Genomic DNA, 115,343 nt, shown 5'->3' on the forward strand with positions numbered 1-115,343 from the left:
AGCAGGTAGACGGCAAACGCGTCAAATGGAATCAGGCGGCCAATCAGCTCGGGAATCTTCTGCAGGAGCTCGTCCAGTTCCACCACCGACGCCACCTGGCGGCCCAGATCAAACAGGGTCAGCAGGACATCGCGCTCATGGCTGCCCGCAGACAGGTGTGATGGCAGACGGTTGGCGGGAGGCGGGTTCATGGCAGGCAAACGACGCGGGAGGAACTGGTTCCAATTATACTTGGTTCGTCCGGCGCCCTGACCCCATGACCGACCTGCAGCTTCCCCTCGACTATTCGGCGATCGAACGCATCCTGCCCCACCGGTATCCATTCCTTCTGGTGGACTGCATCATCGAGTTCGAACCCGACCACCGGATAGTGGGTATCAAGAACATCTCAGACAACGAAAAGTCGCTGTCGCGGTCACCCGGCCAGCGGCCGGCGCTGCCCCCCACCCTCTTAACCGAGGCGGTCGCACAAGTCGGCGCCATCCTGATCCTCTCGAAGGCCGAGAACCAGAACAAACTGATCTTCTTCATGGGAATCGAGCGCGTGCGCTACCGCTGTCCCGTGCATCCGGGCGATGTGGTCAGGATTGAGGCTGTGGTCAAGCGCCTTCGGAGCCGGATGGGTGTGCTTCAGGGCAACGCCACAGTCAACGGGCGCGTGGTCCTTGACGGCACGATGACGTTCGCCCTCGGCCCGCGCGCCTAGCGATTGTCCACGCAGGATTACAGGAGACGCCGAGGCTCAGAGGGTCAGATCTTTGGCTAAAGACTGGCGCCCTAAGTCGTCCCTGAGAGACTGTGCTGGCATCTCGTAGCGCGGCCTGGGTCTCAAGGCCGCGGACGTCCGCGCGCTTGAGACCCAGCGCGCGCTACGAAATTCCGGATACACGCAAACGAAAAGCCGCGCGATCAGATCTGCCGCAACATCAATAGACCGTCGATGGCCTTGAGGCGTTCGAGCGCAGCGGCGGGCACGGGTGCGGTCACGTCGGCCACCACGTAGGTGACGCCTCTGGTGGCGCTGGCCCAACCCACCACGGTGACGCCGGCTTCTGCGAACGCCTTGGTGACGTTGGCCGCCGCCTGCTCGGACGCCGAACATGCGCACACACAACGATGCGCGGTCTGTCGCGGCGCCACCAGGTCCGGGAAGTTCACGGCGTTGCGCACGTGGCCGTGTTCCAGGAAGTCACGTACCTGATCGGCCACCATGATGGCGCAGTTGTCTTCGGCCTCGGCCGTGGACGCGCCCAGGTGAGGCGTGGTCACACACTTCGGGTGTTTCACGGTCAGCGCTGTGGGGAAATCGCTGATGTACGCGAGCGTGTGCCCGGCGTCGAGGCTGGCCAGCATGGCCGGCTCGTCCACAATCCCTTCGCGCGCAAAATTCAGCACCGCGCTTCTGGGTTTCATCGCCTTCAGCCGATCGGCGTCAATCAGCTGTCGCGTGGCCGGCCCCAACGGCACGTGCAGCGTGACAAAGTCCGCCGTTCGCAACGCTTCGTCCAGCGAACGCGCGCGAACCACTGCGGGTGACAGCTGCCAGGCGGCGTCCAGCGTGAGGCCGGGGTCGTAGCCCACCACCTGCATACCCAGCGCCACGGCGGCGTTCGCCACGCGGCCACCAATGGCCCCAAGGCCGATCACGGCAAGGGTCCGACCGGGAAGCTCGGTGCCGGCGAATGCCTTTTTGCCGGCTTCCACTGCCTTGTGCAAGTCGGCATCTGAATCGGCGGCGTCACCGGCGCGGCGCGCAAACTCTACTGCTGGCACGATGTGCCGGCTCGCCAGAATCAGACCCGCAATCACCAGTTCCTTGACCGCATTGGCATTGGCGCCCGGCGCGTTGAACACGGGGATGCCGCGCTCGGTCATCGCCGCCACCGGAATGTTGTTGACCCCGGCACCGGCCCGGCCGATGGCCTTGAGCGACGGCCCGAACGTGGCCTTGTGCAGGTCCGCCGATCGCAGGAGGATGGCATCCGGATCGGCAAGGTCGGCGCCGGTCGTGAAGCGCTCCCGTGGCAACCGCTCGAGGCCGGCAGCAGAAATGTTGTTCAGGGTTTGGACGGTATACATGGCACGTCGGTCAAGCCAAGGATATCAGGCTCGTGACGGTCGCCTCACAGGGCGCACCACAAGCATGCCGACCACGATGATCAGGGCGGCGGCGATCATCGACAGCCGGAAAGGCTCACCCAGCAGAAGAGTTCCCAGCGCCACCGCAATCACCGGGTTCACATAGGTGTAGAGCGACACGGTGGCGATGGGCAAATGGCGCAGCGCGTAGGAATAGGCGGCAAACGCGATCACCGAGCCAGCCAGCGTCAGATAACCCAGCGCCGCCAGCGTGCGCGAGGAAAACGACAGGTGAGCCCACTCCCCCATCGCGGTGCCCGCAAGCGTCATGAACAAGCCGCCGAAGAACATCTGCACCGCCGCGATGCCAAGCACGTTGCGCGACATGGAGTGCCGGCGCGTATACGCCGACGCAATCGCCCAACCAATACACGCGACCTGCACCGACAACACCCCCACCACCACGCCTCGGCCGGTGACGCCGCCAAGCGAGATGTCTGGCCACACGAGCATCACGATGCCGAGGAACCCGATAAACAACCCGCCCCACTGACGCCCCGACAGCCGGTCGGCCCCGGGTAACCAGGAGTCAACCGCCACCATCCAGAAGGGTGATGTCGCGATGACAACCGCCGTCAATCCGCTCGCCAGGTATTGCTCTGCCCAGACGACGCCGCCGTTGCCGAGCGCGATCATCAGAAAGCCGAGCACAGCCAGCCGGCCCCACTCGCGTACCGGTGGTATCGTCTGGCCCCGCGCAAGGAGCCACAAGGCGAGGAGCACTCCAGCAATGAGGTACCGGATCCCGCCCATCAGGAATGGGGGGATGGTCTCGAGCGCAATCTTGATGGCGAGATAGGTAGTGCCCCAGATGAGGCACACGGCGGCCCAGGCTATCCACGCATTCCGCCGAACCGCTGGATTCATGATCAGGAAGGCTTGTACAGCACGCGCTCCAGCCGCCGATGATAGGCCGTGAAGGGGCCGTCGCTGTCATCGGCCTCAATGTGTTTTCTCACCTGGTGAATCCTGGCATCGAGATCATCAACGGCAGCCAGGATAAAGGCCTCCACGGTCATCGGCTCCACGGGTGAACCCATGGCCTTCTGGCCGTGGTGCGACAAAATCAAATGCTCGATCTGCACAGACAGATCGTGCGGAAAGTCTGGAATTTCACGTGTCATGTCGCGCACCATCCCTGCGCCAATCGTGATGTGGCCGAGCAGGTTCCCCTCAACCGAATAATCCGTCGTCACACCGTACGACAGCTCTTCGAGCTTGCCGATGTCGTGCAGGATGGCGCCGGCCACCAGCAGATCCCGATTGGCTCCGTACGCGTCGGCCAGGAATTCGACCGAATCGATGATCTTCAGGACGTGTTCCAGCAGGCCGCCGCGATACGCATGATGCACGGTCTGGGCCGCGGGCCAGATGCGCAGGCGGTCGCCCTGCTTCTGCGCCACCCGGGTCAGCAACTCACGAACCGGCGGGGATGACACGGCCGCTATGTGGGCCTCGAGCTCGCGCCACATGTCGTCGATCGGGCGTGGCGCGCACGGAATGCAATCTTCCTCGCGAAAGCCATCGAGCGCATCGCGTTGTGCATCGATGCGGCGGATCTTGTCGATCACCAGCTCGAGCCGCTGGTTGAAAAGATTGCCACGCGCCTGAATCTTGACGAACTCCCCGGCGTCGAACTCCTCTTTCAGGCCTTCCACATCCTGAAAGACCTTGCCCTTGATCTCTCCCGAGATGTCCTGCAGCACCAACGCCAGGTAGTTGCCGCTCTTGCCGCTGCGCAACTCTTTCTTTGAGCACAGAAAGTAACCCCATCCATTGGCGGCGCCTGTGAGCTGAGCAATCCTGGGTAGTTGAGTCATGGTCAATTCGAGTGTACTTCGAGATGCTAAGATTCAGCAGCCATGCCGCCTCCCACCCCCATGGCCGGCGTTCCTCATCCAACGCTTGGCAACGATGCGTTCCTGCACTTGTTCGAGGGACTTCGCGAAGGCGTCTTCATCGGCCTGGTGTCGTCCGACGCCACGGCGACGCTCGCGGCCAACCCGTATCTGCGCCTCATGATGGGCTGGGCCGAAGACGTGAGCGTCACTGACGTTCGCCCGTTTGATCTCGACCGCTTCGTCGACCCGCTGGCACGCGACGGCTTCCTCGCACAACTCACGCGCGACGGCGCCGTACACGATCATCTGCTGCGACTGCGTCGGCTTGACGGCACCGCCATCTGGATTGAAGTGACTGCCCGCGCGGAACCGCTGGCGCACGCGCTCCGGGTGGAAGCCCTGATGCGCGACGTCACGGAGCGAAAAAAGCTGGAAGACAAAGCGCGGGATGTCTTCCGTCAGTTGTCACAGGCTGAAAAACTCGCGGCCCTCGGGCAAACCATGTCGGGCGTGGCGCACGAGCTGAATAACCCGCTCGCGACCATCCTGGCCTGCGCGGAACGCCTGACCAGCCGGCGTCTCGACGACCACACCCGCCGGGATCTGGATGCCGTCCACAACGCCGCCGAGCGTGCCGCCCGGATCGTTCGCAACCTCCAGACCTTTGCACGCAAGCGCCACACGACACGAACGATGGTCGATCTGAATCACGTGGTGCGCGACACGCTCGCGTTGCGCTCCTACGAACAACACGTGGCCAACGTCGTGATCATCGAAGCGCTGGCCGCGGGCCTGCCTCTCGTCTTTGCAGACCACCATCAACTTCAGCAGGTCCTGCTGAACCTTGTCATCAACGCCGAACACGCCATGCTCGGCGCCCACGGCCGGGGCCTGCTGGTGTTGCGCTCGTGGCACGATGCCGAACGCGATGCCGTCATGCTCGAAGTAAGCGACGACGGCCCGGGAATTTCGGCGGATGTGCAGGAAAAGATCTTTGACCCGTTTTTTACGACGAAAGCCGTCGGCAAAGGCACAGGCCTCGGGCTGACCGTGGCCTACGCCATTGCTCAGGAACACGGAGGGCGCCTGGCCGTGTCGTCGGTGCCCGGCCGCGGCGCGTCGTTTGTGCTGGAACTCCCTGCGGGAGGCACCCACGTGCGCGCGCCTGAACCGGCTGCCGCGCCGGCGCCTGTCGAAGTGCCCGTCGGCACCCGCGCTCTGGTCGTCGAAGACGAGCACGCGCTTGGAGAAGCCGTGGCCGACGCCCTGCGCGACGCCGGCTTCGAAGTCGATCGTGCGGCCGACGGCGAAGAAGCGATCGCTCGCACCCAGCGGCGCGCCTACGACGTGATTGTCTGTGACTTGAAAATGCCTCGCGTGGACGGCGTGGCGTTTTATAACCACCTGGCCGCGACGGCCCCCGCGCTGACGCGCCGGGTGATCTTTGTCACTGGTGATGTGGCCGGCACCGAGGCGGAAAGCTTCCTCGAACGCAGCGGCTGTCGCTGGCTCGCCAAACCGTTCCGCCTCCGCGACGTCGTTCGTACGGCCCGCGAAGTGATCGGCTAATCACGCCACCGCGTACTTCGAACAGGCCGACTGTCCGGCAGCCGGCGCGAGTGTCTTGCGCAAGCGGCTCATCGCCCTCGCATGCAACTGCGACACGCGCGACTCGTTGACGCCAATCTCCTTCCCAATCTGCTTCATCGTCGCCTCCTTGAAGTAGTAGAGGCTGACGATGCGGCGCTCGCGAGGGGGGAGAGCGGCGAGAGCGGCACGCACATGGTCGCGGACTTCTTTGTGTTCGAACTGCTGGTCTGGCGCCTGCGGTGAACTTGGCACCATCACGGCGGGAAGGGAGCCCGTGTCCACGTTGTCGTGGTTCGCGAGCGGCGACGTGGATTCAATCGTGGTGATTCTGAGGATGGTGCGTTCCAGTCGCGACTCGTCGGCGCCGACGCGCTTGGCGAGATCGGCCATGGAAGGCTCGGCGCCCAATTCCCGGCGCAGCGATTCGCGGGCGGCTTCGAGCTCGCGGCGAACTCGGCGCACTCCGCGCGGCCAGGCATCCCGGCGCAGGGCATCAATCATGGCGCCGCGAACACGGCGCTCGGCGAACGTCTCAAACTTGATTCCGCGGCTTTCATCAAAGCGATGCGCCGCGTCCATCAACCCCAACACCCCGTCCTGCACCAAATCGCTGACAGCGACTGAATTTGGCATGGTGGACGCCAACCGTCGGGCCATCGATTCCACGAATGGCAGTGTGGCGACAACACGGTCGTTCTGGTGATCGGCGAGGGGCGCGCGTTGCATGTAAAACCTCCAAAATTGAGCCGGCGATGGTTGCCGGCATGGAGGTGTAGGGCAACAGCGGTGCCAATTCGTGAGACGAATAAAACACGAATATGGCATATGGCGCGATTCTGCCTATAAGTTGTTTATTTACAATTAGTTAGATTGAAAATGCCGTGGTGTGAAGCCGTGTGCAGTTGTGTGCCGAACCACGCTTATCCGGTCAAATTAATGACGCTATCGCCGTCAAGTGTCAATAATTTATCGTCACGCGGGCGGGAGGGCGGCGCTCCGGATGCGCTGGGTAGTTCGAATGGCGTCCACGGTGCTGGCCACGACCTGGCCGGCGCGAGCCCGGTGTGTGTCTTCCAGCAGGCGGTGTTCAAGTAACTCGGCGTTCGCCAGGATGATCCCGAGTTGATTGTTCAGGAGGTGGAACAGTTGATTCAGGTCGTTTTGCGTGGGCGCGACCTGCGGCGTGAGTGCGGTCATGGTCTCAAGCCGACCGGCGCACGGTGGCGTCGTCGCCCTGTTGTTGTGGCGGTGCGGAAACTGAGTCGGCGCGGTCGGGTGCGACGCCATCCCGCCAGAGGGTGTCGGTGAAGATGCGCACGGAACCGCCCGCGGTTCTCACGTATTGCACCTTTCCACTGGCCATCCAGTTGTAGATGGTGCGGCGGCTGACGCCGACCACATCACAGGCGCGGGGGATTGAAACGGTGGTGCGTTCAAGCATACGTCCGGAACTATCGGCAGGCCTTTCCGAAAACTGTAGAACCTGTCTCGGAAACGTCGCCGGACGATTGACGCTGCGGGGTCTGGATGTCAACATGTCGTCATCCCTTCAATGTCTTCTGACACCAGTCCTCGACTTCACCTCCTGTTGGTTGATGACGAGGAGGCTTTCAGAGATGTAATCGCCGAGCGGCTTGCCGATCACGGGTATCGGGTTGAGCAGGCGGGTACGGGAGAGCAGGCGGTGGCCCGCCTCAGCGAGTTTGCGTTCGACATCCTGCTGACCGACTTGCGGCTGCCTGGCGTTGACGGCCGGCAGGTGCTTGACGAGGCGTTTGCGCGGTATCCCGACATTATTGCGGTGGTGATCACCGGGTTCGGCACGGTGCGCGAGGCTGTGGAAGTGACGCGCCTGGGGGCCGAAGGTTTCATCACCAAGCCTTTCCAGTTCGAGGAATTGCTGCACGCGTTGTCCACAGCCGTGGAAAAGCGGCGGTTGCGTTCAGAGAACGCGTACCTGCGCGAACAACTGCGCGGACGGTTTCATCTTGGCGGCATCATCGGCCAGGCTGCTCCCGTGGTGCGCATGCTGGAGCTGATCCAGACCGTTGCGGGCACGTCGAGCACGGTACTGATCACTGGCGAGACCGGCACAGGAAAAGAGTTGGCCGCGCGCGCCATTCACGATGCGAGCCCACGACGGCAGCAGCGGTTCATGGCGATCAACTGCAGCGCCATTCCCGAAACGCTGCTTGAAGCCGAACTGTTCGGTCATGTGCGTGGCGCGTTTACCGGCGCGGTGGCGAATCGGCAGGGCCGGCTTGAGCAGGCCAATCGGGGCACGCTGTTCCTGGATGAAGTGGGCACCATGAGCCTGCCGCTGCAGGTGAAGTTGCTGCGCACGATTCAGTCGCGCGAGTTTGAGCGTGTTGGCGAATCGCAGTCGATCAAAGTGGACGTGCGCATCATTGCCGCGACGAACTCAGACTTGAAACAGATGGTGGTGGACGGGACGTTTCGAGAGGATCTGTACTACCGGCTCAACGTGATTCCCGTGCACGTGCCGGCGTTGCGCGACAGACGGTCGGACGTGCCGTTGCTGGCGCAGCACTTTCTGGATCGATTGAGCCAGGAGTCGCCCGCGCGTGGACGGGTCACGATTGCGCAGGACGCGCAGCAGGCACTGATGGCGTATCACTGGCCGGGCAATGTGCGGCAGCTCGAGAATGTGATGGAGCGGGCGTTTGCGCTGTCGCCGGGACGCGCACAGCTCGAGTTGGCGGATATGTCTGACGAAATTCTGGCCGTGCCCGCCCAGGTGGCAGCCGAGCCAGAGGCGCTGCCCACTGACGGTGTTGACTTTGACGCGCTCGTGGCGCAGTTTGAACATGGCCTGATTCGTCGCGCGTTGGAACAGGGTGGCGGCAACAAACGAGTGGCCGCGGACCTGCTGAAGATTAAACGCACCACCTTGATAGAGAAACTCAAACGCCTGGAGCGTTCCTGAATATGCCTCCGTCACATTCATTCTGGGTCATTCTGATCGGCAAGACGCCCACGTCGTTTCGCGCGAAGGAGCGTGAGGATCTGGTGCCCACGCTTCGGCAGCTGCAACGCACACAAACTGACGTCACGCTGCGTTGGTTTGAGCGCGGGAAGGTGTGGGAGTCGCCGGAAGCGGCCATTGGTGCGTCCAAGCTCGCTGAGACCGAGGCGCGAGAAAAGCGCACCAAGGAGTGGCGGCCCGGCGGCGAGCATCGCGACCCCAGGGCTCGATTTGAAATGACGCGCGATCAGAAACGCGCGAAGTTCAAGCGGGAGCAGTCGGGTGGCGACGGACCGAAGTCCGAGTCGCCGTTTGGCCCACGGCCACCGCGTGAGGATCGGGCGCGTCCTGATCGCCCACGCCCGGATCGCCCCACTTCCGATCGCCCGCGTTCCGATCGGCCATGGTCCGACCGCAAGAAGCCAGACGGGCGCCCGCCGCGGCCGCCGTTTGACCGCGCCAAGCCTGACCGGCCTCGATCAGACCGGCCCTGGTCAGACCGGCCGAAGTCTGATCGCCCGGGCTCGGATCGGCCGCGGGGCCGCACAGACAGGCCCTGGTCGCCTGGCGGACCACCGCGGCCGCGTGAAGATCGGCCGCCCGCGCGCAGCCCGTTTCCAGACCGAGGACCACGTCCGCCTCGGCGCGACGACCGCGAGGGCGGTGAGGGAAGACCGCCGCGCAGGGACCGGCCGACGGGGCCGCCAATGGAAAACCCGTTCGGAGATCGGCCCAAACGCGAGCGGCGTCCTGACCGGCCTGACCGGCCTGATCGGCGGCCCGATACCGGCCGTCCAGGTCGCCCGCCGGCTGGTCGCGGTGGCGGCTTCAAGCCACCCAAACGGCGCTCATGATCCTGCACGTCGTGTTCTACCAGCCCAAGGCCTCGGCTTCCGCTGGGGAGTTGGCGGAGTTGGTGGCCGCCATCGAGCGGGCGAGTCGTCAGATTCCGACCGTCCGCCAGGTCAGAGCCGGAAGAGCCAAGGACTTTGGGTTCGGCTATTCAGATAGGTCAGTGGGCCAAAAACTGGGCTATATGGCTGTATTTGAGTTTAGTGACCTTGATGGCCTCAAGGCATATCTCATGCACGATGAGCACACGGAACTCGCAAAACTCTTCTGGAGTGCTTGTGAAGAGACGATGATTGTGGATGTGGAGGCGGTGGACCCGAAGGTCCATGGGTTGTCTGAATTATTGGTCGAATAAGGTATTAACTGCCAATCAAGACAGTTTCACTTGAAACAAAGAATTTCGTGATGAGGTCCTTGAGTTCAGGAATCGACTTTGCGCTGTTGATTGCCACGCGCAACTGAGCTCCTCCGTCAAGGCCTTTGGTGTACCAGGAGCCCAACGCGCGGAGTTTGTTGATGACCCAGCGTTCGCGGCCTCGCGCCTCGGGCGGTGGGCCTTCGACCTGGCCAGGGGCGGTGTGGCGGAAGCCGGTGGCCTCGCTGACCCGCTCATCGATCAGCAAATCCATGTAATCGAGCAGGAATTGCCCGCGGGCCTCGATCGGAACCGGCCTGGGCACTCGTCCCATCGCAGCATCGGTCGCCTGCTGAAAGATCCAGGGGTTGCGCAGCGCGCCACGACCCACCAGGACGCCCGCCACGCTCGATTCGCGCAGTCGCGCCACGATCTGGTCTGGTTCAACGCAGTCGCCCGATCCAAACACAGGGATGGAGACGCCTGCCGCCACCTGGGCAATCAGGGTCCAGTCGGATTCGCCCGAATACGATTGCGCTGCGGTGCGGCCGTGAACCGCAACAGCCGCCGCGCCGGCATCCTGCGCCATGCGCGCCAGCAGCGGCGCGTTGATGTCGTGTTCATTCCACCCGGCGCGCATCTTCACCGTGACTGGAATTTTGACGGCCTTCGCCATCGCACTGATGATGCTCGCTGCGTGCGACGGTTCGCGCATCAGGCTGCATCCGGCGTGGTGTTTGGCGATCTTCGGCACCGGGCATCCCATGTTGATGTCCACGATGTCGGCGCCCATGCCTTCAACGATCTGCGCAGCGTCGGCCATCTTTGATGGATCGCCGCCGAAGATTTGAATGGAGACCGGACGCTCTTCTTCGGTGTACTCGGCGTACTCAAGTGTGCGGTCGATGCCGCGCACCAGACCTTCGGAGCTGACCATTTCGGTCACCACGAGGCCGCAGCCACCCTGACGTTTGACCAGGCGCCTGAACGCGGTGTCGGTCATGCCCGCCATCGGGGCCATCACCACCGGCGAGTGCAGGCTGACGGTGCCGATTCTCGGCACGTCAGTCCACTTTCTTCTGCGATGCGCGGTACTGTTCGTAGAGCTTCTTCAGGTCTTCGTCTTTCCACTCGATGATCGCCTGCGCTCGCAGACTCTCGACGAACTTGAGCATCTCCACCTGGCGGCGTTCACCCTGCACCTTGTCGCCAACCTGGTTGCGCACGGCCTCGAATGGCTCAACGGTTGATTCGTCTTTCAGCTCGACCTTCAGCAGTTGATAACCCGTCGGTGTGCGGAGGGGTTCCGCGATCTCTCCGGTCTTCATCGGCCCCAGGAGCTTGCGCAACCCTTCGGCCAGCTCATTCAAGTTGAGCGGCCCGATCAATCCGCCGTTGGCCTTGGATCCCGACTGCGAAAACTCGGTGACGAGCGTCGCGAAGTCTTCGCCCTTGAGCGCACGCTCGCGAGCGGCATTGATCTTTGCAAGCGCGGCTTCGTCCAGCGCTACATTCACCACCTGCTCGCCCGCGCGAGCTTCGCTCGGCACGAGCACCGAAATCTCACGCACCGTGATCATCGTCGGCTTCATGAACTCGTCGGGGTGAGCGCGGTAGTACTGGCGCGCTTCTTCTTCGGTAATCGCAATGCGCGGCGCCACGTCGCGCGACATCACGCCCTGGCGCAGGTATTCCTTCTCAAGCCGCTTGCGAAGAATTTCCATGGTCATGCCCTGTTGCTGCATGGCTAACTGGAACGTCTTGTCGTCGAGCTGATTGTCTTTCTTGATGCCCTCGATGTAGTCCTTGAACTGGGCGTCACTCAGCCGAAGGCCCAGCTCTCGGCCCCGCTGGATCACGATCAGATAGTCCACAGCGTTGGCGATGATCTCGGGCGTGATCTTGATCAATTGCTCGCGAAGGGCCGCATCGTTCTGCAGATCCATCGGCGTCAGCTCACGCTGAGCCTGCTCGCGCAGTGCCTCGATCTGCAGTTCTTCGAGCTCGGTTTTGGTGAAGATGGCCCCGTTGACCTTCACCAGCACCTTCTGCAACACCACGGGCCTGGACTGCACCGCCGGAGCCAGCGCCTGCGCGGCCAGCACACCCGCCGACGCCACTGCCAGCGCGACCGCGCTCATCACTATTCGCTTCATCAAAATGCCTGCTTCCTGTCCACTGATCTTATATCGGAGGCCGGGTCACTCTTCGGAGGCCGGGTCTTTAGACCCGGCGTGCATGCCGGACCTGAAATTCGGCCTCCGAAACCCAGTCCCGTCGTCAACCCTTACCCCGTCAGCCCGCGCCCGAGTTCCTCGAGCACCTGCCGCACCCGTTCAAACACACCGCCTGGCGCCCTTGGGTCCGTCGGCGCCTCGGCCAGAATCTCTTCCCGGGTGAACCCCGTGGTGACCTCGCCGGTCGTCGCTCGGGTGGTCCACCACGATTCTCGGCCCGGCGCCACATCTGGCGTCTTGATCCGCCCTGTCGTCTTTGGATTCAGACGCCCGGGCGGCGGTACAGTCGGTTTAACCACCGCAGGGGTGGGCCGCAACACCGGTTTGGTCATATCGAGCTTGAGGATCGCAGGGGGTAAAAGCGTCAAATCACCTCGGGTTTGGACCATTTTAAGCAGCCAAACAGGGTCTAATTTGGCAGACTGTCTGAACTTGAACACTACTGCCTGGCCTTCACGCTCCAGGGTCTCCAGGCCCAGCCTATCAGCCATCGTTCGGATCTTCGCGTATTCGGCTATATTTAGCACTGTTTCTGGCAATAGCCCATAACGATCGCCAAGTTCGGCAATTAGCTCGTCAACTTCAGGCACGGTCCTGGTGTTAGCCAGGCGTCGGTAGGCCGCCAGTCGCTGGTTCATATCGGGGATGAACTGCTCGTCAATCCTGAGGTTGAGCTTCAGATTCACGGCGGTCCGGCGGTCATCCTCGATGTCTTCGCCCTTCAGCTCCCGAATGGTCTCTTCGAGAAGCTTCGTGTACATGTCGAATCCGACAGCTTCGATGTGCCCGCTCTGCTGGCCGCCCAGGAGATTTCCGGCGCCGCGGATTTCAAGGTCGAGGGCCGCAATCCGGAAGCCCGACCCGAGGTCGCTGAATTCGCGAATTGCCGCCAAACGCTTCCTGGCTATCGGCGACAGCGACTGTTCGGGCGGAATCAGCAGGTACGCATAGGCCCGCCGGTCCGATCGCCCCACTCGTCCTCGCAGCTGATACAGCTGCGACAGGCCATACCGATCGGCGCGGTTAATCACGATGGTGTTCGCGTTCCCGATATCGAGGCCGTTTTCGACGATGGTGGTGGAGACGAGGACGTCGTACTTGTGGGCGACAAAGTCGACCATGACCTTTTCCAGCTCGCCGTCGCCCATCTGGCCGTGGCCAATACCAATCCGAACGTCAGGCACTAACCGCTGAATCAGCCCGGCGATGGAGAAGATCGACTCCACGCGGTTGTGGACGAAATACACCTGGCCGCCTCGCTCAATCTCGGTCCTGATCGCGCGGGTGATCACGTCCTGGTCAAACTTCACCACGTGCGTCTGAATCGAGAGCCGGTCGCGTGGCGGTGTCTCAATCACCGACATGTCGCGGATCCCCACCAGCGACATGTTCAACGTCCGCGGGATCGGCGTCGCGGTCATTGTCAGCACATCGACCTTCTTGCGAATCTGCTTCAGCCGTTCCTTGTGCACCACGCCGAATCGCTGCTCTTCATCCACCACCAGCAGGCCGAGGTCGCGAAACGCCACGTCTTTCGACAGCAGGCGATGCGTGCCAACGATGATGTCGAGTTGGCCTGACGCGAGTTTCTCGAGCGAGGCCTGCTGCTCTGACTTGCTGCGGAAGCGGCTCACCATGTCGATGCGAACAGGGAAGCCGGCGAACCGGTCCTTCAACGTGCGCTCGTGCTGAAACGCCAGCACCGTGGTAGGCGCAAGGAACGCGACTTGTTTTCCGTCCATCACGGCTTTGAACGCCGCGCGCATGGCGACTTCGGTCTTGCCGTAACCAACGTCGCCGCAGAGCAGGCGGTCCATCGGCATCGTGGATTCCATGTCTTTGGAAATATCCGCGATTGCCGACTGCTGGTCGGGCGTGAGCACATACTCAAACGCATCGTCGAACTCGTGCTGCCAGTGTGAGTCGGGTGTGAATGCGTGGCCGACCACGGCCTTGCGCGCGGCGTAGAGCTTGAGCAGCTCCTCGGCCATGTCGCGCATCGCCTTCTTGACGCGCGTCTTGGCTTTTTCCCAGGTCGCGCCACCCAGCTTGTCGAGGGTGGGTGCGGCGCCGCCGGTGTACTTTTGAACCAGGTCGAGCCGATCGAGCGGCACGAAGAGTTTGTCTTCGCCGGCGTAACGCAGTTCCATGAACTCCTGCGCTTCGCCCCCAGGGCCGATGGCCATTTTCTTGAGCCCGACGAACCGGCCAATGCCGTTGTCGATGTGTACGACCAGGTCGTCCACTTTGAGGTCGCGGAAGTCCGAGACAAACGTGCGCACAGCCGACTTGCGGCGCTCGCTGCTGCTGCGGCGTTCCTCGTCGAACAGGTCGGTCTCTGCGAACAGCAGCAGGTTGCCGGTGGGGAGGTGGAAGCCGCGCGACAGGTGGCCGGTGGTGACCAGCACTGTCGCCCGGGCCATATCTTCGTTGTCGCCGATGACGCGGCCACGCACTTCGTAGTCGGCCAGCAACTCGATGGTGCGTTCGGCCCGACCCGGCGTGGCCGCGATAAAGACGACGGTGTCGCCGCGTTCGCGGGCCTGTCGAATTTCTTCGACCCAGTCGCCGATGCGGCCTCGATATTCAAGCACCGGCTGACATGGCACGTGCACTTCACCAGCGGTATCGTCGAGCGCCAGTTGCGTAAGGCGGGAACCGCGCTCGAGCCACGCTTCCAGATCGGCCCAGGCCAAGGCGAAGTATTCGTACGGCAACGCCATCGCGTTCTTGGCAGCCGCATCCTCCGCGCTCAACCGCCACTGTTCTTCAAGTCCACGCCCTCGCGACGCCACGTCGTCCAACTCGTAGATCAGCAGCGTGGCACCAGCGCGCCGGACGTAGTCGATGAAGGTGGCCGTCCGGTCGTTCTCGTCTTCTTCATCGGCCGCTCGCGCGGCCTCGTCGTGTAGGGAATTTCGTAGGGCGGCGTGAACTCCAACGCCGCCGATCTTGGGCATCAATTCCCGTTGGGGCGTCAGCGTGAGCGAGTCGAGCGCCTTGAGCGAGCGCTGCGTTGCGGCGTCGTATCGGCGGACAGACTCGATGATGTCGCCGATGAACTCCAGGCGAATCGGTTGTTCTTCCGAGGTCGGATACAGATCGACGACGCCCCCGCGGACGAAAAACTCGCCGTGTTGATCGACCGGGTCCTCCGACGTGAAGCCGGCGACGGCCAGGCGTTCGCGCAGTTCGTGGACGGGAATCTCGACGCCGGGTTTCAGGATGATGGTGGCGGCCGCCAGCCGAGATGGGTCGGTGAGCCTGGGCGGCAGCGCCCGAGCGGAGGCGATCACCAGTTGGGCCGTGCCCGTGGCCAGTGCGGCAAGGGCGCGCGCGCGCGCCGAGGCCACCTGAAGATGTGGAGCAAGGCCGCGGTACGGATCCACTTCCTGGGAAGGGAAGGGCAGCACGGCCTGTTCGGCCTGGGAATCCGACAGGCCTTTCATCACGCCCAGGAAAAACCGGGCGTCCTGGGTGACTTGTTCCACGTCCTGGTCGGTGGGCACCACCAGCACCACTGGACCGTCCTGCGCCAGCGCCGAGGCGTGGAACGCCACAGCACCTGGGCCAAGGCCGGCTAGGCGCGGCAGCGATCGGGAAAGGCCGGCGCGAGTGGCGGCCGACTTCAGCAGCGATCGGAACGCGAGGGACGCTGACGGATGAAGCACGAAAGAGAACACTCCATCCTAGCAGGTGCGGAAGTTGGGAACTTAGGAACTGGGGAAGTTAGGAACTGCCCTTCACCTTTTCAATGATCGAGGTTGTGGACCAGCCCTGTTCCACGGGCATCAGGATGACCTTGCCGCCTCGGGCCTCAACTGTGTCTCGGCCGACGATCTTGTCTGGCGCCCAGTCGGCGCCTTTCACCAGCACATCGGGTTGAATGGCCTTGATGATCTCGGCGGGCGTCTCCTCGTCAAAAACCACCACTGCGCTCACGCACGCCAGCGCGTCCAGCACCTCGGCCCGTTCGGCCTCAGGCGTGAGGGGTCTTGTGGGTCCCTTGATCGCGCTGACCGACCGGTCGGAGTTGATGGCGACGATGAGCACGTCGCCTTCGGCCCGGGCCGCTTGCAGGTACCGGACGTGACCTGGGTGGAGCAGGTCGAACACGCCGTTGGTGTACGCGATGCGCTGGCCGGCGGCGCGCGCGCGCTCAGCCCATGCGGCGGCTTCGGATCTGGACGAGAGGACCACCAATGAAGGTTATCGCAAGTGCCAGCGCGTTTGTCGTTTCAAGGTCGAGGACTATCCTGGCGGACTCACAGGCCAATAGCCCAAGCCTTCGCCGACCCACATCAGGTCGTACTTCTCCGCCCACCAAAGGACAAACTGAACCGGACTTTCACCGGCGTCGAAGGCTGCACGCAGCGGTTCGATTTCACCGCAGAGACTGTCCCACGTTATCGCGAGGTGCGTCGTGCACACAGCGTCCACCAGTGCGGCCCATTCATCAAATGTCAGGCTCATGACAAGCTTGTCCTTGCAGAGGACTTTAGCATCGTCAGCGTGCTACGAAGTGTGAGTTAAAGGACCGGAAGCCCCACGCTCGAGAGGTACTCGAACGTGGGATCATAAAACGCAGGGGATCGCGTTGGGTCGGTCTTATCGCCAGGGGGAACACAAATCACCATGCCCTGGCGGGCACGAGTGAGTAGGACTCGGTACGCGTTGCGCAAGTAACTGCGGCGATCTTCGTTCTTCACGTTCTGCCATTTACTGGCTTTGAACGAGTGGCCGCTCCATCTGGTTCTGGCAAAGCGGAAGTCGGCATCCCAAGTGACACACACCCAATCCAGTTCCAGTCCTTGCACTTGGAACTCTGTCGCGGCGTCTTCCAAGTAGAAACTCGACCTCGTGTCATCCCGATCGTTGAGAAACCAATGGACCGGGTCCACCTCAACCCGGACATCAACCGCGTGAGGCTTCAGCCGCTGAGCACCTGACGACGCCACTAGTCCGTACCGTTCAGATCCTCGCGCTTTCTTGCGAATCCAGTCCTTGGCTCGGTCCAGATCTCTGGTAATGACGATCGGGTAGCGTGGAAGGACCGCCGTGAGCAGGTCACGGGCTTCTGCCGCCTCAAGATCCAAAATGGCCTTGACGAAGTGTGAGACATTCTCTGCCCTGAATGACCGCATGGACACGGCCAAATGTTGGCGATCATCCTGAACGACTTTGGCCGTGCCGGCCAAGCGTTCTATGGCGCTCACTGCGTCGTACTCGGAGTCGGTCAGGTTCGGTGAAATGTGCGCGGTCCAGGTTGAAGCCGTCGTCGAAACCGCCTCCAGCCAGGCAGAGATGCCCGCTTCGCCTCGGTTGATCTCCTGGCCGCCGCCTACAAGGCAGATGACCACGGCCCAATCTGGGTGACGGTCGAGATATGAGAGCAGGAACTCTGGTTCGGATTGCGTGAAGCCTGGCCGGCCTTTCTTCCGGCGCATGAAGTCAGCCGTCATGGCGTGATTCCAGGCACGTTGGGCTTCATCGAAGATCACGACATGATCGCTTGGTGGACCTGGGTGTTTGAGGCCCTCATCGCGAAAGTGATGCACGTTCTGGATGAAGGCCTTTATCTTCTGCCGTACGTCGCCCTTCCGCGTCCGGTCCTTTTTCGCGCGCAGGCGGGCTACCTCGTCCCTGGCCAGCGCCTCGCTAAGCACTTTGACCAGCGGGCCGTTTCCTGAGAGGAACACTGCGTGAGTTGGACTCGCTTGATCCCGCCGCTTCGTAGCGACGTTGAGGCCGACGAGCGTCTTGCCGGCGCCAGGCACTCCGGTGACGAAGACAATCGCTTTGCGTCCCTCGGTCTTGGCGGCGTCGATGATTGACTCAACCGCTGCGGACGTGAGCCTGAGATTGCGGGCGCCAGCATCGTGGCGGGCGATGGCATCAACAGAGTGTTGGGAATAGAGCGCCTGCGCGGCCTCAATAATCGTTGGCGTCGGTTGGTAGGGTGCCTGGGCCCAGCTTGTGGCATCGAGATCTGGCCCGCTGATCGCGTCGAGTCCAACCTGAATTGCGCGCCGAAGCCGCACGGCATTGCAGGTCATGGGTGGATAGACGGCGTCGTCGGCCGGCGGCAGGAGGATCGGCTCGAAGTCTGGCGCTTCAGTCGCAACGAGGATCGGGATGATTGGGACGGTGTGACTAGCTTGGTGGAAGTTCTTCAAATCCAGCGCGTAGTCCCACGCCTGGTTGTAGTCGCTGATCTTGATTCGGCCCTCTCCGACCTTGAACTCGATCACGAAGACCGCCGATCCACTGATCAATACCGTGTCGATTCTGCTGCCAACGCGGGGAACATCAAACTCGAGAAAGAGCGCTCCAGTTAGCCCGGCGAGTGACGCCTTGAGGATCTCGATCTCGCCGATCCAGGCATCGCGCTGTGGCGGATCGACCGAAAACCCACTTCTCGCCGTAAGCGCGCCCAGGACCGACTCCGTCGTGTTGGCAAGGAAGTCCGCGACATCAGCGGCGTAGTACGACCGGGAGAATGCGGGGTCCGACATTTGACGGGTGCGCGCCAGGTTATCACTGGGACACGGTTTTCACCCGGCTGCCGCATCGTCGCGATGCCCGACTGCGAGCGACGCGACTGCGATGGTCCAAAACGCGACGAAGGGGGGCAACGCCGCGTGGGATAGGGACCCACGCGCTGGACAAAGGTCGATGACCCTGGAGTCGCGTTTTGCCGCGTCGGAAGCCGGAGGGCAGCGCGACGATGGGGCAGCCGGGTGAAAACTCTACTTGGGCGCCTTGAACCGGATCGCGGTGGAGAAGTCCCAGTGGTGCTTCGGACGGTAAATCCCACCATCCTTGATGCGCGACTTCACGCGAAAGGTGTGCAGCAGCCGATGGTAGTCGTACGGGGCGCCGTCGCGCTTATGAACTGCGACGTCCAACTTGTAGGTGCCCTCGACGAGGTCGAGTGAATCCACCGTGAGGGTGACCGTGGCCTCGCCCTCGAGACGGTCCGACTCAAGTTCTTCAATATCGGTGTTGGTGCCGTAGACCATGGCGCCATCGGCGGTGAACAAGCCGATGCCAAACACAAAATCGCGCACTGGCGCTGCGGCCTTCACACCCAGAATCACGCGCATCTGCTCGCCGGTGTGAAATACGTGCGTGGACTGGCCATTGGCATCCTGGAAATCCACCGACGCGATTTCCACGCCGCCAGATCCCCAGCGGCCCTCGCCCGCCTGATTCATGTCGCCGAAGTGACTCTCGGCCTCCACCGGACCAGCCGGGGTGGCCTGCCCGGCACCGCCGGCATCGTGCTTCGCCTTTTCATCCGACGCCGCGAGGAACCGCTCTTCCTGACGAGCCACGTCCGTGACATACGTCCCGACCACGCGCGTGGGATCACCCTCGGCCTTCTTCTCGCCCGCGTCGAGCCACACGGCTTCGTCGCAGAATCGCTCGACGAGTCCCAGCGAGTGCGTCACCAGCAGGATGGTTTTACCGCGCCGCTTGAACTCACCAAACTTGTCCAGGCACTTGTGCGTGAAGCCCTCGTCGCCAACCGCCAGGACCTCGTCCACAAGCAGCACGTCGGGATCCACGTGAATCGCCACGGCAAAACCCAGGCGCATGTACATACCGGACGAGTAGGTTTTCACCGGCGCGTCGATGAATTCGGTGAGCTCGGCAAATTCCACGATCTCGTCGAAGCGCCTTGTGATCTCCTTCTTCGTCAGGCCCAGCATGATGCCGTTGATGAAGACGTTTTCCCGGCCGGAGATCTCCGGGTGAAACCCGGCGCCCAGTTCAATGAGCGCCGAGATGCGGCCTTCGACGGTCACAGTACCGATGGTCGGCTTCGTGATCCCGGCCACCAGTTTCAACGCGGTGCTCTTGCCCGATCCGTTCCGGCCGACCACGCCATAGGTGCAGCCCTTCGGCACGGTGAACGACACGTCCTTCAGCGCCTGAAACGTCTCCTCAGGCCTGAGCTTGCGGACGAGATCCCCTGAAAGCAGCGCGCTCTTCAGCGTGGAAAACTGACGGCCGCCATACCGGCGATAGATCTTGCTGACGTGATCAAGCGTAATGGCCGTCGAGTTCACACGGCCTCCGAGAACGAATCACGCAGGCGATCGAAGATCCAGTAGGCCGCAAAAAACAAGATAATCGAGGCCCCACCCAGCGCGAGCAGCCACCACTTGTGACCGAAAGGGCCATCGAAAAACAGGATCTCTTGATAGGAGATCGCGAGGTGGGTGAACGGATTCAGGTCGAAGTAGTTCTTGTACTCGGGATATTGCTGGTAGGAGTAGATGATGGGTGTGGTGAAGAACCAGAAGGTGAGCAGGTTCGAGACAAGATCTTTGACATCGCGGAAGTGCACGGAAAGTGCGGAAAGCAGCAGTGCGAGCGCCGCCGTAAAAATAAACTGGACGACCAGAGCAACCAGGAACCAGGGAAGTTCAATCCAGTCTGGTGTCACGCCGTAATAGATCATGAAGATGGCCAGAATCGGCAAGCCCAGTAGAAAGTGCGCCATGTTCGAACAGATGGTCACAATCGGAAGAACTTCTGCCGGAAACAACACCTTCTTGATCAGATTGCCGCCGGAGATTAACGACCCGGTCGCCTCGTTCATCGACGACTGAAACCAGGTCCACGGCAGCAGCCCGGTAAACATGAACACGGCGTACGGCTGGATGCCTTGTGTGCGGTTCTCCAGGAGTGTGGCGAACACGAAGCTGTAGATCAGCAACAACATCAGGGGGTTCACAAACGACCAGAAGAACCCCAGCATCGATCCCCGGTACCGCGCCTTCAGATCACGCGCCACCAGACTCTGGATGAGGCCGCGATACCGAAGAAGCTGTCCGAGGTTATGCCACATCGCCCGCGGCGTCGACCTCGACGAGAATCACCGTGATGTTGTCGGGACCGCCGGCAGCGTTGGCCGCATTGATCAGCGACTGCGCGCACGCAGCCAGCTCGCCGGGTTTGTTCATCAGCTCACTCAGGCGGGCCGGTGGCACCACCGAGGACAACCCGTCGGAACACATCAGCAGGCGATCGCCGGCCTTCAGATCCACTTCCTTGATGTCCACTTCGGGATCAACGCCGCCCGAAATGGCGCGCGTCACCACATTCCGCCACGGATGCCGCTGGGCATCGTCATCCGTGAGCACGCCCGCGCGCACCTGCTCGCCCACCCACGAATGGTCGTCCGTCAGCTGTCGCAGCTTGCCCTCACGCCACTGGTAAGCGCGACTGTCACCAACGTGCGCCACCTGCGCCATGCCCGCAGGTTGCAGCAGAATCGCGACGGCCGTGGTCGCCATGCCCTTGAGCTCGGGATCCGCACCAATGGCCGACGCCACGCGCTGGTTGGCCAGGCGAAGCGCGGCGATCAAGCGGTTAGCCGCCAGCGAATGCGCCGTATCAAAAGGGAAGGGCCAGGTCTGATTGAGGTCCGCGTTGCGGGTGTCGTCGATGAACTGTTCGATCACCTGCACGGTCAGGCGCGACGCCACCTCGCCGGCTTCGTGGCCACCCATGCCGTCGGCCACCACGTACAGACCAAGGTCCTGGCGCTCTCGGAACGCATCTTCGTTGCTCTCGCGTCGAAGGCCCGTATGGGTGACGGCGACCGAGGAGATTTGCGGCATCAGGTCAGCCGCGGGTCCGCGCGTGTTGTGATACCTGCAGGCGTGTGATCGCCCGCAGCAGCGCGATGCGAGCGCGCTCGTAGTCCATTTCCGACACGCCGCCCTTGACGACTTCGGCCAGTCGTTCTTCGGCGCGCCGCTTGGCAGACTGGGCACGTTCCAGATCGATGTCGTCGGCCTTTTCGGCGATACGCGCCAGGATGGTCACACGGTCGGGAAGAATCTCGGCAAATCCGAAACCGACAAAGCCGTGAAACTTCTCGGTGCCTTTCCGGTACCACATCTCGCCCACCTTCAGGCTGACGAGCATGGGGGTGTGTCCCGGCAGGACTCCGAGGAACCCTTCCTCGCCGGGCAGCTGCAGCTCGTCCACTTCGTCGTGGACGATCGCACGCTCCGGCGTGACGAATTCAAGGCGTAAGGTCGTGGGGATGGCCATGGAACGTCTTTACTGCTTCTTCGACCGTTCGATGACTTCGTCAATCGTGCCGGCCAGGTAAAACGCCTGTTCCGGAATGTCGTCGTGTTTGCCCTCGACAATTTCCTTGAAGCCGCGCACCGTCTCGGCAACGGTGACATACGCGCCCTTGAGGCCGGTGAACTGTTCGGCCACGAAGAACGGCTGCGACAGGAACTTCTGGATCTTGCGCGCGCGCGACACCGTGAGCTTGTCGTCTTCCGACAGTTCGTCGATGCCGAGGATGGCGATGATGTCCTGCAGGTCCTTGTAGCGCTGCAGAATCTGCTTCACCTGACGGGCCACGTTGTAGTGTTCGTCGCCGATGACGCGCGGGTCGAGAATGCGCGAGGTGGACGCGAGCGGATCCACGGCCGGGTAAATGCCAAGTTCGGCAATGGCGCGCGACAGGTTCGTCGTGGCGTCAAGGTGCGCAAACGTGGTGGCAGGCGCCGGGTCCGTGTAGTCGTCGGCGGGCACGTAGATGGCCTGCACCGAGGTGATCGATCCCTTGCGCGTGGACGTGATGCGTTCCTGCAACTCGCCCATTTCCGACAGCAGCGTGGGCTGGTAACCGACGGCCGACGGCATGCGGCCCAGGAGCGCCGACACTTCCGAACCGGCCTGCGTGAACCGGAAGATGTTGTCGATGAACAGCAGCACGTCCTTGCCCTCGGCATCGCGGAAGTACTCGGCCACGGTGAGCGCCGACAGCGCCACGCGCAGACGCGCACCCGGCGGCTCGGTCATCTGGCCGTACACAAGCGCAGCGCGCGACTTGGCCGGGTCGTTCGGGTCGATAACGCCGCTCTCCTGGAATTCCAGCCAGAGGTCGTTACCTTCACGCGTGCGTTCGCCGACGCCGCCGAACACCGACACGCCGCCGTGTTTCACGGCGATGTTGTGGATGAGTTCCTGGATGATGACGGTCTTGCCGACGCCGGCGCCACCGAACAACCCGATCTTGCCGCCCGTGAGATACGGTTCGAGCAGGTCGATGACCTTGATGCCCGTCTCGAACATTTTCAGTTCAGTTGACTGCTCTTCAAGCGTCGGCGCCTCGCGGTGAATGGGCCACCGCTCGGCGGATTCCACCGGACGATCCGGAAAGTCCACCGGTTCGCCCAGCACGTTGAGCACGCGCCCCAGCGTCTGCGGTCCAACCGGCATCGAGATGGGGCCGCCCTGGTCGGTGGCGTCCATGCCGCGCTGCAATCCGTCGGTCGCTTTCATCGCGACGGTGCGCACCCGGTTTTCACCCAGGTGCTGCTCCACTTCGACGATGACGTCAACGGTGTTGGTGCCGGCCTGTCCGGTGATACGGACGGCGTTGTAGATGGCCGGCAGATCGCCACCGGCGAATTCGATGTCCACGACCGGCCCGATGATCTGGACGACCTTGCCAACCTTCACTGCTGTTGCAACTGACATGTGATCCTCGTTAGCTCTTGCTTCTACTGTGCCTGCGACCCAGACACCACTTCGATAATTTCCCTGGTGATCGCGGCCTGGCGCACCTTGTTCATGGTGAGCGTCAGCCCCTCGATCATGTCTGCGGAGTTACGCGTGGCCGCATCCATCGCGGTCATGCGGGCGGCATGTTCGGCCGCCGACGACTCCAGCAGCGCTCGCAACACCTGCGCTTCCACCAACCGCGGCAGCAGTTCGTCGAAAATCCGCTGCGGCGAGGGCTCGTACAGGTAGTCCACGGTGCCGGCTTCGTTCTTGCCTACTTCAATCGGCTCCATCGGCAGCAGCTGCTCCACCACCAGGTTCTGCTGCATCACCGACTTGAACTCGTTGTAGACCAGGTGCACGCTGTCTACCTTGCCCGCGATGAAGTCCTCCATCGCCGGCTGCGCCACGGCTTCGGCCTCGGCAAACCCGATCACCTTTGGCATCGCGGTGTACTCGAACCGGATCGGGAAGCCGCGCCGTCCCAGCGCTTCGCGTCCCTTCTTGCCCACCAGCCCGAGCGCGATCTCGCGACCTTTGTGTTCACGCAGGTAGACGCCCACGGTCTTGACGATGTTGGTGTTGAAGCTGCCGCACAGTCCCTTGTCGCTGCTCATGACGATGAGCAGTGTCTTGCCTGTTTTGACGCCGGCGCGCTGCGCGAGCAGCGGGTGATGCGACTGATCGACGCGCGCGGCAATGCTCGCCAGCACGTGCCTGGCCTGCTTCGCGAACGGGCGCGTGCCCATCACGCGCTCCTGGGCGCGACGCAGCTTTGACGCGGCGACCATCTTCATCGCCTTCGTAATCTGCTGCGTGTTCTTGACGGCGCGGATGCGCCGCCGCATGTCAATTAGTGAAGGCATCCCTTACACCATCGTCGCGAACTGCTTGCCGAACTCTTCAAGCGCCGCCTTCAGCGCGCCCTTCACCTCGTCGTCGAGCACCTTCTTCGTGGAGATGCTGGTGAGCACGTCCGGACGCTGCGACTCGAGGAAGCGGAAGAGCTCGTCTTCATACATCCGCAGGCGCTCGACTGCGACCGGGTCGAGATAACCGTTGGTGGCGGCAAATACGATGGCCACCTGCTTCTCGACCGGCAGCGGACGATACTGCGGCTGCTTCAGGATTTCCGTGAGGCGACGGCCGCGGTTCAGCTGCTTCTGCGTGGCCGGGTCCAGGTCGCTGCCAAACTGCGCGAAGGCCGCGAGTTCGCGATACTGCGCGAGGTCCAGTCGCAACGTGCCGGCCACCGAACGCATGGCCTTGATCTGCGCGGAGCCGCCGACGCGTGACACCGAGTTGCCGACGTTGATGGCGGGGCGGAAGCCCTGATTGAACAGGTCGGCTTCAAGGAAGATCTGGCCGTCGGTGATCGAGATGACGTTGGTCGGGATGTACGCCGACAAGTCGCCGGCCTGCGTTTCAATGATCGGCAGCGCCGTCAATGAACCACCGCCAAGCTCGTTGTTGAGCTTGGCTGCACGCTCAAGCAGACGCGAGTGGAGGTAGAAGACGTCGCCCGGGTACGCTTCGCGGCCTGGCGGGCGCCGGAGCAGCAGGGAGATTTCGCGGTAGGCCTGCGCGTGCTTCGAGAGGTCGTCGTAGACCACGAGGCAGTGGCGACCGGTGTCGCGGAAGTACTCACCAATCGTGCAGGCCGAGTACGGGCTGATGTAGAGCATGGGCGCCGGGTCGGACGCGCCGGCGGCCACCACGATGGTGTATTCCATCGCGCCGGCTTCCTCGAGGATGCGCACCACCTGCGCGATCGTCGACTGCTTCTGGCCGATGGCGTTGTAGATGCAGATGACGCCCAGGCCCTTCTGGTTGATGATCGCGTCCACCGCGACGGCGGTCTTGCCCGTCTGGCGGTCGCCGATGATCAACTCACGCTGTCCGCGGCCGATGGGCACCATGCCGTCGATGGCCTTGAGGCCCGTCTGCATCGGTTCCTTGACCGGCTGACGGTCAACAACGCCGGGCGCGAGGCGCTCGATCGGCATCGACTTCGTTGTTGGAATCGGTCCCTTGCCGTCGATGGGCTGGCCGAGCGAGTTGACGACGCGGCCGAGCATTTCGTCGCCCACCGGCACCGAAATGATTCGGCCCGTGCGTTTGACGACGTCGCCTTCCTTGATGGCGGTGGAGCGGCCCAGCAGCACCGCGCCCACGCTTTCTTCTTCGAGGTTCAGCGCGATGCCGAACAGGCCGTTCGGGAACTCCAGCATTTCGCCGGCCATGGCGCGCTCCACGCCATGAATGCGCGCGATGCCGTCGCCCACCGACACCACCGTGCCTACTTCCGCAACGTCTACATCAACGGCGTAGTTGCCAATCTGGTCGCGGATAATCTTGGAAATTTCTTCGGCCTTGATCTGCATCGTGTCCTCATGGCGGTGCGCGCTGGCCCCGCCGGTCGTGGTGTTACTGCTTGCTCGTGACTGGTTATGCGGGCGACAACAATTGCCGGCGCATCTTCTCCAGTTGCCGCGTCAGGCTGGCGTCATACACCACGCTGCCCACGCGGGCGACAATGCCGCCCATGATAGACGGGTCTACCGACTCTTTCAGACGCACCTCGGCGCCCACCGCCGCGCTGAGCGCCTTGGCCAACGCGTCGCGCTGGTTGCCCGGCAATTCGGTGGCCGTGACGATCTGCGCGTTCACCACCTTGCGGTGCGCCATCAGTTTCTCGGTGTAGGCCGCGGCCACATCCCGCACGCTGCCCATGCGGTCGCGGTCGGCCAGCATCAGGAGCAGGCGACGCACTTCGCCGGAGAATTCGCCGGACGTGTTCAGAATCTGTTCAATGAGTTCGCGCTTCTTCAGCGCAGGAATCGCGGGATGGGCCAACACGGTTTGCAGTTCAGTGTGGCCATCAACCAACGCGACGAATGCGTTCAGTTCACCTTCAACCCTGGCCAGATCGCCCTTCGCCTGCACGACCTCAAACAACACGGCCGCGTAACGGCGGGCAGCGGATCGAACGCTCATGAATGGGCTCCTGCGGCGAGGCAGGGAAGGATGTGGTTGACGATTTCACCGAACACGTGGGGCCTCCGCCGGGGGAGATCCTACCCCAGCCAAACGACCATTTATACCATTCAGGCCCGCGGCCGGGCAACTACAACAGCCGCACAAGAACGTCATCGGCACCGCGCGGTTCGACCCGTCCGACACTCGTCGCCCGCACACCTGCAGTGGTGAGCTGGTCCACAAAACCCGCGGCCGCATCCGGCGCCAGGCTGAAAAGGAGTCCGCCCGACGTTTGGGGGTCCATGCAGAGGAGCGCCACTTCGGGTGCCACATCCGGGCCCACGATTACCCGTCGGAAGTGGCCGAGGTTCGAGCGGCCACCGCACGGCAGATTCGCCGCAGCCAGTTCGGCTGCGCCGCTAAGGAGGGGAAGGGCTCCGGCGTTGAAGGCCAGCGTGGTCCCGCTGGCCTGCGCAACCTCGGTGGCGTGCCCGATCAGGCCAAAACCGGTGATATCCGTGCAGGCGCTGACGACTCCCGGTGGCAGGGCCGCGGCAAGTCGCGCTGCGGTGTTGTTGAGGGTCACCATGGACGCAACGGCTGATTTAAGCTGGATTTCTGTTGAACGACCGAATTTGGTGGCTCGCACCACAACGCCGGTTCCCAGAGCTTTCGTGAGTACGAGGACGTCTCCGGCTCTGGCACCAGCATTAGTCAGGACTCGATCGGGGTGGACGTGGCCGGTAACCGAGTAGCCAAACTTGATCTCCGGATCGGTGACGGTGTGCCCTCCGAGCAGCACAACTCCGGCCTCGCGCAACTTGTCGGAACCGCCTCGAAATATTTCGCGGACCACTTCGGGAGCGGGTCCATCTTTGGGAAGCGCGGCAATTGCCAGGGCCGTGCGGGGCTCCCCGCCCATCGCGTAGACATCGCTGAGCGCGTTGGCCGCCGCAATCTGACCGTACAGATACGGGTCGTCAACGATGGGCGTAAAAAAGTCTACCGTCTGCACCAACGCCGAATCGGCCGACCACCGATAGACACCGGCGTCGTCAGCGGTCTGAAAGTCCACGAGGATTCGGTCGTCCACATGGGCCGGTTGCAGGCCTTCCATGATGCGCTCGAGGTCGACGGCCTGCAGCTTGCTGGCGCAGCCGGCGCAGTCGGCGTAGTCGGTGAGCTTCTTCACGTTCAGGACTCCGTCAATTTTTCGAACAGGCGCTGAAGTTCCTCTTCGTTCGTAAAGTCCACTTCAATACGCCCGCCCTTGCCTTTGCGGACGATGCGCACGCGGGTGCCGAGCGCAAGTTTCAGCTGTTCTTCAGCCGCGCGAGTATTCGGGTCAACTTTGGGCTTGAGCGCTTCAGGGGCATCGGACTTGGCAGTGGTCTCATCGCGGACGAGCGCTTCCGTTTCCCGCACTGACAAACCACGCGCAATGACATCGCGCCCAACGCGGCGTTGTGCCGCTTCATCTGTCAGCGACAACAACGCGCGTGCGTGCCCCATCGTGAGCGCGCCGTCCGACAGCGCCGTGCGAATCTCGGCGTGCAGGCGGAGCAGCCGGATGTAGTTGGCCACGGTCGCGCGATCCTTGCCCACTTGTTCAGCGATCGATTCCTGCGAGAGGTGCAGGTCTTCGGACAGGCTGCGATACGCCTGCGCTTCTTCGATGGGGTTGAGATTCTCGCGCTGGATGTTTTCGATGAGCGCCACTTCCAGGAGTTTGTCGTCGGGCACATCGCGCACTGCGACAGGCACTTTCAGCAGGCCCGCGCGTTGCGCCGCGCGCCATCGTCGTTCGCCGGCGACGATTTCATAGGTGCCGGCCGTGTCTGCTCCTGCGGTGACATGGCGGACGACGATCGGTTGGATGACGCCGTTCGCGCGAATGGACTGCGCCAGTTCCTCGAGGCGCGCGTCGTCGATATGAAGTCGCGGTTGCCTGGGATTGGGCGAGAGCAGATCAATATCGAGTTCGGTAGGCCGGCCGCGATCGACGGCCGGCGCCTCACGAGGCGGTGGTGGTGCGGTGTCTCGGATCAGCGCGCTGAGACCGCGTCCGAGCGCGGGGCGTTTGATAGCCATGATCAGTGACTCCCTACCGCGGCGAGATCGCGCGACAGGAATTCGCGCGCCAGCGCCACATACGCTTCGGCGCCGCGCGACCGCGCGTCATACAGGATCACCGGCACGCCATGACTGGGGGCTTCTCCCAGGCGCACGTTGCGCGGAATGACGGTGCGAAACACCTGGTCGCCAAAAAACTCGCGGATGCTCGTGCCCACCTGCTGGCCCAGATTCGTCCGGTCGTCATACATCGTCAGCAACACGCCTTCAACGATGAGGCTGGGGTTGAGGCCCTCGCGCACACGGTCGAGCGTGGACATGAGATCGGCGATGCCCTCGAGCGCGAAGTATTCGCAGTTCAGCGGAATCAATACTGTGTCCGCGGCGACGAGCGCATTGAGCGTCAGCAAGCCGAGCGAAGGTGGCGTGTCGATGAAGATGTAGTCGTAGTCGCCGCGCAGTTGATTCACGAAGGTGCGCAGACGCTGATCGCGGTCGGGGAGCATCACGAGTTCGATCTCCGCGCCGGTGAGGTGGCGATCGGCGGGAACCAGGAACAGGTGATCGACGCCTGTGGGCAACACAAAGTCCTGGGCCGGCTGGCCGGTAGTCATCAGCGCGTCATAGATGGTGCCCGCGGCTGCGGACTGTCCCTTGAGGCCAACGCCTGAGGTGAGATTGGCCTGCGGATCCAGGTCAATGAGCAACACGCGCCTGTCGGCCATGGCGAGCGAGGCGGCCAGATTGATGGAGGTCGTCGTTTTGGCGACGCCGCCCTTCTGGTTTGACACCGAGATGACGCGAGCTTTTTTGGTCATATGGCAAATAAAAATTGGCTGTTACATACGCGCCGGAGTGGCTATTGTCCGGCCTAAGGGCGGCAAGGGTCAATGGGGAACTGGGGAACTGAGGAACTGAGGAACTGGGGAACTGAGGAACTGGGGAACTGGGGAACTGAGGAGGAACTGGGGAAGTGGGGAAGTGGGGAAGTGGGGAACTGAGGAACTGGGGAACTGGGGAACTGGGGAACTGGGGAACTGGGGAAGTGGGGAAGTGGGTAGATTTGGAACTGGGGGAGTTTGGCTGGCAACCGCCGGTAGGCGTGATCACGACGGATCACAGGGAGGGCAAGAGTTTTGGAGCGCTGAATTGGGCGCTACGGCTCGTTCGCAGGCCACCTGGGCTCAAAGGCGCCTGCGGCGCCGGCACGACGGATCACAACAGGAGGGCAGCAGGCTGAGAGGGCTCATGGGCCTCAAGAGCGTTTGTCGTTTTGCTGGTTGGGCTTCGGTGGACCGCCGTAGCCTTGGCGGAGCCTGGTGAAGACCAGGCTGAGCTACGTTCAGTAGGCATCGTGCCCGTACGTAGCTCGGGCTGGTTCTCAAGCCCGAGTGTCCATGCCGCGACGTTGTCTCTGGCTGCGCGCCGGTCGCTGACCTGAGGTGGCTGGCGCGCTAGTTTGAAATAGCGAGGCTAATCCGTTGTGTTCCACGTGGAACATTGGCTTGGCGGAACCCGATGAAGCAAGGACGCCAAGCCTCGGAGGCATCCTGCTGATCCCTCTATGACGCGTGCACTCGTCAGCGTGGTCCAACATATCATTAAACTTAACTTGTAAGTCCTTATTACACAGCTACTTACGGTTCTTATCGAGTATCCAAAGCTGGCTGCCAAGTGCTGCCACAAGCGGCTCCATGTGACCGGAAATGAACGGTAACTGGATTTCCGGCCTCACCGACGCCTCTGCCCCGAACCAGAACAAACGGCCTCCGGGTTTCAGGAACGCCTGGATCGCCGTGATCAGCCGCTTGTCGGGCCGCACCGCCCGCACCGTCACCACATCGGCTGACTCGTGAAGCTCGCTACGCAAAAGGAGTTCCTCAAGCCGGCAGTTCTCGACCGATGCGCCAGGCATGTTCAGCTGGCGCACCACCTCGCGGAGGAACGCACACTTGCGCACCTTCACTTCCACCATCACCAAGCGCACGTGCGATGCCATCACCGCAAGCGGGATGGCCGGCGATCCGCCACCGGTGCCCACATCAATCACAAGCTGATCGGACGCCAATACGCGCCTGGCGGCCATCACCGGTTCCACGATCAACCGGTCAACGGCATCATCAGACAAGGGGTCCACGCGGAGCGCAGTGAGGTTGATCTTCTTGTTCCAGCGCGCAAGCAACTCGACATACGCGGCGAGGTTCGTGACCTGCTCCCGAGACGCGCTCCCGCCCGCCTTGGTGATGCGTCTGGACAAGCGTGAGACAGTCTCTCGGTCAGCCACCGGGACCCATTGTCGGTCTAAACCGCTACGGGCGTTAGGGGGTTGGTCGGCGTCAGCAGACACTCGGGCTTGAGGAACAGCCCGAGCTACGTGCCCGATATGAGCGACGTAGCAGTCTGAAGTCCTTCCGAACGTAGCTCGGCCTGGGTTTCAAGGCCGAGGCCTGCCCCAGTTCCTGAGCTCCTCAGTTCCCAAGTTCCCCAGTTCCCCAGTTCCTAAGTTCCCCAGTTCCCCAGTTCCGCACGCGCGAGGCGACGATCGCCAGGGCGGCGGGGGTGACCCCGGGGATTCGGCCGGCCTGGCCGAGTGTCTCGGGCCGAATCGACGACAACCGCTCAACCATCTCGCGGGTCAGTCCAGGTACGCCCTCGTAGTTGAATTCCTCGGGGATGCGCCGGGTGTGTTGCGACTCCACGCGCGCCTGCTGGGCGTCGTGACGCTTGAGGTAGCCGCGGTACTTGCACTCGGCCTCGAGTGTCGCCGCGTCGATCTCGCGCACACCGTCTGTCTCAAACGCGTAGCCGGCTGATACCACCTGGTCGATGGATACCAACGGCCGTCCCAGCGCTTCGGCCGCCGTGCCGGTGAGTCCGTTGACCACCACGCGAGTGGCTGCGGCCATCGCGCGATTTCGATCGAGACGCGCGGCGCGCGCCTCGAATCTCTCCCAGCGCGCGTCGTCAACCATCCCGACCGCGCGCCCAATGGCCGTGAGCCGCAGGTCGGCGTTATCAATCCGCAACACGAGCCGGTGTTCCGCGCGCGACGTGAACATGCGATAGGGCTCAAGACACCCGCGCGTCACCAGGTCGTCGATAAGAATGCCGATGTACGCCTCGTCACGCCCGAGCACCACCGGCGTCGCGTCAACACACCGCTGCGCGGCGTTGATTCCCGCCATCAACCCCTGCGCTGCTGCTTCCTCGTAGCCAGAGGTGCCGTTGATCTGCCCAGCAAGAAATAACCCCGGGACGCGCTTGGCCTCGAGCGAAAGCGATAACTCGGTGGGCTGCACGAAGTCGTACTCCACCGCGTACGCATGCCGCATCACCACCGCGTCTTCGAGTCCGGGCATCGCATGCACGATCGCATCCTGGATCGCGGCCGGCAGACTCATCGACATGCCGTTCACATAAATCTCATCCACGTCCAGGCCTTCGCGTTCGAGGAAGATCTGGTGGCGTTCCTTATCAGGGAACCGCATCACTTTGTCTTCGAGCGACGGACAATACCTGGGCCCAACGCCGCTGATCTGGCCGTTGTACAGCGGCGACTGATCGATATGCGCTCGCACGAGATCGTGCACGGCCTCAGTCGTGTGCACGATGTGACACGCCATCTGCGGTCGCTCGATGCGATCGGTCGAGAAGGAAAACGGGACAGGCGGGTCGTCGCCGAGATCTTCCTTGAACCGCGAGAAGTCGATGCTCCTGCGGTCGAGCCGTGGCGGCGTGCCTGTTTTGAGGCGGCCCATCTCGAATCCAAACCCCCGCAGGGATTCCGCAAGGTGATGGGTGGGTGGTTCGCCGGCGCGACCCGCCGGCCGTTGCTCGTCGCCGATGTGCACCAGGCCGTTGAGGAACGTCCCTGTGGTGACAACCAACGCGCGGCACGACACCGCGCCGCCATCCTCAAACTCCAGGCCCGATACGTGACCGGCCTCCACCAACACCCGACCTGCGCGCCTGAAGATCCACGTGATATTCGCTTCGCCCGTGAGCGCTTCGCGCACCCAGCGGCCATAGTGGCGTTTGTCAGCCTGCGCGCGGGGCGACCACACCGCCGGACCGCGGCTCCGGTTGAGCAACTTGAACTGAAGCCCGGTGGCATCTATCGCGCGGCCCATCAAGCCGCCCAACGCGTCGATCTCGCGAACAAGATGTCCCTTGGCCGTACCGCCAATCGCCGGATTGCAGGGCATCAGCGCCACCGTCTCAGGCGACAGCGTACAGATCCCCACGCGGCGACCCATGCGCGCCGCGGCCCACGCCGCCTCCACGCCGGCGTGGCCGGCGCCGATCACAATCACATCGAAATCAGGAGTGGCCATCACTTGCCCACACAGAACGTGCTGAAGATGTGCCGCAACAAATCGTCCGACGTGCGTTTGCCGGTCAGCGCCTCAAGCGCTTCGCGCGCATCAGTCAGTTCGGCCAGCACCAGTTCTTCAGTCGCACCCTGATTCAACTGGTCCAGGCTTCCGGTGACGGCCGTCAACGCGCTCTCCAGTTGCAGCAGGTGACGTTGATTCGAGACCCGAGGCACGTCGCGGAGTTCTTCGGTCCCGGCGGCGGCGCCAGGCTCGCCCGACAACGCGCCGATAATTGCCGCGCGCAACTCGTCGAGTCCAAGCCCCGTCACCGCCGACACCGCGATACCTGATCCCGACCACACCGCCGGCAGATCTGCCTTATTCGCGATCACCACTCGAGGTCCGCCGATCTGGGCCAGCAACCGCTGGTCGTCTTCGTCGAGTGGCTGGCTGCCATCAAGCACCAACAGCGTGAGCGCCGCCACTTCTCGTGCCTGCTCGGCCCGCCTCACGCCTTCTTCTTCGATCACATCCGCAGACTCGCGCAAACCCGCCGTGTCTACCAGGGTCATCGGCACACCCCTGACGTCCACTTGTTCAGTCAGCAGGTCGCGCGTGGTCCCGGCCAACGGAGTGACAATGGCGCGGTTGGTGCCGATGAGGGCGTTAAAGAGGCTGGACTTGCCCACGTTCGGCCGTCCGGCAATCACCACCATCCGACCTTCGCGAATGAGCCGACCGCGGCGTCCATCCTTGATGAGTCGCTCGATCTCGCTCTGCACGTCGGCGAGATCCGTCATCGCGTTTGTGCGCGTGATGAAGTGAAAACCCTCGTCCGGGAAATCCAGCGACGCTTCGAGCTTGGCCGCAAGATCAAACAACTGCGCGTCGATGCGCTGCACCGCCGACGTCAACGTGCCTTCAAGCTGATCAAAGGCCACGCGCGCCTGCAGCGGCGTGACAGCATCAATCAAGTCAGCCACGGCCTCGGCCTGGATGAGATCAAGGCGCCCGTGCAGATAGGCCCTCAACGTGAATTCGCCGGGCTGGGCCAGGCGGGCACCGGCCGCGCACGCCGATTCGACAATGGACTGCAGCAGCCACGGGCTCCCGTGCCCGCTGATCTCCACCACGTCTTCGCCGGTGTATGAGTGGGGCGCGGCGAACCAGGTCACCACAACTTGATCGATGTCACGAACCACGGCCAGCGTCGCGTGCCGGGGTTCGAAGGGAAGTTCGCGGTGCGTCAGGCGCTGGGCGATGGCCGCGGACTCGGGCCCCGACATCCGCACCACGCCAAGGCCACCGCGGCCATGAGGCGTGGCCACCGCCACGATGGTGTCCGCTGTGGAGAAGGATGCACCCACTGGCGGTACCCGCGTCTATGGCTGCGACGAGATGACCACGACCTTCAGGAACGCGTCACCGATGCTCTCAGACGTCATGCCCGGCACTTCGGCCACAGCCAGGTGCACAAGCCGCCGCGAGTACGGGTTGAGCGGGCCCATTTCCTGCGGGATGCCCGACGCCTTCGCCATCTCGATCAGCGACTTCGTCGTCGCCCGCAGCTCATCGTCTTTTCCTTTGCGGAAGCCGAGCGCGTCCACCAGATAGTGGCGGTCGCCGCGCTCTTCACGCCGGAACGCGGTGTTGACGATGACCTGGAGGGCGTCGAGGGTTTCTCCCTGCCGGCGGAGCAGTGCCTCGGCGCCGTCACCCGTGATGTTGACGCGAACCGCATCCGGCGTTTCGTCCAGCGACACTTCAAGGCTCAGGCCCATGGCCCCAAGCACGTCGGTGATGAAATCAGTAACTCGCGCGTCCAGTGTGTCGGTCATTTGTGTAGGTCCTTTTCAGGGAGGCCCTTAGCTTACTGGCCCATCGCCTTCGGCGTGGCGGCGCTGCCGGCCAGCTTGGCTCGCTTTTCCGAACTCGTGCCGCCACCAGTTGCCGGGCGGTTGGGGGTGCTCGTGAGGTGGTTGGTCAGGTACTGCTGGCCAATCGTCATGATGTTGCTCATCAGCCAGTAGATGACCAGGCCCGACGGCGCCCACAGGAACATCACCGTAAAGATGATGGGCATGAACATGAAGATCTTCTGCTGCGCCGGGTCCGCGGTGCTCGGCGTCATTTTCTGCTGCACGAACATCGACCCGCCCATCAGGATGGGCGTGATGAACAGCGGATCCATCTTCGCCAGGTCGGTGATCCATCCGAAGAACGGTGCACCGCGAAGTTCGATCGCCACCGAGAGCATCGCGTAGAACCCGAAGAGTACCGGCATGGTCAACAGCATGGGCACGCAGCCGCTGGCCGGGTTTACACCCTTCTGCTTGTAGAGCGCCATCGTCTCTGTGTTCATCTTCTGGCGCTCGGGATCGGTGAGCTTGAATTTTTCGTACCGCTTCTGGATGGCCTTCACCTCAGGCTGAATCTCCTGCATCTTGCGCATCGAGACCATGCTGCGGTGGCGAAGAGGGAACATCAGGGCGTTGAGCACCACTGTGAGAATGATGATCGACCAGCCGAAGTTGCCGACGAAGCGATTGATCCATTTCAGGGTCTGCAGCAGCGGCACCACGAGCCACGCGAAGATCCCGAAATCAATCGCGCGCACCATCTGGGTGTCCACGGCCTTCAGGATGTCGAAGTCTTTGGGGCCGAGGAAAAACGGCATGTTCATCGCGCCGGGCGTGGTGACGCTGTAGGACACGTAGGTCCGTTCTGTTTTACCGGTAGCGGTCGCGTCTGGCTCAGGCACCGGCAGAGCCAACGGTTGAAAGTCCACACGAACACTGCGGGTGCCAGGCACGGCAGCCGAGAGGAAGTAGTGATCGCCCACGCCGGCAAACCGGAGGATGCCCTGGAACGCCGACTGCTCAAGCAGGCTGCTGGCACTTGGCCGTTCCACGCTGCCGTCGCGATGGTAGAGCGCGGCTGGAGGATACGTGGTGGTCATCGCGCCGCCCGTGGTGTAACCCAGGCCCAGTGACGGCCCCATGCGCAACGTGACGGGGCGCGCCACGCCGTTCACATCCACCGAGGCATCAACCGTGAGCGAGTACGGCAACCCGTCGGGCTGAAAGTGAAAACTCTTGCGGGCGGTCAGGCCGCTCGCGTCCTGGTACTCGAAGCTCAGCGTTCCTGACGCGGCGCCCAGAGACAAGGGGCCACTCGCGCTCGGCCGGAACTTCGCGCTGATCAGTACTGCAGAGACGGCGTCGGTGTCGGTCGCGAGTGAAAACGGCCGAGGATAGTTCGGTGGCAGCGCCTCGGGCACCAGTTCAAGTGGTTCTCCTCGCGCGTCGGAATACCGCTTGAGCCGCCAGCTCTTGAGCGTGGCGCCCTCGGAGTTGAACACCGCTCGTACAGTGTCGGTGTCGACGATGATGTCGCGAGCCATGTCGTCGGCGACCAGGGTTTGCGCTGCCGGCACTGGAGCCGCGGCAGGCGCGGTGGTGCTCGCCGGAGCGCCGGTCTGTGGCGTCAGCGCTGGGCCTTCGACCGGCCCAACCGGCATCGGAGTCGAGACCGGAGGCTGGGGCGGCGGCACCACATAGGTCTGGTAGACCGCCAGAATCCCGAACGACAAGAAGATTGCGAGGAAGACGCGTTTTTCCATGTGGTGTGACCGGGCGGATCAGGATCTGGCAGAGCGAGAATCGCCCGGCACCGGATCAAGTCCATGTGGTCCAAAGGGGTGACATTTCAGGATGCGGCGCAGTGCGAGCCACCCGCCGCGGAGCAGCCCGTGCTGGGTAATTGCCGAGATTGCGTACTGGGAACACGAGGGTTCGAACCGGCACGCGCCGCCAAGAAAGGGCGACAGCAGGAGTTGATAGGCGTGTACGACGCTGACGCCAATCCGGGAAGTCCACCGCATGGGCATTTAGACGTGTTCCCGGATCTTCATGACTGCGGAGGAAAAATCGGCATCCACGACAGCAAAGGACGCGTCAAGCAGGGCCCGTCGTGGAATGGCAACCAAATCAAGTCCTTTGAGTCCGCGTGCGCCAACGGTGTCGGGTTCCTGGTGACGGAATATTTCGCGCAGGCGCCGTTTCGCGCGGTTGCGCGCCACGGCGTTGCCGAACTTGCGTGAGGCGATCAGGCCCAGCCGATCGCACAGCCGGCCGTTGGCCACGCCAAGCACGGTCACATATTTCGTAGCCACGCGGTGCCCATGTTCCTGCACGGGCAGAAATTCAGGGCGGGCCTTCAGGCGAACCGTCGAGCTGAACCGCACCGACATGGAAAAACTCGCGCCAGGCGCGGCCGTCTGTGGCCCGCGCTAGCGGGTGGAAACCGTCAGGCGCTTGCGCCCTTTAGCCCGACGCCGCTTCAATACAAGGCGGCCATTTTTTGTGCGCATCCGCACGATGAACCCGTGCGTTCGGCGACGGCGACGGACGTTGGGTTGAAAAGTACGCTTCATGAGACTCCCTCTCGGAGTGTCTAACAACTCTGGAGAAACATAAATGCTATCGGACTGGGGAAAACCCTGTCAATGTCTGGGGCCGGCGGCAGCCGCCTGGGTCGGCTGGTTTTTGCCCTCCCGTGCCCGGCGTTGAGGGGCCGCCGGGCGTATGCTAGAGTCGCCACCCCCGTACAAAACAACCGGCGCGTGCAGGGGGTGGAAGTGAGTTTTCCACAGGTGTGGAAAAAACTGTGGAAAACAAAGGGTTTTTGCTATCTCAGGCCTGAAAACACCGTAGTTTCAAGCGTTCCCGAGAGGCGAAAGTCTGAAAAACCAAGCGGGTCAAGGCTTTTGGAAGGGGACCTTTCGAGAAGCCTTGTTACGTAAGGCGCGGCACTGGGCGAAAGTCAGAAAACGCCCGTGCGGCAACGGCAATTGGGCGGGCGGCTGGGCGGAAAATGTCGAAAACTATCTGGGACGCCGTACTGGCGCGCATCGAGACCAAAGTCAACCGGTTCAGCTACTTCAGCTGGTTCCATCGCACCCGACTTCTCCTCGATGGCGGCGATCAGATGACCGTGCAGGTGCCCAACCCGATGGCCGCCGAGTGGCTCTCGCGGCACTACCCGGCCCTCATCGAGGAGGCGCTCGGTGAAGTGGGTCGCCGCGGCGTGCAGCTCACCTACGAGGCGGCCGAAGACGACGCCCAGGCGGGGTCTGGCGCCACGCCGGTGTCCGAACCTCTCCCGGTGCCCGAGGGGCGCGACGAACCCGTCGTGGAGCCCGCAGATGACCATGCCGGGCTGAGTCCCCGCTACAGCTTCGACACCTTCATCGTCGGCGCCTCCAACCAGTTTGCTGATGCGGCGTGCCGCGCGGTGGCGGAAGCCCCGTCACGGTCGTACAACCCGCTGTTTATTTATGGCGGGGTGGGTCTGGGCAAAACCCATCTGATGCACGCCATCGGCCACTACGTGCTCAACCACCACCCGGGATTGAAGCTGACGTACATCTCATCGGAGCGCTTCATGAACGAGGTCATCAACGCGCTTCGGTATGACCGGATCCTCGAGTTCCGCGAGCGGTACCGCAGTGTGGACGTGTTGCTGATCGACGACATCCAGTTCATCGCCGGCAAAGAACGCACGCAGATGGAGTTCTTTCACACGTTCAACGCGCTCTACGACGCCCAGAAGCAGATCGTCCTCAGCAGCGACTGTCCGCCGCATCAGATTGTGGAGCTTGAAGAGCGCCTGCGGTCGCGGTTTGAGTGGGGACTGACAGCAGATATCCAGGCGCCCGACCTCGAGACGAAGATCGCCATCCTGACCAGAAAGGCCGACAGCGAGGGTGTGTCGCTGCCGGGCGATGTGGCGTTGTTCATCGCCGGCCGCATCAAGTCGAACATCCGGGAACTGGAAGGGTCGCTCATCCGCCTGCTGGCGTATGCGTCTCTGACGGGCCGCGATATTTCGATGGCGCTGGCTCAGGAAGTGCTGCGCGATATCCTGCGGCAGGACGAGCGCGCTCTGACCATCGACGGCATCCAGAAGTTTGTGGCCGACTATTACCAGATGAAGATGATCGAGTTGAAGTCACGCAACAACTCGAAATCGGTGGCGCTGCCCCGCCAGGTGGCGATGTATCTGTGCAAGACGCTGACGAATGCGTCGCTTCCCGAAATCGGGAAAAGTTTCGGGGGCAAACACCACTCCACGGTCATTCACTCCATCCGCAAGGTGGAGGATCTGCGCAAGAAGGACGCGGTTTTCAACAACCAAATCAACACCCTTCTTCAGTCGCTGCAGTGAGGTTTTCCACAGGCGTCAACGCCGGGGGCTGTGGATAACGTGTGGGAAATTCGCAGACCCGATTTCTCCACAGATCGCGGGCAGGATTTGGCCCCGGATACCCACAGAAACGTGCACAGGGTAAGTTGTTGATTTTTAACAGGTAATCGATGTTTTTTTCGGTTACCCACACCCTCTTATTACTGTTATAATCTGTTGTCTTTTTGATCTTCCTTAAAGAGTTGATCGATCCTTCCGCGAGGGAGAGAGTCGAGAGAGGCCGCCCTACCAATGGAGTTAGTGGTTCGCAAGAACGATCTCCTCAAAGAACTTTCCCTCCTGCAAGGCATCGTCGAACGCAAGAACACGATCCCTATCCTCGCCAACGTGCTCATCGAAGCGGCGGATGGATCTGTGTCGCTGCTGGCGACGGACCTGGATGTGGCGCTGCGCAGTCGCTGCGACGCCACGGTGTCGAAGCCGGGCACGCTGACGCTGCCGGCGAAGAAGCTGTTTGAGATTGTGAACGCGTTGCCCGATACCGACATCCGCATCGAAGCGGACAAGGGTGGCAAGAGCGTCACTGTGGCAGCCGACCGGTTTGAATCAAAACTGCAGACGTTGCCCGCCAGCGAGTTCCCCACGCCTCCGAAGGAGTCTGGCGACCTGGAAGCCTCGTTGCCTGGCGCAGCGCTCAAGCGGATGATTTCCCACACCCGCTTTGCGATCACGAGCGAAGACACCCGGTACTTCCTTAACGGTGCCCAGTTGGTGATGCGGCCCGATTCGCTGAGCATGGTGGCCACCGATGGCCATCGTCTCGCCCTGGTGACTGTGCACGAACCTTCCGGCGCCGCCGCTCCGTCCGAAGTGCTGCTCCCGCGTAAAACCCTGAACGAAGTGGCCCGGCTCATCGACGGTGGCGCGGCCATCGAGTTTTCACAGGGAGAGAACCACATCTTTTTCAAGGCCGAAGGGCGTTTGCTGATTTCGCGCAAGATCGACGCGAATTTCCCGGCCTACGAACGGGTCATCCCCAAGACCAACGACAAGCAGATCGAGTTTGACCGCGATCGGCTGGCGTCCGCAGTGCGCCGTGTGCGCCTGCTGTCGAATGAACGATCGAAGGCGGTGAAGTTTTCGATCGCCACAGACCAGGTGGAAATCACCTCAAGCACGCCGGAACTTGGAGAGGCGCACGAAGTGTTGCCGGTGCAGTACTCCGGGCCGGCCCTGCAGATTTGCTTCAACGCCGACTACGTGGACAACTTCCTCAACGTGGTGGAAACCGAAGGCGTCCTGCTCGAATTCAAGGACGAGATGAGTCAGGCCGTGATGAAACCCATCTCAGCCGAAGGCTACGAATACACCTACGTGATCATGCCGATGCGTCTGTGAACGGCTGTCTAAAGCACTGATGGAAAATACCGAGAACGCAGCCGACCAGTACGGCGCCGACCAAATCAAAGTTCTGGAAGGTCTTGAAGCGGTGCGGAAACGCCCCGCCATGTATATCGGGTCCACAGGCCCACAAGGCCTGCACCACCTGGTTTACGAAGTTGTAGACAACTCCGTTGACGAAGCGCTCGCGGGCTTCTGCAAGAACGTAAACGTCACGATTCACATCGACGAGTCCGTCACGGTGGTGGATGACGGCCGCGGCATTCCCGTGGACATGCACGAAAGCGGCAAGTCGGCCGCTGAAGTGGTGCTCACCGTCCTGCATGCCGGCGGCAAGTTTGAAAACTCCGCCTACAAAGTTTCGGGCGGTCTTCACGGCGTCGGCATCTCGGTGGTCAACGCGCTCTCGGAGTGGCTCGAACTCGAGATCTGGCGCAACGGCCATGTGCATCAGCAGCGTTTCCAGCGTGGGACGCCGACGGCCGACCTGGCCATTACCGGCACCACCGAGAAGCGCGGCACCAAGGTCACGTTCAAGCCCGACCACGAGATCTTCGAGACCACCACCATCACGGCCGAAGTGCTCTCGCAGCGGTTGCGTGAACTTGCGTTCCTGAACGCCGGCGTCCGCATCACCATTGACGACGAGCGCGACGGGAAGCGGCACGAGTTCTTCTACGAAGGCGGCATTCGTGAATTTGTGCAGTACCTGAACACCAACCGTGTGGTGACCAACGAGAAGCCGATTTACATGTCGGGCGAGCGCGATGCCACCCAGGTGGAAATCGCGCTGCAGTGGAACGACAGCTACACAGAGACGACGTTCAGTTTCGCGAACAACATCAACACCACCGAGGGCGGCACCCACATGTCGGGGTTCCGTTCGGCGTTGACGCGCACGATTAACGCGTACGCCACGAAAAACGGCCTGGGCGACAAGTTGGCCGAGGCCATCAGCGGTGATGACATCCGTGAGGGGATGACCGCCATTCTCTCGGTGAAGATTCCCCAGCCGCAGTTTGAAGGCCAGACCAAGACAAAGCTCGGCAACACCGAGGTCAAGGGCATCGTCGAAGGCGTGGTCAATGATCGGCTGGGCGCGTTCCTTGAAGAGAACCCGGCTGTTGCCAAGCGCGTGGTGGCCAAGGCCATCGAAGCGGCGCAGGCTCGTGAAGCGGCAAGGAAAGCGCGCGACCTCGTGCGCCGCAAAGGCGCGCTTGACAGCTCCGCGCTGCCAGGCAAGTTGGCCGACTGTCAGGAACGCGACCCGGCGCAGGCTGAAATTTACATCGTTGAAGGCGAGTCGGCAGGCGGGTCAGCCAAACAGGGCCGCGACCGCCGGTTCCAGGCTGTGCTGCCCATCAAGGGCAAAATCCTCAACGTCGAAAAGGCTCGCTTCGACAAGATGCTCGGCCACGAGGAAATCCGCACGCTGATTGCCGCGCTCGGGTGCGGCATTGGCCCGGATGAATTCAACGGGTCAAAGGTGCGGTATCACCGCATCATCATCATGACCGACGCCGACGTGGACGGCTCCCACATCCGCACACTGCTGTTGACGTTTTTCTATCGGCAGATGCGTGACCTTGTGGATCGCGGGTACATCTACATCGCGCAACCGCCGCTGTTCCGCGCCAAACGTGGCCGGCAGGAATCGTTCATCAAGGACGAGCGTCAACTCGAACTGTTCCTCATTCGTCGCGCCACTGAGTCACGCACGCTGTTGCTGTCCAACGGCGCGGAGTTGTCGGGCGAGCCACTCGAACGACGGCTTGAGAAGTTGATCATGTTCCGCAAGTTCCTGCAGGTGGTTGAGCGGCGCGGGCCGTCGCGCCGGGCCATCACCGCGCTGCTCGAAGGTGGAGCGCGGGACAAGACCTTCTGGACCGACCGCGAACTGGTTGATGGGCTCGCGCGGCATCTGCAGGAGCCGCAAATTTCCACGACTGTGGTGGAAGATCCGGAACATCACGCGCTTGCCGTCGTGATTACGGACAGATCTTTCGGCTACGACAAACACCATCGTCTCGACCTGGATTTTGTGACCACTGGCGAGTTCCGCACGCTGGCGGCCGCCTACGTGGACATCCGCGAGTTGATGATGGGACCAGTTGTGATTCGCACCACCGGCCACAGTGAATCCTCTGCCGACGTTGAAGTCGCAACGGACGGGGAAGGCGGCGCCGAAGCCGCCGCAGGCGAAGAGGTTGCGGCCCCGGTTGCGGCCAAGCCGGCGTCGAAGGACAAGGACGCCGACCGTCGTGTGGAAACCATCGACGAATTGGTGGACTACTTCGTGCTGGCCGGCAAACGCGGTCTGGCAATCAACCGATACAAGGGTCTGGGTGAAATGAACCCCGACACGTTGTGGGAAACCACGATGGACCCCACGAAGCGCACGTTGCTGCAGGTGCGCGCTGAAGACCACACCGAAGCCGACCTGATGTTCACCACCTTGATGGGCGACCAGGTTGAGCCGCGCCGCAAGTTCATCGAAGACAACGCGCTCGACGTCAAGAACCTCGATATCTAAGTGCCCGACGCCATGGACCAGAATTCTCCCCTGCGCATTCCCGTCAATATCGAAGACGAGATGAAGCGCTCGTACATGGATTACGCGATGAGCGTAATCATCGGGCGCGCATTGCCCGATGTCCGTGACGGGTTGAAGCCCGCCAACCGGCGGGTGTTGTACGCCATGCGCCAGATGGGCCTGGCGTCGAATCGCCCGTACCGCAAGTGCGCGAAGATCGTCGGCGAAGTCATCGGCAATTACCATCCGCACGGTGACGCACCTGCGTACGACACGCTCGTGCGCCTCGCGCAGGACTTCAGCATGCGGTACACCCTGATCGACGGTCAGGGCAACTTCGGTTCGATCGACGGCGACCCGCCGGCCGCCTACCGTTACACCGAAGCACGGCTCGAGTCGCTGGCCGAGGCGATGATGGCCGACCTCGACAAGGACACGGTCGATCACCGGCCGAACTTTGACGAGACCACCGAAGAGCCCACGGTCTTTCCGGCGCCGTATCCGAATCTCCTGGTCAACGGCTCCACCGGTATTGCCGTCGGCATGGCGACGAGCATTCCGCCGCACAATCTGCGCGAAGTGATCGATGGCGTGCTCGCCGTGATCGACCAACGCGACGCTCCGGAGGCGGATCGCTTCCGCGCGGCACTCCAGGCGATTCCCGCACCCGACTTCCCCTCAGGCGGCACCATCGTCGGTCGCGCCGGCATCCATCGCGCGTATCGCGAAGGCCGCGGCGGCGTCGTGGTGCGTGGCAAAGCGGCCTTCGAAGAAAACAAGAAGGGCGATCGCGTGTCGATCGTCATCACCGAGATTCCGTACCAGGTCAATAAAGCCACCCTGATCGCCGACACGGCCACGCTCGTGCGCGACAAGAAGCTCGAAGGCATTTCGGATCTGCGTGACGAGTCGGATCGCGATGGCATGCGAATCGTGATCGAGCTCAAGCGCGGCGAACTGCCGGACGTGGTGCTCAATAATCTCTACAAACACACCAAGCTGCAGATGAGCTACGGCATCACGCTGCTGGCCATCTCCGGCGGCCGGCCTCGTGTGTTGAACCTGCTGCAGATCATCGAGCTGTTCATCGAGTTCCGCAAGGAAGTGGTGCGGCGGCGTATCGAGTTTGAGCTGCGCAAGGCCGAGGCGCGTGCGCACATCCTCGAAGGCCTGAAGATCGCCCTCGACCACCTCGACGCCGTCATCACCCTGATTCGCGGGTCGAAAAACCCGGCCGAGGCCCGTGTGGGCCTCATGACGAACTTCGGTCTCTCTGAGCTGCAGTCGCAAGCCATTCTCGACATGCAGTTGCAGCGGCTCACCGGTCTTGAGCGGCAGAAGATCGTCGATGAGCTGACCGAGCTCGTCACGCTGATAGAGAAACTGCGCGCCATCCTTTCAAGCGACGCACTGATCCTCGAGATCATCATCGAAGAGCTGAAGGCCGTTCGCGAGAAGTACGGTGACGACCGCCGCACCGAAATTATCGAAGACAGCACCGACTTCCGCGTGGAAGACCTGATTGCCGACGAAGACGTGGTGATTACCTCCACGCAAACCGGCTACATCAAGCGCAGCGCTCTGGACGAGTACCGGCAGCAGCGGCGCGGCGGCAAGGGCCTGATCGGCATGCAGACCCGCGACGAAGATGTGGTGCGCCATCTCTTCATCGCGAACACCCACGCGTACATCCTGATCTTTTCGGATCGCGGCAAGTGTTACTGGCTCAGGGTCTACGACATTCCAGAGGTCAGCCGCAGCAGCAAGGGCAAGTCCATCGCCAACCTGGTGCAGATGGCGGAGGGCGAAGAAATCGCCGCACTCCTCAAAGTGCAGGGGTTCCCAGAAGAAGAAGACCAGCGGTTCATTGTGATGGGCACGCAGCAGGGCACCATCAAGAAGACCGACCTCAAGGCGTTCTCGAATCCGCGCGCGGCCGGCATCATCGCCATCCAGGTGGACGATACCGACACGCTGATCGCGGTGGCGGAAACCGACGGCAAGAAGGATCTCGTCATCGGCACCAAGGACGGCATGGCCATTCGCTTCAGCGAAGACGATGCGCGGCCGATGGGGCGAACGGCGTACGGCGTCCGTGGCATCAGCCTGCGCGAGGGCGATCGCGTGGTGGCCATGGAAGTGGTCAGCGACGAAGCCACTCTGCTGACCGTCTGCGAGAACGGCTTCGGCAAACGCACCGAAGTGGCGGAATACCGCAAGCAGAACCGCGGCGGCATCGGCCTCAAGAACGTCCAGACCAGCGACCGCAATGGTCTGGTCGTGGGTATCGCGTGCGTGACCGACCAGGACGATCTCCTGATGGTCACCGAGCAGGGCCAGATCATCCGCATGCCCACCAGCGGGATGCGGGCCATCGGCCGCAACACGCAGGGCGTGCGCCTGATCGACCTGGCCGACGGCGACCGCGTCGTCTCAATCGCCACGCTGATGCAGCTTGAGGACCCGGCTGAAGTGGCGGAAACGCCCGAGGCTCCCGAGACGCCTGCCGGGTCTGAAGACCCGGCCTCCGAGGAATAAACGCTCGTCCGAAACGTCACGGCTTTTTCCGAAACGTAGCGCGGCCTGAACCTCAAGGCCGCGGGCACCCGCGCGCTTGAGACCCAGCGCGCGCTACGAAATACAAAGACGGTCTACGCCTTTTCCAGCGCAGCGTAGCGGGCGACGAGCTTTTTGGTGCCCACCGCGTTGAACCTGACGGTCACGCGGGTGTCGTCGCCCTGCTCCTCCACCGCGAGGATGGTGCCGACGCCAAACTGCTTGTGGCGCACGCGCAGACCGAGTTTGAGGCCGGTGGCCGACGACTGATCCTCATCTTCGTACGACGGGAAGGCCGCAGCTTCCTTCACCTTCGGCCCGCTGTAGCGCCGTGCGTACGGGTTCCTTGTCTCATACCGCCCGGTATTCCAAGCCGGTGCCGCCTTGGGCTCAACCCGGCGCATCAATTCCGGCGGAATCTCATCAAGGAACCGCGACGGTTCAGTGGACTGGTAGTCGCCAAACACCCGGCGCCTGGAGGCGCCCGTCAGAATCAGGCGCTCGCGGGCTCTCGTGAGGCCGACGTAGCAGAGGCGACGTTCCTCTTCCACTTCGTCCTCGTCTTCAGCCGAACGCGAGTGCGGAAACAGCCCCTCTTCCATGCCGGCCACGATGACCACGGGGAACTCCAGCCCCTTGGCCGCATGCATGGTCATCATCCACACGCGAGCGTCGTTCGAGCCCTGGGCCTCATCGGCCTCAGACAGCAATGACAGACGGTCCACGAACCCGCCCAGCGACGCATCAGACTCCCGCGTCTCGTACTCGCGGGCCGCCGACACCAGTTCCATCAGGTTTTCGATACGCGACTCGGCGTCTTCGCTCCGTTCGTCGCGCAGGTCCTTCAGGTAGCCCGATCGGTCCAGGACGAGCCCCAGGGAAATGGACACGCTGGAACTTGCGCAATCGGCCGCCAGGGAGACGAGCAGGTCCCTGAAGCCCTTGAGCGCGGCCACGGCGCGCGGTGGTGCCTGCCGCTGGTCGAGGGCGACGATCAACCTCGCCCACATCGAGCGTGATGAGGTGACCGGCTGCAGCCCTGTGGCGAACAGGGGAGTGGTCAGGTGTTCAGACTGGTTGAGGTCAATCGCCTCAAGGGCCTCGATCACCGTCTTGCCAATACCCCGGGTCGGCACATTCACTACTCGCCTGAAACTCACATCGTCATGTGGATTCATGACAAGGCGCAGGTAGGCGAGCACGTCCTTGATTTCCTTGCGCTCGTAGAAGCGGACGCCGCCGATGATCTTGTAAGCGATGCCTTCGCGCATCAACGCGTCTTCAATGGCTCGTGACTGCGCATTCGTGCGATACAGAATCGCCGTCATGGTCTTAATGTCGACCAGGCGTGTTTCGCGGATGGCGCTGGTGATGTAGTCGGCCTCCTCGATTTCGTCGCCGGCCCTCACGTACACGATGAGCTCACCGCCTTTACGGTCGGTCCAGAGGCGCTTTTCCTTGCGGTTGCGGTTGACGCTGATGACGGCCGACGCGGCGTCGAGAATGACCTGCGTGGATCGGTAATTTTGCTCGAGTTTGACGACGGTGGCTTCGGGGAAGTCCTGCTCGAAGTCGAGGATGTTGCGCAGGTCGGCTCCGCGCCATTTGTAGATGGACTGGTCAGGGTCGCCCACCACGCACAGGTTGCGGTGATGTTCGGCCAACCGCTTGATGAGCATGTATTGCGGGCGGTTGGTATCCTGGTATTCGTCGATGAGGATGTAGCGGAACTTGCGCGAGTAGAAGTCGCGCACCCGTTCGCTGGTTTCCATCAACTCGACGGTTTTAAGCAGGAGGTCGTCAAAATCGAGCGCGCCGGCCTCGCCGAGCACGCGCAGGTAATATTCGTAGACCTTTGAGACCTGTTGGTCGCGAAGACTCCAACCGCTCGACTTCATGTCCGTCGGGGTTTCCAGCCTGTTTTTGGCCTGGCTGATGCGCGACAACGCCGCTCGTGGCGTCAGCATCTTGTCGTCGATGTCGGCGGCCCGCAGCGCCTGTTTGACTACTGCGAGCTGATCCGATGAGTCATAGATGACGAAATCACGCGTCAGCCCGATCGCAGGCGCTTCGCGCCGCAAGAGTCGGGCGCAGAGCGCGTGAAACGTGGAGAGCCACACGTGCCGGCAATCCGCACCCAGGAGTTCTTCAACCCGGTTGCGCATTTCTTCCGCGGCCTTGTTCGTGAAGGTGACAGCCAGAACTTCGTCGGGCGCGGCGTGACCGTTGGCCACCAGATGCGCGATTCGGACCGTGATGACTCGGGTCTTACCGGAGCCTGCGCCTGCCAGAATCAGCAACGCGCCTTGCGTGTGTTCCACCGCGGCGCGTTGAGAGGGGTTCAGTGAATCGAGTGCAACCATCCGGAGTGTACGAGGATATCACCCGCACATCTTCAAACTCGCGCGGCTCAGTCTTTTGATGTACCCACACCGGTTTCGACATGCGCGTGGGCGCGAATCTCGTAGCGCGCGCTGATTCTCAAGCGCGCGGAACACCGCGGCCTTGAGGTTCAGGCCGCGCTACGTGCAGGAGGGGTGCCCACTCATTCGACAGTGACGCTTTTGGCGAGGTTTCTCGGTTGATCGACGTCGCATCCGCGCCGCACCGCGATGTGGTACGCCAGGAGCTGCAACGGCACAGTCAGCAGAATCGGCATCAAGAGCGGATCGGCGTCAGGCACCGTGAGCACCACGTCGGTCACCGGGTCGAGAATTTCATCAAACGCGCGCGCGTGTGAGACGTTGGTGACCACGATCACCTGTCCGCCCCGGGCCTTGGCTTCCTGGATGTTGCCCACCATCTTTTCGAAGACGTGGTCGTCAGGCGCCAGCGCCACAATCGGCAGGTCTTCATCAATCAGCGCGATGGGGCCGTGTTTCATCTCTCCGGCCGGATACCCTTCCGCGTGGATGTACGAAATTTCCTTGAGCTTCAGCGCGCCTTCGAGCGCGATGGGGTAGTTGATCCCCCGCCCCAGGTAGAGAAAGTCGCGTTTATGGCACAGGCGATCGGCCAGCGCCTCAATCACACCGTTGGACTTGAGCGTTTCTTCGATCTGCACCGGTAACTGGTCCAGACCCTGCAATAACTGTCGCGCGCGCTCGTCGGCAAGCAGGCCCCGCACCTGGGCAAGGTGCACCGCCAGCATCTGCAGAGCCACAAGCTGCGACGTAAACGCCTTGGTGGACGCCACGCCGATTTCAGGACCCGCGTGTGTGTAGACGGTGCCTTCCGCCTCGCGTGTCACCATGCAGCCCACGACATTGCAGATCGCGATGCTCCGCGCGCCCTTCTGTTTGGCCTCGCGAAGAGCCGCCAGCGTGTCGGCCGTCTCGCCAGACTGCGTGATGACGATGGCGAGAGTCCGGGAGTTTACGATGGGATCGCGATAGCGGTATTCGGAGCCATAGTCCACTTCCACAGGCAGGCGCGCGAGATCCTCAATCAGGAACTTGCCCACCAGCGCTGCGTGCCAGGACGTGCCGCACGCCAGCATCACCACGCGGTCGATCGTGCGGAGTGCATCGGCGTCGATGTGTATTTCGTCGAGGAAGACGCGGTTGGATTCGACTGATGCGCGGCCAAGCACCGTCTCGCGCACTGCCCATGGCTGATCGTGGATCTCCTTGAGCATGAAATGCGCGTAGCCGGCCTTTTCAGCCATCGCGGGGTCCCAGTTGATGGTCTGGGCCTCGCGCGCCACCGGGACGCCGTCAAACGTTGAGAACGCCGCGCCGGCTTTGGTCACCACCACCATCTGGAAGTCGTCGAGAAAGACCACCTGCCGCGTGTGGCTCAGGATGGCCGTGACATCCGATGCCACGAAGTATTCATCCTCGCCCAGACCAACAATCACAGGCGGGCCATTGCGCACCGCCACGATGGTGTCGGGCGCGTCGGCCGAAATCAGCACCAGCGCGAAGAGGCCCCTCAGTTGGCCCAACGCACGGCGCACAGCGGCAACGAAGCCGTCATCGCGCGTTTCCCGTTCGATCAGATGCGCCACCACCTCAGTGTCGGTTTCGGTGACGAACGTGTGGCCCTGGGCCACCAGCGAGCGCTTGAGTTCGAGGTAGTTTTCGATGATGCCGTTGTGGACCACCACGATGCGCCCGGAGCAGTCACGGTGGGGATGGGCATTCTCTTCAGTCGGCCGGCCGTGGGTGGCCCACCGCGTATGGCCGATGCCGTAGTCGCCCTGGATCGGGTGGGCGGCCAGCACGTCCTCGAGGCGAGACAGTTTTCCCGCGCTGCGACGCACTTCCATGCAGCCATCGCGCACGATGGCGACACCGGCAGAGTCGTAGCCTCGGTATTCGAGCTTACGCAGACCCTCAACGAGAATCGGCAGCGGAGGTTTCGCGCCGACGTATCCGACAATGCCGCACATGAAGGTTAGTGGCCGTCTTTCGAGACGGGGCGGCTGGCCTTGCGTTTGGTGGCCCACTCGGGCTTGACCACCTGTTTGCCGCGTGCAATGGCCAGGGCACCTGCCGGCACATCAGATGTGATCGACGACCCGGCGCCCACGTACGCGCCCTTGCCGATCGTCACCGGCGCGATGAGCTGCGAATCACTGCCGATGAAGACCTGATCTTCGATAACCGTCGTGTGTTTCTTCTCGCCATCGTAGTTGCACGTGATCGTGCCGGCGCCGATGTTCACACCTTCGCCGACGATCGCGTCACCCAGGTACGACAAATGGCTGGCCTTTGAACCTTTTCCCAGAGTCGTCTTCTTGAGCTCCACGAAGTTGCCGACACGTGCGGCAGGCCCGATGACCGACTGCGGCCTGACGTGCGCCATTGGGCCGATCTGCGCGCCCTGGCCCACTCTGGAATCAACAATCACGCTGTAATCCAGCACCACCACGTCGTCTTCCACAGCCACGTTGGTGAGCCGGCTGCCGGCATGAATGCGGCAACGCTCACCGATGGCCGTTCGACCCTCGAGACGCACGCCAGGACCCAGCACCGTATCGGCACCGACAGTGACGTCCGCATCGATGTATGTGGTGGCGGGGTCTTCCATTGTCACGCCGCCCACCATCAAGAGCCGGTTCTTTCGCTGGCGGACGATCAGTGACAAGTCGGCCAGGTCCTGCCGGCTGTTGACGCCCCGCAGCTCGTCCGCGCTGTCCAGGCACAGGCTTTCCACGCGGAGCTTCTTCTGCCGGCATGGCTACCAGGTCGGTCAGGTAGTACTCGCCCTGGGCGTTATCCGTAGCCAAATCGTTCAGGTTATTGAACAACTTCCGCAAGGACAGGGCATAGATGCCGCTGTTGAACTCCTTGATTGCCCGCTGTTCCGCCGACGCATCCCGTTCCTCGATGATTCGCTCCATGCGGCCATCGGCGCCACGCACGATGCGGCCGTACCCGTAGGGGTCAGCGAGTTCGGCCGTGAGCACCGTCATGGCGGCTTTGGTTCCGCGATGCGTCTCAAGCAACCTCAGCAGCGTTCCCGGCTCAAGGAGGGGCACATCTGCGTAAAGCAGCAGCACGTCGCCTTTCAGATCTTTCAAGATCGGTTCGGCCTGCAACAGGGCGTGTCCCGTGCCTAACTGGGGCGACTGAACCACGTACCGGAGGTTCGGGCGGTTGGCCAGCGCGGCCCTGACCAACTCGGCTCCGTGGCCGACGACCAGGGTGGTTGAGGCCGTTTCCAGATGGTCAACTGTCGCCAAAACGTGTTCGATGACTGGGCGGCCGGCCAGCGGGTGCAGCACCTTTGGCGTTTCGGATTTCATCCTCGTGCCCTTTCCGGCGGCGAGGATCACGACGTGGAGATCGGTCATTCTTCGTGATTATCGCTTGAGCGCTTGGCGAGGATCCGCCCTTTTTTGAGCAACTTCCGGACCTTCGCTGCAGGGATTTCGAAATGGCAGGCGGCGAGTTTTAAGGCGGCATCCTCGCCGAGCCCCACTAGTTTAGTTATTTGACCAATAAACTCAGCCACCGCAGCGGCATCTGGGTCTAGCTGATCAACCGATTGGCCTGGTCCAACGACCACAACGAACTCGCCCTGCTCCCTGACTCGGTCCATATTTTGCCATATGACCAATGTCTCATTCAGTTTGGTCAGCTCCCTGGCGACAATAATCTGTCGTTCGCCCACATAATCAGCCACTTCGGCCAGCGTCCTGGAGATTCGGTGCGGCGATTCGTAGAACACGGAGGTCATTGGCTCGCTGGCGAGTCTGTCGAACCACCGGTCCCGCGCCGCGCCTCCCGATGGCGGGAATCCGAGGAAGGCGAACTGGTCGGCTGGCTGGCCTGAGATGGAAAGCGCCGCTGCTACCGCACTCGCCCCAGGGATGGGCACCACCGCGATTCCCGCCGCCCTCGCTGCCGCCACCAGGTGATACCCGGGGTCGGCGATGGTCGGGGTCCCCGCGTCCGAGACCAGAGCCACCGACAGGCCAGACTGGAGTTTCTCGATGAGGTGCGGTGACTCCCGGTTTTCGTTGTGTTCGTGCAGGCTGACCAGGGGCTTCCGCACGTCGTAGTGGGCCAGCAGCTTGGAGGTCCGCCGCGTATCTTCGGCGGCGATCAGGTCCACCTCCCGAAGGGTCCGGAGGGCCCGGAACGTCAGGTCTTCGAGGTTCCCGATGGGCGTGGCGACGACATAAAGGGTGCCGGCCATGGTCTCTGCAGCAAGTGTATCTATAATCAGGGGTTGTCCGAGGAGACCAGATGCCTCTTTACGAATACCAGTGTGACGCGTGCGGCAATCGCTTTGAGCGGATCCGGAAGTTTTCCGATCCGCCATTAGAAGACCCCTGCGGGGAATGCGGCGGACACGTCACGAAGTTGATCTCCTCGCCGGCGATCCAGTTCAAGGGCAAGGGGTGGTACGTCACCGACTACGCGAAGTCCGGTTCCACGGGCGACTCAAAGACCGTGGCGGCCACGTCTGAGGCGAGTGCTGACGCGAAGTCCGACGCCAGGAAGAAGGACGCGTCGGCCGAGGGCAAATCCGACACAAAGTCAGAGACCAAAACCGAGACGAAGGCTGAGACCAAGACCGAAACAAAGACCGACGCCAAGTCCGAATCCGCCGCCAAACCGAAGGTCCCCTAACCGTCCACGACGGATCACAGGGAGGCGCTGAGACGCAGAGCACTTCCTGGTCAAACCCTCGCGCAACGTGGTTTTAGAGTTTTAGAAGATCCTTGAAGCCTCTGTGCCTCGGCGTCTCCCTGTGATCCGCCGTGGACAAGTGGCTCTACGTCATCGTCTTCAGATACTCGCGCAGCGGCCCGGCAAGGTCAGGCCGCTGCATGGCGAAGTAGACCACCGCTTTCAGGAACCCCAGCTTGTTGCCTGTGTCGTGCCGGACGCCCGTGACTTCACACGCGTACACGGGCCGGTCCTTGAGCAGGTGTTTCAGCCCGTTCGTCAGCTGGATCTCACCGCTGCGGTCTTCTCTGGTGGCGCGTAGCGCCCCGAAGATATCGGGCGTGAGGATGTAGCGGCCGATAATCGCCAGGTCCGACGGCGCCTGCTCGCGCGGCGGCTTTTCAACCATGTCCGTGACCTTGTAAACCCCGGGCCGGATGGTCTCGGCCGCGATCACGCCGTAGTTCGAGATGTCTTCCGGCCGCACCCGTTCCACCAGAATCACCGGGCCGTCCACCTCTTCGTGGACCTTGATCATTTGCGCCAACGCCGGCGGCGTCGCGTCAATCACGTCGTCGGCCAGGATGACGGCAAATGACTCGTCGCCCACCAGTGGCTCGGCCATCAGCACGGCGTGGCCCAGCCCGAGCGGCTCACCCTGCCGGACGTACGAGACATTAATCAGGTTGGAGACCTTCCTGATTTCCTCCAGGAGCTCGGTTTTGCCTCTGGCGGAAAGAAAGGCCTCGAGTTCAAAAGCGACATCGAAGTGATCCTCGATCGCACTTTTCCCCGGCCGGTCACGATGATGATGTTTTCGACGCCGGAGGCGAGCGCCTCTTCCACCCCTGCTGGATGATCGGTTTATCCACCAGCGGCAGCATTTCCTTGGGCTGCGCCTTGGTGGCCGGCAGGAAGCGGGTGCCCAGACCAGCGGCCGGGAAGACGGCTTTACGAACACTGAACGACATTGTCAGCATCGTATCGCACCGGCGCGACCGGGCGGTATAGCATGACTGGATGCTGGACCCCGCCTTTGTCCGAGACAATCAAGAGCTGGTAGCGGCTCGTTTGCGCAGCCGGGGTCTTGACCCCACCGCCGACCTTGCAGCGCTTGCCGGACTTGAGTCTGAGCGGCGTCGCCTGCTGCCTGAGGTGGAGGGGCTCAAGCGCGACCAGAACGCTTCGGGAGAGGCCGTGGCGCGCGCGAAGAAGGCTGGTGAGGATCCGAGTGCGGTATTTGCCGCCAACAAGGTACGCGGCGGCCGCATCAAGGAACTGGAATCCGAGTTGGCCACCATCGAGGCGAAGCGCGATGAGTTGTTGCTGACGATACCCAACCTGCCGCACGAAAGTGTGCCCGTGGGCGCATCGGCTGAAGACAACGTGGAAGTGCGCAAGTGGGGAACGGCGCCCACGATGGCGTTTACGCCCAAGCCGCACTGGGACCTCGGTGTCGCGCTGGGCATCCTGGATTTCGAGAGGGCCACCCGAATGTCGGGTGCGCGGTTTGCCGTCCTAATGGGCGCGGGAGCCAGGCTCGAGCGAGCGCTCATCAATTTCATGATCGACCTGCACACGGTCGAGCACGGGTATCGCGAGGTGGAGCCGCCGTTCCTGGTCAATCGCCAGGCACTGACCGGCACCGGAAACCTCCCGAAGTTTGAGCAGGACTTGTTCAAGATCGCGGGAGAGTGGGACTTGTTCCTGATTCCGACGGCCGAAGTGCCGCTCACGAACCTGCATCGCGAGGAGATTCTGGACGGGCGGTTGCTGCCGTTGAAGTACACGGCCTACACGCCGTGTTTCCGCAGCGAGGCCGGTTCGTATGGCGCCGACGTCCGCGGCCTGATTCGCCAGCATCAGTTCGACAAGGTCGAGCTTGTGAAGTTCACCACGCCCGAGCAGTCGCACGATGAGCTGGAGGCGCTCACGCGAAATGCCGAGACGGTGCTCGAGCGGCTCGGACTCTGCTATCGGCGGATGCTGCTCTGCACGGGAGACATGGGATTTGCTTCGGCGAAGACGTACGACATCGAAGTGTGGCTGCCGAGCCAGAACGCGTTCCGCGAGATCTCGTCGTGTTCCAACACCGAGAGCTTCCAGGCGCGGCGTTCCCAGATCCGCTTCCGGCCCGACGGCACGGGCAAGGCGCAACTGGCGCATACGCTGAATGGGTCCGGCCTCGCCGTGGGCCGGACGCTGATCGCGATTCTTGAGAACTACCAGCAGGCCGACGGCAGCGTGGTGGTGCCCGAGGCGCTGCGACCGTATATGCGCGGGCTTGAGGTCATTACGCCGGAGTGAAAAACATGGTGCACTCCAAGGGTTCGTGGGGACGCACGTCCCTTGGGACGTGGTTGGTGCTTGCTATATCCGCCTCCTGCGCGCCGCCTCCGACGGCGCCGCAGAATCCGGCCCCTGCAGCCGTGCCGGGGACGCTCACGTGGTCTGGCAGAGTCATCGCTCAGCACACTCAGGCACCGGTGGCTGCGGCAGTGATCGAAGCATCGCAGGGCACGCCCATCATCGGCCAAACAGACTCTGCTGGCCAGTTCACAGTCGGTTCTTTCTCCAAAGGTCTCGTTCAGTTTTCGATCAGTGCTCCTGGATTCCTCCTGCATCGGTCGAAAGTTGATCTGACAGGGAAGCCAGCCGATTTCTCAATCGAGTTGATTCCATCATCCGAGCCTTTCGACCTGGAGTTCTATCGACAATTGGCGCGGGGGAAATTTGACGGCCCGATGACTGAGACGCGCAGATGGACGATGGATCCGAGCTTCCACTTCCAGACGGTCACGGCCGATACCGGGCAGCCCGTAGCGGCGTCCGTGCTCGACAAGGTTGAAGGGATGTTTCGTGCGGCGGTGCCAGAGTTGACCGCCGGACGGTTTCGTCTCGCGACGGTGGAACGAGGGCCAAACACGCCTGGGTTTAGAGATGGCCTGGTGATGGTTCAGTTCTTCGAGAACTATTTCAATGGCACCTATGCCGGGGACTCGTTTGTCGGTGGCAACTCAGGCAGAATCCGACTACTCCTGAATCCTGAACTTGAAGCCAAGTACGGTTACATTCTGGGCTGCGGATCGATGGCCGTGCGAGCGGCAGACCATGAAATCGTTCACGCGATGGGATTCATGCACACGTCCGACACCTGGGAAGACTTCCAGTCTGGGGAAGGTTGCCCCGGCCAAGGCCGGCCTGAGCGCGTTCGTTATCACGCGGCCGTCGTGTACTCGCGACCGCCCGGTAACCTGGACATCGACACCGACCGCAGCAGTTTCTCCCACCCACTCGCCGAGCCCACCGTGCCCGCCGCGCCGGTGTCTTGCGGCCTGGGCCACTTCATTCGTTCGGACTACCGAATCACAAGCAGTCGATAGTTGGCCGCGTGGAGGAACTGGACGCCATCCTCCATGACAATGGCGCTGTCTTCGATGGGCACACGAAGTTTCTTGCCGCCCCATTCCTCAATTGGTGAATAGGCGAAGTACTCAAACGAAAACATGTGCTGACGGTGCAGCGTGAACGTCTGCTGAAACGGCTGCCACGTGGTCATTGACGGGCCGACGTCATGACCGGCATTGCCGACGGGATGAAATCCGTAGGCCACGTCTGTTTTGCTGTCGGCGTTGGGACGATTGAAGGCGATACTGCCGAACCCTCCGGCGACAAGCGCCGCATCAATCGCTTTCATCGTCTCGGTGGCGGAGCGTCCGGGTTGGAGCGCGGGTTTGACGGCGTCGCGCACCGTGATCGCTTTATCGAACGCCGCCTGGATGCTGGCGGGCGGGCGCGTCTCGCCGGGCTTGAGCACGTAAGCCACACGCTTCACATCCGTGGCCATGTTCATCAGCACCACGCCCCAGTCGATCATGATCACGTCACCCGGCTGGACGATATACGAGCTTGATGTGGCGACGATGCCTTCAGCGCCGGTGACGTAGACCGACGGCATGTCGAATGACGAGCCGAGTCCGCGCTCGAGCAGGCGGTCCTGCAGCCACCACGCGGCCTCTTCCAAGGAGGTCTTGCCCGGCGTAATCACTTCATTGGAGAGGGCGCGTTCCGCCAATTGCACGGCCAGGCCTGCCGCCTCGCCATACGCGACGATTTCACTGGCCACTCGGTGCGACCTGAAGTCGCTGACAAGTCGCTCGGCGCTGACGAGCCGCGAGGCGTAGGGTTCACCCAGCGTTGCCACCAGCGATTGATGCATCGCGTGAGACAGGCCATCGGCCGTGCCCATCTCCTGCGACATGTTCACGCCAATCCGCTTCGGGTCGCGCGCGCGCACGAACTGCAGCAGCATCGACGATGGGCCGAAGATGTCGTAGGCGCCGGACTGCTGGAGCATGTACCCCGACGGGCCAAGGGCCGCCCGCTCAATCCTCGGCGTGCCACGGTCGGTGAAGACGTAATACCCGACGCCCGTCACATATCCTCGTCCGAGGTCTTCCCACAAGGGGTCTGTGTGGTTCTCCTTTACGGCAACGATCCACATGTCGATGCCATGTGTCCGCATCGCCTTGGGCAGGATCTGTTCGAACTTGTCGAGTCGGATTTGCCGTTGCAGTTCCCACCGCCGGCGCGCCTCTTGAGCGGAGAGCGCTGAACCAGCAAGAGCCAGAATCGTGAGAAGGAGGATTGCCCGGCCAAACAGGGAAGGTCGCATGGTGGCTGGCATTCTAGAGCAGTTTCGACACCCGTCCAGCCGGGTCTAAAGACCCGGCCTCCTTTCCGGATCGGCGAACGGCTCGCCTCTTGAACCGCCGGGGCGCGTGGTAGACACTGGTGCCGGTTATGACGTGCAGATCCCTACGACTGATCGCAATCCTGACAGTTGGTGCTGCCACGTTCAGCGCCTGCGGTGGTTCGTCGTCAGGTGAACCTACGGCAGAACCGGCGCCTGCACCAACCGTGCACGTCGCCCGGGCGTTGCGCGACATCACCGTGCCGCGAACTCCGGAACGGGTGGCGCGGGGCCAATACCTGACCGAAGGCCTCCTCCAGTGTTTTGTCTGTCACTCCGAGCGAGATTGGACGAAACCTGGCGCTCCACCCATTCCCGCCACAAAGGGCGCCGGGGCGGTCTGGCCCGGCAAGCCGTGGCTGGTGGCGGCCAACCTGACGCCCGACACCGAAACCGGCATCGGCCGCTGGACCGACGACATGTTGCTGCGCGCCATTCGGGAGGGCATCGGCCACGACGGCCGCACCCTGCACCCGCAAATGTGGTACTCGTCGTTCCGCGCGCTGCCTGACGAAGACGCCGAGGCGGTTGTCGCCTATCTGCGATCGCAGAAGCCCATTCGCCGATCACTGCCACAAACAAAGATCCCGGAAGACGAGGCGAAAGATCTCGCCGTGCCCGAGCCACTGTTGGCGCCGGTGCCACTCGTGACGTCGCATGATGTGGTCCAGAAGGGCCGGCACCTCGCGCTTCTGGCCGACTGCGCCGGTTGCCACACCTCCTGGTATACCCCGAAGAACCCTGGCCTCTTCGGCGGCGGAAACCGGGTCACCCGCGGTGAGCGCGCGTCGTTCAGTTCCAACCTGACCAGTGATCCGTCAGGCCTTGCACACTACGACGAGAACATCTTCCGCGAGGTGATGCGGACCGGCCAGGCGAAGGGGCGCGACCTCAGCCCCATCATGCCGTGGACCGTGTTCAAGAATCTCAGTGACGACGACCTGAACGCACTGTTCGCGTATCTGCGTGCGGTGACGCCGGCCAAACACGTGATCGACAACATCGATGCGCCTTCCGCGTGCGCAATCTGTGGTGGCGTGCACCCTCTGGGCAAGTACAACCAGCCGCGTCAGCGGACGCTCATGACCTACCCGCTGCGCATGGTGGAAGGTGCGGTCGGCAACTACCGTTTTGACGATGGGTTCCGGCTCAGGACGGTCATTGAAGAGGGGAAGTTTCGCCTCAAGTTTCCCGATGGCAAAGGCTGTGATTTGGTCACCGAGAACCAGTTGACGTTTTACTGTGAGGGTGACATCGATCACCTGGAGTTTGTTCGCGACCGCAGCGGCGCTGTGACGCACGTGTTGAACAATCGTACCGACATCGGCATCCGCGTTGAGGGGCGCTAGGCCTGTGACCTGTCCCAATTGCCACGCCGGTATGACGTCGCTCGTGCTCGAGGGACACTACGGCCGCCCGGTGCCCATTGACTACTGCGAGGCGTGCCAGGCCTTCTGGTTTGATGGCCATGAAAGCCTGCAACTCTCGCCGGCTTCAGTTCTGCGGCTTTTCCGGATGGTGGGCGACGCAGGAGGACGCGCGCGATCGCCTCTGTCGAACATGGCCGCGTGCCCCAGGTGCCGTCAGCCGCTCGTGGCGACACACGACCAGCAGCGCCAGTCGAAATTTGAATACCGCCGATGTCCCGAGGAGCACGGTCGCCTGATCACGTTCTTCAATTTTTTGCGGGAGAAGGATTTCATCCGGCCGATGTCGGCGGCGCAGCTCGACGAACTTCGCAAGAACCTGCAAAGCGTCAACTGTTCCAACTGTGGGGCGCCTATCGATCTGGCCAGGGCCACGGTGTGTGCCCATTGCGCGTCGCCGTTGTCGATCCTGGATGTCGGGCAGGCAGAGGCGCTGGTGGCCCGGCTCAAGGGTGCGACCGAGCCGTCGGGGACCATCGATCCTGCGTTGCCGCTGAATCTCGAGCGCGCCAAACGCGATGTTGAAGCCGCGTTTGCCGCCTTCGAACGCGAACCCGGTTGGTATGGCACCGCGTCGAGTCAGGGACTGGTGAACGCGGCGATCGGCGCGTTCGTGCGCTGGCTGGGGTAGCTATCGCCGCAGGTCGAACATCGCCATCTCTTTGAGGATTGCGCACCAGCAGTCGGCCGTCAGAGAACGCCGGGTGGTTCCACGTCTTGCCGTCGAGCACGGGGAATCGTGCGAGTTCCACATGCTTCTCAGGGGTCGCACGCACCAGCGCCATGTCCCCGTCTTCGGTCAGCACGATGATGTGGCCGCTCGCCAGCGCGATCTGGCCGTATCCATAACGGCCGCCCTTCCACTTCACGTCACCGGTCTGCGCATCGAGGCACGCCAGGATGCTCTCGTCGAGCCCGTAGATGTAACCTTCGAACAGCACCGAGCTGCTGAACTGGTTCTTCATCCGGTTGTTCTTCCAGACCTCGCGCACGGCACCGCGCTCGCCGGCCATCGTCACTTCAATCACCGCCGCGCCCTTGTCATAGCCCGAAGAGACAAACACGCGGTTCCGGCCAATCACGATCGGCTGGCCTGCGTTCACGTCGTACATCGTGACCCACGGAAACTCCCAGAGCAGCGCGCCGTCGCTGGTCGCGAGTCCCATCAGGCGCGTGGCGCTGAGCACCAGGACCTGGCGCACACCATCGATGGTGACAAGCATCGGCGAGGAGTACGCCTGCCGATCGCTCAAAGCAGACCAGGCCGGCTTGCCGGTGCGATGGTCATACGCAGCCACGCTGTGATTCCTGGAACCGCCGGGTAACACAACCACGGTGTTGTCCACGATCAGCGGCGACGCGGACATGCCCCACTGCACGTTGGTTGCGCCCGCGTCGGTGAGCATGTTCGTGCGCCAGATGGTGCGGCCGGTGACGGCGTCGAGCGCGCGCAACTCGCCTTCAGCGCCCTGCGCGTACACGAACCCGTCGAAGTACGTGGGCGTGGCGCGTGGGCCGTCACCACCCATGAACTCCTTGAACTCCGCGGACCACTTGGACGTCCACTGCTCGCGGCCCGTAGCGACGTTGTATGCCGCCACCACTTCCTGGCTCCCGCGTTGCTCGATGGTGAAGGCGAGATCGACGCCGTTGACCTTCGCGGTGACGAACGACGCGTATCCGCCACCGACAGGTTGTTTCCACACCGGTGAAAGGGTGCCGTTGGGCCAGCTCGTCAGAATCGGACGCGCGGTGTAGTGGCCGTCGCGAGCCGGGCCTCGGAAGTCGGACCAATCGGGGATCGCCGCCGTTGCCACAGTGACCGGCGACTCGACAGCAGCGATGTCAGGCGCGACCGGCGCCACGGCCTCCGCCGGCGTGGTTGGCGCCTGAGCGCCGCGATGACGTTCAATCACTTCTGCCTGCGCCTGTGCAGGCGTCACAAATGCCAGCCGTGGTGAGCCTCCACCGTAGACCACCACACGAAGCCCGAAGAACTGGTACAGAACGGCGCCAGTGACGCCGACCCCCGCGGCCGCTATGCCTACGGCCCGCAGGACCTTCATGAGTTTTGACATCAGCCCCGAGCGTACTACGGGAAAACCTGTGGGCTACACTTGTAGGAGCGCGGAGGGATGGCCGAGTGGTTTAAGGCGGCGGTCTTGAAAACCGTTGTGCGGGAAACCGTACCGGGGGTTCGAATCCCTCTCCCTCCGCCAGCCTTCGCCAAACGCTCGCTTCGCTCGCGGCTACGTGTCCCTACGGCTGGGCTACGCCCGTCTCACTCCACGCGGATTCTCAGACGGTGCGAAGGCTGTCCCGCCGAAGCTGCTCGCGACTTGTCCGCCGTAGCCAGGAGCGTAGCGACTGTCAGGCGAAGGCGGACCGATTCACCTACCAGATCCTGACGCGCCTGGCCGGCTCTCTGAAGAGCTTGTCTCCGGCCTTCACGCCGAACGCCTCGTAGAAGCCCGCGATGTTGCCGAGCGGGGCGTTTGCGCGGAACTCGGCCGGCGCGTGTGGGTCGGCCATCACCTGCTGGCGCAGGTACTGCTCGCGCGCCTTCAGCCGCCAGGCCTGCGCCCAGCCCAGGAACACGCGCTGGTCGCCCGTGAAGCCGTCAAGCACAGGCGACGCATTTCCCTTGAGCGAAAGCTTCCACGCCTTGTAGGCAATCGACAGCCCGCCCAGGTCTCCGATGTTTTCGCCGAGCGTCAGTTCACCGTTCACCATCAGGCCCGGTGCCGGGCTGAGCACGTTGAACTGCTCGACCAGAAGCTTGGTGCGTTTCTGGAATTCCGCTTCGTCGGCTGGTGTCCACCAGTCGCGCAGGGCGCCCGTGCCGTCAAAGCGCCGGCCCTGGTCGTCAAACCCATGCCCGATCTCGTGGCCAATCACCGCGCCAATCGCTCCGTAATTCACCGCATCGTCTGCGCCGAAGTCAAAAAACGGCGCCTGCAGGATGGCGGCGGGAAACACGATCTCGTTTTTGACCGGGTTGTAGTACGCGTTGACCGTCTGCGGAGACATCAGCCATTCCTGATGGTCCACGGGACGTCCCAGCTTGCCCACCTGGTACTTGTGCTCCACCTGGGCGGCGCGCTCCATGTTGCCGAGCAGGTCGTCGGCGGCGATGCTGAGTGACGAGTAGTCGCGCCATTGATTCGGATAGCCGATCTTCGCCTTGAACTTCGAGAGCTTCTCGAGCGCTTCCTTCTTTGTCGCGGGCGTCATCCAGTCGAGTTCACCGATGGATTGGCGATAAGCCTCGATCAGGTTGGCAATCATCACCTCCATGCGCGCCTTGGCCGTGGCGGGGAAGTGCTTCGCGACATAGAGTTGGCCCAACGCTTCGCCCATCGACCCATTCACTGCCTGCACGCCGCGCTTCCACCGCTGCCGCTGCTCCTGCTGGCCGCTCAGCGCCTTGCCGAAGAACTCAAACCGCGCATCAACAAACGGCTGGCTCAGATACGGACCCGCCGTGGTGATGTACTGCGCCGCGAGCCAGGCTTTCCAGGTGGCCATCGGCACGGTCGGCACCATCGCGGCGAAGCCTTTGAAGAACGACGGCTGGCCGATCACCACCTCGGGCGTCTTGTCGATGCCCTGAGCCGTGGCCCAGCCAATCCAGTCGAACCCAGGCATGTCCACCGGCAACTTCGACATGTCGACCTTGTTGTAGGTCTTGACCGCGTCACGGCTCTCAACCTGCGTCCACTGGATCTTCGCGAAGTCTGTTTCGAGCGCCATGACGGCTTTCGCCGCCTCTGCCGCGTCAGCACGACCCGCCAGCGTGAAGATCTTCTCGAGATACGCCACGTACTTGCCGCGAATCTCCACGAACTGCGGTTCGTTCAGCAGGTAGTAGTCGCGGTCGGGCAAGGTCGTGCCGCCCTGGCCCAGATACAGCGCCACTTTCGTGGGGTCGCCCGCGTCCGCATCGATAAACCCACCGACCGGGCCGGGCACACCGACGATTGAAAGCTCCCCAATCACTCGCGCCAATTCGGCCGGCGTAGTGATTCCATCAATCCGCGTCAATGTGGGCTTGAGTGGCTCGGCGCCAAGGCGGTTGATGCGCGCTTCGTTCGTGAAGCTCACATAGAGGTCGCCCACCTGCTGGGCCACACTGCCAGGTTTACGATTCGGATTCCCTGACAACTCTTCTATCAGTGCGTACAGATCCGCTTCGGCCTTGTCGGTGAGATGAATAAACGTCCCGGTGACCGGACGGTCGGCGGGAATCTCCGTGTTCTTCAGCCACGTGCCGTTCACGAACCGGAACAGGTCGTCCTGAGGGCGCACGCTCTTGTCGAACGCGGTCAGGTCCAGGCCCGACTTGAGTGCGGGTTGCTGCGCAGTCACAACCGAGGCGGCACATGCCAGCCCCGCGACAATCAGAATTCGGCGGATATCCATACGGGGGATCTTATCCGACGTACCGCGCCTGCACCTCGCGAGCGCCGTGGCCGGTCACTGCCAATACCGTGAACTCGAAATGGTCATATTCGACCACGTCGCCCACCACGGGCGGGCGATCGAGCAGGGCCATGACCAGCCCGCTGACACTGTCCACCTCGTCGTGCTGCAGCTCCATGTTGAAGTGTTGACCGAGCTCGTCCAGGCGGAGCGTGCCGGACACCTTCACTCGTCCATCAGGGAGCGCCACGAGCCGCGGCGCCTGCGGTGTTCCCTCGTCGAGTTCGCCCACCACCTCTTCGGCCAGGTCTTCCAGGCTCAACACACCGGCCGTGCCACCGTGTTCATCAATGACCACGGCCATATGTGCGCGCGCGCGCTCCATGGTGGTCAAGACCGCGTCGAGCGTCGCTGTCTCCGGGACCACCGGGAGCGGCCGGACGTCGGCGGCGGCGATCCGCTCGTTCGTGATGAGGCGCCGCAACAAATCCTTCACGTGGAGCATGCCGACGATGTGATCGAGATCGCCTTCGTAGACGGGGTAGCGGGTGTGGCGGTGCGCCAGCAGCAACCGGCGCAAGTCATCCGATGATGCGCCGACGGGAATGCCCACCACGCGCACGCGCGGCACCATGGCTTCGCCCGCAGTGAGGTCTCCGAACTCGAAGAGTTCGCGCACCAACCGGCCCGACTCAGATCGCAAGGCGCCGCCCGCCTCGCTCTCTTCCACGATGAGCTGCAATTCTTCGGGCGAGTAGGACTCTTCGTGTGTATCCAGTTGCCGGCGAATGCCGACCAGGCGAAGGCACAACGCGCCGATCCCATCGAGGCCAACCACGATCGGATACAGGGCAAAGAGCAACACTCGCATCGGCCAGAACACCGCACGCGCCGTGGCTTCGGCGCGGCTCAGGGCCAGCGCCTTCGGAATCATCTCGCCCAGAAAGATATGCAGGTACGTCAGTGCGGTGATGGCCACAAGGCTCGCCGCCGTGTGGGCCGTGATGAAACTGGCGTCTCCCACCAGATGTTCGAGCCTGGGTTCAAGCCACACGGCGAGTGTGTGCTCGCCGTACATACCCAGGCCCAGGCTGGCCACACTGATGCCGAACTGCGCCGTGGCGATAAAGCGGTCGCGTTGACGTGGCGACGACAGCAGTGCCAGCAACCGCACCGAGAGACCTTCGCCCGCACTCGCGCGATTCTCCACAGCGGTGCGCGGTACCGCCACAATCGCAAACTCGGCCGCCACGAACAGGGCGTTCGCCAGCAGGAGCAGTGTGACAATCAGGATGACGGTCACCCGCGCACCTCGTCGACGCGCACCGCGCCAGTGACAAGAAACGCGCCGATCACATCCTGAATCGTGAGCAAACCGATCGCGGTATTCGATGCGTCGGTGACCACCGCCTGATGCACGCGCTTGTCGCGCAGCAGGGCAATCACGCGGTCGGCCGGCAGGTCGTGCGCCACCCGGACGACGGGCCGCACGAGCCGTTCGAGCGGCGATCCCACGCCGTCGATCACGTACTGGTAGACGAGATCCTTCACGCGCAGCGTACCGATGATCTGGTCCGGCGTCCCGCGATAAACAGGGATGCGACTGAAGGGACTGGCGGCCACCACACGCACCAGATCCGTCCACGGTGTGTCCACGGGCAGCATTGTCAGTTTGGGCAGCGGCACCATCAAGTCGCGGGCGGTACGCAGGCCCAGCCGCAACGCCCGTCGCAGCCGCTTGTGTTCGTCGGGCTCCAGCAGGCCACCGTCGCGGCTCTCCACAATCAGGAGTTCGATCTCGTCGGGCGAGTGGATGTGACGATGGGGAGAGGCTTCGACGCCAAAGAGCCGAAGGACCCCCGTTGCCGAGCCGTTGAGCAGGCCGATAAACGGCCGGAAGGCCGCCAGAGACCAGCGCATCGGCAGGACGGTGGCCAGCGCCACCTGCGTGGGGAACTGCAGCGCCAGAGATTTGGGAATCAGCTCGCCGAGCACGACCTGTGCCGCCGTAAGGACCACAAGAACGCTGATTGCGGCCGAGGACACCGACGTCTTGGGATCGAGAGTAAACCAGTCGGCCAGATGCGGGGCGAGCCAGACCGCCACCGTGGCCTGGGCATATGCGCCGAGGATCAGGCTCGAAAGGGTGATGCCAATCTGCGAGACCGCGACATACCGATCGAGCTTGGCCGGCTCGTTGATGAAGGGCATCAGGCGGCGGGCAAACCAATTGCCGTCCTCACTCAACCGCTTCACCCGGCTGCGCCGGACGCCGACCGCGCCGAACTCGGCGGCCACGTACAGGGCGTTAATCAGGATCAGGACGAAGATGACCGCCCAGACGGTCAGGGACATGCGGACCTAGTGTATCTGGAAGGTGTGGCCTTGCGGGGGTCTCTGTCAGTTTGGTAGGCTGGCGCCCTCCAGTTGTCTTGACGGCCACGAGAAAGCGGGCAGCCATTTCTTTTCCTGATGCGGCGAGCCGGTCTGCTCTCACCGAACGCGTTGTCCCCTTCAGCGCGGGCGACGGACTTGTGTGCAATCTCATCAATGTCCGCGGCCAGACCGCGCCACACCGGGGACCGGTGATTCTGGTGCACGGGGCAGGGGTTCGCGCCAACATCTTTCGGGCGCCCGTGGAGACCACCCTCGTGGACGCGCTGGTGGCGCACGGGTACGACGTGTGGCTTGAAAACTGGCGCGCGAGCATCGACCTTCCCCCCACCGACTGGACGCTTGATCAAGCCGCGGTGTGTGACCACCCAAAGGCCGTCGAAACCATCGTCCGTGAAACGGGCAGCGCGCAGGTGAAGGCCGTGATTCATTGCCAGGGGTCCACCAGTTTCATGATGTCGGCCGTGGCCGGCCTTCTGCCCCAGGTCAGCACCATTGTCACCAACGCCGTGTCGTTGCATCCGGTGGTGCCCGGCTTGTCGCGACTGAAGTTGCTCGCGGCTGTGCCGCTGGTGGGCCTGATGACAGACCACCTGAATCCACAGTGGGGCCTGCACGCCCCGACCACAGCGGCGCGCCTGGTGTCGGCAGTGGTCAGGCTCACACATCACGAGTGCGACAACGCGGTGTGCAAACAGGTGAGCTTCACGTACGGATCGGGCTTTCCGGCATTGTGGCGTCACGAAAACCTGAACGACCAGACACACGAGTGGCTCAAGCAGGAATTTGCACGCGTCCCGATGACGTTCTTCCGCCAGATCACGAAGTGTGTGGGCAAGGGCCACCTGGTGTCAGTGGAGCGACGGCCGGAACTGCCCGAGAGTTTTGTGGCTGAGCCGCCAAAGACAGGCGCCCGCATCGCGTTTTTCGCGGGCGCGAAGAATCGGTGCTTTCTTCCCGAGAGCCAGCAACGCACGTTTGAGTACTTCGTCGGCCACGGCAAGAGTGAATACTCGATGCACCTGCTGCCAACCTACGGGCACCTTGATGTCTTCATGGGGAAAGACGCGGCGCGCGAAGTGTTTCCGACGATGCTTGAGGAGTTGGATAAAGAGAATTGAGAGGCTGACCTGTGGGGAAACCAAAGAGACTCGCGAACCACAACGGCCGCTATTCGCTGGTGGACGGCATCCCGTTTCACCTGCCCGTGAACTGCGACAAGTCGCCGGCGCTGATTGCCGTCTTCCCGATCAATGCCGACAAGGCCAGGGCGCTGATGCCGGGGAACGAGTTGCATCCATTCCGGCTGTGGAACAAGGCGCTGCTCGTGATCAGCGTGATGGACTACCGCATCACGGACATCGGCAAGTACATCGAGTTCAGCATCGCCATCGCGTGTACGCACGGGAGCCGCCCCGCGCCGCCGTTACTACCCGCGCTGGCGATGAAGTACTTTCGCACTGGCCAGTACGTCCTCGACCTGCCCGTGAGCAGCGAAGTGTCGGTGAAGGGCGGCAAGGGCATCTGGGGCATGCCGAAACACCAGGCCAACCTCAACTACATCATCGGCGACCGCACGGTGAGCAGCCAGTACGACAAAGACGGCCAGTTCTGCATGCGGATAGAAATCGACCGGCCGGCAAAGGCCTCGATGAACTTCAGTCTGGGCGCCGACAACTATTGCCAGTTCCGCGGGATGTTGATGAAGTCGTCGATCTACTTCAAAGGCAAGGTTGGCTTCAACTTGTTCAAGAAGGCGTCGGCGCGGTTGACGATCGGCGACCATCCCCGGATGCGTGTGCTTAAAGATCTTGAGATCGAGCCCAACCCCATCGTCACGGCGTTTATCCCCGAGGCGAACGGCGTGCTCGACGACCATTTTGAGTCGTGGTTCCTCTCGTACCCGGAAATGCCGGCGTCGCCGCCGGAAGGCCTTGAGAGTGTGGCCACTCTGGGCCGCGGCGAAGACTGGTTGCCTCCGCCGAAGGAGTGGTCATGAACGGCACACTCAGGCTGATGGTTGCGGCGATTGGCGTCATCACCATCGTCAGCGGCGCGGGGCAGGTGGTGGCGCCGGGCTTTGTCCTCGGCCAACTTGCCGTTGAGACCAATCCTGCGAGCCTGCACTTCTTCGCCATTGTCGGCATGTTCATGGTGCTGTTTGGTGGACTGCTGTTGAACGCGATGTACAGCGTGCGCAGGCAGCCGGTGGCGTTGTTCTGGGCCGGCCTGCAGAAGTTCGGAGCGTCGGCCGCCGTTGGGATCGGCGTGATGAACGGAGTGTTCTCACCGCTGGCGGGGCTGGTGGCAGGCTTCGATCTGCTGTCCGGCGCTCTCATCCTGGCCTATTGGCGCGCCGTCAAGGAACAGCAGTGACCCTCGTCTACGGCAGTGAGCCCGAGGGTTACCGCGGGCCCCGACGGTCGTTGATCCTCGCCGGGGGCGGGATGCGTGTGTCGTACCAGGCCGGCGTCGTGCGGGCGCTGGTTGAGGCTGGCCTGTGTTTCGCGCATGCCGACGGCACGTCGGGAGGCACGATGAACCTGGCGATGCTGTTCTCGGGCCTGTCGCCTGAAGAAATGTGCGAGCGATGGCGAAATCTCAACGCGAAAGACTTCGCGTCACTGGTTCCGCTGCACAAGTACCTGAACGCCGCGAACATGATGGCGATGGGTGATGCCGACGGCATTGTGTCCAAAGTGTTTCCGGGCCTCGGCATTGATGTGTCGCGTATCAATGCAGCCACGAGCATGGCCGGCACCTTCAACGTGTGCAACTTCACACGCAAGACCAACGAAGCCATTCCGCACGAGGTGGTGGACCTGCCGTTGCTGGTTGCAGGTATCTCGCTTCCGGTTGCGATGCCACCAGTGGAGAAGGACGGCACGCTTTACCTGGATTCTGTGTGGATCAAAGACGCGAACCTGCTTGAGGCCGTCAGGCGCGGCAGTGATGAGTTGTGGCTCGTGTGGTGCATCGGGAACACGGCCGACTACAAACCCGGTCTGTTGAATCAGTACGTCCACATGATTGAGTTGAGCGCGAATGGCGGCCTGTTCGCCGAGTTCGACCGCATCAACGACATCAACCAACGAATTGCGCGTGGAGAAGTGGTGGACGGCCGCACGCGTCCGATCACGCTGCACGTGATCAAACCCGAGTATCCGCTGCCGCTCGACCCGGATTATTACTTCGGCCGGATCGACGCCGCCACTCTGCTTGCGCTAGGTTACCGTGACGCGCACCGGTATCTTGCGTCCATGACACCCGGGGGAGTCCCCTTTGAACCTGAGGCCACGTCGATGAAAACAACCAGTGTCGGTATCAGTTTCCGCGAAGCGATGAGCGGACCATTTTCCCTGGACGCGACCGAGCCACATGCGGGCGTGGACAAGGGCAAGGCTGCTGGAACGGTGTTGACGATGAATGCGGCGATCCTGATTCGCGATCTCGATGAGTTTGTCGAACACCCCGAACATGCGGGTGAACTTGTTGGATCGGTGACGTTCGGACCGCTCGGTGCAAACCTGCCGGCCAAGAATGGGAAGTTCAATTTATTCTCGCCCGCGGGCGAGCCCGAGCTGAAGTTGATGATCTATGAGATGGCGTTTCTGGCCAACGGCGTGGACTACTACCTGGCCGGCAAAAAAGAGGTGCGCGACGATCGGGGCCTCGACCTGTGGGCCGACACCACGACGTTGTTAACGCGCCTGCACAAGGGAACGGATGCGAGTGGTCCGGTGGTTGGCGCCGGCGTGCTTCGCCTGGGCGCTGTTGATCTCGTGAAGCTGCTATCGACGGTCACGGTGCCGGGTGCGCAGTCGATCGGCGAGCGCGCGGCTGCGGTCAGCAAGTTCGGCCGGTTCTTCCTGGGCGAACTGTGGGACACGTATGCCCACCACGTGGCACCGAGCCAGGAGTAGCCGCGGTGGACACGAAGGGCGATCCCGAGGCACCAGTTCGTGTGGGGCTGGACCCTCAGCCGATGGTGGACTGGTTTTCGCCCACCGAGTTGATGCGGGCGGGCGTGAAGGCGGTGCTGGCCGCCACGTTCGGAAACTACGCCGACAAACGTGAAGTGCAGGCCGCGCTTTTCCCCGGCCCGGCCACACTCGCCTGGGATGGCGCCGAAGCCAAGGAAATCTGGTTCGACTATGCGGCCGATATGGGCGACGGCTTCAATCCGACGTACGCAGTCGCGTGGTTGATGGCGCAGCCATCGCTCAAGGTGCACGTGTCTGGGAAAGACGGCGCGGCAGCGTCAGTCACGCTTCCGACGGGGCGATTCGTGGTGCTGGGCGGAGACCAGGTGTATCCGCTGGCCACACGCGACGAGTACCGGAAGCGAATGGTTGATCCGTACGCCATGGCGTACCAAACGAGCCAGGGTGGTGCGCCACCTGCCGAGCCACCGCGGTTGTTTGTGGTGCCGGGGAACCATGACTGGTATGACGGCCTGACGTCGTTTATCCGGCTGTTCTGCCAGGGTCGCAGCCTCGGTCCGCTCCAGACCTGCCAGCAACGCAGTTACTTCGCGGTGCGCCTGCCGCACGACTGGTGGATCTGGGGCGTGGACATCCAGCTTGAGGCCGACCTGGACGAGCCGCAGAAGAAGTTCTTTGCCGAGATCCTTGAGACGATGAAGAAGGCGTCTGAGGGAAGAACGCCGCGGGTGATTCTGTGCACCGGTCAGCCGAGTTGGGTGCATTGCGGCAATGGACCGGAGCGCCGGGACGGTATGAGGCCCGCACCTGCAAACTTCCTTACGCTCTCTTACCTTGAGCGCCTGATCCGGGACGGTGGCGCGCAGGTGGCGGTGGCGATGTCCGGCGATCTTCATCACTACGCGCACTACGCTCCCGAGGATCCGGCCGATCCGCACCGTATTACGGCCGGGGGTGGTGGCGCATATTTTTATCCCACTCACCATCTTCCTGAGAGCCTCGACGCGCCCAGGCCCAAGCCCGGTGCGGCGTGGGTCCGAAAGAAGACAGCCGAAAAAACCAGCGAGGCGTACACACGCGCGAACGTCTATCCGTCGCCTGAAAAATCTCGCGACCTCGGCAAATGGGTGCTCAGACTTCCCTTCAACAACTGGAAGTTCGCGCTGTTCCTGAGCACCCTGTACCTGCTGTTCACGTGGATCCTCCAGAGCGCCAGCAAGACCGCGAACAGCCCATTCGAGTTTATGAAGGAGGGTGCCACCGGAGCGCTCGCCGCAGCCGTTACCGACCCCAACGCGTCATTGATGGGGGTATTGTCAGTGCTCGGCGTCAGTCAAATTTGCGATGCCGCTCGCGCGTGCTGGCACGTGATGCGACACAGTCCCTCCAGTGTTTCCATCGCCCTCCTGGTCGTGCTGGCCTTGTGGAAATACCGGGCGGCCGATCGGGCCGCCGGGCAGGCATGGGGCGGCCTTCACGGCGTCCTCCATGTGCTTCTGAGCCTGGGTTTGATCTGGATCTTCTCGGTGGTCAACCTGAACCCTGGCTGGCTTGAGCTCAACATCGACGGCCCCATTCAGGTCGTGCTTTTCAGCCTGGAGATGTTCATCGCGGGCGGGCTCGCCGGCGGCACCCTGTTTGCGCTCTATCTGCTCTTGTCCGCGCGCCTGACGGGTGTGCACATGAACGACGCGTACTCATCGCAGAGCATCCAGGACTTCAAGAACTTCGTGCGGTTCCACGTCAGGCCCGATGGCGGGCTCGAGATCTTCCCGATCGCCGTACCGGTGGTGCCCCGAGACGACGGATGGACGGTGAAGAACGGCACCGGCCTCGCGCCCGCCGCCGACATCCGCGCCGAACTGATCGGGGCAGCGCCGATCCGGATCGACTGAAAACGACCTCTGAGGTAATTACGGTCGCAACTGATCCGTAATTACCTCAGAGGTCGTTTTCAACTCACAGATCCGCGTCAGGCGTGATGCCCGTGATGCCCTCGGCGGCCATCTCCGCGAGCGCCGAGATCGTGGCGGTCGGGTTGGCACCCACTGCGGTGGGAATGATCGCGCCGTCGATGACATACAGGCCTTGGTACCCGAACACCTGACCGAGCGTGGCCGGGTCTGCGCTCGTCACGCCGGTTGACGCGCTGACGCCCAGAGCGCAGCCGCCGAGGACGTGGACGGTCACGTTCTGCCGCGCCGGCCACCACCAGGTGGGTGTGGATATGAAGGCGCCGCCGACTTTGTCTTTGAACTGTTTGCCCGCCGCCACGATGCCGTCGTAGAGCGAACGGTTGTCGCTGACCGGCCACTGCACGTCGAGGTGGCCGTCCTTGCCAAGCGTCATCACGCCATTGGCTTTGTCGAGCCCCATGCACAGGAGCACTGACGTGTTTTGAGACAGGTCGCCAGACAACATTTCGCTGAAGGCCACGCCCACGCTGCCAGAGGTCCAGCCCGTGGCCCATCCCCAGAGGCGTTTGATCGCGCGTCGAACCGAGCCAAATTTGAGGAACCCGGGTTTGATGCCTTCCGTGAACCACGCCGTGAAGGCGGGATACGACGCATCCTCCATGATGAATGAGTGTCCAGGCGTCGGATTTGTGAACAGTCCGTAATCAATGCGCTGGGTGATCACCGGGCCGTAGTTTGGATTGACTTCGCGCTTTCCGTTGATGACAAACGACAGGAAGTCGCCGTTCCCTGAGAATCGCTGACCGAGTCTGGCGCTGACCTTCGGAAGTGTCTTGTGGACGTCTCGGCATTGGAACAGCAACTCGGTGGAGCCGAGTGCGCCGGCAGAGATCACCACACGTTTGGCGAGCAGTGAACCCGAAGTGCGGCTGCCCGGGCGCAGGTCGTCGTAATACACGCGGTACCCGTGCGAGCCATCGGCAGTCGGGTCGTCGGTGTGGCTGGCGTTGACAGGCACGATCCTCTCGACCAGATGCTCGGTCAGCATCTGGGCGCCGTATCGATGTTCCGCCGCGTACAGATAGTTCAGATCGAGCGTGTTCTTGGATTGGGTGTTGCAGCCGATGTCACACTCGGCGCAGTACACGCACGACGTCTGCACAGCGCCATAGCGGTTCTTGTCCTGGTGCCCAATGTCCAGCGGGTTGTTGAAGTCCTTCCCGAAGAAGACATTGATGTCCACCAGTTCCGACTTCTTGCCCATCTCTTTTGCGACCGCGCCAAACAACTCGGTTCTGGTGACCGCGCGCCGGGGGTCCTGATTGCGTGGAATCGGTCGGGCGCCAAGCACCTCCTTCGCGACCCGGTAGTACGGGTCAAGCTTCGGCTTCTTGACACTTGCCGGCCACCGCTCGTCGAAGACGCCCTCGGGTGGTTCCATGTAGACGTTGGCGTAGATCAGCGACCCACCGCCAAGGCCGGCACAGATCACGGCGTCGATTCCCTTGTAGTTGCGCAGGTCGAACAGGCCGTGCGTCTCTTCGTCTGACACACCGACGCCGGCCTTCCGTTGTTCCTTCGGGACGTTCCAGAAGTTCCTGGCGAAGTCATGCGGCGTCCGCGGGTACGACCCCATCGGATACCGTTTGCCGCGTTCGAGTACGACAACAGCCCCCGGCCATTTCTTGGCCAACCGGCAGGCGCTGATGGCGCCGCCAAAACCGCTGCCAATGATGGCCGCTTCCTTCATCTCGGACATCGCTGCCTCCCGTTGGTGTGGACCGCGAGGCGACGATGTTACACCGAGGGTGAATCGGTAATCTGGAATCTGGAAGCGGCAATCGGGTGATGGCCCACCTTCGCCAATCAGTCGCTACGCTCCTGGCTTCGGCGGGGCAACCTTCGCATGCGCTCACGAGCGCAGCTGCGATTGGCAAAGCCAACCGTAGCTGCGAGCGGAGCGAGCGTTTAGCGAAGGTTGGCGGTGAGGCAGGGATTCGAACCCTGGGTACAGGTTTAAGCCCGTACAACGGTTTAGCAAACCGCCGCTTTCGGCCACTCAGCCACCTCACCGGCGTGCGGGACGAAAGAAGAGGATACCGTACTCGAAGGCCTCAGGGCTTGCAGCAGTTGGTGGCGGCGTCGCTCAGGACCCGCAGGGGGATCGACACCAGTCGGCTCAGCTTCTTCCTGTCGGAGCCGGCGGCCGGCGCCGAGCCGATCGCTTCGAGCGCGGCCTTCAGAACCTTGGCCGACGCCGGATCGGCGGGCATTTCCAACCGATAGTGCATCCAGAGCCCGTCGCGGCGGGCGGCCGCCAGGCCCGACTTACGCAAGTACGCCAGGTGCCTCGACACGGCCGGCTGCGGCAGGTTCAACGCGCCATGAATATTGCAGACGCACACCTCGCCGGCCGACAGCAGGCCAAGAATCCTCAACCGCGTGTCGTCGGCCAAGGCGCGAAACAGCTGCTCCAGGGCCGGTAGTTCGGGGGTCGCCATATTCGCCTTGACGAATATATCATGGTCCACTATATTCGCATCAGCAGATATACCCAGGGCCACCCCATTCAATCCCTCAATCCCCCAGATTAGCCATCCGATCCCCCAATCAGAAATTGTCAATTGATAGGCACCACATGACCCCCAATCCCGATCCTCAATCCTCAATCCTCAACCCTCAATCTCTTGATCCACTGACTTCCTCAGTACAAGCGCGTTATGGCAAAATCGCGCGCTCCGTCACCGAGGGCGGCACGCAAGCGTGCTGCGGCCCCACCGAATGCGGCTGCGGCGATCCGATCAGCGGCAACCTCTACGACGCGTCTCAGACAGCCGGCCTCCCGGCGCACGCCGTGGTTGCGTCGCTTGGGTGCGGCAACCCCACCGCCCTTGCCACGTTGAACGAGGGCGATGTGGTCCTCGACCTCGGCTCGGGGGGCGGCATCGACGTGCTGCTGTCCGCCAAACGCGTCGGTCCCACCGGCAAGGCCTACGGCCTCGACATGACCGACGACATGCTGGCCCTCGCGCGCGAAAATCAGCGCAAGGCCGGCGCGACAAACGTCGAGTTCCTCAAGGGCCACATCGAGCACATCCCGCTCCCCGACAACTCGGTGGACGTCATCATCTCCAACTGCGTCATCAACCTCTCGGGCGACAAAGACAAAGTCCTCGCCGAGGCGTTCCGCGTGCTGAAGCCAGGCGGTCGCTTCGCCGTCTCCGACGTCGTCAGCCGCAGACGCGACGTGCCCGCCGAAATCCGGCGAAGCGTGGAGCTGTGGATCGGCTGCGTAGCCGGAGCGCTCCATGAAGACGACTTCAAGGCGAAGCTCACCAACGCCGGGTTCGAGCACGTGGACATCGAAATCGTCCGCGAGTACCGTGCCGCCGATGCCCGTCAGTTCCTGAGCGACGCTGGTCTGGACGCCGACACGATCGCGCCCCTGGTTGACGGCGCCTTCGGCAGCGCCTTCGTGCGCGCATCAAAACCGGCATCACCGCGGCCTTGAGACCCAGGCCGCGCTACGAGATGCGTGCGGCCAGCGTGCGCTAACGCAGGATCACAAGAGACGCAGAGGCACAGAGGCACTTTGGTTTTGAGCCTCTAAAGAAAGACCGGACTCGGCGTCTCTGCGCCTCCCTGTGATCCGTCGTGATCCGGAGGTTTGCCTCCCTGTCTCGGCGCCCTCCTGTGATCCGTCGTGGCCGTGACAGAATCTCCTGATGCCGCCCCGCGTTCGCTTCGCCCCGTCCCCGACGGGATACCTGCACGTGGGCGGCGCCCGGACGGCGCTTTTTAACTGGCTCTACGCCCGTCGGCACGGCGGCACATTCATCCTGCGTATCGAAGATACCGACGTGGAGCGCTCCTCGGCCGACATGATCAGCGGCATCCTGAGCAGCATGACGTGGCTCGGGCTCACGTGGGACGAGGGCCCCGGAGTGGGCGGCCCGCACGCACCGTACTTCCAGACCGAACGCCTCGACAAGTACCGCGCGGCGGCGTCGCGCCTTTTTGAATCCGGCGCCGCGTACTACTGCTACTGCCGTCCTGAAGATCTTGCAGCGAAGCGCGCTGCGGCCGAAGCCGCAGGCTCAGCGTGGACCTACGATCGCGCGTGCCACGCGCTGTCGCGCGACGAAGTGGCTGCGCGCGAAGCGGCCAGCCAGCCACGAGCCGTCAGATTCCTCGTGCCCCCCGGCGTCACCACCTTCACAGATCTCGTGCGCGGCCATATTGAATTCGCCCGCGAACACATCGAAGACTTCGTGATCCTCCGCTCCGACGGCTACCCGACCTACCATCTTTCGGTCGTGGTAGACGACGTGGAGATGGAGATTACGCAGGTGGTGCGGGGAGACGACCACATCTCGAACACACCGAAACAGGTGTTGTTGTACGAGGCGATGGGCGCCCCTGTCCCCGACTTCGCGCATGTGCCGCTCATCCTCGGCCCCGACAAAAAGCGCCTGAGCAAACGCCACGGCGCAACGTCGGTGGGAGAGTACGAAACGCAGGACTATCTCCCAGAAGCGATGATCAACTTCCTGGCGCTGCTCGGCTGGTCGCCTGGCGGGAATCAGGAAGTGTTCTCGCGCGAAGAGCTCATCGAGCGCTTCACGCTCGATGGCATCAGCGGCGGCAACGCCGTGTTCAACTCCGAGAAACTCGACTGGTTCAACCAGCAGCACATCATGCGGCTGGCCCCAGACGACATCCTGCGCCGCCTCAGGCCGGCCATCAGCGCCGCCGGCCTTTGGCGCGATTCGTTCCTTGACGAGGCCGGCGCGGCTATAGCCACGCCCTACGGAATGCCTTGGATCACTCGCGTCATCGATCTGTTGAAGCCGCGCGCGCGGAAGCTACATGACATCGTTCCGGCCCTGGCGCCGTTTGTCGCCGATTCCGTCGTGTATGACGAAGCCGCCGTGACCAAGCACCTCAAGGGCGATGGTGTCGCCGCACACCTGGCCGCATGGCTAAAGGTGGTGGAAAGCCTTCCCAGTCTCGAGCCTGCCGCCACCGAGGCCGCCCTTCGGGCCCTGGCGGCGGAGCGAGGCATCAAGCCCGGCGTGCTGATTCACGCCACACGCGTGGCGGTGGTGGGCCAGGCCGTCAGCCCAGGATTGTTCGAAGTGCTGGAGCTGGTGGGGCGAGATCGCGTGGCTGAAAGACTCCGAGCGTACGCGTCGTAAAGCACTCAGCCACTGTGACCAACACGGATCCTCGCGCCACCTTCGAACGGGCCCGCCGTACGCTTATGGCGCGCGACCCACGGTTGGCCGAGGTTATTCGGCGAACCGGGCGACTTCGTCCCGACTTCGAACCACGCGATCCGCTGGCGGCTCTCGTGCGTGCGCTTGTCTCGCAGCAACTGTCAACAAAAGCCGCGGCCACCATTCATGGCCGCGTGATCGGGCTGCTGCCGTCGCTCTCGGCCACACACCTGCTAAAGGTGAGTCCCGCTGATTTGCGTGCGGCCGGGTTGAGTGGACAGAAGGTGGCGTACCTCAAAGACCTCGCGGCGCATGTGGCCGACGGCCGGCTCGATCTCCATTGTCTTCGCGACAAGACAGACGAAGAGGTGATTGAGGCGATTGTGGCAGTCAAGGGATTCGGCGTCTGGTCGGCCCAGATGTTCCTGATGTTCTGCCTGCACCGTCCCGACGTCCTCCCCACCGGCGACCTCGGCATCGTCAAGGGCATGCAACGCGTGCTTGGGATGAAGAACCGCCCCGCGGAAAGAACGATGCAGCGCGCCGCTGAACCGTGGAGACCGTATCGGTCGATCGCGTGTTGGTATGTCTGGCGCAGTCTGGAATAGGTCTTTATGCTCATCCGCCGATTAATCCTGATCAGCCTGCTGCTGGCTCTCGCGTTTGCGGCCGCGGCGTCGTGGGGAATTGAGCGCGTGCGTGCTCGCGACCGCGTAGTTGCGATCGAAAGATATGCGGCGTCGTTCGCGACTGAATTGGTGCGTGCCAGGTGTGAGGCCAATCCCAATTGGTTTCTGGCAGGTCCGCGGGAAGCTGCGCCCACAGCCGCGATACTCGCGTTGCCTGATGGTGATGTGCTGGCGCACCGGCCTGATGCGACGCCAAGGCCGGTGGAGTTTTTTGCGTACGACATCGAGTACGTCGGACAAAGTACGGCCGCGCCGAGGTTGCCGGTGTCGATACGCTCCGCCCTGCGTGGGGGTGATACCGCAGTGACGGAGCCCTTCAAGAGCGACGAAGGCACCGGTGTGCAAACGGTATTTTCCACAGGCTGGAGCGGTCCGTGTGCCGTGTTGTTCTTCCGAATGCACCCGCCTCCCGGACAACTCGCCGAACACGCGCGCATCTTCGGATTCCTGGCAACGGGCGCGTTTCTGGTACTGATGGTCGTCGGCTGGCCGCTCGAACGCCGGATCCGTACGGTTGGCGCGAGGATGCGCGAGTCCGCGCGTACCGAATACCGCGAACCGGCTGCTGTGAGTGGGCGGGATGAACTGAGCGGCCTCGGGTTTGCGTTCAACGAAGCGACAGTGGACCTTCGCCGGCTGCAAACCGATGTGCGCGATCGTGAAGCAGACCTGCGGCGCTTTGTCGCCTACGTGGCGAACGAAGCGGACGAGCCCATGCGGGCCGCACTCGCCACCGGCGACATCGCGCAGGTCACCGAGGTGGCGCTGCACCTCAGCAACCTGGTGACGGGCGCGAGGTTCCGCGACCCAGGCGATCGTGTGCAGGGCACCGCTGATGTGTCTGCGGCCGCGCAGGTGGCTGCGCGCGAATTCGAACCCGCCATTCACCGTCGGGGTGTGCGCCTCGACGTCACCAAGCTCGACTCGGGCATCGTCCTCACCGGCGACCCCGCGTTTCTGACTCAGGCCGTGCGCAACCTGCTCTCGAATGCGCTGCTCCGGGTCGGCGAGGGCGGACGCATCACACTTGATGTGGAGCGAGCCGCCGGCGTGTGGACGCTTCGCGTCACCGATACGGGCACGGAAATTCTGCCCGCCGAGCTTCGCGGTTTGAACGCGGTGCGAAGATTCCGCGGTGACGAAGGCCGCGGTGCCGGCCTGCGCGGCGACATCGGTCTGAGCCTCGCCGTGGTCCACGAAGTGTGCCACCGCTTCGGCCTCACGCTGACCTTCCGCCGTTCCGCCGCTGGCGGCCTCGAAGTGGAGATGGCCGGCAAGTTGTAGCCCGTGTTAACGTCTGACGATGCGGCGTCCCGAGTGGCTGACGCGCGAAGCCGAGCGCTGGGAAACTGATGGCGTCATCACTCCGGCGCAGCGTCAAGCCATCCTCGATCGCTATCCCTCACATGACGAACAACTGACATCGCGCACGCTGGTGTGGCTGGCCTGGCTCGTCGCGGGTTTTGGTTTCATCCTGCTGGTGACGTGGAACTGGGCCACGATCGACGTCCGCCTCAAGCTTGGCGGTACGATCGCGGTTGCGCTCGCGCTGTTTGTGTCCGCGTGGCAAGCGTCGCGGCGCGGTCAGGATCGTCGCACCGAGTTGTTCGCATTCGCCGGCGCGCTTGCGGCCGGCGCGGTTTCGGCGGCGGTGGCCGAATGGCTCAACCTGCCACGGACGAATTCGATGCCGCTGCTCTTCTGGGCGCTCGCCATTGCGGTGACCGCCCTGGCCACGGCATCGCCCATCACCACGGCACTTGGCGCCGGTGTGCTCGCGTTCTGGGCGATGACCGAGACAGGTCGGCCACCGGCACCGTGGGCGTTCATGTTTGTGTTTCCGTTCCTCGCCGTGGCGGCGGAGCGGCGCACCAATCCGTATTCAGGCGGCGTGCTCACCCTCGCGTTTGGCACGTGGGTGGTTCTGATTGGTCTCGATACCTGGAAGGCATCGTCTATTCCAGGAGTGATGCTGCTTGCCGCGGGCGGCGCACTTGATGTGTGGGCACATTTGCCGCACGGACGCCGGCCCGCATTCGCAAGGGCGACGCCCGCGCTGGGATTGGTCATTGCGGGTCTCACATTCCAGGGCGTCGCCGCGCTCCAGGGTGGTGCACCGCCGATGTTATGGGGCGACCCGGCCATCGTCGTCCCCGGCGCAACGTTGCTGGTCGCGTTGACGATGGTGTCGTTGTGGCCGTCGAGTGCGCAGAAGGCCGCTCGCGGACGCCCACTGATGTTTGGCGGCCTCGTCGTGTTGTGGATGGTGCTTGGTCTGGTCGCGGGCGGCCGAACGCCTCCGCCGGCGTGGTGGCCGTGGGTGTGGATTGCGCTGCCGAGCGTGGCTCTGGTCGTACTGGCGGTGAGTGCCATACGCGAGGGTGCAGACAGGCGAGACCGCGGGCTGTTCGCCGTTGGCGTGGCCGCGATGATTGCCCTGGTCGTGATGCAGTTCACCGACGAGGCGAACCAGTTCGGGCGGTCGGCGGTCGTCCTGTTTACGGCGGCCGGTGTCCTGTTCTGGGCAAGCCGCACTCTGCGCCCGGCAAAATAATCACGTCGGGTGTCTTTTTTGGCGAAAAAGACACCCGACGTCTTTTATTGTGCAGGGGCATGCCAACAGCACGTACACGTCGGGATTTTCTGCGGGACTCACTGATGATCGCCGGCGCCTCGGCCTTGATCCCGCGCGCGGTCAGGGGAGACGACGAGTTTGACTATGTCGTGATCGGCGCAGGGTCCAGTGGGTGCGTGGTTGTCAATCGATTGAGCGCCGACCCGCAGACGCGTGTGTTGTTGCTCGAGGCGGGTGGTCCGGATACGAATCCGCTGATCCCGCTGATCGGCCAGTGGACGTCGCTCAGCGGATCAGACGTCGATTGGAATTACTCCACAGAACCGGAACCTGGTCTTGGTGGCCGATCGATCAAGTGGCCGCGCGGAAAGACCTACGGCGGATCGAGCGCGATTGGCGCCGCCGCGTACGTGCGCGGACATCAGCTCGATTTTGATGGGTGGGCTGCGGAGGCGGGTCCGGCCTGGTCGTATCGCGAGGTGCTGCCGTATTTCCGGAAGTCGGAAGACAACGTGCGCGGTGCGTCGCCGTATCACGGCGCCGGCGGCGAGATGGCCGTGGCCGACACCACCGATCCTCATGCGGGCCACCTCGCGTTTCTCGAGGCCGCGCTCGAGCTGGGGTTTGCCGCCGATCCCCAGTGGGACTTCAATGGAGCGCAACAGGAAAACGGCGCGGGGTTCTATCAGAAGAACCTGCGCGACGGCCGGCGTCATTCCGCTGCCGCAGGTTTCCTCACACCGATCCTCAGTCGGCCCAATCTCACGGTTCGACCACAGTCGCACGTGCGACGTCTGCTGTTCAGCGGCAACCGCGTCACCGGAGTCGAGTACCTCCGCGGTGGTGGAGTAGGCGCGAAGCCGGTGGTGGAGCGCGTCAATGTTCGTCGCGAAGTGATTGTGTCGGCCGGCGTGATTGAGTCGCCGAAGATCCTGATGCTCTCGGGCATTGGGCCAGCGGATCACTTGCGGTCGCACGGCATCGCAGTGGTGCGCGACCTGTCCGGTGTGGGCGCGAACCTGCACGACCATCCGCGTATCGGATTCCGGTGGTCGGGCCTCACAACGCTGCCGGGGTCATCGGTGTCGGCGGGGTTGCTAACGCACTCGGTGCGCGGCGCGAATCCTGGCGCACCCGACTTGCAGTTCTACGTAGGACGCGGACTCAGCGCGCCCGATCCGGCGATCGCGTTTTCAGTCACGTTGTGCCGGCCGCATAGTCGAGGTTCGATCTCCCTGCGTTCCGACGATCCTCTGGCCGCGCCCATCATTCGCGCCGGGTACTTCACCGACGCGCGCGACATGGACGCTGCGCTCGAAGCCGTCCGCCTCGCTCGAGCCATCGCGTCGTCTCGCGCCTACACCCGCCTGAAGGGCGCTGCGGCCGACCCACTCGACACGGAAACGACGCCGGACCAGGTCCGCGCGTTTGTCCGGCGGACGTGTTCAACCATTTACCACCCCGGCGGCACGTGTCGCATGGGCCGGGGAGCCGATGCGGTGGTAGACCCGCACCTTAAGGTCCACGGCATCGAGGGCCTGCGCGTGGCCGATGCGTCCATCATGCCAACGGTCGTTAACGCCCAAACCAACGCCGCTTGCTGGATGATCGGCGAGCGCGCCGCTCAGGAACTGGGGAGCTGAGGAACTGAGGAACTGGGGAAGTTAGGAACTGGGGAGCTGGGAACTGACGGGCGTTTCGTAGCGCGGCCTGGTTCTCAAGGCCGCGGCACTTAGTTTTCCTAAATGACCAACTTTAACTTGAAATATAGCATTTTCTAAGTTATCTTAGAAATAATGCCAAGAGACATCAAAGTCGCAGACGAGGTCTGGATCGCGACCGCCCTGCTTTCGCGGGAGCAGCCAACTCGCGGGGAGTTTTCCCTCAAGGAAATCGAGCACCGGTTGCGCCAGGAAAACCTCGCCGGAGGGGTCAGGGCCGGCGTGTATCCGCACATTTCGGTGCATTGCGTGGCCAATGTGCCGCCCAATCCAGGGCGGTATCGAATGCTCGTCTCAACGGGTCCCTCGAAGCGTCGTCTATTCCGCGAAGGGGATCCGGCGCATCCGCGTCGCGATGGATCGAAGACGCATCCGCGCCGCGACGACATTCCGGCCGGCTATCACGAGCTGATTGACTGGTATGAACACGAGTGGTCGGCTCGCGTCGCGCAGGTCGATCCGCTGCTCGCGCTCTTTGGCCGCGGGCGCGCGCTCTGGGGTGGGGAAGCGGTGGACGCGTTCATCCAGGGCCTGCGAGGGCCCGAGTCATGACGCGCATCTTCTGGGACACGCATCTGTTCCTCTACCTCTTCCAGGGAGGAACGTCTGCGAATGACGTGAAGCGGCTGCGAGAGCGGATGCTGGCGCGCGGGGACAAGTTGTTCACGTCGAGCGTCACGATGGGCGAGGTTCTGGTGCGGCCGGTCGCGGCCGGTGCAGGCGTGGCCGACGTCTACGAGACCGCGATCGCGCGCGCCGCGACAATCCTGCCCTTTGACGCCACGGCAGCGCGGCACTACGCGGCGTTGCGCGCGGACCGCTCGATGGCCGCCACGGACGCGATGCAACTGTCCTGCGCCGCGGCCGCGGGCATCGACATGTTCATCACAAATGACGACCGGCTCTCGGGCAAGGTTGTGCCGGGTGTGAAATTCATCACGTCGCTTTCAAGGGCGTTTTTGTGACAGAACGACCACCACACCCCTGGCGCTTGCCCAGCCCCGGCTGGTACTGGTAACTTTGGAAGGTTCTCACCGACTGCGGGCTCATTGCTGGGACGTCGTTCAACGGTAGGACAGCAGACTCTGACTCTGCTTATTGGGGTTCGAATCCCTGCGTCCCAGCCAACTCATTCAACCTTCGGTTTCCTTCGTTGGCTGTGACGCCGATTGAGGCCCTGCGCGACTCGCGTCGCTCCGGGCCCGAATCCCTGCCTCTCAGCGAGGCGGCCGGATCTCGCCTGTCAGCAGGTCCATGGGGCCGAATGTTGGCGTGCCGAACTGGCGGGCATCCACACCCACGGTTCCATTGAGGCGATAGGCCAGAGGGTCTCCTGCCACCGCTCGGCGAATGGCGTTCGCCAAACCGGGGATATCCGCAAAGCTGACGCGCAGGTCGAGCGGAATCACCTCGCTCCCGCTGGCAATCAGCGGCAGCCCAAGAGGAAAATCTGCTTCAGCGGCGCGACTGCCTTCAAGGAACAGCGACCCACGCAGCGTGGTCAGGGTCAAGCCAAAGGCATTTGGGTTCCGCACGCGAGTCCACAGCCGAATCGCCGCGCCACCAAGCGGAGCATCAGAACTCGGCCCCACCAGACGAATCTCCGCACGACGGTCATCAACTTCAGAAAACTGCGGTGCCTGCACCAGAGCCGCCAGGCGCTCAAGCGTGGCGCACGCACCCGACCCCGCGAGCATGATCGCGACGATGCCGGAAAAAACTGTAGCCCTCATTTCGTCACCACTCTAATCCGGCGTCAACTCGCTCTGCGCGATGTGATCGAGGATCGCCTTGACGTAGCGCTGCGTCTCCTTGAACGGAGGAATTCCGCCGTAGCGTTCAACCGCGCCGGGCCCCGCGTTATAGCTGGCCAACGCGAGCGCAACGTCGCCGTGCTGATCCGCGATGAGCGCGCTCAGGTACCGCGCACCGGCCATGATGTTCTCGCGCGGATCAAAGACATTGGCGACGCCCATGTCCGCCGCGAGCGCCGGCATGAGTTGCATCAGGCCCTGCGCGCCGGCGCTTGAGACCGCGCGCGGATCAAAGCTCGACTCGGCCCGAATCACGGCGCGAATCAACGCGGGCGCCAGCGTGAAGCGCATCGCCGCTTCATGGATCAGCCCTTCGAAAGGGGATTCGGGCAGCAGTCGGAACGTCGCTGAGGTGCTGACCATGCCGTTCGGCGGCGTCACCACGGCCTGCATGATGGCCTCCGGGGCGATCAGCAATGGCCCGGCGACCGGCACTTTGACGGCACTCGGCGCGACCAACGCGGTGCCCGCCAGCAGCATCGAGCGCAGGCGGCGCCGATGCCGCCCTTTTCGGCGTCGCTTCTCTGGATGGTGCGGGTGTGGGTGGTGCGGCTTAACTCGGTCCCGACGCCTCATGACCCCATGGTGCCCGGTCCTGCCGGCTCAGCGCTGACCCGAATGGCACACTGTCGTCGACCGTCAGCCCCGGCGCGCGGCCTCGATGGTGGCAATGTCGATCTTCCCCATCGTCATCATCGCTGCGAAAACGCGCTTGGCCTCGGCGCCACCAGCCGAGAGTGCCTCCGTCAGCGCACGCGGGGTGATCTGCCACGACAGGCCCCAGCGGTCTTTGCACCAGCCGCATTGGCTCTCCTTGCCGCCATTGCCGACAATCGCGTCCCAATAGCGATCCGTCTCTTCCTGAGTGTCCGTCAGAATCTGGAAGGAAAACGCCTCGCTGTGTTTGAAGTCCGGACCGCCGTTGAGACCAAGACACGGAATGCCCACTACGGTGAACTCCACCGTCAGTACATCGCCCGTCTTTCCGCTCGGGTAATCCCCCGGCGCTTTGTGCACAGCCGTTACCGCGCTATCCGGGAAGGTCGCGGCGTAAAAGCGCGCGGCGTCATGTGCGTCCTTGTCGAACCAGAGGCAGATCGTGTTTTTCGGCTTCACAGTCATGATGCGCAATCCTCTCACCAGTCACGGTTCCGCGTCGATCAGGTCGCCCGGCTTGCAATCGAGCGCCTCGCAGAGTTTCCCAAGAGTCTCAAACCGCACGCCCTTCACCTTCCCCGTGCGAAGCAGCGAAAGATTCGCCTCCGTGATGCCGATGCGCTCCGCCAGATCCTTCGCGCGCATCTTGCGGCGCGCCAGCATCACGTCGAGCGTGACGATGATGCGCATCAGACGATCTCGTCGTTCTCGGCCTTGATCGCGGCGGCCGCCGTGGCAAACGCAGTGCCCACCATCGCGAGCAGGGCGCCGAACAACAGCAGGCTCACGTCGAACGTGTTGTACGAAAGAAGAACGAGCCAATTCCCCAGGAACGCGGCCTGGACCGCCGGTGCACCGACCACCTTCACGAGAATGGCGGCCAGCGCGAAATAGCCCACGCGCTTGAAGCTGGTGGTAGCGAGGGCCGACAGAAACTGCCCACGTTCGTATTCCACGAGCACTCTTCGGAGCGCAAACATCGCGAAAGCCATCAGCACGGCCGGAATCGCTTGAGCCACTCGCAAGACCAGCGCCTGCGCCGTCGTCATTGGGCCAACGTGGCTCATGCTGCCGGTGGCGATGAGATACAACGCGCCGATGAGGGGAAGCCCGATGGCGGCGATCAGGATCGGAATGGTGGCTTCCACGAACATCCGGGTGGTCTTGGTGGACTGAGGTCGGGACATAAGGGCTCCGTGGATCAGGGGCTGGTCAGACATTAAGTTGCTCCAGTGCAATGATTAATTATCGTACTACAATAATATTGTCAACTTCGGAGTCCGATTGGCAACCTGCGCCGCTGTGGGGCAGACTCATCGCGAGGTCCACAATGGTCAGAGTCTGTCGCGGTGTGCTGATGCTCGTCGTCGCGCTGAATGCGGCGAGCTGCAATCGATTCGACCGCACCCAGGTGCCGGTGGTGACTGTGGGCAAAGGCCTGCGTCCGGAGATTTCCTGGCTGCCGTCTCCCGCGTACACGCTGACCGTGTATGAAGGCCCGAAAGACGGCGACGGATTCGGGGCGGCCTGGTCCGCCAGTGGTTCCGGCGGTTACGCGAATCTGCTCAATTCGCCCCTGACCTATGGCGTACCGCCAGCCAACTCCGAGGTCGCCGCCGCGCCCCCGTTGCAGGAAGGGAAGACCTATACGGTCGTGATAGTCCGGAAAGATGAAAAGGGCAGCGGCGAGGGATTCACCAACACCCGAAATCGTTACGCCGGGACGCTCACATTTGTGGCCTCGAAGTAGCATCCCTTTTCGCCGATTTCTGCCACCCACTTGCGGTATGCTCTGGCGCGAGTCCGGGCACAACCCACAGGATCCTCTCGAAGTGAACACCACTCCTGCCGGCCACGTTCACGAACCGTTCGCAGAGGAACCATGGCCAACACTCTTCCAGGCATCACCATTGCCAACTACATCGGCCTGAGCCGAATACTGTTGTGGACACCGCTTGCCACAGCCTTTGTCCTCCTGCAACGCTGGGACGGCGCCTTCTTCGCCATCCTGATGGCGGGCATCAGCGACATGGCCGATGGTTTCGTCGCGCGCCGTCAGAACACCATTTCGAACTTCGGAGCGTTCCTGGACCTGACCGCCGACAAGGTCTTCGTCACGGCCATGCTCGTGTGTCTCAACTACCAGGGGTTGGTGCCCCTGTGGGCCGTGTTGATCATCCTGTTGCGCGAATTTTTTGTTATGGGCCTGCGGTGTTATGCCGCTGCCGAACACGTGTCGATTCCCGTAGACCGGATCGGACGCTCCAAGTGTTTCTTCACGTTCGCGGCCATCCTGGCGATCGTCCTCAACCTCCCGCTCGCGCCGCAGCTGCTGCTGGTGGCGTGTGCGCTCACCGTGGTTTCTGGCGCGATGTATTTCTATCGGGCGCGGCCGCTCCTGCTGAAGTACCTCCGCTATTCAATCGGTGATGCCCCCGCGCGCGTTGTTGTGGCCCCACTGATGTCGTTGCCGTTCGACCCCGTCGGCGCAGTGAAGGCCTCTTCGGCCGACTAGGGCGTGTCGAACGGAGGTCTCGGGCTTCAGCCCGGGACGCGGACCTGTGTGCGTTTGTTGACAGCCGACCAGTGCCACCGCTTCCTATGATGGGTGGGTGCCCCGTGTCCCGCTTGTTGTCGTCTCCTCGGTCCTGGCGCTTGCCACCGCGTCAGCCACCATGCTCGCCGGTTGCGGTCGCGCCCAGAAGCCGGATCCAGTGGCGGTCGCACTCGGCGCCATCATCGCCGGAAAGCCCTCTCAGGTCGTCCCCGCGGAGCAGCCCGCCAAGGCAGAGGTCTGGGACGACGTGCATGAGTTCTATCGGTTGCGCGAAGGGAAACCCGCGTGGGTCACGGATGAGCCCACGTCGAAGGCCAACGACGCGCTTCACACACTGCAGTCTGCGCGCGAACACGGACTGGACCCAGCCAACTACGGCGCGGCAAAAATCGCGCAGATGCGGGATGCGCTTTCGACCGGTGGAAAAGGCGACGCCAGCCGCGACGGGCAACTGGCTGAGTTCGAAGCCCGCGTCACCACCGCGCTGCTCTCGCTGGGTCGCGATGTCGCCGTGGGCCGAACGAAGCCGAAGGTGGCCTCATGGAAAGCACGCCGCGTGGCGCCCGACCTCGCCGGCACACTCAACACTGCCGCAGGTGACGTCTCGGCATGGCTCGCGACAGTTCAGCCTGTGCATCCCGAGCCCTCAGGCGTGATCGATGCCGCGACGCGGGCTGCGATGAAGGTGTCGATCGATGATCGCATTCATCAGGTTGCAACGAATCTCGAACGCTGGCGCTGGATGCCTGATGACCTTGGGGCGCAGCACCTGATGGTGAACATTCCCTCGTACCTGCTGATGGCACGCGAGAACGGCAAGACCATCAAAGACATCCGGGTGGTTGTGGGCAAGCCCGGCAACGAGACGCCGGTCTTCAGTGGCCTCATGGAGACGGTGGTCTTCAGTCCCTACTGGAACATCCCCGACAGCATCGTGCAGGGCGAGACGGCACCCGCCGTGGCAAAGGACCCCAAGTACCTCGCGCGCAACAACATGGAGATCCTCCGCGTGTCGGCCTCAGGCCCCACGCTGGTCAACCCCTCCGACGTGAATTGGGACGACCCGGAGGAGCTTCGGCAGCTTGCGTTCAGGCAGCGGCCTGGCTCGACCAACGCCCTGGGTCACGTCAAATTCCTGTTCCCCAATCCGCACAACGTGTACTTGCACGACACCCCGGCGGACGCGCTCTTCGCCCGCACAGGACGCGCCTTCAGCCATGGGTGCATCAGGGTGGAAGAACCCGAGGAACTGGCCAAGTACGTGCTGAGGTCGGACGCTGACTGGACAACACCGAAGATCCTGATGGCCATGAACTCAGGTATTGAAAACCACGTAAGGCTGAATTCGACGATTCCCGTGCATATCGTCTATTTCACGGCGTGGGTCGACGCGAAGAAAGGACTCCACTTCAAGTCTGACGTCTACGGATACGACCGCAGGCACTGAATCGACCGGAGGAAGTGAATCGACCGGAAATGGTATACTGCCCCTGCGTGTACGGCAGATGCTCTGTCGATCGCGCACCCCTACAATCCGGGAGTTGCCATGCCGCCGAGCTACGACGTCGGTTCACGTGTGCCATTCTTGCGCGCCTTCCTTATCGCAGCCGCGATTGTCGTCGTGCCGCTGGGCACTATGCGCGCGGAGGCAGAACCACCGGCTGAAGGCCCGATTCGTGCCGAAGTCTTTGAGCTGGCGTGGAGTGCCGCGTCGTGCGCGGTCCGGGCCGGCGCGACGCAGCCAACCACACTGACCGTGATCGACTACTCGAAGCCCTCAACTGAAAAGCGGCTCTGGGTCTTCGACATGCAGACGCGCGCGCTCCTGTACGAAGAACTGGTCGCGCACGGGCAAGGCACCGGCGACAACTATGCGACCGCCTTCTCCAACACGCCGGAGACACACCGGTCCAGCCTCGGTCTCTTTGTCACTGACGAGACCTATGTCGGCAAGAACGGCTATTCACTGCGCCTCAACGGCCTCGATCAGGGCTTCAACGATCGGGCGCGTGAACGAGCGATCGTGATACACGGCGCGCCGTACGTGAGCGAGGCGTTTGCCGGCGCGCAGGGACGCCTCGGGCGCAGTTGGGGATGCCCGGCGCTCCGCGAGTCCATCGCGCGCGAGGTCATTGACCGGGTGAAGGGCGGCGGTCTGTTGTTCGCGTATTATCCCGATCAACAGTGGCTCAAGACGTCGAAGTATCTCGGCGACTGCGCGGCCGCCGCAGCCCACTGAGCGTGGGCCAGGCGCCGCCGGCGTTTTCACATGCTTCGCGCGGCCGGTTGACCGCGTACGACCTCGACCGCTTTCCCGGCCAGACACTGTTTGATCGCCTCGGCCGAGCCGTGTGCAACGCCGGCTGCCTGCCGCGCAAGGAGCTGTACGAATCCTGGGAACTGGCCCGGCGGACTCGACGCCTCTTTCGTGGCGGACGAGTGGTGGACCTGTGCGGCGGCCACGGCCTGCTGGCGCACACCCTGTTGCTCCTCGACAACTCCTCATCGTCGGCTCTCGTCGTCGACACGGCGGTGCCGCCTTCGGCCCAACAGGTGCATCAGGCCCTCATGAAAGCGTGGCCGCGTCTCGCCGGCCGCGTGACGTTCGTTGCGGCACCGATGGACTCGGTGGCCCTCGGTGAAGGCGATGTGGTGGTGTCGTGTCATGCGTGCGGTGCGCTGACGGATCAGGTGCTGAGCCTGGCCACCGCCGCACGCGCGCGTGTGGCGGTGCTGCCGTGTTGCCATGATGCAGACACGTGCGACACCGGTCCGCTGACGGGTTGGGTGGATGCAGCGATGGCGATCGACGCGATGCGCGCCGTTCGACTCGAACAGCAGGGCTATCGTGTGTGGACCCAGATTATCCCCGCCGAAATTACGCTGAAGAATCGCCTCCTGATAGGCGCGCCTCGTCCATGACGCCTGCGCCCGTCGTGAAGGCCATCCTCATCCATGGCAACGGCGGCAGCACTGCGGGCGACATCTGGCTGCCGTGGCTCGAGCGCGAACTCACCGGCTTGGGGATTGAAGTCATCAATCAGACGTTCCCCGACAACGTGAAAGCGCGCGCGCGATACTGGCTGCCGTTCATCGAATCACTCGGCGCCGACGAACACACCATCCTGATTGGCCACTCGTCGGGCGCCGTGGCGGCCATGCGGTACGCGGAGACGCACCGGTTGCTTGGGTCAGTCCTGGTGGGCGTGTGCCACACCGACCTGGGCGACGGCGGAGAAGCCGCCAGCGGATACTACAGCGCGCCGTGGCAATGGCAGCGCATACGCGACAACCAGCAGTGGATGGCCGTCTTTAATTCCATCGACGATCCGCACATCCCAATCGCCGAGGCCCGGTATGTGGCCGCGCAGCTGCGGTGCAGTTATCATGAGTTCAGCGATCGTGGGCATTTTGTGGATTCACGTGAATTTCCGGAAGTTGTGCAGCAAGTGAGGAAAGAGCTGTTGCGCGGGAGGACCGCATGAGGCGTCTTGCGGCATTGTTCGTTGTGGTCGCCGTGGCCCTTGGCGCTGTGGCGCTGCAGCCGCAAGACCGCGTCTTTATCCGGTCCTACGACCATGTGCTCGGGACTTCGCTCGACCTGAAGATTCAGGCCACCTCCGGCCGTGTCGCGGATGTTGCCGCAGACGCCGTGCTGGCCGAAATTGCCCGTCAGTCCGGCATCCTCAGTGGCTACGACCGCGCCAGTGAGTTCAGCCGGTGGATGAACACACGCGATGTCGCCGTCGGCGTCTCGCCCGAGCTGTTCGAGGTATTGCAGCACTTCGATCAGTGGCGCGCCCGTACCGACGGCGCACTCGACGCCGCGGCGGAGACGGTCTCACGCGTGTGGAAGGCCTCTGCAAGCGCGGGGCGTTTGCCGACCGATCACGAACTGGCGGACGCCGTCAGCCGCGTGCGTCAGACGCATTGGCGCCTCGACCCTGAACGTCGCACCGCCACGCGGCTGAGCGACGCGCCGCTGGTGCTGAACACCTTCACCAAGAGTTACATCGTGGACCGCGCGGCAGGTGTCGCGCTCCGTACGGCAGGCGTCCGGGGCGTGGTGGTCAACATCGGCGGGGACCTCGTCGTGCGCGGCCAGATGGACGAGCGCGTAGCCATCGCCGATCCCGCTGCGGCGTTCGACAACGCGAAACCGCTCACACATGTCGCCGTGCGCGATTTGGCCGTCGCCACAAGCGGCGGCTACAGGCGCGGGTTCGACATCAACGGCGCGCACTATTCACACATTGTCGATCCGCGCACCGGTCGCCCGACTGGCCATGTGCTCAGTGCCACCGTTGTGGCAAGGGACGCTTCAGACGCCGGCGCGCTGGCGACGGCGTTCTGCGTGTTGACGCCTGCCGAGATTGCGAAACTCTCTCGGAGTGTGGCCGGCGCTGAGTACCTCCTCGTGCTCGCGGACGGCAACCGGATCGAGAGCGCCGGCTGGCGCGAACTTGTTTCCGCGTCACCGTCGCCGCCGGTACCTTCGCCCGTCGCGGCGTTGAGTGCGGCGGAACAGGGCACCTGGAACCCGGAATTTGTCCTCACCGTCACGATCGAACTCGCTCCGCCACAGGGCAAGGGCCTGCGTCCGTACGTCGCCGTGTGGATCGAAAACGCGGCGCGGTTCCCGCTGCGCACGCTCGGCGTCTGGCACTTGTTGAAGGACCCGACCTGGGACTACAAAATGCGCGAGTGGCTTCGCGGTGACAAGCAGCGCATGGAAGCGGTGGGCACCGAACTGCTCGCGTCGGTGTCGAGCGCCACTCGCGGCCCGGGCGTTCACAAACTCGTCTGGGACGGCAAGAACAACTCGGGCCAGTTGGTGAAGGCCGGCACCTACACGGTCTTGATCGAAGCTGTCCGCGAGGGCGGCACGTATCAAATCATGCGGCAGGCGATGGACTTCACCGGCGTGCCGAAGAAGATCGATCTCGGCAGCAACGTCGAGGTGTCGTCCGCAACGCTCGACTACCACCGTGTCCCAGCAAAATAGCGGCCTGCGCACACGACGGGTCGTCGCCAGGTACGGGCGATGGCTGCATGTGTACGGTTCGATGGGCAGCTTCGCGGTCGTCTTCTTTTTCGCCGTCACCGGGCTCACGCTGAATCATCCGCAGTGGTTTTCGAGCCAGCGTCAGACCATCACTCTCAAGGGCGCACTCGACTCGTCGTGGACGAATACGACTGACGACCTCGTGAAGAAGCTTGAGGTCGTTGAGCACCTCCGCAGCGCACACGGCATCCAGGGCGCGCTGGGCGAGTTCCGGCTCGACCCTGCCGAAGCGGCGCTCACGTTCAAGTCTCCTGGATATTCCGCGGATGTGTTTCTCGATCGCGCGACCGGACGCTACGAAGTGATCGAACTTCGTATGGGATTTGTCGCCATCGCGAACGATCTGCACAAGGGCCGCGAGTCGGGCGACCTCTGGAAGATCCTCATCGACGTGTCGGCCCTCCTGCTGGTCTTCGTGTCGCTGACCGGACTGGTGCTCCTGTGGTTTCTCCACAAGCACCGTACCGCCGGCCTCCTGTCACTTCTGGCCGGCGGCGTCCTGACGTACCTGCTCTACGCCATCTGGGTGCCTTAGCCGCTCCAGCAAGAGCTTCCACCATGAAGCTCCATGAAGATCCATGAAGTGTCAGGGCAGCGTCGGAAGCCGCGGGGTTGAGGGCCCGGCTCTGCCGGGCTGCGCGATCGGAAGGACACCACAAACGAACGCACCGTTTGATGTGGGCGGTGGGTTCGTTTGTGGCGTCCTTCCGATCGTGCATGCCGCCGAAGGCGGCACTCAACCCCGCGCCCTTCATGGATCTTCATGGCCCTACATGGTGAAATAGATCTTAGACGGCCGTCCCGAATAGCGCGCCGACGCCGGCCGTGAGCGCCATCGCGATCACACCCCAGAACGCCACGCGCCAGGCGCCGACGGCCGCCGACGCACCGCCGGCTCGGGCCGCCAGCGCGCCCAGGCCCGCGAGGCTGACCAGCGAGACACCGGCCACCACCCACGACATCGTCGCCTGCGAGGCCAGGGCCGCCGTGATCAGTGGCAGGGCGGCGCCCACCGCAAACGTGCCCGCAGAGGCCAGCGCCGCCTGCAGCGGCCGCGCCGCAAACTCCTCGGAGTGGCCGAGTTCGTCGCGCACATGCGCGCGCAGGGCGTCGCCGGCCGTCAACTGCTCCGCCACGGTGCGCGCGAGTGCCGGATCGAGCCCGCGCTGGACGTAGATTCCGGTCAGTTCATCCAGTTCGGCTTCGGGCGACTCCGCCAACTCGCGCCGTTCGCGCGCCAGGTCGGCGCGCTCGGTGTCGGCCTGCGAACTGACCGACACGTACTCGCCAGCCGCCATCGAGAGCGCTCCGGCGACGAGTCCGGCGACGCCGGCAATCAGCACATCGCCGCGGGTCGCGTCAGCCGCCGCGACACCCACCACCAGGCTCGCCGTGGACACAATGCCGTCGTTGGCGCCGAGCACGGCCGCGCGCAGCCATCCAATTCGACCCGTTCGATGCTGTTCGCCATGCGCCATGACTTCACTTTACGCTCAGCGCGCGGGTCGCACCAGAATTCTCGCGCCATCCGACAATGTGTCTGGTGGATGCGCCACCACGTTGTCACTGGGTGCAACGCCGCTCAGGACTTCGGCCACCTGGCCGTTCTGATGGCCGATAGTCACGTCGGTGAGGCGGACGACATCGCCGGTGATGACATAGACGGCCCAGCCTTCACCCTTGCGGAACAGCGCGCTCGTCGGCACCTGGACCACACTATCGGCCTCCCAGATGACGATGCGGATTTCGGTGCGGAAGCCGTCGCCAAGCACCGTGGGAGCTTTGGCGGGATCGTCCACGTCCATGAGCACGTTCACGCGCTGCTCTTCGACGCCGAGCGCCGAAATTTTCATGAAGCCCGACGGCTCGACGCGACGGACGCGCGCGCTGAGCGGGCGGTCGCCGCCCCATTGCTCGAGATGGACCTTCGCGCCCGGCCGAACCTGCACGGCATCAGTTGAGAGCAGGTCCGAAACGATCTCGAGGTTCAACGGGTCGCCGATTTCGAGGAGCGGCTCGCCGGCTGGCACGGCTGACGCGCTCTCCCGAAGACGACGCAGGACGACGCCGCTGATGGGCGCCACGACGCTGAGGACGCGGCCTTCGGAATCCAGGCGATCGGGTCGCAACCGCGCGTCGGCCCGCTGCAGTTCAGACCCGGCCGTCGCGACCGAGAACGTCGCGGCACGGGCCACCTCCTCGGCGTTGCGTACCGCAGACTCGCGCGCATCCACCGCCTGTCGCGTGGTGAGTCCGCCTTTGTCCAACTCGCGCTCGCGGGCCAGGTCCCGGCGGGCCAGGTCAAGCGCGGCGATCGCCCGCTGTTCTTCGGCCCGTGCCCGGCCAAGTGCCGATTCTGCAGCTGATCGTCCGGCCTCGGCTTCGGCGCGCGTTCGCGAGTCGAGCAGGGGTGGCGCCTCTGCCTGGACCCGTGCCACCACCGTGCGGCCGGCGACCACGGGATCGCCCGGTTCCAACTCAATCCGCTGCAGCCGGCCCGACACAGGCGCCGACACGACGAAGCGATGCCGAATGCGCGTTTCACCCTCTTCGTCGATGGTCACCGACATCGGTCCGCGCGTGACGGTGGCCTGATCCACCTCGATGACTGTCGGCCGGAGCGCGACAAAAAGCAGCAGACCCACCAGGCCCAGGCCCACGGCCCACCATACGAATCTCGACCAGCGTCGCGTCTTCATCGTTACTCCCGTGACTTCAACACTGCCACCAAATCCAGTTGGTCCAGTCGTCGCCGCACCACCAGGCCCGACAAGACTGCGGCGACGGCGACCACGATCCAGGTCCAGGCGATCGTGCTCGCATTCACCACCAGCGGGATCCGATACACCTCACTGGCAAAGCTCCCGACAATCAGCCGGCTCAGGCCATAGCCGATGAGCGATCCGAGTGGCAGCGACAGTGCCGTCACCGTGCCAAGTTCGCCCAGCAGGATCATGGAGATCTCCCTCCGCGTGAAGCCGAGCACGCGCAGGCTGGCCAATTCGCGACTGCGTTCCGACAGCGAAATGCGCGCGGCGTTGTAGACCACACCAAACGCGATGATGCCGGCGAAGATGACGTTGATAAAAATCTGCAGGCTGATGTTCTCAGCCATCGTCTCGCGGAAGCTACGCCGCATCGCTTCGGTCAGGCCCACACCGGCTACGGCAGGAACAAGTTTGAGCCGGCCATCCAGTTCGCCGATGCGCGACTCGTCCACCTGCAGGTACGCGCCCGACACCAGGTCGCCTTCGCGCATCATGCGATGCAGTTCGCCCACCTCCATATACGCCTGCAGCCCCATCGCATCGTCTACCAATGCCGCCACTGGGAGTTGGGTGACGGGACGCGCGCCCTCGAGCGCTTCAACCGTTACAAGATCGCCAGGTGAGACGTTGAGCGCTTGCGCGAGCATGGACGACATCAGCAGGCCCGTGGCGGGCATGGCGTGTTCGCCGCCATCCTGGTCGATCACCCGGTTCAATGTGGCATCGCGCGGAAGGCCGGTGATCGCAAGGGTACGTTCGCGATGGCCGGCACGAATACGAACGGGGACCGTGCGCTGCGTTTCGACGCGGATCACGCCTGGCAACCGCGACAGGTCGTGAACGACCCTCGCCGATCGCGGCTCAACAAACGACAGGGTCACGTCCTGGCGCATGCGCACCTGGAACTCCGTATCCACGAGTACCGTGATGGCATCGATGAACACGAAACCCACAAACAGCACAGCGCCGGCCATGCCGATGCCGAGGATCGATGCCGCTGCGCGCAGTGGTTGACGCTCGAGGTTGCGCAACACCATTCGTGTGGTGGGCCTGAGATAGCGGCTCAGCCCCATGCGTTCGGGGAAGCTCGCGCGGTAGCGCGCGGGCGCTTCGGGGCGCATCGCCTCAGCTGGTGGGATACGAACAGCGCGCGCCACTGCCGACCAGGCACCGAGGCCCGCAGCCGTCAGGCTGATCGCCACCGCGCCCAACACGACATCGCCCGAGAGCCGGTAGTGCAGATCGGGAAAACGGAAGTACTGGTTGTAGAGACCAATCATCTCCGTGCCGAGCCATCCGCCGAGTGCCACGCCGGCAAACGCGCCGCCAACGGCGATCGCCAGCGCCCACTTGAGGTAGTGCCATGCCAGTTGCCGGTTGGAATAGCCCAGCGCTTTGAGTGCCGCAATCTGCGGTCGCTGCAGGGCGAGTGCGCGCACCATCGCCACATTCAGGACAAACGCCGCCACCGCGAGAAAGATCAACGGCACCAGGAAGCCGAACGTCTGCAGTTGTGTCAGTTCGTTCTCAAGCGTCCACGCCGAGAACTGGCGCGCGCGTGGAATGGCGCCCAGGCCGCCATAGGGTTCCAGCAGGCGATCGACGGCAGCAAGCACTTCCTCTTCACGCGCCCCTGGTGCCAATGAGAGTGACACCTGATTGAATCCACCCTCCATGTTGTAGGCCGATGCCAGCGCGCGCCGCTCCATCCAGAACACACCGAAGCGCCGATCATCAGGAATCATCTCGCCCGGCGGAATCGAATACACAAACTCGGGCGACAGCGCGATGCCGACAATGCGCAGATTTCGTCGGCGGCCGTTGATGATGGCCGCGAACTCGGCGCCGGTCTCAAACCCATGGGCGTCGCAGAACGCTTCGCTGGCCAGCACCTCATCGGCGCGTCCGGCTTCAGGCCAGCGTCCCTGTCGCAGGAACACATCGTTGAGCCTCGGCCGATGGCCAGAGGGCACAGACACCAGCATGCCGGCCGCCGGTTCGTTGAACCCCGGCACGTCGAGCGTGACACTGGCGACCACCCTGGAGTCGGCCACGTCAACGCCCGGAATGGCGCGCAGACGTTCAGTGAGTCGCTCGGGTGCGCGCTTGAGCGACACAAAGACATCGGCCAGCCGTTGGTGCTCGTAGTAGGTCTCAACGGTTCGGCGCAGTGAGTCAAAGTTCGACAGGTACGTGACGTACATCGCCACGCCGGCCGCCATCACGAGCGCGATGGCAAGCGCCTGGCTGCGCATCTCCCACAAGTCCCGCAGGAGCTTGCGGTCAAGTGCCGAGATCGGAAGGCGGCTCACCACTGCATGTCCTGCACGGCCACCTTGGCCGCGTTGCGTTCCACGCCTGTGACGTGACCGTCTGCGAGCCGCACCACGCGATCCGCCATGCCGGCAATGGCGGCGTTGTGTGTGATCACCACGGTCGCCGTGCCCAGCTCCTTGTTCACCTTTGCGATGGCTTCGAGAACGACGATACCGGTCGTGATGTCGAGGGCGCCGGTGGGCTCGTCGCAGAGGAGGACGTCCGGCTGTTTGGCAATTGCGCGCGCGATGGCGACGCGCTGCTGCTCGCCACCCGACAACTGCGCGGGGAAGTGGTCAAGCCGCGGGCCGAGGCCGACAAGCTCAAGCGCGTGTTCCGGCGTCATCGGATTGGTGGAGATTTCCGTGACCAGTGCCACGTTCTCGCGCGCCGTCAGACTCGGAATGAGGTTGTAGAACTGAAACACGAACCCGACGTGATCGCGTCGGTATTCGGTCAGCGCAGCCTCGCCAGCCACCGTCAGGTCGTGATCGCGGTAGACGACGTGGCCTTCGGTGGGGACGTCGAGACCGCCGAGGATGTTGAGGAGAGTGGATTTACCGCTCCCGGAAGGCCCCAGCAGCACGACGAGTTCACCGGGGTAGAGTTCAAAATCCACCCCGCGCAGGGCGTGAACCACGACATCGCCCATGGGATAGACCTTGGTGAGGCCCCGGGCGATGAAGACGGGCGTTGGCGGGGACGCCGACACCAGTTCAGTGTACTCGGCTTGTCCCCCTTGCAGGTTTACTCACCATGAAGCTCATGAAGATCCATGAAGAGTAATGCGCCTGCCGAGGAAGAGGTCAAAGAAAGGTGTGGGTTGGGGGCCCAGCTTCGCTGGGCCAGCGCGGTCGGATGGAAGTCACGAACGAACGCAGCCGTTTTGCTATTTCTGCGTTCGTTCGTGACTTCCATCCGGCTGTGCCTGCCGCCAAAGGCGGCACCCAACCCCGCCCTTCATGGAACTTCACTCCTTCATGGTGAAATTCCCTGGGCTTAACTGCTCAGGCGCGAGAGGTCGGCGCGCGCTTTTGTGCGGGCGCGGTCCATTTCACGCACGGCGTCCAGGTCGGGCCGTGATGCGCGAATGGCCTCCGACAGCGTCAGGCCTTCCGTCAACACGCGGTGTTTGAGCAGCATGAACGGAATCTCTGTGTTCTTCGAGGCGTACGCCACTGAGATGAACTCCGTCGCGTCACGGAACCCGTCTGACGCCATCCCCACATCCGTCCCCCGATTGAGGATAGAGCTGGCATGTGTCAGTACCGGAGCGTCCGAGACGGTCAGGGTGCTGGCAAGCGCGGCGTTTGCACGCGCCGCACGTTCGGGCGGTCTGGGAGCTGCGACGCCGGGTTCCGATACGTTCAACTGCGCCACTTGTGCCACGTTTTCGGTCTGCGACGAAGTGGTGAAGTGGGGCGCCGTCCACACGCCGAGCGCATACGCGCCGACCAGGCCGAGAGAGAGCGCTGAAGTCTTGAGAATCGTCATTTAGTGCCTCCGACCTGAGACACTGCAAGAATCGTGACGTACTGGTTTTGTGTGAAAAACTGGGCAATAACCGCGATTCTCCCCCGGCCAGTCAAAGACGTACTGCCGACCGAGTCAAATCTACACGCCCGGCTCAGACTGCCTGCCAAAGCGCAGGTAAATGGCCGGAAGCAGGAAGAGATTGAGCACGGTTGAGGTCACGAGGCCGCCCAGGATGACCACCGCCATCGGGTGCTCGATCTCGTGGCCAGACTTGTCCCCACCCATGATGATCGGCACCAGTGCCAGGCCAGTCACAAGGGCGGTCATCAGAATCGGCGCCAGCCGTTCCTCGGCGCCGCGCATCGCGAGTTCCGGCCCGAACGGCACCCCTTCCTCGCGCTCAAGGTGGCGATAGTGACTGACCAGCATGATGCCGTTGCGCGCGGCGATACCGAGTACCGTGACAAACCCGACGAGCGACCCGAGTGACAACACGCCTCCGCTCAGGAACACGCTGGCAACGCCGCCGATCAGCGCGAACGGAATGGTCAGGGCGATGAGCGCCACCATGCGAGCCGACCCGAAGTCCACATGCAGCACAAGCAGAATGCCCAGCAACGACAACGCGCCGAGTGCAAGCAACCGGCGCTGCGATTGTTCGCGCGCGGCATACTCGCCCAAAACCTCGGGGTGATAACCCGTCGCGAAGGGGATCGTCGCCACTGCGGCTTCGATGTCGCGGGCCACGGCGCCGAGATCGCGCCCGCGCACGTTGCTTGTCACGTCGATGCGGCGCGACCCGCCTTCTCGCGTGATTTCGTTCGGTGTCGGCAGGATCGTGACATCGGCCACCGATGACAGCGGCGCGTAGCCGCCGTTGGGCAACTCAATCGGCATACGCCGCAGCGCGAACAAGTCAGATCGCGTTTCGGGCGTGCTCCACACGACCACATCAAACACCTTCTGCTGGTCGTAGACTTCGCCCACCTTCGTGCCCCGCAGCATGGTCGCCACGGTGTTCCGGACATCCGCCGGCGTCACTCCCACCTGCCGCGCTCGATCAGGGCGGTACGCAATCTCCACGTGCGGCACGAGCGTCAACGCCTGTACTTTGACGTCCGCCGCGCCGTTCACGGCGCTAATCGCTTTCCCGACTTCTGCGGCCTTGGTTGCCAGCACATCCAGGTCAGGGCCGAAGATTCGCACCACGATGGTCGCGCTCGCTCCAGTCAACACTTCCTTGATGCGTTCACGCAGGTAGGTCAATAGATCGCGCTGCAAGCCCGGATAGCCGTCCACCACCTCCTGGGCTTTGGCCACTGTGGTCGCGTAGTCCACGGATGGATCGAGACTGATCCAGAGCTCTGTGAAGTTGATGCCGACGACCTCGTCGGCCACTTCTGCCCGGCCCACATGCGCACCGAAGTTCCTGACTCCGGGAATCGCGCGCAGTTCCTTGCTCGCGCGAATGGTGATGCGGTTCATGGCGTCCAGCGACGTGCCGGGCTTTTCGACCCAATGCATCAGGAAGTCGTACTCCTTGAAGTGCGGCAGAAACTCTTCACCCAGCAGGGAATACGCGGCCGCGGTCGTGGTCAGCGAGACCGCCACAATCACCAGCGCCCGCCTTGGCGCCGCCACCAATCCTGGCAGCCATCGGCGATAGTACGACTTGAGCCACGACACCAATGGCGCTTCGCGCTCATGCACCGCCTGCGGCAACAGCAGCAACGACATCGCCGGCGTGATGATCAGCGCCACCAGCAGCGACGCGGCAATGGCCAATACATAGGACATCGCGAGTGGCCTGAAGAACGCGCCCGACAGCCCCTCCAGCATGAACACCGGCAGGAACACGAGCACGACGATCACGCTGCCGTAGACGACGGCGCTGCGCACTTCAAGCGATGCCTCCAGCACCACCGGGAACGCCGGCCGTGGCTGGGCCAGCCCCCGATTAATCCGCAGGCGGCGGACGATGTTTTCCACATCAATGATCGCGTCGTCTACCACTTCGCCCAACGCGATGATGAGGCCCGCGATGACCATCGTGTCGAGCGTGCCGCCCCGGTAGTACAGCACCAGGGCCGCCGTGAGCAGCGACACCGGGATGGCCGTCAGGCTGATGACGGCCGTGCGCCAGTCCCACAGGAACAGCGCCAGCACGATGACAACGAGCACGCAACCGATGAGGAGCGCGCGGTTGAGGTTCGAGAGCGACATCTCGATGAATGTCGCGGGCCTGAAGATCGTGGAATCAACGACGACGCCCGTCAGGCCCGGCTTCAGGGCCTCGAGCGCCGCCTCGACATCGCGTGTGACCTGCAGCGTGTTGCCTTCAGGCTGCTTCTCGACGATGAGGAGGAGGCCGGGACCGTCGTTGATGATGCCGTCGCCGATGGGAGGAGGGAATCCTTCGGTGACTGTGGCCACATCACGAAGTTGCCGTACGCCGCCAGGGCTTCGGCCGGGCGAGCCCGGCCTGGTGGTGATGGCCATCGTGCCCAGATCGGCGGCGTCCTTCACCGACGGCGCGTGTGCGACAGCGAGCCGCTGATTCGGTGTTTCGATAAAGCCGCCGGCTGCGACCGATGTCGCGTCGCCTGTGGACGTCAGCACGTCCTGCAGCGACACGCCGTTGGAGCGGAGGCGATCCGGATCGACCAGGACCTGCAATTGACGATCGCGCTGGCCCCAGATGGCCACATTGGCCACTCCGGGAATCGACATGAGGCGCGGGCGGATCGTCCATTTCGCGAGGGTTGTCAGCTCGACTTGCGAGAGCGTCGCGGAGGACATCCCGATTTTCATCACGCGGCTCAGCGACGAAAGCGGCGACAGGATGACAGGAGGATGGGCGGCCGCAGGCAGTGTGGTGGCGACTCGCGCCAGGCGCTCCTGCACGAGCTGGCGCGCCGGGATGCGGTCGGTGCCCGTCTCGAAGATCAGGACCACCGACGAGAGGCCCAGCACCGACTTCGAGCGCAGCGTCTTCAGGCCCGGCACGCCGTTCATTGCCGCTTCGAGCGGGACGCTGATGAGCGCCTCGACACTGGAACTGGAGAGCCCCGGAGCCTCGGTCTGAATCTCAACCAGGGGTGGCGCGAACTCGGGGAAGACATCAAACGGGGCCTTGCTGGCCGAGTTGATGCCGGCAACGATCAGGAGGATCGAGAGCGCGACTACAGGGATGCGTAGCCGCAGTGCCGCCGAAACCAGCCCGCGCATCATTTGCCGACGCCGAATTCCGTGCCGAAGAGTTCCGCGGCACCGGCGGTGACGACGCGCGTGCCCGGAGCCGGACCGTGGTCGAGCACGGCCATGGTGCCCACCATGTCGATGACCGAGACACGCCTTCGGACAAAGACGTGTTGGCCGCGCGCCTCATAGACCCAGGTGCCGCCGAAGGCGTCGTGCAGCAACGCCGCCTGCGGCACCACCAGACTGCTGGTCGCGCCCGTGAGCGGAAGGCGAACGCTGACGCGTTGGCCGGGCCGAAGAGCCCCGCCGGCATTGGCCAGGCTGAAATGGAGATCGACGGTCGCCGTAGACGCATCGGCGGAGGGCGGCGCCGCAATCGGCCTGGCGACCGAGCCGGCGGCTGTGTCGGCCGCGCCAAGCGTCAAGACATGGGCCACGGCGCCCCGATCGATATTGCCGATGTCGCCGGCGTACAGGGGTACGCGAATCCACACGGTGTCGAGGCGCACAAGGTCGGCGATTGGCGCGCCGGCGGCGACGGTCTGGCCAGGCCCGGCATGGACTGCGCGCAGCAAGCCGTCGTACGCGGCCACAAGCGCGATGGCGCCCGAGGCGTTGACGCCTCCTGACGCGAGGGTGAGCCGGTCGCGAGCGGCCTTGAGCGCGGCGTTGGCGACCGCCAGTTCGGCTTGGGCCTCTTCGGCGGCACGCCGGCTGCCGGCGCCGTCCTGGGCGAGTTTTGTTGCACGCTCGGATTTCCTGGCCGCCATCTCCTGTCGGCCGGTGGCCTCGCCAACCGCGCGCTCCGCCTCGATGCGCGCGTCACGTTCGGTGGCGGCGAACGGCACGAGTCGGAAAATCGTGGTGCCTTTTCGGACCGTGGAACCCACCGACGCGTTGGCGTCCGAGGCCTCAAGCGTGCCCGCGAACGGCGCTGTGATCGTGCTTTCTGCGCCGCCGGCGGCCATCACTTCGCCACCGACCGTACGGGTACGGATGACGCCTTTCTGTTCGACCGCCGCGGTTTCGATGCCGAGCCGCTTTTCGGCGTCGGCCGTGAGCGTGATGGTGGTGAGCGAACTCTCCGTCACTTTGTCCGTGACCTTCGCAGCCGGCACGGCCGTGGCTGCGGGCGGGGTGCTTCGCCCACACGCGACCACGCCCACGGTGAACAACACAGATAGAACAGCCAACACACGTCTCTTAGCGGTCACGAGGTGTCTCCTGAGATGGCGCACCACACGAGCGGCCCAACGCCCGTTCGACGCGAGCTCTGGCGCGTTGCCGGTCGGCCTCGAACTCGCGTTCGCGGAGCCTGGCGTCGGCCAGGCGGCGTGTGTGTTCAAGCACGAAGAGGGTCGAGGTATCACCGGCTTCGAATGCCGCCTGGGCCTCAGCCACGTTGGTCTGCAGCGGCATCGTGATGGTCGTGCGCCAGGTGGCTAGTGACTGCTGAGCCTGGTCAAATTGCGCCGCGGCCTCGCGCAGTTCCAGGGCCACCCGGTGCTGCACCGCGAGGTATGAGGCAGACGCCCGCTGCAGTTCGGCCTCGGCGCGTGCGCGCCCGCCCTGATTCCTGTTGAACAAGGGCAGGCCGAGGTCGAGACCCGGTCCGGCCTCGAAGCCGTCGCGCCCCTCGCCGTTCGCGTCAAGCACGGCCGTCAACGCAAGCACTCGTGATTTTTCCCACCCGAGTTTGGCGGCGGCGGCCTCGATGCCTATTTCAGCGGCCCGCACATCGGGTCGCGCGACCAGCGCTTCTCGCAGAAGATCGGGCGTTGGGCGGCACTCGGCCGTAGGCGCTGAGGCGTCGGCCAGGGACGGGAACACGGCGTCAGCCGGAAGCCCGAGGAGCGCGCGCAACCGTTCGCGGGCAATCGTGACGTCGTGAGCCGCGCGTTCTGCGTCCTGAGTGCCGCGCGCGGCGTCCACTTCCACGGCCCGTGCCTCCAATCGGCTGATGTCTCCGACTGAGAGTCGAGACTGGGTCAAGGTGCCGATGCGCGCAAGGAGCGAGGCCGCCTCTTTCGCCAATTGCTCGCGATCGATCGCGAGGCTCAGGTCGGCATACGCAATCCGTACCGACAGGACGAGGTCCAGGCCTGCCGACACCAGCTTCTCGGCGGCCGCATCACCAGCCAGTCGTGCCGCCGCCACCCGGCGCGGCCGCTGCCACAGCAGCTCCACCGGCCATCGCAAGGTGGCCTCGAGTTGTTTGGGGCCGATGGGAAAGAGCAACGACAGCACCGGGTTGGTCAGCAACCCCGCGTCAAGCAGGTCGGCGCGCGCGAACCCCAGTTCGCTGATGCTGACGTGAAAGGCCGCGTTGTTCCACAACGCCATCGCCACCGCCTCATCCGCAGTCAACCCATCGTCTATCCGGATGTCTCCGGCGGGTACAGTGCCGGTGAGGGTGCGAAGCCTGGTGGTGGAGTCCTGAGGGTCGAGGCGCGCGTGCGAAACGCAGCCGCCCCCGAGCAGGGAAGCCAGCAGCATCGAACAGAGGACCGTTGACGGTCGTTTCGTCGAGCTCATGGCTGGCGAATCATATAGCAGCCACACGTGTGATGCATCGCCGGCGTGATAGCGTTCCTGCCAATGCGTATCGCTGTATTGCTGTTGATTTCGCTCGGAATTCTGCTGCCCGTCAATGCCGAGGCGCAGGACGGCTGGGAGGCCGGCTTCGGGCCCCACCTGATTCGGCGTGAAGATTCATCGAAAGTCCATTTCGGTGGCGGTGTCACCGCCGCCCGTCGATTTGGCAGGTTCGCCGGCGTGGTTGAAGGCGGCGGCACGCGCCGCGAAGGGCACAACGACTGGCGCGCGCTGGCGGGCGTACGCGTGAAGTTCGGCGACACCAGCCGTCGCACGGTCTTCTTCGTGCAGACGATGGGTGGCGTGTTGATTCGATCGCGCGAGTCAGACTGGGCGATACTGCCCGGTCTGGGCGCCGACGTCCGGCTCTCAGAGAAGCGCGCCTTGCGCGTGCAACTCGACGCGCCCATCGAGCGTGCGCAGTCGCGCACGGTCTCAGGTGGTCGCCTGTCCGTGTGGCTTGTGTTTGGGAGGCAGCAATGAAGATGCGAGCAACAGCCCTTTTTGTCTCTGCGATTTCTGTGGCAGCAGTGGCGCAGCAGCGTCCAGCGCCGGCAATCGACACCATCCGTCAGGCCGACATGAAAGCCGACTTGTACTTCCTTGGCTCGGATGCGATGAAAGGCCGGCTGACGAATACACCCGAGAACCGTATCGCGTCCGAGTGGATTAAGTCTCGCTTCGAGCGGCTGGGCCTGGCGCCCGCCATCCCTGGCTACTACCAGGACTACAACCTCATGACCGTCGCGCTTGGGCCAACGAACGCGCTCGAGATCAACGGCACACCCGTGGCACACGGCGCGGGCTACTTCACACAGCGCTTCAGTGCGACTGCCGAAGCCAGCGGGCCGGTGGTGTTTGCCGGCTTCGGCATCACGGCGCGCGACATGGGTTACGACGACTACGCCTCGGACATCGTCAAGGGCGCCTTCGTGCTGGTCGTCGATCACGAGCCTGGTGAGCGCGACCCGGCGAGCCGCTTCGATGGTGTCGTGACATCAGATGTGGGAGGCGCGCTTCGCAAGGCCCAGGCCGCACAGGCGCACGGCGCCATCGGCATCCTCTATGTCAGTGACGTGCACAACCATCCCGGTGGAGGCGCCAACGTCACCGCGGGCGGCGCCTGGCCGGCGCAACCGTCTCGACTCGGCACCTACTCCCTCGAGACGTGGATGAAGAGCATCACCATTCCTGCTGCGCAGATTTCGGCGGAACTCGCGGCGACGCTGGTCAAGGGATCGGGCCGCACACTCGAGGATCTTTCGCGGTCTGCCGACACCGGCAAAGCCATCACGCCCGTCGCCTTGCCCGGCGCACAGGTGCGCCTGACCACCAGCGTCAATCGCACGGCCGTGCCCGACCGCAATGTCCTCGCGATGATTGAAGGCAGCGACCCGCAGCTCAAGAACGAGTGGGTCGTTGTCTCCGCCCACTTCGATCACGACGGCGTGAACGGCACGCAGATCATGAACGGGGCCGACGATGATGGGTCGGGGACGGTGGCGGTGCTGGAGATTGCGGAGGCGTACGTCGCTGCCGCGGCCCAGGGACAACGGCCGAAACGGTCTATCCTCTTCGCGCAGTTCAATTCGGAAGAGCGCGGGCTGCTGGGCGCGTGGGCATACACCGAGACCCCGACGGTACCCCTGGCCAACATTGTTGCCGTGCTGAACATGGACATGATTGGGCGCAACGAGGAGGTGCCGGCGCCGGCGCCTCCCGCCGCGGCCGGTGGCGCCCCGCAAGGCCGGGGCGGCGGTGGAGGCCGGTTCAACGGCCTGGAGCCGCAGACGGCCGAGTCAAACGCCAACGCGCTCAACATCATCGGCGGTGTGCGCAGTCCCGATCTGCGGACGGCGATCAACGCGGCCAACGGGAGCCAGAAACTCGAGATCCGCTATCGGTATGACAACAACGCGTCACAGTTGATGCGCCGCAGCGACCAGTGGCCGTTCATCCAGCACGGCGTACCTGGCGTGTGGGTGTTCACCGGGCTGCATCTGGATTACCACACGCCGCAGGATCGTCCCGAGCGCATCAACTACCCGAAGATGGAGAAGGTTGCGCGCCTCGTGTACCAGACGAGCTGGGATCTCGCGAACGCCGCCTCGCGGCCGAAGTTGCTACCGCGTTAAGTGCTGGTGGTCTTCGGGATCACCATGAAGATCCATGAAGGACCATGAAGGCGCGGCGTTGAGTGCCGCCTTCGGCGGCAAGCACGATCGGAAGGAAGCCACACACGAACGCAGCGATCGCCAAAAACGACCTCTGAGGTAATTACCTCAGAGGTCGTTTTACGTTCCCGCTGTGTTCGTGTGTGGCTTCCTTCCGATCGCGCAGCCCGGCGGAGCCGGGCCCTCAACGCCGCGCTTCTGACGGCCTCATGAATCCTTCATGGAACTCCATGCCCTTCATGGTGAATGCTCTTGAGGCGCGATCTCAGCGTGTGAGAATCGCGCGTCGTTCCCCGGCCTGAACGCCCGTGACACGTGTCACCGCGCGCTTACCAAGTCCCGGCCACGTGACTTCCACGTCCACGCGCAACGCCGTGCCGATTCCGATGTGTACCGGCAGGTCGTTCTGCATGTTGTACCCGGACCCCGAGTCCACCAGGCCCGATCCGATGAGGCGGCGCGACCCTTCGGCGTAGACCCGAACCTCGGCGCCTGCGCGTGTGGCGCGACCGCGTCCGTCAAGCACACGAACACTGATGGACCGCTGGTTCGCGGCCGGCAGCACGTTTCGCAGTATCGCGTGCATGCCGTCGGCCTGCGATCCCGTGAGCGCCAGGTCCACCGCCCCATCGGCGTCCACGTCCGCCCACGATGCCCCGTGGTCGGCCGCAAACGCCTTCACATTCTCGGGCGTCCGATCCTCGTAGGCCTTTCCGGTGTTCATGAAGAGGTGGTCCCGATACTGCACGCCGCCGGTGATGGTCCCGTTCACGTACAGGTCGACCAGGCCGTCGTGGTCCACGTCGGCGAAGGCACACGTGTCGTACCGCGCGTCGATGTCGATGCCCCAGGCGGCCGATCGGTCGTCGAAGCCTCGGCCGTTGCTGAGAAACAGTCCGTTCCTTCCGTAGTTCGCCGCGAACAAATCAAAGCGGCCGTCGTTGTTCACATCAGCAGCACAGGGACGCACCGTGCCGTTGGTGGCGTCCTTGGGTGTTCGTCCGGCCCACGCCACTCCGCGGCGTTCGGCTTCGTCGGTAAACGTTCCTCGGTTGTTGACGAACAAGCCGTTGGCATCGCCGTCCATGTTGCCCACATAGAGGTCCATGTCGCCGTCGGCATCAGCATCAAACCAGATGGCCCCGACGCTCTTGCGCGCATCAGCCACACCAACCTCCGCGGCGACATCGGTGAAGCGCCCGTCGTCATTCCGGTACAACGAGTTCGGCTTGTCTCGAAACGCGATAAAGAGGTCCAGATCGTTGTCGCTGTCAAAATCGATCCACGCCGGTTGCCGCAGTGCGCCGGCCATCACCACCAGCCCGGTCGCTTCGGTCACATCGAAGAACCGTCCGGCGTCATTCCGGTACAACCGCAGGAGCGACTGGGTACCTGGCGTAAACCCGACGAGCAGGTCGGCGTCGCCATCGGCGTCCATATCACCCCAGGCCGCGGCGCGAACGGCACGCGCGTCCGCCACGTTGGCCGTGCGGCCGGCGTCAACAAACGTCCCGTTGTTGTTGCGATACAGGCGATTGGGCGCGCCATTAAACCCCACAAACACATCCGGGTCATCGTCATTGTCATAGTCGGCCCACGCGTTCACAAACGCGCCGGGTGTGGCGAACAGTTCGGGTTGCACGGATTCGAAGCGGGGCGCCTGCTGCGACAGCAGAGCTCCCGCCGCCAGGGATAGAACCAGCAATCGCATGTGAGGCCTCCGGCGCGCATTATGCCACCTCAACGGTTAAGCTTGGGGCATGGCCGATACCGGTGGACTGAAATCTTCGTTCGAGCTGGCAATGGAGCGGCTTCGCAAGAAAGACTCGGATGAAGGCGTCACCAGCCGGCCGATGACCGACGAGCAGAAGGCCGCGATTGCCGAGGTGCGCAGCGTCTATGACGCGAAGATCGCCGAGCAGGACATCTTGCAGCAGTCGGCGATGAATCAGATGCTTGGCGCCGATCCTGAGGCAATCGAGGAAACCAGCCGGCGGTTCAGGCGCGAACGGGAACGCCTCGCCTCCGAGCGCGACACGAAAGTCGAGTCACTCCGGCAGGGGTAGCACCGTCGAGTCTTTCCGAACGTAGCGCGGCCTGAACCTCAAGGCCGCGGGCGTCCGCGCGCTTGAGACCCAGCGCGCGCTACGAAATACGCATCCAAGCCACACTGGTTCACAGCATCTCGTTCGTGCGCGTATCGCGGCGCACGGTGAACCAGCGCCGGCAGCCGAACGAATGGAACCAGCGCTCGGCGACCGGTCCTTCGTGATTGCTGTGCATGAACGCGCGGTCCACATCGCGCGCATCTGGATCGGTCAGCGTGTCGGGCGTGGCCGGGATCTCTCCGTACACAAACTCCTCAACCGCGCGCACACCACACTGCGGACAATGGATGCGAAGCCGATGGTGTGTCATCAGTGCGTCCCCGCCGATCCGCGATCGGCCATCGTCCTGTCCAGCGCAAATCGATCGAGAGAGAAGGGCGCAATCAAATCCGGAGTCCGGCCAGTGGCGATGAGCGCGGCCAGCTGCTCGCCGCCAGCGGGAATGGCCTTGAAGCCCCAGGTGCCCCAGCCTGTCGTGATGAGGAAGCCGTCCACTCCGGTGAGTCCCATGACGGGCGAGTAGTCTGTGCTCATGTCACAGACGCCGGTCCACTGGCGCAGCACCCGGAGATCGCGCAGGAACGGCAGCAGCGTCGTCATGCGAAACGCACAGTGCTGCAGGAACGGATGGCCCGAGTCGTAGGCGTAGCTCGGCGCTCGATCGATTTCTGCGCCGATGAGCATCTCGCCTTTCGCCGTCTGAGAGGCGTATCCGCCGAGGCCAGACGAAGCGACGATCGGGTGGAAGCCCTGCGCGTAGCGGTTCGTGACGAATGCCTGCAGGGGATGCGTGCGGATGGGCAAACGCAACCCGACCATTGAGGCGATGGTCGTGACATGGCCGCCCACCGCAGAAAGCACAATGCCCGCTGCGATGGGGCCATCGGCGGTTTCGACACCCGTGACCCTGCCGCGATCCATCCGGATGCCGGTGACCCCGGTACGCTGAAAGACATCAACACCAAGGCGCATTGCGCCTTCGGCGTACGCCCAGACCACGCGGTCGTGGCGCGCCGTCGAGCCGGCGGGGTGATACGACGCGCCGTACACCGGCCACACACCGCCGCCGGTCAGGTCAATCTGTGGACAGATCTCGCGGATGGCGGCAGGGTCCACGTATTCAGTCGCGGCGCCGCACGCGCTATTGATCGCCGCGCGTGCGCGTTCCTGCCTGATGCCCGCTTCGCTGTGGGCAATCCAGAGCAGGCCTTTTGTACGGTGCATCAACTCGCGATCCGTTTCCCGTTCGAGGTGGGCGTAGAGATCTACGCTGCGCTGATAAAACCGCACAGCTTCAGGAATTCCGTAGTTCGCCCGGATGATCGTCGTGTTGCGACCGGAGTTACCGCCGCCGATGTAACTGCGCTCAAGCACGGCGACGTTGGTGATGCCGTGCCTGGTAGCAAGATAATACGCCGTGGCCAACCCGTGACCGCCGCCGCCGATGATCACCACGTCATAGGCGCGTTTGACCGCCGTCGGCCAGCGCAGGTCGATCGCGCGCTCGACGAACTCGTTCATCGCAGTCGCTCCGCGAGATCAGCCGCGAACGGAGATGCGACAACCATGAGCACCCGGTCCTGCTCAAACCACAGCTTCAGAGGCAAGCCCGCAACCAGGCCCTGAGCAAACGCCGGCCGCGGACGCGGCAACTCCCAGTCACACTCGCGCTCAAGAAAGTCCATCGCCAGGGAGTTGTCCACCCACACCGCCGAGAAGCCCGTTTCGCGCTCAACGATCGCGTGCGGATCATCTACGCCGCCCACAATGACCGGTGCCGTGACCAGCACCTCATCGGGTGCAAGGCGCAACACGAGCGCCCCTTGCGGCCACACCGCCGTGTCGATCGCTGCCGGCGCTGCAACGATGCGCGTGGCGTTTAGGCGCTCAACCACGCGCACGGCGTCCCTCCGGGTCATAAAACGGCGTGGGCACTCGCCGCGCCGGGCGGTCGTCAATGGTGACGTCGGTCGGCAGCGCACCGTCTTTCAGCCTGAGCCAGCCGAGCATGACGGACTTGCCCAGCGTCGGCGACCAGGTCGTGGAGGTGACCACGCCCGCCAGGTCCTCGCCGTCCCAGATCGTCGCGCCTTCGGCAGGTGTCCGAAAACGGACCTCTGAGGTCGTTTCTTTTTCTCCTCTCAGAAAAACAACGACCTCTGAGGTCGTCTTGGCGGCGTCCATCTCAAAGCCGCAGAGTTGGCGGTCGAGCGGCAGACGATTGGTGCGAAGCACGGCCTGCCGGCCGATGAACGCCGGTTTGTCCAGTCGCACGCCCCATTCACAGCCGAGCCTGCGCAGAGACGAATCAAAGTCGGTGTCCTGTCCCACGATGAGGTGGCCCTTTTCGAGGCGAAGCTTCAAGAGCGCCTCAAGCCCGTGGGGACGAATGCCCAGATCCTGGCCGAGCGACAGAAGCGCGCGCCAGAGCCGGACCGAATCCGCAGCGGCGTGGTGCAGTTCGAACGACACCTCGCCGGTGAAGCTGAGGCGATAGATGCGGCAGGGCACCCCGGCCACGTCGGCCTGGCCATGATGGAGGAACGCCGGCGGCGCGCTGACACCGGCTCGGGCGAGCAGTTCCGCAGCTCGTGGTCCAGTCACGTTGATGGCGCCGAGTGAAAACGTCTGGTTCATCACGCGCACATCGACCCCGAGTGATTCGGCCCAGTCGCGCACCCACATTTCCGCGAATGTGGCGCCGCCGCTGGTAAACGTCGCCATGAATCGCGTATCGCTCTCGCGAGCCACCATCCCGTCGTCTATCACGTAGCCACGTTCGTCGAGCATGAAGACGTACCGTGCACGGCCGGGCGCGAGCGATGAAATGGGGACCGGATACAGGTGTTCGAGCAGCGCCAGCGTGCCGGGGCCCGACACCTGCATCTTGCCGAGTGTGCTCACGTCACAGATGGACACGCCATTTCGCACAGCCGCGTACTCGGCCCCGACGTCGCCGTAGTGCCAGGGCCGCCACCAGCCGCCGAGCCGTTCCATGGTGGCGCCCAGGGCAAGATGTTCTTCGTGAAGGGCTGTGCGCGGAGTCGCGGCATGATGCGCGCCGGCCGCCACTTCGCCAATTGTGAGCTGCCGGGTCACTGGACGGGCAGTGAAGGGCGGTTGCAGTGCGGCGCCCTGCGCGGCAAGGAACGCCCGGATGTGCGGGACACACGCAGCGCCCTGGCATGGGCCGGTGCCCGCAAGTGTGGCGCGTTTGACCAACTCCAGTTCGTGGAAGCCGCGCGCGTGCACCGAAGCGAGGTCGGCGACTGTCACACCGGCGCAGGGACAGACGACGCCCTCCTGGGGGCATGGCGGCACGTGCGCTGGAAGGAGCACATCGCCAACACCTCGGACGTTCATGCCGCGGGCCATCCGCAGCAACGCATCCCGAGGCGTGAGGCCAAGGCCGAGCGAGACCGTCTCGCAGGGCCAACGGGTCTCAGCGCCTTCAGCGTCACGCATGACGACCGCGCCCAGTCGCGCAGAGTCCGACGAAGGTTCGAAGCGCACAAGGGTGCCCGAGGCCTGTTCGTACGACACCCCTTCGGGCGGCGTGCCCACAGCCACTACACGCCCGAGCGGGACGCCCGCGGCCGCCAGTTCCGCGGCTGCACGAGCGGTGACAAGGCCGCGCAGGTGATTGCCTGGTACAGCCGGCTGGATTTCCGATGCGCCCGTGGCCACCACGATTTCGCCGCGAGGGTACAGATGCCGCATGCCGCCTTCAGTGCGGGCCACGACCAGCGGCCCGGGATAGATCCCGATCACCTCCTGGCCGTCACGCGCGTCGAGAGTGACGACATGGGCGCCTGTGGCTCGCGCGTCGGTTGCGGCCGCGCGGCCGGCCGGACCCTGGCCGATGACCACGACATCACAGTGCATGGTTCGAGCGGTGGCAGGAGGCCGTTCACCCACACTCTCAAGTGGCGGTAGCTCGCCGTTCGCCGCGTGCGGAGTTACCGCTGCGCCCTCTCTGAACGCGACCTGGCACGTCCGCACGTAGGAAACGCCGTCCACCGTCGCCAGGCAATTGGGGCAGTCACCGGCCAGGCAGAGGCACCCACCGCCAAGGGGCACGCGTGCATCGCGCAGAAGGTGGGTGAGTAGAGAATCCGCTGCCATCTGACCGCCGAATTCTGCCATCATCGGCGCGTGCCAACAACCTCACGCCGCACCATCATGGTGCTTCTCAGTGCTTTCAGCCTGATGGCGTACGTGCTGCGGATGAATATTTCCGTGGCGTCGCCGTTCATGATGACCGAGCTGCAACTGGACAAAGTCCAGATGGGCCGCGTCTTCAGCGCGTTCATGCTCGGCTACGCGTTATTCCAGGTGCCGTGGGGTGTGTCGGGCGACAGGCTTGGGCCAGGTCGTATCCTCGGGTGGGCCGCCATCGCCTGGACCGTGGCGACGGTGCTGACCGGGTTGCTGCCGGGATGGCTGGTGCCTGCGGGCATGGCCTCGCTCGTGATGCTCATCGTGCTGCGCTTCCTGCTCGGCGCCAGCCAGGCCGCCGCGTATCCCGTGGCGGCGCGCGCCATTGTCAGCTGGATGCCGCCCACCAGCCGGGCCACGTCGTTTTCCGCGCTGATCGTTGCGATGGCGTTTGGCTCCGCGTTCACGCCCCCGATGGTGTCGTGGGCCATGGAGAACTTTGGATGGCGCGTGTCGTTCTACGTCTGCGCCCTCCTTGCTCTGGCGCTGACTGTGGCGTGGTATCGGTCGGCCGGGTCCCGCCTGGACACGATTGGTGACGCCGCGGCTGTCGGCACCGGCCCTGCGCAAGCCTGGTGGGCGCCACTGAAAGACCGTCGAGTCTCACTGCTCTCGCTCAGCTACTTCTTCAACAGCTATGTCCTGTTCATGTTCGTCTTCTGGCTGTATCTCTTCCTGGTGGAGCAGCGCCAGATGAGCATCATGTCGAGCGGCTTCTACACCAGCATTCCGTTTGTGCTGGCAATGTTCTTCGCGCCTGCGGCCGGCATCATCTGCGATCGCCTCTCTATCAAGTACGGCCCCACCCTCGGTCGCCGCATCGTCGCCATGACGGCCCTTGTGCATTCGTCGATCTTTCTCGTGCTCGGCGTGGACGTGGCGGATCAGACGCTGGCGGTGGCGGGGCTGTCACTGGCCGTGGCGTTTCTCCTCTGTACGGAAGTGGCGTACTGGTCGGCGTCCATGGACCTGGGCGGCGCGAACAGCGGCACCGTAGGCGGCATCATGAACATGGCCGGCAACCTCGGCGGCGTCGTGTCAACCGCGCTGGTGCCGATTCTGATCAAGCACTGGGGCTGGCCGTTTGCGTTCCAGTCGGCCGCCGCCCTGGGCCTTGTGGCCGCCGCCCTCTGGTTGCTTGTGCGCATGGAAGACGGAAAAGGAGCCGACGCGCGTGCAGTCGCGCATTGACCGCCTTCACGCCCCGGGTCTCATTGACCTGCACTACGACCTGGGGATGGATCTGTACGAGAAGCGCCGGGAACCCGGGGTGCTCGTGCGCGACTATCGCGACGACATGCGCGCCGGCGGCATGGGCCTGGTCGCGGCCGCGATCTACCTCGAGGACCGCTACGTGCCCGAGATGGCGCTTCGCGTGGCTCTGGCTCAGATTGCCCGCATCGTCGCCGAGGCTCAGGATCCTGAGGCCGCTCGCGACTTCGTGGTGTGCCGCAATCTGCGCGACATCGACGCCGCGCGCGAGGCTCACAAGATTGCGCTGGTGATCACCATGGAAGGTGTAGAGCCGCTGGGGACCGACCTCAATCTGCTGCACATCTTTCATCAACTGGGTGTGCGGGTGATTGGGCTCACGCACGTCAGGCGCAACATGGCTGGCGACGGTGGTGTATTTGCGCCGCAGGGCTCATCGCGTCACGGCCTGACGGCTTTTGGTAAGGATGTGGTGCGCGAGTGTGAGGCGTTGCGCATCCTGGTCGATCTGGCGCACATCAACCCTGCGGGGTTTGACGATATCCTGTCGATCGCCACGCGTCCTCTGGCCGTGAGCCACAGCAACGCGCGGAAGTTCTACAACATCGAGCGCAACATGAGCGACGACCAGATTCGCGCCGTCGGCGGAGCAGGCGGGGTCATCGGTGTGAACGCGGTGCTTGTGAGCCCGGCCAAGGAAGAGACAACGATTGACCGGTACATCGATCACGTTGAGCACATCGCAGCACTGGCCGGCGGGGACGCCGTGGCGATCGGCTTTGATTTCTTCGAGCGCATCTTCAACCGGCTCGCGCCCGCCGAACGTGCCGTGCTGGGCCACATTCACTTCGTGCCGGACTTGAACAACCATTCTCACGCGCGCAATGTCACTCGCCGGCTCATCGAACGCGGCTGGCCCGATGCGGATATCGAGAAGTTCCTCTACGGCAACTGGCTGCGGCTTCTCAGAGCGACGCTGGCGTAAATCACTTGTGCTTGTGCACCATCCCGACCATGGCTGAGTAGTAGAAGGGTTTGTAGTGCGGGCTGGTGTCGTTGTGGCACCTCACGCACGTGTCTTCCGTGGTCTTCACCGGCTTCGCGGTGACCGCATCGCCCGTGGTGGCCGCATCCACATGCGCCCGGCCCGGGCCGTGGCACCCTTCGCACTGCACGTTGGGGAACCTTGGCATGGCCCCGTCAGCCGCGATCATCTCGGGCGATCCCGTCACGTGGCACTTGATGCAGGCATTCCCCTCGCGGTTAACCGCCTGAAGCTTGTTGAGCGCCTTGCTGTGTTTGGTCTCAGCCCACGAGCTGAACTGCACCGCGTGGCAGTCTTTGCAGGCGTCTGCGCCGATATACGGCGATTGTGTGGGTGTTTGA

The 115,343-nt window shown here is 63.4% G+C and carries 100 protein-coding genes, 3 tRNA genes and 2 pseudogenes (2 of these 105 running past the window's edge); 41 read left to right on the plus strand and 64 right to left on the minus strand.

Features of this window, described 5'->3' with window-relative positions; translation table 11 throughout:
- On the minus strand, positions 1-191 hold the start of the coding sequence (locus IPL75_23015) for a GAF domain-containing protein (GenBank protein MBK9243066.1). It extends 1,594 nt beyond the left edge of the window; 191 of the gene's 1,785 nt are visible here — the first part of the coding sequence; the start codon lies at positions 189-191; its stop codon lies beyond the left edge, outside the window.
- A 65-nt stretch (positions 192-256) separates the two neighbouring features.
- Here IPL75_23015 and fabZ point away from each other — a divergent pair, with 65 nt between their 5' ends.
- On the plus strand, positions 257-706 hold the full coding sequence (fabZ, locus tag IPL75_23020; protein MBK9243067.1) for a 3-hydroxyacyl-ACP dehydratase FabZ: 450 nt from the start codon (positions 257-259) through the stop codon (positions 704-706).
- Positions 707-909: 203 nt separating this feature from the next.
- Here fabZ and IPL75_23025 read toward each other — a convergent pair whose 3' ends face one another.
- The 3 genes from IPL75_23025 to IPL75_23035 are packed head-to-tail and all read right to left on the minus strand — an operon-like array spanning position 910 to position 3,959.
- Positions 910-2,079: a 3-phosphoglycerate dehydrogenase gene (locus tag IPL75_23025; protein MBK9243068.1), complete on the minus strand. Its 1,170-nt coding sequence runs from the start codon at positions 2,077-2,079 to the stop codon at positions 910-912.
- Positions 2,080-2,103: 24 nt separating this feature from the next.
- Positions 2,104-3,006, minus strand: coding sequence for an EamA family transporter (locus IPL75_23030; protein ID MBK9243069.1), 903 nt, complete (start codon positions 3,004-3,006; stop codon positions 2,104-2,106).
- A gap of 2 nt (positions 3,007-3,008) precedes the next feature.
- Entirely contained in the window at positions 3,009-3,959 is a 951-nt protein-coding gene (locus tag IPL75_23035) for an HD domain-containing protein (protein MBK9243070.1), read from the minus strand.
- Between the two features lie 42 nt (positions 3,960-4,001).
- Here IPL75_23035 and IPL75_23040 point away from each other — a divergent pair, with 42 nt between their 5' ends.
- On the plus strand, positions 4,002-5,549 hold the full coding sequence (locus tag IPL75_23040) for a response regulator (protein ID MBK9243071.1): 1,548 nt from the start codon (positions 4,002-4,004) through the stop codon (positions 5,547-5,549).
- Here the strand turns inward: IPL75_23040 and IPL75_23045 are convergent, their stop codons facing one another.
- The 3 genes from IPL75_23045 to IPL75_23055 all read right to left on the minus strand — a co-directional run bounded on the left by IPL75_23045 (position 5,550) and on the right by IPL75_23055 (position 7,011).
- A complete protein-coding gene (locus IPL75_23045; protein MBK9243072.1) occupies positions 5,550-6,296 on the minus strand; it encodes a FliA/WhiG family RNA polymerase sigma factor in 747 nt (248 codons plus the stop codon).
- 246 nt (positions 6,297-6,542) lie between these two features.
- A complete protein-coding gene (locus tag IPL75_23050; protein ID MBK9243073.1) occupies positions 6,543-6,767 on the minus strand; it encodes a hypothetical protein in 225 nt (74 codons plus the stop codon).
- 4 nt (positions 6,768-6,771) lie between these two features.
- Entirely contained in the window at positions 6,772-7,011 is a 240-nt protein-coding gene (locus IPL75_23055; GenBank protein ID MBK9243074.1) for a helix-turn-helix domain-containing protein, read from the minus strand.
- A gap of 111 nt (positions 7,012-7,122) precedes the next feature.
- Between IPL75_23055 and IPL75_23060 the strand changes: the two genes are divergently transcribed.
- Genes IPL75_23060 through IPL75_23070 form a run of 3 tightly spaced genes read left to right on the plus strand, consistent with a single transcriptional unit; the run spans position 7,123 to position 9,763 of the window.
- Positions 7,123-8,517, plus strand: coding sequence for a sigma-54-dependent Fis family transcriptional regulator (locus IPL75_23060; GenBank protein ID MBK9243075.1), 1,395 nt, complete (start codon positions 7,123-7,125; stop codon positions 8,515-8,517).
- 2 nt (positions 8,518-8,519) lie between these two features.
- The gene (locus IPL75_23065) at positions 8,520-9,410 is read left to right on the plus strand and encodes a hypothetical protein (GenBank protein MBK9243076.1); all 891 of its coding nucleotides are present in this window, start codon (positions 8,520-8,522) and stop codon (positions 9,408-9,410) included.
- Positions 9,407-9,763: a Dabb family protein gene (locus IPL75_23070; GenBank protein MBK9243077.1), complete on the plus strand. Its 357-nt coding sequence runs from the start codon at positions 9,407-9,409 to the stop codon at positions 9,761-9,763. The genes IPL75_23065 and IPL75_23070 overlap by 4 nt, the downstream gene beginning before the upstream one ends.
- Positions 9,764-9,767: 4 nt before the next feature.
- On the opposite strand, the gene dusB is transcribed toward IPL75_23070, so the two are convergent.
- The 25 genes from dusB to rpmH form a co-directional block, all read right to left on the minus strand.
- Positions 9,768-10,826, minus strand: coding sequence for a tRNA dihydrouridine synthase DusB (dusB, locus tag IPL75_23075; GenBank protein ID MBK9243078.1), 1,059 nt, complete (start codon positions 10,824-10,826; stop codon positions 9,768-9,770).
- A gap of 1 nt (position 10,827) precedes the next feature.
- Complete coding sequence (locus IPL75_23080) at positions 10,828-11,919, minus strand: peptidyl-prolyl cis-trans isomerase (GenBank protein ID MBK9243079.1); 1,092 nt, start codon at positions 11,917-11,919, stop codon at positions 10,828-10,830.
- A gap of 131 nt (positions 11,920-12,050) precedes the next feature.
- Positions 12,051-15,671 (minus strand): transcription-repair coupling factor, encoded by a 3,621-nt coding sequence (gene mfd, locus IPL75_23085; protein MBK9243080.1) that lies wholly within the window; start codon positions 15,669-15,671, stop codon positions 12,051-12,053.
- Between the two features lie 58 nt (positions 15,672-15,729).
- Complete coding sequence (gene rfaE2 / locus IPL75_23090) at positions 15,730-16,203, minus strand: D-glycero-beta-D-manno-heptose 1-phosphate adenylyltransferase (protein MBK9243081.1); 474 nt, start codon at positions 16,201-16,203, stop codon at positions 15,730-15,732.
- Positions 16,204-16,251: 48 nt separating this feature from the next.
- Positions 16,252-16,473 carry a hypothetical protein gene (locus IPL75_23095; protein MBK9243082.1) on the minus strand — a complete coding sequence of 74 codons (222 nt, stop codon included), beginning with the start codon at positions 16,471-16,473 and terminating at the stop codon, positions 16,252-16,254.
- A 56-nt stretch (positions 16,474-16,529) separates the two neighbouring features.
- Positions 16,530-18,515 (minus strand): DUF2075 domain-containing protein, encoded by a 1,986-nt coding sequence (locus IPL75_23100; GenBank protein MBK9243083.1) that lies wholly within the window; start codon positions 18,513-18,515, stop codon positions 16,530-16,532.
- Positions 18,516-18,749: 234 nt separating this feature from the next.
- Positions 18,750-20,075, minus strand: a complete 1,326-nt coding sequence (locus IPL75_23105) for an ABC transporter ATP-binding protein (GenBank protein ID MBK9243084.1) — start codon at positions 20,073-20,075, stop codon at positions 18,750-18,752.
- Positions 20,072-20,860, minus strand: a complete 789-nt coding sequence (locus IPL75_23110) for an ABC transporter permease (protein ID MBK9243085.1) — start codon at positions 20,858-20,860, stop codon at positions 20,072-20,074. The genes IPL75_23105 and IPL75_23110 overlap by 4 nt, the downstream gene beginning before the upstream one ends.
- Positions 20,850-21,635 (minus strand): Stp1/IreP family PP2C-type Ser/Thr phosphatase, encoded by a 786-nt coding sequence (locus IPL75_23115; GenBank protein MBK9243086.1) that lies wholly within the window; start codon positions 21,633-21,635, stop codon positions 20,850-20,852. The genes IPL75_23110 and IPL75_23115 overlap by 11 nt, the downstream gene beginning before the upstream one ends.
- Positions 21,636-21,639: 4 nt before the next feature.
- The gene (locus IPL75_23120; GenBank protein MBK9243087.1) at positions 21,640-22,074 is read right to left on the minus strand and encodes a F0F1 ATP synthase subunit epsilon; all 435 of its coding nucleotides are present in this window, start codon (positions 22,072-22,074) and stop codon (positions 21,640-21,642) included.
- A 9-nt stretch (positions 22,075-22,083) separates the two neighbouring features.
- A complete protein-coding gene (atpD, locus tag IPL75_23125; protein MBK9243088.1) occupies positions 22,084-23,523 on the minus strand; it encodes a F0F1 ATP synthase subunit beta in 1,440 nt (479 codons plus the stop codon).
- A 23-nt stretch (positions 23,524-23,546) separates the two neighbouring features.
- Positions 23,547-24,413, minus strand: a complete 867-nt coding sequence (gene atpG / locus IPL75_23130; GenBank protein ID MBK9243089.1) for an ATP synthase F1 subunit gamma — start codon at positions 24,411-24,413, stop codon at positions 23,547-23,549.
- A 3-nt stretch (positions 24,414-24,416) separates the two neighbouring features.
- Positions 24,417-25,931: a F0F1 ATP synthase subunit alpha gene (locus IPL75_23135; protein MBK9243090.1), complete on the minus strand. Its 1,515-nt coding sequence runs from the start codon at positions 25,929-25,931 to the stop codon at positions 24,417-24,419.
- Between the two features lie 64 nt (positions 25,932-25,995).
- Positions 25,996-26,544 carry an ATP synthase F1 subunit delta gene (gene atpH / locus IPL75_23140; protein ID MBK9243091.1) on the minus strand — a complete coding sequence of 183 codons (549 nt, stop codon included), beginning with the start codon at positions 26,542-26,544 and terminating at the stop codon, positions 25,996-25,998.
- Positions 26,545-26,674: 130 nt separating this feature from the next.
- Complete coding sequence (gene selD, locus IPL75_23145) at positions 26,675-27,718, minus strand: selenide, water dikinase SelD (protein ID MBK9243092.1); 1,044 nt, start codon at positions 27,716-27,718, stop codon at positions 26,675-26,677.
- Positions 27,719-27,720: 2 nt separating this feature from the next.
- On the minus strand, positions 27,721-28,617 hold the full coding sequence (locus tag IPL75_23150; GenBank protein ID MBK9243093.1) for a ParB/RepB/Spo0J family partition protein: 897 nt from the start codon (positions 28,615-28,617) through the stop codon (positions 27,721-27,723).
- 2 nt (positions 28,618-28,619) lie between these two features.
- Positions 28,620-29,417: a ParA family protein gene (locus IPL75_23155; protein MBK9243094.1), complete on the minus strand. Its 798-nt coding sequence runs from the start codon at positions 29,415-29,417 to the stop codon at positions 28,620-28,622.
- 815 nt (positions 29,418-30,232) lie between these two features.
- Entirely contained in the window at positions 30,233-30,856 is a 624-nt protein-coding gene (gene rsmG, locus IPL75_23160) for a 16S rRNA (guanine(527)-N(7))-methyltransferase RsmG (GenBank protein ID MBK9243095.1), read from the minus strand.
- Between the two features lie 211 nt (positions 30,857-31,067).
- A complete protein-coding gene (gene mnmG, locus IPL75_23165) occupies positions 31,068-32,936 on the minus strand; it encodes a tRNA uridine-5-carboxymethylaminomethyl(34) synthesis enzyme MnmG (GenBank protein MBK9243096.1) in 1,869 nt (622 codons plus the stop codon).
- Positions 32,933-34,282, minus strand: a complete 1,350-nt coding sequence (gene mnmE / locus IPL75_23170) for a tRNA uridine-5-carboxymethylaminomethyl(34) synthesis GTPase MnmE (GenBank protein ID MBK9243097.1) — start codon at positions 34,280-34,282, stop codon at positions 32,933-32,935. Before mnmE ends, mnmG begins: the two co-directional genes overlap by 4 nt.
- 15 nt (positions 34,283-34,297) lie before the next feature.
- A complete protein-coding gene (locus IPL75_23175; GenBank protein ID MBK9243098.1) occupies positions 34,298-34,753 on the minus strand; it encodes a hypothetical protein in 456 nt (151 codons plus the stop codon).
- Between the two features lie 32 nt (positions 34,754-34,785).
- The gene (yidC, locus tag IPL75_23180) at positions 34,786-36,537 is read right to left on the minus strand and encodes a membrane protein insertase YidC (GenBank protein ID MBK9243099.1); all 1,752 of its coding nucleotides are present in this window, start codon (positions 36,535-36,537) and stop codon (positions 34,786-34,788) included.
- 18 nt (positions 36,538-36,555) lie between these two features.
- Complete coding sequence (gene yidD / locus IPL75_23185) at positions 36,556-36,804, minus strand: membrane protein insertion efficiency factor YidD (GenBank protein ID MBK9243100.1); 249 nt, start codon at positions 36,802-36,804, stop codon at positions 36,556-36,558.
- Complete coding sequence (gene rnpA, locus IPL75_23190; GenBank protein ID MBK9243101.1) at positions 36,805-37,167, minus strand: ribonuclease P protein component; 363 nt, start codon at positions 37,165-37,167, stop codon at positions 36,805-36,807.
- Positions 37,168-37,206: 39 nt separating this feature from the next.
- Positions 37,207-37,350 (minus strand): 50S ribosomal protein L34, encoded by a 144-nt coding sequence (rpmH, locus tag IPL75_23195; GenBank protein MBK9243102.1) that lies wholly within the window; start codon positions 37,348-37,350, stop codon positions 37,207-37,209.
- 440 nt (positions 37,351-37,790) lie between these two features.
- Here rpmH and dnaA point away from each other — a divergent pair, with 440 nt between their 5' ends.
- From dnaA to gyrA, 4 genes are all read left to right on the plus strand, one after another.
- Positions 37,791-39,143 (plus strand): chromosomal replication initiator protein DnaA, encoded by a 1,353-nt coding sequence (gene dnaA / locus IPL75_23200; protein MBK9243103.1) that lies wholly within the window; start codon positions 37,791-37,793, stop codon positions 39,141-39,143.
- A 270-nt stretch (positions 39,144-39,413) separates the two neighbouring features.
- Entirely contained in the window at positions 39,414-40,520 is a 1,107-nt protein-coding gene (gene dnaN, locus IPL75_23205; GenBank protein MBK9243104.1) for a DNA polymerase III subunit beta, read from the plus strand.
- Positions 40,521-40,539: 19 nt separating this feature from the next.
- The gene (gene gyrB / locus IPL75_23210) at positions 40,540-43,056 is read left to right on the plus strand and encodes a DNA topoisomerase (ATP-hydrolyzing) subunit B (protein ID MBK9243105.1); all 2,517 of its coding nucleotides are present in this window, start codon (positions 40,540-40,542) and stop codon (positions 43,054-43,056) included.
- A gap of 12 nt (positions 43,057-43,068) precedes the next feature.
- A complete protein-coding gene (gene gyrA, locus IPL75_23215) occupies positions 43,069-45,594 on the plus strand; it encodes a DNA gyrase subunit A (GenBank protein ID MBK9243106.1) in 2,526 nt (841 codons plus the stop codon).
- Between the two features lie 113 nt (positions 45,595-45,707).
- Here the strand turns inward: gyrA and IPL75_23220 are convergent, their stop codons facing one another.
- The 4 genes and pseudogenes from IPL75_23220 to rsmI form a co-directional block, all read right to left on the minus strand.
- The gene (locus IPL75_23220; GenBank protein MBK9243107.1) at positions 45,708-47,975 is read right to left on the minus strand and encodes a UvrD-helicase domain-containing protein; all 2,268 of its coding nucleotides are present in this window, start codon (positions 47,973-47,975) and stop codon (positions 45,708-45,710) included.
- Positions 47,976-48,157: 182 nt separating this feature from the next.
- Positions 48,158-50,005: a glutamine--fructose-6-phosphate transaminase (isomerizing) gene (glmS, locus tag IPL75_23225; GenBank protein ID MBK9243108.1), complete on the minus strand. Its 1,848-nt coding sequence runs from the start codon at positions 50,003-50,005 to the stop codon at positions 48,158-48,160.
- A gap of 5 nt (positions 50,006-50,010) precedes the next feature.
- Positions 50,011-51,412, minus strand: a pseudogene (glmU, locus tag IPL75_23230) (bifunctional UDP-N-acetylglucosamine diphosphorylase/glucosamine-1-phosphate N-acetyltransferase GlmU).
- Entirely contained in the window at positions 51,409-52,260 is an 852-nt protein-coding gene (rsmI, locus tag IPL75_23235; protein MBK9243109.1) for a 16S rRNA (cytidine(1402)-2'-O)-methyltransferase, read from the minus strand. The pseudogene glmU and the gene rsmI overlap by 4 nt, the downstream one beginning before the upstream one ends.
- Positions 52,261-52,310: 50 nt before the next feature.
- Between rsmI and IPL75_23240 the strand changes: the two genes are divergently transcribed.
- Positions 52,311-52,697 carry a zinc ribbon domain-containing protein gene (locus tag IPL75_23240; GenBank protein MBK9243110.1) on the plus strand — a complete coding sequence of 129 codons (387 nt, stop codon included), beginning with the start codon at positions 52,311-52,313 and terminating at the stop codon, positions 52,695-52,697.
- Positions 52,698-52,842: 145 nt separating this feature from the next.
- Here the strand turns inward: IPL75_23240 and galU are convergent.
- A pseudogene (galU, locus tag IPL75_23245) lies at positions 52,843-53,707 on the minus strand (UTP--glucose-1-phosphate uridylyltransferase GalU).
- Positions 53,708-53,756: 49 nt separating this feature from the next.
- On the opposite strand from galU, the gene serS reads away from it, so the two are divergent.
- The gene (gene serS, locus IPL75_23250; GenBank protein MBK9243111.1) at positions 53,757-55,043 is read left to right on the plus strand and encodes a serine--tRNA ligase; all 1,287 of its coding nucleotides are present in this window, start codon (positions 53,757-53,759) and stop codon (positions 55,041-55,043) included.
- A 437-nt stretch (positions 55,044-55,480) separates the two neighbouring features.
- Positions 55,481-56,119 (plus strand): hypothetical protein, encoded by a 639-nt coding sequence (locus IPL75_23255; protein ID MBK9243112.1) that lies wholly within the window; start codon positions 55,481-55,483, stop codon positions 56,117-56,119.
- Here the strand turns inward: IPL75_23255 and IPL75_23260 are convergent.
- The gene (locus IPL75_23260) at positions 56,095-57,411 is read right to left on the minus strand and encodes a M24 family metallopeptidase (GenBank protein ID MBK9243113.1); all 1,317 of its coding nucleotides are present in this window, start codon (positions 57,409-57,411) and stop codon (positions 56,095-56,097) included. The two genes, IPL75_23255 and IPL75_23260, sit on opposite strands and share 25 nt — an antisense overlap.
- A gap of 128 nt (positions 57,412-57,539) precedes the next feature.
- Here IPL75_23260 and IPL75_23265 point away from each other — a divergent pair, with 128 nt between their 5' ends.
- Positions 57,540-58,838 carry a cytochrome c gene (locus tag IPL75_23265; GenBank protein MBK9243114.1) on the plus strand — a complete coding sequence of 433 codons (1,299 nt, stop codon included), beginning with the start codon at positions 57,540-57,542 and terminating at the stop codon, positions 58,836-58,838.
- A 524-nt stretch (positions 58,839-59,362) separates the two neighbouring features.
- Here IPL75_23265 and IPL75_23270 read toward each other — a convergent pair.
- Positions 59,363-60,994, minus strand: a complete 1,632-nt coding sequence (locus IPL75_23270) for a PQQ-binding-like beta-propeller repeat protein (GenBank protein ID MBK9243115.1) — start codon at positions 60,992-60,994, stop codon at positions 59,363-59,365.
- Positions 60,995-61,045: 51 nt separating this feature from the next.
- Here IPL75_23270 and IPL75_23275 point away from each other — a divergent pair.
- A tRNA-Ser gene (locus tag IPL75_23275) sits at positions 61,046-61,135 on the plus strand.
- A 175-nt stretch (positions 61,136-61,310) separates the two neighbouring features.
- Here the strand turns inward: IPL75_23275 and IPL75_23280 are convergent.
- The 3 genes from IPL75_23280 to IPL75_23290 are packed head-to-tail and all read right to left on the minus strand — an operon-like array spanning position 61,311 to position 65,693.
- Positions 61,311-63,338, minus strand: coding sequence for a peptidase M13 (locus IPL75_23280; protein ID MBK9243116.1), 2,028 nt, complete (start codon positions 63,336-63,338; stop codon positions 61,311-61,313).
- Positions 63,339-63,348: 10 nt separating this feature from the next.
- Positions 63,349-64,641, minus strand: a complete 1,293-nt coding sequence (locus tag IPL75_23285) for an HlyC/CorC family transporter (protein MBK9243117.1) — start codon at positions 64,639-64,641, stop codon at positions 63,349-63,351.
- On the minus strand, positions 64,638-65,693 hold the full coding sequence (locus IPL75_23290; protein ID MBK9243118.1) for an HlyC/CorC family transporter: 1,056 nt from the start codon (positions 65,691-65,693) through the stop codon (positions 64,638-64,640). The genes IPL75_23285 and IPL75_23290 overlap by 4 nt, the downstream gene beginning before the upstream one ends.
- 104 nt (positions 65,694-65,797) lie before the next feature.
- On the opposite strand from IPL75_23290, the gene IPL75_23295 reads away from it, so the two are divergent.
- The 5 genes from IPL75_23295 to IPL75_23315 all read left to right on the plus strand — a co-directional run bounded on the left by IPL75_23295 (position 65,798) and on the right by IPL75_23315 (position 71,571).
- On the plus strand, positions 65,798-66,853 hold the full coding sequence (locus IPL75_23295) for an esterase (protein MBK9243119.1): 1,056 nt from the start codon (positions 65,798-65,800) through the stop codon (positions 66,851-66,853).
- A gap of 11 nt (positions 66,854-66,864) precedes the next feature.
- Positions 66,865-67,731: an acetoacetate decarboxylase family protein gene (locus IPL75_23300; protein MBK9243120.1), complete on the plus strand. Its 867-nt coding sequence runs from the start codon at positions 66,865-66,867 to the stop codon at positions 67,729-67,731.
- On the plus strand, positions 67,728-68,108 hold the full coding sequence (locus tag IPL75_23305) for a patatin (protein MBK9243121.1): 381 nt from the start codon (positions 67,728-67,730) through the stop codon (positions 68,106-68,108). Before IPL75_23300 ends, IPL75_23305 begins: the two co-directional genes overlap by 4 nt.
- A 71-nt stretch (positions 68,109-68,179) precedes the next feature.
- Positions 68,180-69,655: a patatin-like phospholipase family protein gene (locus IPL75_23310; GenBank protein ID MBK9243122.1), complete on the plus strand. Its 1,476-nt coding sequence runs from the start codon at positions 68,180-68,182 to the stop codon at positions 69,653-69,655.
- A 5-nt stretch (positions 69,656-69,660) separates the two neighbouring features.
- Positions 69,661-71,571 carry a hypothetical protein gene (locus tag IPL75_23315; protein MBK9243123.1) on the plus strand — a complete coding sequence of 637 codons (1,911 nt, stop codon included), beginning with the start codon at positions 69,661-69,663 and terminating at the stop codon, positions 71,569-71,571.
- A gap of 64 nt (positions 71,572-71,635) precedes the next feature.
- On the opposite strand, the gene IPL75_23320 is transcribed toward IPL75_23315, so the two are convergent.
- The 3 genes from IPL75_23320 to IPL75_23330 all read right to left on the minus strand — a co-directional run bounded on the left by IPL75_23320 (position 71,636) and on the right by IPL75_23330 (position 74,093).
- Positions 71,636-73,342, minus strand: coding sequence for a GMC family oxidoreductase (locus IPL75_23320; protein MBK9243124.1), 1,707 nt, complete (start codon positions 73,340-73,342; stop codon positions 71,636-71,638).
- Positions 73,343-73,571: 229 nt separating this feature from the next.
- A tRNA-Ser gene (locus IPL75_23325) sits at positions 73,572-73,665 on the minus strand.
- A 41-nt stretch (positions 73,666-73,706) separates the two neighbouring features.
- The gene (locus IPL75_23330; GenBank protein ID MBK9243125.1) at positions 73,707-74,093 is read right to left on the minus strand and encodes a metalloregulator ArsR/SmtB family transcription factor; all 387 of its coding nucleotides are present in this window, start codon (positions 74,091-74,093) and stop codon (positions 73,707-73,709) included.
- 137 nt (positions 74,094-74,230) lie between these two features.
- Here IPL75_23330 and IPL75_23335 point away from each other — a divergent pair, with 137 nt between their 5' ends.
- The 9 genes from IPL75_23335 to IPL75_23375 all read left to right on the plus strand — a co-directional run bounded on the left by IPL75_23335 (position 74,231) and on the right by IPL75_23375 (position 82,923).
- Positions 74,231-75,103 (plus strand): arsenite methyltransferase, encoded by an 873-nt coding sequence (locus IPL75_23335; GenBank protein ID MBK9243126.1) that lies wholly within the window; start codon positions 74,231-74,233, stop codon positions 75,101-75,103.
- A 214-nt stretch (positions 75,104-75,317) separates the two neighbouring features.
- The gene (locus IPL75_23340; protein ID MBK9243127.1) at positions 75,318-76,790 is read left to right on the plus strand and encodes a glutamate--tRNA ligase; all 1,473 of its coding nucleotides are present in this window, start codon (positions 75,318-75,320) and stop codon (positions 76,788-76,790) included.
- Positions 76,791-76,804: 14 nt separating this feature from the next.
- Positions 76,805-77,419, plus strand: coding sequence for a DNA-3-methyladenine glycosylase 2 family protein (locus IPL75_23345; protein ID MBK9243128.1), 615 nt, complete (start codon positions 76,805-76,807; stop codon positions 77,417-77,419).
- 6 nt (positions 77,420-77,425) lie between these two features.
- The gene (locus IPL75_23350) at positions 77,426-78,784 is read left to right on the plus strand and encodes a HAMP domain-containing histidine kinase (GenBank protein ID MBK9243129.1); all 1,359 of its coding nucleotides are present in this window, start codon (positions 77,426-77,428) and stop codon (positions 78,782-78,784) included.
- Between the two features lie 19 nt (positions 78,785-78,803).
- Positions 78,804-80,054, plus strand: a complete 1,251-nt coding sequence (locus IPL75_23355; protein ID MBK9243130.1) for a DUF2157 domain-containing protein — start codon at positions 78,804-78,806, stop codon at positions 80,052-80,054.
- A gap of 104 nt (positions 80,055-80,158) precedes the next feature.
- Positions 80,159-81,718 carry a GMC family oxidoreductase N-terminal domain-containing protein gene (locus IPL75_23360; protein ID MBK9243131.1) on the plus strand — a complete coding sequence of 520 codons (1,560 nt, stop codon included), beginning with the start codon at positions 80,159-80,161 and terminating at the stop codon, positions 81,716-81,718.
- Between the two features lie 153 nt (positions 81,719-81,871).
- Positions 81,872-82,348, plus strand: a complete 477-nt coding sequence (locus IPL75_23365) for a hypothetical protein (GenBank protein ID MBK9243132.1) — start codon at positions 81,872-81,874, stop codon at positions 82,346-82,348.
- Positions 82,345-82,761, plus strand: a complete 417-nt coding sequence (locus IPL75_23370) for a PIN domain-containing protein (protein MBK9243133.1) — start codon at positions 82,345-82,347, stop codon at positions 82,759-82,761. The genes IPL75_23365 and IPL75_23370 overlap by 4 nt, the downstream gene beginning before the upstream one ends.
- 88 nt (positions 82,762-82,849) lie before the next feature.
- A tRNA-Gln gene (locus tag IPL75_23375) sits at positions 82,850-82,923 on the plus strand.
- Between the two features lie 90 nt (positions 82,924-83,013).
- Here IPL75_23375 and IPL75_23380 read toward each other — a convergent pair.
- The 5 genes from IPL75_23380 to IPL75_23400 form a co-directional block, all read right to left on the minus strand.
- On the minus strand, positions 83,014-83,529 hold the full coding sequence (locus tag IPL75_23380) for an LEA type 2 family protein (GenBank protein MBK9243134.1): 516 nt from the start codon (positions 83,527-83,529) through the stop codon (positions 83,014-83,016).
- Between the two features lie 12 nt (positions 83,530-83,541).
- Positions 83,542-84,186, minus strand: a complete 645-nt coding sequence (locus IPL75_23385; GenBank protein ID MBK9243135.1) for a lytic transglycosylase domain-containing protein — start codon at positions 84,184-84,186, stop codon at positions 83,542-83,544.
- Positions 84,187-84,249: 63 nt separating this feature from the next.
- Entirely contained in the window at positions 84,250-84,732 is a 483-nt protein-coding gene (locus IPL75_23390) for a VOC family protein (GenBank protein ID MBK9243136.1), read from the minus strand.
- Positions 84,733-84,753: 21 nt separating this feature from the next.
- Positions 84,754-84,957: a helix-turn-helix transcriptional regulator gene (locus IPL75_23395; GenBank protein ID MBK9243137.1), complete on the minus strand. Its 204-nt coding sequence runs from the start codon at positions 84,955-84,957 to the stop codon at positions 84,754-84,756.
- Positions 84,957-85,454, minus strand: a complete 498-nt coding sequence (locus IPL75_23400; GenBank protein ID MBK9243138.1) for a hypothetical protein — start codon at positions 85,452-85,454, stop codon at positions 84,957-84,959. The genes IPL75_23395 and IPL75_23400 overlap by 1 nt, the downstream gene beginning before the upstream one ends.
- A gap of 143 nt (positions 85,455-85,597) precedes the next feature.
- Between IPL75_23400 and IPL75_23405 the strand changes: the two genes are divergently transcribed.
- The 8 genes from IPL75_23405 (at position 85,598) to IPL75_23440 (ending at position 92,424) form a co-directional block, all read left to right on the plus strand.
- Complete coding sequence (locus tag IPL75_23405) at positions 85,598-86,017, plus strand: hypothetical protein (protein MBK9243139.1); 420 nt, start codon at positions 85,598-85,600, stop codon at positions 86,015-86,017.
- A 132-nt stretch (positions 86,018-86,149) separates the two neighbouring features.
- Positions 86,150-86,782: a CDP-alcohol phosphatidyltransferase family protein gene (locus IPL75_23410; protein MBK9243140.1), complete on the plus strand. Its 633-nt coding sequence runs from the start codon at positions 86,150-86,152 to the stop codon at positions 86,780-86,782.
- Positions 86,783-86,879: 97 nt separating this feature from the next.
- The gene (locus IPL75_23415) at positions 86,880-88,271 is read left to right on the plus strand and encodes a L,D-transpeptidase family protein (protein MBK9243141.1); all 1,392 of its coding nucleotides are present in this window, start codon (positions 86,880-86,882) and stop codon (positions 88,269-88,271) included.
- 189 nt (positions 88,272-88,460) lie between these two features.
- The gene (locus IPL75_23420) at positions 88,461-89,063 is read left to right on the plus strand and encodes a murein L,D-transpeptidase catalytic domain family protein (protein MBK9243142.1); all 603 of its coding nucleotides are present in this window, start codon (positions 88,461-88,463) and stop codon (positions 89,061-89,063) included.
- A gap of 47 nt (positions 89,064-89,110) precedes the next feature.
- On the plus strand, positions 89,111-89,746 hold the full coding sequence (locus tag IPL75_23425) for a methyltransferase domain-containing protein (protein ID MBK9243143.1): 636 nt from the start codon (positions 89,111-89,113) through the stop codon (positions 89,744-89,746).
- Positions 89,743-90,309, plus strand: coding sequence for an alpha/beta hydrolase (locus IPL75_23430; protein MBK9243144.1), 567 nt, complete (start codon positions 89,743-89,745; stop codon positions 90,307-90,309). The genes IPL75_23425 and IPL75_23430 overlap by 4 nt, the downstream gene beginning before the upstream one ends.
- The gene (locus IPL75_23435; GenBank protein MBK9243145.1) at positions 90,306-91,829 is read left to right on the plus strand and encodes a DUF2271 domain-containing protein; all 1,524 of its coding nucleotides are present in this window, start codon (positions 90,306-90,308) and stop codon (positions 91,827-91,829) included. Before IPL75_23430 ends, IPL75_23435 begins: the two co-directional genes overlap by 4 nt.
- Before the next feature lie 61 nt (positions 91,830-91,890).
- The gene (locus IPL75_23440; protein ID MBK9243146.1) at positions 91,891-92,424 is read left to right on the plus strand and encodes a PepSY-associated TM helix domain-containing protein; all 534 of its coding nucleotides are present in this window, start codon (positions 91,891-91,893) and stop codon (positions 92,422-92,424) included.
- 253 nt (positions 92,425-92,677) lie between these two features.
- Here IPL75_23440 and IPL75_23445 read toward each other — a convergent pair whose 3' ends face one another.
- From IPL75_23445 to IPL75_23480, 8 genes are all read right to left on the minus strand, one after another.
- Positions 92,678-93,367: a VIT family protein gene (locus IPL75_23445; protein MBK9243147.1), complete on the minus strand. Its 690-nt coding sequence runs from the start codon at positions 93,365-93,367 to the stop codon at positions 92,678-92,680.
- A 15-nt stretch (positions 93,368-93,382) separates the two neighbouring features.
- Positions 93,383-94,588 (minus strand): HlyD family efflux transporter periplasmic adaptor subunit, encoded by a 1,206-nt coding sequence (locus IPL75_23450; GenBank protein MBK9243148.1) that lies wholly within the window; start codon positions 94,586-94,588, stop codon positions 93,383-93,385.
- Between the two features lie 2 nt (positions 94,589-94,590).
- The gene (locus tag IPL75_23455) at positions 94,591-96,954 is read right to left on the minus strand and encodes an FtsX-like permease family protein (protein ID MBK9243149.1); all 2,364 of its coding nucleotides are present in this window, start codon (positions 96,952-96,954) and stop codon (positions 94,591-94,593) included.
- A gap of 11 nt (positions 96,955-96,965) precedes the next feature.
- Complete coding sequence (locus tag IPL75_23460) at positions 96,966-97,625, minus strand: ABC transporter ATP-binding protein (GenBank protein ID MBK9243150.1); 660 nt, start codon at positions 97,623-97,625, stop codon at positions 96,966-96,968.
- Positions 97,626-97,972: 347 nt separating this feature from the next.
- Positions 97,973-98,467: a hypothetical protein gene (locus IPL75_23465; GenBank protein ID MBK9243151.1), complete on the minus strand. Its 495-nt coding sequence runs from the start codon at positions 98,465-98,467 to the stop codon at positions 97,973-97,975.
- Between the two features lie 120 nt (positions 98,468-98,587).
- Entirely contained in the window at positions 98,588-101,677 is a 3,090-nt protein-coding gene (locus tag IPL75_23470) for an efflux RND transporter permease subunit (protein ID MBK9243152.1), read from the minus strand.
- Positions 101,677-102,843, minus strand: a complete 1,167-nt coding sequence (locus IPL75_23475) for an efflux RND transporter periplasmic adaptor subunit (protein ID MBK9243153.1) — start codon at positions 102,841-102,843, stop codon at positions 101,677-101,679. The genes IPL75_23470 and IPL75_23475 overlap by 1 nt, the downstream gene beginning before the upstream one ends.
- Positions 102,844-102,853: 10 nt before the next feature.
- Entirely contained in the window at positions 102,854-104,185 is a 1,332-nt protein-coding gene (locus IPL75_23480; protein ID MBK9243154.1) for a TolC family protein, read from the minus strand.
- A 63-nt stretch (positions 104,186-104,248) separates the two neighbouring features.
- Here IPL75_23480 and IPL75_23485 point away from each other — a divergent pair, with 63 nt between their 5' ends.
- Together IPL75_23485 and IPL75_23490 are read left to right on the plus strand one after the other, a co-directional pair.
- Positions 104,249-104,728: a hypothetical protein gene (locus tag IPL75_23485; GenBank protein MBK9243155.1), complete on the plus strand. Its 480-nt coding sequence runs from the start codon at positions 104,249-104,251 to the stop codon at positions 104,726-104,728.
- Positions 104,725-106,380 (plus strand): M28 family peptidase, encoded by a 1,656-nt coding sequence (locus IPL75_23490; protein ID MBK9243156.1) that lies wholly within the window; start codon positions 104,725-104,727, stop codon positions 106,378-106,380. Before IPL75_23485 ends, IPL75_23490 begins: the two co-directional genes overlap by 4 nt.
- A gap of 304 nt (positions 106,381-106,684) precedes the next feature.
- Here the strand turns inward: IPL75_23490 and IPL75_23495 are convergent, their stop codons facing one another.
- Positions 106,685-108,130 (minus strand): CRTAC1 family protein, encoded by a 1,446-nt coding sequence (locus IPL75_23495; protein MBK9243157.1) that lies wholly within the window; start codon positions 108,128-108,130, stop codon positions 106,685-106,687.
- 49 nt (positions 108,131-108,179) lie between these two features.
- Here IPL75_23495 and IPL75_23500 point away from each other — a divergent pair, with 49 nt between their 5' ends.
- A complete protein-coding gene (locus IPL75_23500; GenBank protein ID MBK9243158.1) occupies positions 108,180-108,485 on the plus strand; it encodes a hypothetical protein in 306 nt (101 codons plus the stop codon).
- Positions 108,486-108,594: 109 nt separating this feature from the next.
- Here the strand turns inward: IPL75_23500 and IPL75_23505 are convergent, their stop codons facing one another.
- Genes IPL75_23505 through IPL75_23520 form a run of 4 tightly spaced genes read right to left on the minus strand, consistent with a single transcriptional unit; the run spans position 108,595 to position 112,652 of the window.
- Positions 108,595-108,837, minus strand: coding sequence for a sarcosine oxidase subunit delta (locus IPL75_23505; protein MBK9243159.1), 243 nt, complete (start codon positions 108,835-108,837; stop codon positions 108,595-108,597).
- The gene (locus tag IPL75_23510) at positions 108,837-110,048 is read right to left on the minus strand and encodes an FAD-dependent oxidoreductase (protein MBK9243160.1); all 1,212 of its coding nucleotides are present in this window, start codon (positions 110,046-110,048) and stop codon (positions 108,837-108,839) included. The genes IPL75_23505 and IPL75_23510 overlap by 1 nt, the downstream gene beginning before the upstream one ends.
- A complete protein-coding gene (locus IPL75_23515; GenBank protein MBK9243161.1) occupies positions 110,045-110,422 on the minus strand; it encodes a hypothetical protein in 378 nt (125 codons plus the stop codon). Before IPL75_23515 ends, IPL75_23510 begins: the two co-directional genes overlap by 4 nt.
- Entirely contained in the window at positions 110,415-112,652 is a 2,238-nt protein-coding gene (locus IPL75_23520; protein MBK9243162.1) for a (2Fe-2S)-binding protein, read from the minus strand. The genes IPL75_23515 and IPL75_23520 overlap by 8 nt, the downstream gene beginning before the upstream one ends.
- 30 nt (positions 112,653-112,682) lie before the next feature.
- Between IPL75_23520 and IPL75_23525 the strand changes: the two genes are divergently transcribed.
- A complete protein-coding gene (locus tag IPL75_23525; GenBank protein ID MBK9243163.1) occupies positions 112,683-113,936 on the plus strand; it encodes an MFS transporter in 1,254 nt (417 codons plus the stop codon).
- Complete coding sequence (locus IPL75_23530) at positions 113,920-114,942, plus strand: membrane dipeptidase (protein ID MBK9243164.1); 1,023 nt, start codon at positions 113,920-113,922, stop codon at positions 114,940-114,942. Before IPL75_23525 ends, IPL75_23530 begins: the two co-directional genes overlap by 17 nt.
- Position 114,943: 1 nt before the next feature.
- Here IPL75_23530 and IPL75_23535 read toward each other — a convergent pair whose 3' ends face one another.
- Positions 114,944-115,343 carry the 3' portion of a hypothetical protein gene (locus IPL75_23535; protein MBK9243165.1) on the minus strand. 83 nt of this gene lie beyond the right edge of the window, so 400 of the gene's 483 nt are visible here — the last part of the coding sequence; its start codon lies beyond the right edge, outside the window — the gene reads right to left on this strand; it ends in the stop codon at positions 114,944-114,946.

Source organism: Acidobacteriota bacterium (genome assembly GCA_016716905.1).
Taxonomy (GTDB): Bacteria; Acidobacteriota; Vicinamibacteria; order Vicinamibacterales; family SCN-69-37; genus SYFT01.

Coding starts and splice junctions, on each gene's coding strand:
- fabZ (MBK9243067.1), top strand. CDS start 257: ATGACCGACCTGCAGCTTCCCCTCGACTATTCGGCGATCGAACGCATC.
- IPL75_23025 (MBK9243068.1), bottom strand. CDS start 2,079: ATGTATACCGTCCAAACCCTGAACAACATTTCTGCTGCCGGCCTCGAG.
- IPL75_23030 (MBK9243069.1), bottom strand. CDS start 3,006: ATGAATCCAGCGGTTCGGCGGAATGCGTGGATAGCCTGGGCCGCCGTG.
- IPL75_23035 (MBK9243070.1), bottom strand. CDS start 3,959: ATGACTCAACTACCCAGGATTGCTCAGCTCACAGGCGCCGCCAATGGA.
- IPL75_23040 (MBK9243071.1), top strand. CDS start 4,002: ATGCCGCCTCCCACCCCCATGGCCGGCGTTCCTCATCCAACGCTTGGC.
- IPL75_23045 (MBK9243072.1), bottom strand. CDS start 6,296: ATGCAACGCGCGCCCCTCGCCGATCACCAGAACGACCGTGTTGTCGCC.
- IPL75_23050 (MBK9243073.1), bottom strand. CDS start 6,767: ATGACCGCACTCACGCCGCAGGTCGCGCCCACGCAAAACGACCTGAAT.
- IPL75_23055 (MBK9243074.1), bottom strand. CDS start 7,011: ATGCTTGAACGCACCACCGTTTCAATCCCCCGCGCCTGTGATGTGGTC.
- IPL75_23060 (MBK9243075.1), top strand. CDS start 7,123: ATGTCTTCTGACACCAGTCCTCGACTTCACCTCCTGTTGGTTGATGAC.
- IPL75_23065 (MBK9243076.1), top strand. CDS start 8,520: ATGCCTCCGTCACATTCATTCTGGGTCATTCTGATCGGCAAGACGCCC.
- IPL75_23070 (MBK9243077.1), top strand. CDS start 9,407: ATGATCCTGCACGTCGTGTTCTACCAGCCCAAGGCCTCGGCTTCCGCT.
- IPL75_23080 (MBK9243079.1), bottom strand. CDS start 11,919: ATGAAGCGAATAGTGATGAGCGCGGTCGCGCTGGCAGTGGCGTCGGCG.
- IPL75_23095 (MBK9243082.1), bottom strand. CDS start 16,473: ATGAGCCTGACATTTGATGAATGGGCCGCACTGGTGGACGCTGTGTGC.
- IPL75_23100 (MBK9243083.1), bottom strand. CDS start 18,515: ATGTCGGACCCCGCATTCTCCCGGTCGTACTACGCCGCTGATGTCGCG.
- IPL75_23110 (MBK9243085.1), bottom strand. CDS start 20,860: ATGTGGCATAACCTCGGACAGCTTCTTCGGTATCGCGGCCTCATCCAG.
- IPL75_23115 (MBK9243086.1), bottom strand. CDS start 21,635: ATGCCGCAAATCTCCTCGGTCGCCGTCACCCATACGGGCCTTCGACGC.
- IPL75_23120 (MBK9243087.1), bottom strand. CDS start 22,074: ATGGCCATCCCCACGACCTTACGCCTTGAATTCGTCACGCCGGAGCGT.
- atpD (MBK9243088.1), bottom strand. CDS start 23,523: ATGTCAGTTGCAACAGCAGTGAAGGTTGGCAAGGTCGTCCAGATCATC.
- atpG (MBK9243089.1), bottom strand. CDS start 24,413: ATGCCTTCACTAATTGACATGCGGCGGCGCATCCGCGCCGTCAAGAAC.
- IPL75_23135 (MBK9243090.1), bottom strand. CDS start 25,931: ATGCAGATCAAGGCCGAAGAAATTTCCAAGATTATCCGCGACCAGATT.
- atpH (MBK9243091.1), bottom strand. CDS start 26,544: ATGAGCGTTCGATCCGCTGCCCGCCGTTACGCGGCCGTGTTGTTTGAG.
- IPL75_23150 (MBK9243093.1), bottom strand. CDS start 28,617: ATGGCTATCAAACGCCCCGCGCTCGGACGCGGTCTCAGCGCGCTGATC.
- IPL75_23155 (MBK9243094.1), bottom strand. CDS start 29,417: ATGACCAAAAAAGCTCGCGTCATCTCGGTGTCAAACCAGAAGGGCGGC.
- IPL75_23175 (MBK9243098.1), bottom strand. CDS start 34,753: ATGACCGACACACTGGACGCGCGAGTTACTGATTTCATCACCGACGTG.
- yidC (MBK9243099.1), bottom strand. CDS start 36,537: ATGGAAAAACGCGTCTTCCTCGCAATCTTCTTGTCGTTCGGGATTCTG.
- yidD (MBK9243100.1), bottom strand. CDS start 36,804: ATGCCCATGCGGTGGACTTCCCGGATTGGCGTCAGCGTCGTACACGCC.
- rnpA (MBK9243101.1), bottom strand. CDS start 37,167: ATGTCGGTGCGGTTCAGCTCGACGGTTCGCCTGAAGGCCCGCCCTGAA.
- rpmH (MBK9243102.1), bottom strand. CDS start 37,350: ATGAAGCGTACTTTTCAACCCAACGTCCGTCGCCGTCGCCGAACGCAC.
- dnaA (MBK9243103.1), top strand. CDS start 37,791: ATGTCGAAAACTATCTGGGACGCCGTACTGGCGCGCATCGAGACCAAA.
- dnaN (MBK9243104.1), top strand. CDS start 39,414: ATGGAGTTAGTGGTTCGCAAGAACGATCTCCTCAAAGAACTTTCCCTC.
- gyrB (MBK9243105.1), top strand. CDS start 40,540: ATGGAAAATACCGAGAACGCAGCCGACCAGTACGGCGCCGACCAAATC.
- gyrA (MBK9243106.1), top strand. CDS start 43,069: ATGGACCAGAATTCTCCCCTGCGCATTCCCGTCAATATCGAAGACGAG.
- IPL75_23220 (MBK9243107.1), bottom strand. CDS start 47,975: ATGGTTGCACTCGATTCACTGAACCCCTCTCAACGCGCCGCGGTGGAA.
- glmS (MBK9243108.1), bottom strand. CDS start 50,005: ATGTGCGGCATTGTCGGATACGTCGGCGCGAAACCTCCGCTGCCGATT.
- rsmI (MBK9243109.1), bottom strand. CDS start 52,260: ATGGCCGGCACCCTTTATGTCGTCGCCACGCCCATCGGGAACCTCGAA.
- IPL75_23240 (MBK9243110.1), top strand. CDS start 52,311: ATGCCTCTTTACGAATACCAGTGTGACGCGTGCGGCAATCGCTTTGAG.
- serS (MBK9243111.1), top strand. CDS start 53,757: ATGCTGGACCCCGCCTTTGTCCGAGACAATCAAGAGCTGGTAGCGGCT.
- IPL75_23255 (MBK9243112.1), top strand. CDS start 55,481: ATGACTGAGACGCGCAGATGGACGATGGATCCGAGCTTCCACTTCCAG.
- IPL75_23260 (MBK9243113.1), bottom strand. CDS start 57,411: ATGCGACCTTCCCTGTTTGGCCGGGCAATCCTCCTTCTCACGATTCTG.
- IPL75_23265 (MBK9243114.1), top strand. CDS start 57,540: ATGACGTGCAGATCCCTACGACTGATCGCAATCCTGACAGTTGGTGCT.
- IPL75_23270 (MBK9243115.1), bottom strand. CDS start 60,994: ATGTCAAAACTCATGAAGGTCCTGCGGGCCGTAGGCATAGCGGCCGCG.
- IPL75_23280 (MBK9243116.1), bottom strand. CDS start 63,338: ATGGATATCCGCCGAATTCTGATTGTCGCGGGGCTGGCATGTGCCGCC.
- IPL75_23290 (MBK9243118.1), bottom strand. CDS start 65,693: ATGTCCCTGACCGTCTGGGCGGTCATCTTCGTCCTGATCCTGATTAAC.
- IPL75_23305 (MBK9243121.1), top strand. CDS start 67,728: ATGAACGGCACACTCAGGCTGATGGTTGCGGCGATTGGCGTCATCACC.
- IPL75_23310 (MBK9243122.1), top strand. CDS start 68,180: ATGCGTGTGTCGTACCAGGCCGGCGTCGTGCGGGCGCTGGTTGAGGCT.
- IPL75_23320 (MBK9243124.1), bottom strand. CDS start 73,342: ATGAAGGAAGCGGCCATCATTGGCAGCGGTTTTGGCGGCGCCATCAGC.
- IPL75_23330 (MBK9243125.1), bottom strand. CDS start 74,093: ATGGCGACCCCCGAACTACCGGCCCTGGAGCAGCTGTTTCGCGCCTTG.
- IPL75_23335 (MBK9243126.1), top strand. CDS start 74,231: ATGACCCCCAATCCCGATCCTCAATCCTCAATCCTCAACCCTCAATCT.
- IPL75_23340 (MBK9243127.1), top strand. CDS start 75,318: ATGCCGCCCCGCGTTCGCTTCGCCCCGTCCCCGACGGGATACCTGCAC.
- IPL75_23350 (MBK9243129.1), top strand. CDS start 77,426: ATGCTCATCCGCCGATTAATCCTGATCAGCCTGCTGCTGGCTCTCGCG.
- IPL75_23355 (MBK9243130.1), top strand. CDS start 78,804: ATGCGGCGTCCCGAGTGGCTGACGCGCGAAGCCGAGCGCTGGGAAACT.
- IPL75_23360 (MBK9243131.1), top strand. CDS start 80,159: ATGATCGCCGGCGCCTCGGCCTTGATCCCGCGCGCGGTCAGGGGAGAC.
- IPL75_23365 (MBK9243132.1), top strand. CDS start 81,872: ATGCCAAGAGACATCAAAGTCGCAGACGAGGTCTGGATCGCGACCGCC.
- IPL75_23370 (MBK9243133.1), top strand. CDS start 82,345: ATGACGCGCATCTTCTGGGACACGCATCTGTTCCTCTACCTCTTCCAG.
- IPL75_23380 (MBK9243134.1), bottom strand. CDS start 83,529: ATGAGGGCTACAGTTTTTTCCGGCATCGTCGCGATCATGCTCGCGGGG.
- IPL75_23385 (MBK9243135.1), bottom strand. CDS start 84,186: ATGAGGCGTCGGGACCGAGTTAAGCCGCACCACCCACACCCGCACCAT.
- IPL75_23390 (MBK9243136.1), bottom strand. CDS start 84,732: ATGACTGTGAAGCCGAAAAACACGATCTGCCTCTGGTTCGACAAGGAC.
- IPL75_23395 (MBK9243137.1), bottom strand. CDS start 84,957: ATGCGCATCATCGTCACGCTCGACGTGATGCTGGCGCGCCGCAAGATG.
- IPL75_23400 (MBK9243138.1), bottom strand. CDS start 85,454: ATGTCCCGACCTCAGTCCACCAAGACCACCCGGATGTTCGTGGAAGCC.
- IPL75_23405 (MBK9243139.1), top strand. CDS start 85,598: ATGGTCAGAGTCTGTCGCGGTGTGCTGATGCTCGTCGTCGCGCTGAAT.
- IPL75_23410 (MBK9243140.1), top strand. CDS start 86,150: ATGGCCAACACTCTTCCAGGCATCACCATTGCCAACTACATCGGCCTG.
- IPL75_23420 (MBK9243142.1), top strand. CDS start 88,461: ATGCGCGCGGAGGCAGAACCACCGGCTGAAGGCCCGATTCGTGCCGAA.
- IPL75_23430 (MBK9243144.1), top strand. CDS start 89,743: ATGACGCCTGCGCCCGTCGTGAAGGCCATCCTCATCCATGGCAACGGC.
- IPL75_23435 (MBK9243145.1), top strand. CDS start 90,306: ATGAGGCGTCTTGCGGCATTGTTCGTTGTGGTCGCCGTGGCCCTTGGC.
- IPL75_23440 (MBK9243146.1), top strand. CDS start 91,891: ATGGGCAGCTTCGCGGTCGTCTTCTTTTTCGCCGTCACCGGGCTCACG.
- IPL75_23445 (MBK9243147.1), bottom strand. CDS start 93,367: ATGGCGCATGGCGAACAGCATCGAACGGGTCGAATTGGATGGCTGCGC.
- IPL75_23450 (MBK9243148.1), bottom strand. CDS start 94,588: ATGAAGACGCGACGCTGGTCGAGATTCGTATGGTGGGCCGTGGGCCTG.
- IPL75_23460 (MBK9243150.1), bottom strand. CDS start 97,625: ATGGGCGATGTCGTGGTTCACGCCCTGCGCGGGGTGGATTTTGAACTC.
- IPL75_23465 (MBK9243151.1), bottom strand. CDS start 98,467: ATGACGATTCTCAAGACTTCAGCGCTCTCTCTCGGCCTGGTCGGCGCG.
- IPL75_23470 (MBK9243152.1), bottom strand. CDS start 101,677: ATGCGCGGGCTGGTTTCGGCGGCACTGCGGCTACGCATCCCTGTAGTC.
- IPL75_23480 (MBK9243154.1), bottom strand. CDS start 104,185: ATGAGCTCGACGAAACGACCGTCAACGGTCCTCTGTTCGATGCTGCTG.
- IPL75_23485 (MBK9243155.1), top strand. CDS start 104,249: ATGCGTATCGCTGTATTGCTGTTGATTTCGCTCGGAATTCTGCTGCCC.
- IPL75_23490 (MBK9243156.1), top strand. CDS start 104,725: ATGAAGATGCGAGCAACAGCCCTTTTTGTCTCTGCGATTTCTGTGGCA.
- IPL75_23495 (MBK9243157.1), bottom strand. CDS start 108,130: ATGCGATTGCTGGTTCTATCCCTGGCGGCGGGAGCTCTGCTGTCGCAG.
- IPL75_23500 (MBK9243158.1), top strand. CDS start 108,180: ATGGCCGATACCGGTGGACTGAAATCTTCGTTCGAGCTGGCAATGGAG.
- IPL75_23505 (MBK9243159.1), bottom strand. CDS start 108,837: ATGACACACCATCGGCTTCGCATCCATTGTCCGCAGTGTGGTGTGCGC.
- IPL75_23510 (MBK9243160.1), bottom strand. CDS start 110,048: ATGAACGAGTTCGTCGAGCGCGCGATCGACCTGCGCTGGCCGACGGCG.
- IPL75_23520 (MBK9243162.1), bottom strand. CDS start 112,652: ATGGCAGCGGATTCTCTACTCACCCACCTTCTGCGCGATGCACGCGTG.